The organism is Plantibacter sp. VKM Ac-2885, from assembly GCF_015351205.1.
In the GTDB taxonomy this organism is placed as follows: domain Bacteria; phylum Actinomycetota; class Actinomycetes; order Actinomycetales; family Microbacteriaceae; genus Plantibacter; species Plantibacter auratus.
The window spans coordinates 281201-396543 of the sequence record NZ_JADKSK010000001.1 but is presented as its reverse complement, the minus strand read 5'-3'; the positions used below and the strand labels follow the sequence as shown (position 1 = coordinate 396543).

At 70.3% G+C, this 115343-nt stretch carries 98 protein-coding genes (2 of these 98 running past the window's edge); 57 read left to right on the top strand and 41 right to left on the bottom strand.

Going from position 1 to position 115343, the window contains the following annotated elements:
• The 4 genes from ITJ66_RS01860 to ITJ66_RS01845 all read left to right on the top strand — a co-directional run.
• A protein-coding gene (locus ITJ66_RS01860; RefSeq protein ID WP_194643089.1) for a family 78 glycoside hydrolase catalytic domain crosses the window boundary here: on the top strand, positions 1-2155 show its 3' portion. Its footprint begins 674 nt before the window's first position; only the last 2155 of its 2829 coding nucleotides appear in the window; its start codon lies beyond the left edge, outside the window; its stop codon occupies positions 2153-2155.
• An 89-nt stretch (positions 2156-2244) separates the two neighbouring features.
• Positions 2245-3987 (top strand): DUF5605 domain-containing protein, encoded by a 1743-nt coding sequence (locus tag ITJ66_RS01855; protein ID WP_194643087.1) that lies wholly within the window; start codon positions 2245-2247, stop codon positions 3985-3987.
• Between the two features lie 411 nt (positions 3988-4398).
• The gene (locus ITJ66_RS01850) at positions 4399-4749 is read left to right on the top strand and encodes a hypothetical protein (protein WP_194643085.1); all 351 of its coding nucleotides are present in this window, start codon (positions 4399-4401) and stop codon (positions 4747-4749) included.
• Positions 4750-4864: 115 nt separating this feature from the next.
• Complete coding sequence (locus tag ITJ66_RS01845; protein ID WP_194643083.1) at positions 4865-6496, top strand: beta-N-acetylhexosaminidase; 1632 nt, start codon at positions 4865-4867, stop codon at positions 6494-6496.
• A gap of 539 nt (positions 6497-7035) precedes the next feature.
• Here the strand turns inward: ITJ66_RS01845 and ITJ66_RS01840 are convergent.
• The 5 genes from ITJ66_RS01840 to ITJ66_RS01820 all read right to left on the bottom strand — a co-directional run bounded on the left by ITJ66_RS01840 (position 7036) and on the right by ITJ66_RS01820 (position 16150).
• The gene (locus tag ITJ66_RS01840) at positions 7036-7536 is read right to left on the bottom strand and encodes a DUF2087 domain-containing protein (protein WP_194643081.1); all 501 of its coding nucleotides are present in this window, start codon (positions 7534-7536) and stop codon (positions 7036-7038) included.
• A gap of 64 nt (positions 7537-7600) precedes the next feature.
• Complete coding sequence (locus tag ITJ66_RS01835; protein WP_194643079.1) at positions 7601-8275, bottom strand: 4'-phosphopantetheinyl transferase superfamily protein; 675 nt, start codon at positions 8273-8275, stop codon at positions 7601-7603.
• The gene (locus ITJ66_RS01830; RefSeq protein ID WP_191940048.1) at positions 8268-9293 is read right to left on the bottom strand and encodes a hypothetical protein; all 1026 of its coding nucleotides are present in this window, start codon (positions 9291-9293) and stop codon (positions 8268-8270) included. The genes ITJ66_RS01835 and ITJ66_RS01830 overlap by 8 nt, the downstream gene beginning before the upstream one ends.
• Entirely contained in the window at positions 9294-11411 is a 2118-nt protein-coding gene (locus ITJ66_RS01825; RefSeq protein ID WP_194643077.1) for an MMPL family transporter, read from the bottom strand.
• 35 nt (positions 11412-11446) lie between these two features.
• On the bottom strand, positions 11447-16150 hold the full coding sequence (locus ITJ66_RS01820) for a type I polyketide synthase (protein ID WP_194643075.1): 4704 nt from the start codon (positions 16148-16150) through the stop codon (positions 11447-11449).
• 251 nt (positions 16151-16401) lie between these two features.
• Between ITJ66_RS01820 and ITJ66_RS01815 the strand changes: the two genes are divergently transcribed.
• Positions 16402-17145 (top strand): dienelactone hydrolase family protein, encoded by a 744-nt coding sequence (locus tag ITJ66_RS01815; RefSeq protein WP_085511333.1) that lies wholly within the window; start codon positions 16402-16404, stop codon positions 17143-17145.
• A gap of 96 nt (positions 17146-17241) precedes the next feature.
• Here ITJ66_RS01815 and ITJ66_RS01810 read toward each other — a convergent pair whose 3' ends face one another.
• The gene (locus ITJ66_RS01810; RefSeq protein ID WP_137242790.1) at positions 17242-18633 is read right to left on the bottom strand and encodes a glycine--tRNA ligase; all 1392 of its coding nucleotides are present in this window, start codon (positions 18631-18633) and stop codon (positions 17242-17244) included.
• Between the two features lie 184 nt (positions 18634-18817).
• On the opposite strand from ITJ66_RS01810, the gene ITJ66_RS01805 reads away from it, so the two are divergent.
• Positions 18818-20122: an esterase family protein gene (locus ITJ66_RS01805; protein WP_194643073.1), complete on the top strand. Its 1305-nt coding sequence runs from the start codon at positions 18818-18820 to the stop codon at positions 20120-20122.
• 104 nt (positions 20123-20226) lie between these two features.
• A complete protein-coding gene (locus tag ITJ66_RS01800) occupies positions 20227-20661 on the top strand; it encodes a hypothetical protein (RefSeq protein ID WP_137242792.1) in 435 nt (144 codons plus the stop codon).
• 36 nt (positions 20662-20697) lie between these two features.
• On the opposite strand, the gene ITJ66_RS01795 is transcribed toward ITJ66_RS01800, so the two are convergent.
• Positions 20698-21711, bottom strand: coding sequence for a LacI family DNA-binding transcriptional regulator (locus tag ITJ66_RS01795; protein WP_228501431.1), 1014 nt, complete (start codon positions 21709-21711; stop codon positions 20698-20700).
• A 183-nt stretch (positions 21712-21894) separates the two neighbouring features.
• Between ITJ66_RS01795 and ITJ66_RS01790 the strand changes: the two genes are divergently transcribed.
• The 6 genes from ITJ66_RS01790 to ITJ66_RS01765 all read left to right on the top strand — a co-directional run bounded on the left by ITJ66_RS01790 (position 21895) and on the right by ITJ66_RS01765 (position 28329).
• A complete protein-coding gene (locus tag ITJ66_RS01790; protein WP_194643071.1) occupies positions 21895-23124 on the top strand; it encodes a Gfo/Idh/MocA family protein in 1230 nt (409 codons plus the stop codon).
• A gap of 70 nt (positions 23125-23194) precedes the next feature.
• Positions 23195-24454, top strand: a complete 1260-nt coding sequence (locus ITJ66_RS01785; protein WP_082916064.1) for an ABC transporter substrate-binding protein — start codon at positions 23195-23197, stop codon at positions 24452-24454.
• 5 nt (positions 24455-24459) lie between these two features.
• Positions 24460-25458 carry a carbohydrate ABC transporter permease gene (locus ITJ66_RS01780; protein ID WP_194643069.1) on the top strand — a complete coding sequence of 333 codons (999 nt, stop codon included), beginning with the start codon at positions 24460-24462 and terminating at the stop codon, positions 25456-25458.
• Between the two features lie 14 nt (positions 25459-25472).
• Positions 25473-26354 carry a carbohydrate ABC transporter permease gene (locus ITJ66_RS01775; protein WP_137242794.1) on the top strand — a complete coding sequence of 294 codons (882 nt, stop codon included), beginning with the start codon at positions 25473-25475 and terminating at the stop codon, positions 26352-26354.
• A 59-nt stretch (positions 26355-26413) separates the two neighbouring features.
• Positions 26414-27193, top strand: a complete 780-nt coding sequence (locus ITJ66_RS01770; RefSeq protein ID WP_194643067.1) for a ThuA domain-containing protein — start codon at positions 26414-26416, stop codon at positions 27191-27193.
• Positions 27190-28329: a Gfo/Idh/MocA family protein gene (locus ITJ66_RS01765; RefSeq protein WP_194643065.1), complete on the top strand. Its 1140-nt coding sequence runs from the start codon at positions 27190-27192 to the stop codon at positions 28327-28329. The genes ITJ66_RS01770 and ITJ66_RS01765 overlap by 4 nt, the downstream gene beginning before the upstream one ends.
• Before the next feature lie 79 nt (positions 28330-28408).
• On the opposite strand, the gene ITJ66_RS01760 is transcribed toward ITJ66_RS01765, so the two are convergent.
• From ITJ66_RS01760 to ITJ66_RS01750, 3 genes are read right to left on the bottom strand one after another with little or no spacing between them, the layout of a single operon-like run.
• Entirely contained in the window at positions 28409-29182 is a 774-nt protein-coding gene (locus tag ITJ66_RS01760; RefSeq protein WP_194643063.1) for a nucleotidyl transferase AbiEii/AbiGii toxin family protein, read from the bottom strand.
• Entirely contained in the window at positions 29172-29933 is a 762-nt protein-coding gene (locus tag ITJ66_RS01755; protein ID WP_194643061.1) for a hypothetical protein, read from the bottom strand. The genes ITJ66_RS01760 and ITJ66_RS01755 overlap by 11 nt, the downstream gene beginning before the upstream one ends.
• 15 nt (positions 29934-29948) lie before the next feature.
• Positions 29949-30725, bottom strand: coding sequence for a hypothetical protein (locus ITJ66_RS01750; RefSeq protein WP_194643058.1), 777 nt, complete (start codon positions 30723-30725; stop codon positions 29949-29951).
• Between the two features lie 87 nt (positions 30726-30812).
• On the opposite strand from ITJ66_RS01750, the gene ITJ66_RS01745 reads away from it, so the two are divergent.
• Both ITJ66_RS01745 and ITJ66_RS01740 read left to right on the top strand, forming a co-directional pair.
• Entirely contained in the window at positions 30813-32357 is a 1545-nt protein-coding gene (locus ITJ66_RS01745; protein ID WP_194643056.1) for a leucyl aminopeptidase, read from the top strand.
• A gap of 250 nt (positions 32358-32607) precedes the next feature.
• A complete protein-coding gene (locus ITJ66_RS01740) occupies positions 32608-33252 on the top strand; it encodes a cyclopropane-fatty-acyl-phospholipid synthase family protein (RefSeq protein WP_194643054.1) in 645 nt (214 codons plus the stop codon).
• A 494-nt stretch (positions 33253-33746) separates the two neighbouring features.
• On the opposite strand, the gene argG is transcribed toward ITJ66_RS01740, so the two are convergent.
• Together argG and ITJ66_RS01730 are read right to left on the bottom strand one after the other, a co-directional pair.
• Positions 33747-35186, bottom strand: a complete 1440-nt coding sequence (argG, locus tag ITJ66_RS01735; protein ID WP_079704472.1) for an argininosuccinate synthase — start codon at positions 35184-35186, stop codon at positions 33747-33749.
• Between the two features lie 445 nt (positions 35187-35631).
• On the bottom strand, positions 35632-37611 hold the full coding sequence (locus ITJ66_RS01730) for a M13 family metallopeptidase (protein WP_191940035.1): 1980 nt from the start codon (positions 37609-37611) through the stop codon (positions 35632-35634).
• A 150-nt stretch (positions 37612-37761) separates the two neighbouring features.
• Here ITJ66_RS01730 and ITJ66_RS01725 point away from each other — a divergent pair, with 150 nt between their 5' ends.
• The 7 genes from ITJ66_RS01725 (at position 37762) to ITJ66_RS01695 (ending at position 46714) form a co-directional block, all read left to right on the top strand.
• Positions 37762-40662 (top strand): rhomboid family intramembrane serine protease, encoded by a 2901-nt coding sequence (locus ITJ66_RS01725; protein WP_194643052.1) that lies wholly within the window; start codon positions 37762-37764, stop codon positions 40660-40662.
• Between the two features lie 65 nt (positions 40663-40727).
• Positions 40728-42068 (top strand): MATE family efflux transporter, encoded by a 1341-nt coding sequence (locus ITJ66_RS01720; RefSeq protein WP_370582538.1) that lies wholly within the window; start codon positions 40728-40730, stop codon positions 42066-42068.
• Between the two features lie 98 nt (positions 42069-42166).
• Positions 42167-42742, top strand: coding sequence for a hypothetical protein (locus ITJ66_RS01715; protein ID WP_137242804.1), 576 nt, complete (start codon positions 42167-42169; stop codon positions 42740-42742).
• A 183-nt stretch (positions 42743-42925) separates the two neighbouring features.
• The gene (locus tag ITJ66_RS01710) at positions 42926-43849 is read left to right on the top strand and encodes an ABC transporter ATP-binding protein (RefSeq protein ID WP_194643050.1); all 924 of its coding nucleotides are present in this window, start codon (positions 42926-42928) and stop codon (positions 43847-43849) included.
• Positions 43846-44706 carry an ABC transporter permease gene (locus ITJ66_RS01705; RefSeq protein ID WP_194643048.1) on the top strand — a complete coding sequence of 287 codons (861 nt, stop codon included), beginning with the start codon at positions 43846-43848 and terminating at the stop codon, positions 44704-44706. The genes ITJ66_RS01710 and ITJ66_RS01705 overlap by 4 nt, the downstream gene beginning before the upstream one ends.
• Before the next feature lie 86 nt (positions 44707-44792).
• On the top strand, positions 44793-46088 hold the full coding sequence (locus ITJ66_RS01700) for a sensor histidine kinase (protein ID WP_194643046.1): 1296 nt from the start codon (positions 44793-44795) through the stop codon (positions 46086-46088).
• Entirely contained in the window at positions 46085-46714 is a 630-nt protein-coding gene (locus ITJ66_RS01695) for a response regulator transcription factor (RefSeq protein ID WP_192018948.1), read from the top strand. The genes ITJ66_RS01700 and ITJ66_RS01695 overlap by 4 nt, the downstream gene beginning before the upstream one ends.
• A 26-nt stretch (positions 46715-46740) precedes the next feature.
• Here the strand turns inward: ITJ66_RS01695 and ITJ66_RS01690 are convergent, their stop codons facing one another.
• The 7 genes from ITJ66_RS01690 to ITJ66_RS01660 all read right to left on the bottom strand — a co-directional run bounded on the left by ITJ66_RS01690 (position 46741) and on the right by ITJ66_RS01660 (position 54570).
• Positions 46741-48045 carry a glycoside hydrolase family 125 protein gene (locus tag ITJ66_RS01690; RefSeq protein WP_370582537.1) on the bottom strand — a complete coding sequence of 435 codons (1305 nt, stop codon included), beginning with the start codon at positions 48043-48045 and terminating at the stop codon, positions 46741-46743.
• Between the two features lie 102 nt (positions 48046-48147).
• Positions 48148-48549 carry a YbjQ family protein gene (locus ITJ66_RS01685; protein WP_124767949.1) on the bottom strand — a complete coding sequence of 134 codons (402 nt, stop codon included), beginning with the start codon at positions 48547-48549 and terminating at the stop codon, positions 48148-48150.
• The gene (locus ITJ66_RS01680; RefSeq protein WP_194643044.1) at positions 48546-49832 is read right to left on the bottom strand and encodes an amidohydrolase; all 1287 of its coding nucleotides are present in this window, start codon (positions 49830-49832) and stop codon (positions 48546-48548) included. Before ITJ66_RS01680 ends, ITJ66_RS01685 begins: the two co-directional genes overlap by 4 nt.
• A gap of 75 nt (positions 49833-49907) precedes the next feature.
• Positions 49908-50237, bottom strand: coding sequence for a hypothetical protein (locus ITJ66_RS01675; protein ID WP_192018947.1), 330 nt, complete (start codon positions 50235-50237; stop codon positions 49908-49910).
• On the bottom strand, positions 50234-50773 hold the full coding sequence (locus ITJ66_RS01670) for a hypothetical protein (RefSeq protein WP_192018946.1): 540 nt from the start codon (positions 50771-50773) through the stop codon (positions 50234-50236). Before ITJ66_RS01670 ends, ITJ66_RS01675 begins: the two co-directional genes overlap by 4 nt.
• A 198-nt stretch (positions 50774-50971) precedes the next feature.
• Positions 50972-53506, bottom strand: coding sequence for an AAA family ATPase (locus ITJ66_RS01665; RefSeq protein ID WP_194643042.1), 2535 nt, complete (start codon positions 53504-53506; stop codon positions 50972-50974).
• Entirely contained in the window at positions 53506-54570 is a 1065-nt protein-coding gene (locus tag ITJ66_RS01660) for a LacI family DNA-binding transcriptional regulator (RefSeq protein WP_240043988.1), read from the bottom strand. Before ITJ66_RS01660 ends, ITJ66_RS01665 begins: the two co-directional genes overlap by 1 nt.
• A 125-nt stretch (positions 54571-54695) precedes the next feature.
• On the opposite strand from ITJ66_RS01660, the gene ITJ66_RS01655 reads away from it, so the two are divergent.
• Complete coding sequence (locus ITJ66_RS01655; RefSeq protein ID WP_370582536.1) at positions 54696-55940, top strand: MFS transporter; 1245 nt, start codon at positions 54696-54698, stop codon at positions 55938-55940.
• 95 nt (positions 55941-56035) lie between these two features.
• Complete coding sequence (nucS, locus tag ITJ66_RS01650) at positions 56036-56731, top strand: endonuclease NucS (protein WP_064294112.1); 696 nt, start codon at positions 56036-56038, stop codon at positions 56729-56731.
• A 199-nt stretch (positions 56732-56930) separates the two neighbouring features.
• Here the strand turns inward: nucS and ITJ66_RS01645 are convergent, their stop codons facing one another.
• From ITJ66_RS01645 to ITJ66_RS01630, 4 genes are read right to left on the bottom strand one after another with little or no spacing between them, the layout of a single operon-like run.
• Positions 56931-58403 carry a GntP family permease gene (locus ITJ66_RS01645; RefSeq protein ID WP_194643040.1) on the bottom strand — a complete coding sequence of 491 codons (1473 nt, stop codon included), beginning with the start codon at positions 58401-58403 and terminating at the stop codon, positions 56931-56933.
• A gap of 52 nt (positions 58404-58455) precedes the next feature.
• The gene (locus tag ITJ66_RS01640; protein ID WP_370582535.1) at positions 58456-60096 is read right to left on the bottom strand and encodes an amidohydrolase family protein; all 1641 of its coding nucleotides are present in this window, start codon (positions 60094-60096) and stop codon (positions 58456-58458) included.
• The gene (locus tag ITJ66_RS01635) at positions 60093-60752 is read right to left on the bottom strand and encodes a bifunctional 4-hydroxy-2-oxoglutarate aldolase/2-dehydro-3-deoxy-phosphogluconate aldolase (protein WP_194643038.1); all 660 of its coding nucleotides are present in this window, start codon (positions 60750-60752) and stop codon (positions 60093-60095) included. Before ITJ66_RS01635 ends, ITJ66_RS01640 begins: the two co-directional genes overlap by 4 nt.
• 23 nt (positions 60753-60775) lie before the next feature.
• Positions 60776-62080, bottom strand: coding sequence for an amino acid deaminase (locus ITJ66_RS01630; RefSeq protein ID WP_194643036.1), 1305 nt, complete (start codon positions 62078-62080; stop codon positions 60776-60778).
• A gap of 158 nt (positions 62081-62238) precedes the next feature.
• Here ITJ66_RS01630 and ITJ66_RS01625 point away from each other — a divergent pair, with 158 nt between their 5' ends.
• The 4 genes from ITJ66_RS01625 (at position 62239) to ITJ66_RS01610 (ending at position 65759) form a co-directional block, all read left to right on the top strand.
• Positions 62239-63288: a sugar kinase gene (locus ITJ66_RS01625; RefSeq protein WP_194643034.1), complete on the top strand. Its 1050-nt coding sequence runs from the start codon at positions 62239-62241 to the stop codon at positions 63286-63288.
• Entirely contained in the window at positions 63285-64058 is a 774-nt protein-coding gene (locus tag ITJ66_RS01620; protein WP_194643032.1) for an IclR family transcriptional regulator, read from the top strand. Before ITJ66_RS01625 ends, ITJ66_RS01620 begins: the two co-directional genes overlap by 4 nt.
• Before the next feature lie 166 nt (positions 64059-64224).
• Complete coding sequence (locus ITJ66_RS01615; protein ID WP_064293914.1) at positions 64225-64629, top strand: RidA family protein; 405 nt, start codon at positions 64225-64227, stop codon at positions 64627-64629.
• Positions 64630-64868: 239 nt separating this feature from the next.
• Complete coding sequence (locus ITJ66_RS01610) at positions 64869-65759, top strand: EamA family transporter (RefSeq protein ID WP_191940021.1); 891 nt, start codon at positions 64869-64871, stop codon at positions 65757-65759.
• Positions 65760-65804: 45 nt separating this feature from the next.
• On the opposite strand, the gene ITJ66_RS01605 is transcribed toward ITJ66_RS01610, so the two are convergent.
• The 4 genes from ITJ66_RS01605 to uxaC all read right to left on the bottom strand — a co-directional run bounded on the left by ITJ66_RS01605 (position 65805) and on the right by uxaC (position 71942).
• Positions 65805-67553 carry a NosD domain-containing protein gene (locus tag ITJ66_RS01605; protein ID WP_194643030.1) on the bottom strand — a complete coding sequence of 583 codons (1749 nt, stop codon included), beginning with the start codon at positions 67551-67553 and terminating at the stop codon, positions 65805-65807.
• A gap of 191 nt (positions 67554-67744) precedes the next feature.
• On the bottom strand, positions 67745-68983 hold the full coding sequence (gene manD / locus ITJ66_RS01600) for a D-mannonate dehydratase ManD (RefSeq protein WP_137242821.1): 1239 nt from the start codon (positions 68981-68983) through the stop codon (positions 67745-67747).
• Positions 68984-69063: 80 nt separating this feature from the next.
• Entirely contained in the window at positions 69064-70533 is a 1470-nt protein-coding gene (locus ITJ66_RS01595; protein ID WP_240043989.1) for a mannitol dehydrogenase family protein, read from the bottom strand.
• Positions 70530-71942, bottom strand: coding sequence for a glucuronate isomerase (gene uxaC, locus ITJ66_RS01590; RefSeq protein WP_192018938.1), 1413 nt, complete (start codon positions 71940-71942; stop codon positions 70530-70532). The genes ITJ66_RS01595 and uxaC overlap by 4 nt, the downstream gene beginning before the upstream one ends.
• 190 nt (positions 71943-72132) lie before the next feature.
• Between uxaC and ITJ66_RS01585 the strand changes: the two genes are divergently transcribed.
• The 8 genes from ITJ66_RS01585 to ITJ66_RS01550 all read left to right on the top strand — a co-directional run bounded on the left by ITJ66_RS01585 (position 72133) and on the right by ITJ66_RS01550 (position 79940).
• Positions 72133-73395, top strand: coding sequence for an ABC transporter substrate-binding protein (locus ITJ66_RS01585; RefSeq protein ID WP_165766964.1), 1263 nt, complete (start codon positions 72133-72135; stop codon positions 73393-73395).
• Entirely contained in the window at positions 73395-74369 is a 975-nt protein-coding gene (locus ITJ66_RS01580; protein WP_194643028.1) for a carbohydrate ABC transporter permease, read from the top strand. The genes ITJ66_RS01585 and ITJ66_RS01580 overlap by 1 nt, the downstream gene beginning before the upstream one ends.
• A complete protein-coding gene (locus ITJ66_RS01575; protein ID WP_194643026.1) occupies positions 74366-75310 on the top strand; it encodes a carbohydrate ABC transporter permease in 945 nt (314 codons plus the stop codon). Before ITJ66_RS01580 ends, ITJ66_RS01575 begins: the two co-directional genes overlap by 4 nt.
• 2 nt (positions 75311-75312) lie before the next feature.
• The gene (locus ITJ66_RS01570; protein WP_194643024.1) at positions 75313-76146 is read left to right on the top strand and encodes a sugar phosphate isomerase/epimerase; all 834 of its coding nucleotides are present in this window, start codon (positions 75313-75315) and stop codon (positions 76144-76146) included.
• 52 nt (positions 76147-76198) lie between these two features.
• Entirely contained in the window at positions 76199-77296 is a 1098-nt protein-coding gene (locus ITJ66_RS01565) for a Gfo/Idh/MocA family protein (RefSeq protein WP_194643022.1), read from the top strand.
• On the top strand, positions 77293-78177 hold the full coding sequence (locus ITJ66_RS01560; protein WP_137242828.1) for a sugar phosphate isomerase/epimerase: 885 nt from the start codon (positions 77293-77295) through the stop codon (positions 78175-78177). The genes ITJ66_RS01565 and ITJ66_RS01560 overlap by 4 nt, the downstream gene beginning before the upstream one ends.
• Before the next feature lie 86 nt (positions 78178-78263).
• Positions 78264-79331: a LacI family DNA-binding transcriptional regulator gene (locus ITJ66_RS01555; RefSeq protein ID WP_228501425.1), complete on the top strand. Its 1068-nt coding sequence runs from the start codon at positions 78264-78266 to the stop codon at positions 79329-79331.
• 84 nt (positions 79332-79415) lie between these two features.
• Positions 79416-79940: a GrpB family protein gene (locus ITJ66_RS01550; protein ID WP_194643020.1), complete on the top strand. Its 525-nt coding sequence runs from the start codon at positions 79416-79418 to the stop codon at positions 79938-79940.
• A 19-nt stretch (positions 79941-79959) separates the two neighbouring features.
• Here the strand turns inward: ITJ66_RS01550 and ITJ66_RS01545 are convergent, their stop codons facing one another.
• The 3 genes from ITJ66_RS01545 to ITJ66_RS01535 form a co-directional block, all read right to left on the bottom strand.
• Positions 79960-80337, bottom strand: a complete 378-nt coding sequence (locus tag ITJ66_RS01545) for a RidA family protein (RefSeq protein ID WP_191940016.1) — start codon at positions 80335-80337, stop codon at positions 79960-79962.
• A 4-nt stretch (positions 80338-80341) separates the two neighbouring features.
• Positions 80342-81328 carry a helix-turn-helix transcriptional regulator gene (locus tag ITJ66_RS01540; RefSeq protein WP_194643018.1) on the bottom strand — a complete coding sequence of 329 codons (987 nt, stop codon included), beginning with the start codon at positions 81326-81328 and terminating at the stop codon, positions 80342-80344.
• A 95-nt stretch (positions 81329-81423) separates the two neighbouring features.
• Entirely contained in the window at positions 81424-82923 is a 1500-nt protein-coding gene (locus ITJ66_RS01535; RefSeq protein WP_194643015.1) for a glycoside hydrolase family 36 protein, read from the bottom strand.
• A gap of 142 nt (positions 82924-83065) precedes the next feature.
• Between ITJ66_RS01535 and ITJ66_RS01530 the strand changes: the two genes are divergently transcribed.
• On the top strand, positions 83066-84280 hold the full coding sequence (locus tag ITJ66_RS01530; RefSeq protein ID WP_228501424.1) for an ROK family transcriptional regulator: 1215 nt from the start codon (positions 83066-83068) through the stop codon (positions 84278-84280).
• Between the two features lie 28 nt (positions 84281-84308).
• Here ITJ66_RS01530 and ITJ66_RS01525 read toward each other — a convergent pair whose 3' ends face one another.
• Together ITJ66_RS01525 and ITJ66_RS01520 are read right to left on the bottom strand one after the other, a co-directional pair.
• A complete protein-coding gene (locus ITJ66_RS01525; protein ID WP_194643013.1) occupies positions 84309-85361 on the bottom strand; it encodes a Gfo/Idh/MocA family protein in 1053 nt (350 codons plus the stop codon).
• Positions 85358-86239, bottom strand: a complete 882-nt coding sequence (locus tag ITJ66_RS01520) for a sugar phosphate isomerase/epimerase (protein WP_194643012.1) — start codon at positions 86237-86239, stop codon at positions 85358-85360. Before ITJ66_RS01520 ends, ITJ66_RS01525 begins: the two co-directional genes overlap by 4 nt.
• Before the next feature lie 100 nt (positions 86240-86339).
• Here ITJ66_RS01520 and ITJ66_RS01515 point away from each other — a divergent pair, with 100 nt between their 5' ends.
• The 7 genes from ITJ66_RS01515 to ITJ66_RS01485 all read left to right on the top strand — a co-directional run bounded on the left by ITJ66_RS01515 (position 86340) and on the right by ITJ66_RS01485 (position 90670).
• On the top strand, positions 86340-87035 hold the full coding sequence (locus ITJ66_RS01515) for an HAD hydrolase-like protein (protein ID WP_194599907.1): 696 nt from the start codon (positions 86340-86342) through the stop codon (positions 87033-87035).
• Between the two features lie 89 nt (positions 87036-87124).
• Positions 87125-87718, top strand: a complete 594-nt coding sequence (locus tag ITJ66_RS01510; protein ID WP_086472594.1) for a sulfite oxidase-like oxidoreductase — start codon at positions 87125-87127, stop codon at positions 87716-87718.
• Complete coding sequence (locus ITJ66_RS01505) at positions 87715-88443, top strand: ferredoxin reductase (RefSeq protein WP_370581820.1); 729 nt, start codon at positions 87715-87717, stop codon at positions 88441-88443. The genes ITJ66_RS01510 and ITJ66_RS01505 overlap by 4 nt, the downstream gene beginning before the upstream one ends.
• Positions 88443-88700 (top strand): DUF6510 family protein, encoded by a 258-nt coding sequence (locus ITJ66_RS01500; protein WP_194643010.1) that lies wholly within the window; start codon positions 88443-88445, stop codon positions 88698-88700. Before ITJ66_RS01505 ends, ITJ66_RS01500 begins: the two co-directional genes overlap by 1 nt.
• 127 nt (positions 88701-88827) lie before the next feature.
• A complete protein-coding gene (locus ITJ66_RS01495; RefSeq protein WP_194643008.1) occupies positions 88828-89664 on the top strand; it encodes an alpha/beta fold hydrolase in 837 nt (278 codons plus the stop codon).
• 22 nt (positions 89665-89686) lie between these two features.
• Positions 89687-90241: a TetR/AcrR family transcriptional regulator gene (locus ITJ66_RS20075; protein WP_370582533.1), complete on the top strand. Its 555-nt coding sequence runs from the start codon at positions 89687-89689 to the stop codon at positions 90239-90241.
• A 51-nt stretch (positions 90242-90292) separates the two neighbouring features.
• A complete protein-coding gene (locus tag ITJ66_RS01485) occupies positions 90293-90670 on the top strand; it encodes a VOC family protein (protein WP_071261898.1) in 378 nt (125 codons plus the stop codon).
• Positions 90671-90676: 6 nt separating this feature from the next.
• Here ITJ66_RS01485 and ITJ66_RS01480 read toward each other — a convergent pair whose 3' ends face one another.
• The gene (locus ITJ66_RS01480) at positions 90677-91090 is read right to left on the bottom strand and encodes an ASCH domain-containing protein (protein WP_194643004.1); all 414 of its coding nucleotides are present in this window, start codon (positions 91088-91090) and stop codon (positions 90677-90679) included.
• A 143-nt stretch (positions 91091-91233) separates the two neighbouring features.
• On the opposite strand from ITJ66_RS01480, the gene ITJ66_RS01475 reads away from it, so the two are divergent.
• The 5 genes from ITJ66_RS01475 to ITJ66_RS01455 are packed head-to-tail and all read left to right on the top strand — an operon-like array spanning position 91234 to position 95655.
• Complete coding sequence (locus ITJ66_RS01475) at positions 91234-92373, top strand: ThiF family adenylyltransferase (RefSeq protein WP_194643003.1); 1140 nt, start codon at positions 91234-91236, stop codon at positions 92371-92373.
• A 58-nt stretch (positions 92374-92431) separates the two neighbouring features.
• On the top strand, positions 92432-93667 hold the full coding sequence (glp, locus tag ITJ66_RS01470) for a gephyrin-like molybdotransferase Glp (RefSeq protein WP_194643002.1): 1236 nt from the start codon (positions 92432-92434) through the stop codon (positions 93665-93667).
• Complete coding sequence (gene moaCB / locus ITJ66_RS01465; RefSeq protein ID WP_194643001.1) at positions 93664-94647, top strand: bifunctional molybdenum cofactor biosynthesis protein MoaC/MoaB; 984 nt, start codon at positions 93664-93666, stop codon at positions 94645-94647. The genes glp and moaCB overlap by 4 nt, the downstream gene beginning before the upstream one ends.
• On the top strand, positions 94640-95068 hold the full coding sequence (locus ITJ66_RS01460; protein WP_191940004.1) for a molybdenum cofactor biosynthesis protein MoaE: 429 nt from the start codon (positions 94640-94642) through the stop codon (positions 95066-95068). Before moaCB ends, ITJ66_RS01460 begins: the two co-directional genes overlap by 8 nt.
• Positions 95065-95655 (top strand): hypothetical protein, encoded by a 591-nt coding sequence (locus tag ITJ66_RS01455; protein WP_194643000.1) that lies wholly within the window; start codon positions 95065-95067, stop codon positions 95653-95655. Before ITJ66_RS01460 ends, ITJ66_RS01455 begins: the two co-directional genes overlap by 4 nt.
• 52 nt (positions 95656-95707) lie before the next feature.
• Here the strand turns inward: ITJ66_RS01455 and ITJ66_RS01450 are convergent, their stop codons facing one another.
• Positions 95708-96280, bottom strand: a complete 573-nt coding sequence (locus ITJ66_RS01450; protein ID WP_194642999.1) for a dihydrofolate reductase family protein — start codon at positions 96278-96280, stop codon at positions 95708-95710.
• A 59-nt stretch (positions 96281-96339) separates the two neighbouring features.
• Positions 96340-96804: a hypothetical protein gene (locus ITJ66_RS01445; protein ID WP_194642998.1), complete on the bottom strand. Its 465-nt coding sequence runs from the start codon at positions 96802-96804 to the stop codon at positions 96340-96342.
• Positions 96805-96947: 143 nt separating this feature from the next.
• Between ITJ66_RS01445 and ITJ66_RS01440 the strand changes: the two genes are divergently transcribed.
• The 3 genes from ITJ66_RS01440 to ITJ66_RS01430 are packed head-to-tail and all read left to right on the top strand — an operon-like array spanning position 96948 to position 100640.
• Complete coding sequence (locus ITJ66_RS01440; RefSeq protein ID WP_194642997.1) at positions 96948-99557, top strand: excinuclease ABC subunit UvrA; 2610 nt, start codon at positions 96948-96950, stop codon at positions 99555-99557.
• Between the two features lie 35 nt (positions 99558-99592).
• On the top strand, positions 99593-100135 hold the full coding sequence (locus ITJ66_RS01435) for a hypothetical protein (protein WP_191940001.1): 543 nt from the start codon (positions 99593-99595) through the stop codon (positions 100133-100135).
• Between the two features lie 37 nt (positions 100136-100172).
• On the top strand, positions 100173-100640 hold the full coding sequence (locus ITJ66_RS01430; RefSeq protein ID WP_194642995.1) for a BLUF domain-containing protein: 468 nt from the start codon (positions 100173-100175) through the stop codon (positions 100638-100640).
• On the opposite strand, the gene ITJ66_RS01425 is transcribed toward ITJ66_RS01430, so the two are convergent.
• Positions 100637-100894 carry a MoaD/ThiS family protein gene (locus ITJ66_RS01425; RefSeq protein WP_064293945.1) on the bottom strand — a complete coding sequence of 86 codons (258 nt, stop codon included), beginning with the start codon at positions 100892-100894 and terminating at the stop codon, positions 100637-100639. The genes ITJ66_RS01430 and ITJ66_RS01425 overlap by 4 nt on opposite strands.
• The gene (gene moaA / locus ITJ66_RS01420; protein ID WP_064293946.1) at positions 100887-101954 is read right to left on the bottom strand and encodes a GTP 3',8-cyclase MoaA; all 1068 of its coding nucleotides are present in this window, start codon (positions 101952-101954) and stop codon (positions 100887-100889) included. Before moaA ends, ITJ66_RS01425 begins: the two co-directional genes overlap by 8 nt.
• Before the next feature lie 90 nt (positions 101955-102044).
• Here moaA and ITJ66_RS01415 point away from each other — a divergent pair, with 90 nt between their 5' ends.
• From ITJ66_RS01415 to ITJ66_RS01405, 3 genes are all read left to right on the top strand, one after another.
• A complete protein-coding gene (locus ITJ66_RS01415) occupies positions 102045-103610 on the top strand; it encodes a molybdopterin-dependent oxidoreductase (protein WP_194642993.1) in 1566 nt (521 codons plus the stop codon).
• Between the two features lie 194 nt (positions 103611-103804).
• A complete protein-coding gene (locus ITJ66_RS01410; protein ID WP_194642991.1) occupies positions 103805-105541 on the top strand; it encodes an ABC transporter ATP-binding protein in 1737 nt (578 codons plus the stop codon).
• A gap of 2 nt (positions 105542-105543) precedes the next feature.
• A complete protein-coding gene (locus ITJ66_RS01405; RefSeq protein WP_370582530.1) occupies positions 105544-107628 on the top strand; it encodes an ABC transporter ATP-binding protein in 2085 nt (694 codons plus the stop codon).
• A gap of 57 nt (positions 107629-107685) precedes the next feature.
• Here the strand turns inward: ITJ66_RS01405 and ITJ66_RS20070 are convergent, their stop codons facing one another.
• On the bottom strand, positions 107686-109449 hold the full coding sequence (locus ITJ66_RS20070; RefSeq protein WP_161578581.1) for a right-handed parallel beta-helix repeat-containing protein: 1764 nt from the start codon (positions 109447-109449) through the stop codon (positions 107686-107688).
• A gap of 89 nt (positions 109450-109538) precedes the next feature.
• On the opposite strand from ITJ66_RS20070, the gene ITJ66_RS01395 reads away from it, so the two are divergent.
• Positions 109539-110687, top strand: a complete 1149-nt coding sequence (locus ITJ66_RS01395; RefSeq protein ID WP_194642989.1) for an acyltransferase — start codon at positions 109539-109541, stop codon at positions 110685-110687.
• On the opposite strand, the gene ITJ66_RS01390 is transcribed toward ITJ66_RS01395, so the two are convergent.
• On the bottom strand, positions 110684-111784 hold the full coding sequence (locus ITJ66_RS01390) for a hypothetical protein (protein WP_194642987.1): 1101 nt from the start codon (positions 111782-111784) through the stop codon (positions 110684-110686). The genes ITJ66_RS01395 and ITJ66_RS01390 overlap by 4 nt on opposite strands.
• 10 nt (positions 111785-111794) lie before the next feature.
• On the bottom strand, positions 111795-112262 hold the full coding sequence (locus ITJ66_RS01385) for an NUDIX domain-containing protein (RefSeq protein ID WP_370582529.1): 468 nt from the start codon (positions 112260-112262) through the stop codon (positions 111795-111797).
• A gap of 97 nt (positions 112263-112359) precedes the next feature.
• On the opposite strand from ITJ66_RS01385, the gene ITJ66_RS01380 reads away from it, so the two are divergent.
• A complete protein-coding gene (locus tag ITJ66_RS01380) occupies positions 112360-113364 on the top strand; it encodes an aldo/keto reductase (RefSeq protein ID WP_194644736.1) in 1005 nt (334 codons plus the stop codon).
• Between the two features lie 194 nt (positions 113365-113558).
• Here ITJ66_RS01380 and ITJ66_RS01375 read toward each other — a convergent pair whose 3' ends face one another.
• On the bottom strand, positions 113559-115343 hold the 3' portion of the coding sequence (locus ITJ66_RS01375) for a bifunctional proline dehydrogenase/L-glutamate gamma-semialdehyde dehydrogenase (protein ID WP_194642985.1). Its footprint extends 1689 nt past the window's final position; 1785 of the gene's 3474 nt are visible here — the last part of the coding sequence; the start codon falls outside the window, past its right edge; the stop codon is at positions 113559-113561.

Here is a 115343-nt window from a genome sequence, read left to right as displayed (position 1 = left end):
CGCCCAGCTGCAGCTCGACTACCTCGACGGGACGACGGAGACGCTCGTCACCGATGCGAGCTGGTCGGCGGCCGACGGTGCCGAGCTCGTCGACAGCGGCATCTACGCCGGCGAGGCGATCGACACCACCCTGGCCGAACCCGGCTGGTCGACGACGGCGTTCGACGCGTCCACCTGGGCCCCGGCCCTCGTCGACGACGCTGCGCACCCGGTGCCGGAGGCCCGCATCGCCGCGCCCGTCCGTCGCATCGAGGAGCGCGCGGTGGCGGACGTGCTCACCTCGCCGTCCGGCGCGACCATCCTCGACTTCGGCCAGAACCTCGTCGGCCGCCTCCGGCTCACCGTCGCCGGCCCGCGGGGCACGACGCTCACGCTCCGGCACGCCGAGGTCCTCGACGAGGGCGAACTCGCCCTGCGTCCCCTCCGCAACGCCGCGGCCACCGACCACGTCACGCTCTCGGGAGACGGCGAGCAGACGATCGAGCCCCGCTTCACCTTCCACGGCTTCCGCTACGCGCAGATCGACGGCTGGCCGGGCGCGTTCGACCCGGCGTCGGTCACCGCCGTCGTCCTCCACAGCGACCTCACGCGCACGGGTTGGTTCTCCTCCTCGCACGAGCTGCTCGACCGCCTCCACGAGAACGTCGTCTGGGGCATGCGCGGCAACTTCCTGAGCATCCCGACCGACTGCCCGCAGCGCGACGAACGGCTCGGCTGGACGGGTGACCTGCAGGTCTTCGCCCCGACCGCGAGCTTCCTCTACGACAGCTCCGCCTTCCTCGACTCCTGGCTGCGCGACCTCGCGCTCGAGCAGGGACACCAGGACGGTGTCGTCCCCATGGTGGTCCCGGCCGCGTTGTCCGGATTCGCCGGCGGCGGGCCGACCGCGGCCTGGGGCGACGCCGCGACCGTCGTGCCGTGGGTGCTCCACGAGCGCTACGGCGACCTCGGGATCCTGCGCGAGCAGTACCCGTCGATGCGTTCCTGGGTGGAGGCCGTCCTCCGGGTGAGCACCGACGGTCTCTGGTCGAACACCTTCCAGCTCGGCGACTGGCTCGACCCGAGCGCGCCGCCGGACCAGCCGGCGAAGGCCAGGGTCGACTCGGACATCGTCGCGAGCGCCTATCACGCGCGATCCCTCCGGATCCTCGCCGACACCGCCGAGCTCCTCGGGGAGACGGCGGACGCCGAGCGGTACGGCGACTTGGCCGAGCGGAGTCGGGCGGCCTTCACCGCCGAGTACGTGACGCCCGCCGGCCGGATGATGTCCGACGCGCCGACCGCCTACGCCCTCGCCCTGCGGTTCGACCTCGTCGACGACCCCGCCCTGCGGCAACGCCTCGCGGACCGCCTCGCCGACCTCGTGCGCGCCGACGGCTACCGCATCGGCACCGGTTTCGTGGGGACGCCGCTCATCACCGACGCACTCGCCGACGGCGGACACCTCCGCGCGGCCGGCCGCCTCATGCTCCAGACCGAGAACCCGTCCTGGCTCTCGCCCGTCACCAAGGGCGCGACCACGATCTGGGAGCGTTGGGACAGCCTGCTCGAGGACGGCTCGGTCAACCCGGGCGAGATGACCTCGTTCAACCACTACGCGCTCGGCGCCGTCGCCGACTGGCTGCACCGCACCGTGGCCGGACTCGCCCCCGCGGCTCCCGGCTACCGCGAACTCCGGATCGCACCGCGGCCGATCGACGGACTCGACCACGCCGAGGCCCGACATGTCACGCCCTACGGCGAGGCATCGGTGGCGTGGCGGCGCGACGGGTCGTCCCTCCGGGTGTCGGCGGTCGTGCCGCCGAACACGACGGCGACGGTCGCACTGCCGGGTGCCGCGGAGAAGACGGTCGGGTCCGGTCGCCACGACTGGACGATCGAGGCCACGGACGCCGGCTCGAGTGCCGATGACGACATCACGCTCGGCCTCGACTCGCCGCTCTCCGAGATCATCGACCGACCTGCCGCGTACGACGCCCTCCTCAGCTCGGTGGGTGCCCACGATCAGGCCAAGGCCGACGACATCCGCCGCGGCACCCAGTGGAGTCGGGGTCGGACCGTCCGTCAGCTCCTCATGTTCACGCCGCCGTCGATGCTCGACGAGGTGGACGCGGCGCTGTCCGCAGCCACTCCGGCACCAGGAGTTGCGCGATAACCCCCACTCGACTGTTCCACGTGCAACACTCGCACCGCCCGCACCAGTAGCACCCGCCGCCGACCCGCTCGGCTGATCACAGGAGATCCATGTTCGACCGCAGTTCCGCCTTCGGAGACGTCATCGAGAGCCCCGCGGGTCGCACCGTCCTCGAGCAGTTCCTGCCCGGCATCGCCGCGTCGCCGATGGCCAAACAGTTCCGCAGCATCCGGCTCGGGCAGCTGTCGGCGATCGTGCCGGAGCTGCAGGACGACGCGGCGAAGGATCGTCTCTGGGCGGCGCTCGCACAGGTCGACGACGGTCCCGACGCCCGCGCCCCCTACGGCGCCGCGATCGAGCCCGCTCCCGACTACGAGGGCCAGGACGTCCCGCGCGGCTCGGCGACCCTGACGGTCCCCGGCGACGTCCCGCAGTACGGCGTCGTGGAGATCCGGCTGGACGGGCCGTCGCACGGCAACCCGTTCGTCGACGTGGAACTCGGCGCGACGTTCACGAACGGCGCACGCGAGCTCACCGTCGGCGGGTTCTACGACGGCGACGGTCGGTACCTGGTGCGCCTCCTCGCCGAGGAGCAGGGCGAGTGGTCGTTCACCACGACCTCGACCGCACGATCGCTCGACGGCGTCTCGGGTACGTTCACCGTGTCGTCCGCGGCGACGGGCAGCCACGGCCCGGTGCGCGTCGACGGCTTCCACTTCGCCCACGCCGACGGCACCCGCCATCGCCCGCTCGGCACGACCGCCTACGCCTGGACGCACCAGCCCGAGGAGCTGCAAGAAGAGACCCTCCGCGCCCTCGAAGCCTCGCCGTTCACGAAGATCCGCATGTGCGTGTTCCCGAAGTCGTACCTCTACAACGCGAACGAGCCGGAGACGTTCCCCTTCGTCGGCTCGCTCGCCGACGGGTTCGACCACGAGCGCTTCGACCCGGCCTACTGGGCGAACCTCGAGCGGCGCATCACCCAGCTCGGCGCGCTCGGCATCGAAGCGGACCTCATCCTCTTCCACGCCTACGACCGCTGGGGCTTCGCGGACCTCGGTCCGGCCGTCGACGAACGGTACCTCCGCTACGCCGTCCGCCGGCTCGCCGCGTTCGCGAACGTGTGGTGGTCGATGGCGAACGAGTACGACCTGCTCTGGGCGAAGACGAACGACGACTGGGAGCGTCTCGCGGCGGTCGTCGGCGCGGAGGACCCGCACGGCCACCTCAACTCCATCCACAACTGCCAGGGGTTCTACGACTACACGAAGCCCTGGATCACGCACTGCAGCGTGCAGCGCGTCGACGTCTACCGGACCGCGGAGAACACCGACGCCTGGCGCGAGCAGTGGGGCAAGCCGATCGTCATCGACGAGTGCGCCTACGAGGGCGACATCGACCAGGGCTGGGGCAACATCACCGGCGAGGAGATGGTGCGACGGTTCTGGGAGGGTGCGATCCGCGGCGGCTACGTCGGCCACGGCGAGACCTACCTCAACGACCGGGAGGAGCTGTTCTGGTCGAAGGGCGGGCCGCTCATCGGTTCGAGTCCCGACCGCATCGCGTTCCTGGAGCGCATCTCGGCGGAGTCCCCGACGGGTGTCCTCGACCCGCTGCCCGGCGACTGGGACGTGCCGTGGGGCGGAGTCTCCGGCCGCTACGTCATCGGCTACTTCGGCTTCAACCGGCCGCGGTTCCGCAACGTCTTCCTCCCCGAGGGCGAGTTCCACGTCGACGTGCTCGACACCTGGAACATGACGGTCGAGACCCTCCCCGGCACGTACACCGGTACGGTCCGGGTCGACCTGCCCGGTCGCCAGTTCATGGCGGTCCGCCTCCGCCTCGTGGAGTAGCCGCCCCCGGCCGCCGGGCCCGGCTTGTCCGGTCACCGGGCCCACCCTTCCCGGGCACTGAGCCTGTCGAAGTGCCGAGCAACCTTCCCCGCTCGCTGGCCCACCGGCCACCGGTCACTGGGCCCACCCTCCCCCGGTCACTGAGCCTGTCGAAGCGCCGAGCAACCCTCCCCGCTGACTGGGCCCATCCGCCACCGGTCACTGGGCCCACCGCCACCGGTCACTGGGCCACCCTCCCCGGTCACTGAGCCACCATCCCCGGTCACTGAGCCTGTCGAAGTGCCGAGCAACCCTCTCCGCGACCCCGCCCCCACACCGTTGACACGTTTGTTCGGACCCTTTACAGTTGTCGGGCATTGACGCAACCCCCGTTGCAACATGCGCAATCGCCCGATGACTGGAGAGCGGCCCATGGATCACGGCACCGGCACCATCCTCCCGGGCGGCGTCCTCCGCGGCACCGCCCTCACCGCCCTGCTGCCCACCTGGGTGACCGGCGGTGGCGGTGACGCCGTGATCGACCGCCTCCGTGACGACGCCGTCGTCGATGAACTCGAACGGGCCTTCGCCGAGCCGCCGTTCGACGAGCGCGTCGACTGGTCCGCTGTGCGCATCGCACAGGTATCGCACCCCGACCTCCGCGAGCTCGTCGGCCGCAGCATCGCCGAGCTCGCCGCCGAGGCCGGACAGTCGCCGCTCACCGTCGTCTCGGATACGCTGATCGCCGACCGGCTCACCACCCTCGTCGACCACCCGTCCTGACCTCCACCATCCGGGACCTTTCTCAGGAGTCCTCCGGCGTGTCACCGGGTTCCCGGCCAGCCGCGCCGCAGATGTCCTGAGAACGGCCCATCAGCACTCGAGGAGAGAACCACCGATGCTTCCACTGCCCGTGTCCATCCAGCAGCACGACGGCGCCTTCACGCTGAGCGAGACGACCGGGCTCGGCGGTGACCGCCGCTTCACGGCCGCGACCCGCTGGTTGCGCGGGGCGCTGCAGACGTCGACCGGGTTCGACCTCGACGCACGGATCGACCTGCGGACCGACAGCATCGCGTTCATCCACGACGACACCGTCGCGGCCGGCGGCTACCGGCTCGTGGTGGACGCGGACGGTGTGCGCATCGTCGCCGCCGACGCCTCCGGCGCGTTCTCCGGTGCGGTGACCCTGACCCAGCTCCTCCCCCCGGCGGTCAACCGCCGTGCGCTCGTCCCCGGCGTCGACTGGACCGTCCCGGCGACGACCATCGACGACGCGCCGCGCTTCGGGTGGCGCGGCGTCATGCTCGACGTGGCACGCCACTTCCTCCCCACGTCCGACGTGCTGCGGTTCATCGACCTCGCCGCGCGCCACAAGCTCAACGTCCTCCACTTCCACCTCACCGACGACCAGGGCTGGCGCATCCAGATCGACGCGTTCCCGAAGCTGACCGAGGTCGGCGGGTGGCGGACCGAGAGCCAGCACGGCGCAGCGCGGCACGCTCCCGGCGACGGCCGCCCGCACGGCGGCTTCTACACGAAGGACGACCTACGCGAGATCGTCGCCTACGCCGCTGAGCGGTCCATCACGGTCGTCCCCGAGATCGACCTGCCCGGCCATGCCCGAGCGATCATCGCCGCGTACCCCGAGCTGGGTGTGCCGGACGTGGCGCAGGACGCGGACGAGCCGTCGGTGTGGACACGGTGGGGCATCAACGAGGCGATCCTCGACATGGGCGAGGAGACGGTCGCGTTCTTCCGCACCGTGTTCGACGAGGTCATGGAGCTCTTCCCGTCGACCTTCATCGGCGTCGGTGGCGACGAGGCGAAGAAGACCCGCTGGGCGGCGAGCGCTCGAACGCAAGCCCTCATGGCCGAGCGCGGGCTCGACTCCGTCGAAGCGCTGCAGGCGTGGTTCATCCGCCAGCTCGAGGCGCACCTGTCCGCCGCTGGCCGACGCCTGTACGGCTGGGACGAGATCCTCGAGGGCGGCGGATTGCCGAAGGACGCGACCGTCGCCTCATGGCGCGGCGAGTTCGGTGCGGTCGCCGCCGCACGCCAGGGCTACGACGTCATCGCCTGCCCGGACGACCGCGTCTACCTCGACTACCGCGAGTCGGAGCTGCCGGGTGAGCCGATCCCGGTCGGCCCGCCGCTGACGGTCGCGGAGGTGTACACCTTCGAGCCGGTGCCGGCGGAGTTGACCGAGGCGCAGGCCGAGCACATCATCGGGGTGCAGGCGAACATCTGGACCGAGCACATGGACTCCGCCCGCGTCATCGACTACCAGGCGTACCCGCGGCTGTGCGCCCTCGCCGAGGTCGCCTGGGTCGGCCGCGAGCGTGACCTCGCGGGCTTCGAGGCACGGCTGCAGCAGCACCTCGCCCGCCTCGACGCCTTCGGGGTCGAGTACCGCCGCGCCACGGGACCGTTCCCGTGGCAGGAGCGTCCCGACGCCGAAGGTCGGCCGTCCACCCGCGAGCAGCGGGCCGCCCTCGTCGCCGAACTCACGAAGGACATCCGCGCCTGACGCCGGCCGCGGGCCTGCCGCCCGGTCTCTAAGCCTCCCGTCGGTCCCTAAGCCTCCCGCCTGGTCCGTAAGCCTCCCGCCCGGTCTCTAAGCCTCCCGTCGGTCCCTAAGCCTCCCGCCAAGTCCCCGAGCCCCCAACCCGGTCCCTGAGCCTGTCGAAGGGCCCCGCAAGCCCCTCGTGCGCACTTCGACAGGCTCAGTGACCGGAGGAGGTCCACCGTCGTGCGCTTCGGCCCCTGAGCCTGTCGAAGGGCGGCCCCACAAGACCCCGTGCGCACTTCGACAAGCTCAGTGACCGGAAGAGGTCCACCGTCGCGCGCTTCGGCCCCTGAGCCTGTCGAAGGGCAGCCCCGCAAGATCCTCGTGGGCACTTCGACAAGCTCAGTGACCGGAGGAGGTCCGGCCTCGCGCGCACCGGTCCCTGAGCCTGTCGAAGGGCAGCCCCGCAAGATCCTCGTGGGCACTTCGACAAGCTCAGTGACCGGAGGAGGTCCAACCTCGCGCATAGCGCTCCCTGAGCCTGTCGAAGGGCGGCCGCCTCAGGTGACGAGCGCGTACTCGGTCCCCGAGCGCGTGCGCTCCACGAGCTGCGCATCGACGAGGTACCGTCGAAGCACAGCCACGTCGTCGTGGAAGGCAGTCAGTCGCTCGTTGATCTCGGTTTCGTCGACGACCTCACCCGGCTGGAGCGCTGATGCCGCGACGCGCTGCAACAGCGCCTGCCGCTCGTCCGGATTCGACGGGTACTGCACGATCCGACCGTCGACCAGGAAGCGGTCGATTCCTTCGCGCTTCGGCGGTGCGGCGGCCGCGAGGAGGTCCCGGAACACCCCGCCCGAGACGCGCCCGCCGTCGTCCAGCAGGCCCGCCCGAGACAACGTCTGGACGCTCTGCTCGGCCCGCCGCACAGCACGCTGTGTGGCGCCGAGGTCGGGCTCCTGCCCGAGGACGAGTTGCGCGTACACCGTCCGGGCGTCGTCGTTCGCGAGGGCGGCGGCCAGTGCACGCCAGTCCGTCGTCGTCCGTTCCTCGTCCGGCATGGCCCCTCCTCCTGCAGTCTTCGACATCGTCCTCAACGGTACCCGCGTCGGCCGGATCAACCGATCACCCGTCCTGTCGCCGCGAGGCCGGGACGATGACGACGCTGCAGAGGTGGGTGCCCACCACCGACCATCGTCCGGCGAAGGTGCGCGGCGCTGTCGGGCAGGCCGGCGCGACGACCCGCGCATCGAACGAGCCCCGATCCGGGTGGATCACCACCTCACACGCCGTGTAGTCGACCCATCGGCCGGTGAGCGGGTACCACGCCTTGAAGACGCTCTCCTTGACGCTCCACAACACTGCGCTCCACGCGACGGTCGGATGGCTCGAGGCGAGCCGTGTGAGCATGGACGCCTCATTCCCGCAGACGATCGTCGCCGCGACGGCTGGACGGATGGGCCGGTGCACCTCGACGTCGATTCCGATGGCGCTCACGACACCGACGTGACCGACGGCTGCGACCGTGAAACCCGGGCAGTGCGAGAGACTCCCGACGAAGCCGGTCGGCCAGACCGGTTGCCCGCCCTCCCCCGTGGGGATGTCCGTGGAGCGCTGGCCGAGCATTGCGAGTGCCGCCCCGGCGCAGTCGCGCGCCGAGCGGGATTCGGCGCTGCGACCAGCCGAGGTCGGACGGGCCCGGAACGGCCCGGGTGCGGTGCCGACGGACGCCGAGACGACGACCCCCGGCGGAACCTGCATCCGGAGCGCATCGACCACAGCGGCTGCGGATTCAGCCACCCGACCGACGCGGGGACGCCACGCGCGCCGCGGGGTCGGAGGCGGGGATGCCGACCCGGAACCAGGCGACGAGCTGCTCGTCCGGAGCGACCTGCCAGCGTTCGTCGAGCATGGCCCGGGTCTCCGGACAGTCGAGCGGCGCGCTCTGGGGATGCACGTACAGGCCGTGACGTTGAAAGCCGAGCCAGAGCCGGGTGAGCAGTCGCCCAGCGGCGAGTTCCTGCCGGGCCCCGGTGGGTCCGACGACACCGAGGACAGTGCCGGAGCCCTGGGTCGCGGAGGCCGACATCCTCGCCAACAACCCGGGCAGCCCGACGCCGCGAAGCGCGCGGAACACCCGCGGGCTGATCAGCGTCCGCAGGCCGGCTCGTTCGACCTTCGACAGCACGAGCATCGCGTCGTTGAGGCCGTCCTCGTCGTACCGCGGATGTCTTGGTGAAAGCCTGGTCCACTGATCGAGCTCGGCGACGATCGCCTGCTCGCCGAAGAACCACCGGTTGGCTCGCACGAGGATCGGGCGCGCGGCCCGTGTCGGCATGGAGACGAGCCGGAAGCCCATGCGCTCCGTCTCCACCGCGGCTTCCTGGAGGAGGTCGGGTCCGGGAGCGCCGTCCCGCCATCGCCCTCGCCAGACACGTCGCCCACGGACGTCCGCCGAGGAGAACCGCGTCTGGTAGCCCTCCGGGTGGCGCGAGAACCGGCCGACCTCCTCGGTCTCCGCGTCAGCGCCGGTCGAGGCCTCGAAGCCCAGTCCGACACCGGCCGACGCCGCGCAGATGAGGAGCGACTCGACGAACGCCCCGAACGACAGCATCGTGTCGCGTCCTCGCGGATCGCTCGCGCCGAGGGTGCGAGTGCGATCCCGGCGGAGGACGAGTTCGTCGCCCTGACGGTCCACGCCCCACGGCTGCGTGTTGTGGGCGTTCGCCGCGCGAGCCGCCTCGGACACGAGCGCCGAGAGGTCGTGATCGGCCGAGAGGTCGTGATCGGCCGACAGGCCGCTGAACCGCGCGTCCATTCAGCCCTCCGTGATCCCGATGCGGCGGTGGATCGCCGCGAGCCACCGCGGCGCCCACCAGTTGTATCGTCCGGCGACGCGCATGAAGACCGGGACGAGCACGCCGCGGATCAGGATGGCGTCGATGAGGATCGCGATACCGGTACCGATGCCGAGCATCTTGATGATCGACACCCCGGAGGTCGCCATGGCGAAGAACGACACCGCGAGGATCGCCGCAGCGGCCGTGATGATCGGGCCGCTCGCACCGAGCCCGCTCCGCACCGCCTCCGCGAGATCGCCCGTGGCACGGAACCGTTCCTGGATCCGCGCGAGGAGGAACACCTCGTAGTCCATCGAGAGCCCGAAGGCGATGCAGAACAGCAGGATCGGGATCGAGATGGCGATGGGCGACGGGGTGAAGCCGAGCACGTCCGACAGATTGCCGTCCTGGAAGAGGAACACGATGACGCCCAGGATGCCGACCAGACCGACCACGTTCAGCACCAGCGCCTTGATCGGGAGCAGCACGCTCCCCGTGAACAGGAAGAGGATGATCAGGGTCATGAGCGCGATGGCCGCGGCGGCGAACGGCAGACGCGCCGAGATGGAGTCACCGATGTCGATCATCTGCGCCGCGAGGCCACCGACCAGGACGGTCGAGCCGGCTCCAGGGTTCACCGCACGGACGTCGCGGACGAGCTCCGAGCCCTCGGGCGAGTACGGGACGACGTCGGTCGCGACCTGGAGCCAGAGCGCCGAACCGTCGCGGAAGTGCTGCTCCGTCCGCGCGTCGGCCGGGACGACGAGGCGTCCGTCGACGAAGCTGCCGAGGGACGTCGTGACGGCCTCGACGCCCGTGATCGAGGAGAGTTCGGCGGCGTACTCGTCCAGCTCGCGGTCCGTCCCCGCCCAGTCCTCGGTGACGACGGAGACGGCGTCCGCCTCGGCGACGTCGAAGTCGGACCGCATGATGTCCGCCACGACACGACTCTCGGCGTCGGCGGGGAGTACTCGTTCGTCGGGTACCCCGAACTCCGCGTGCGCGAACGGCGCGGCCATGGCGATGAGCAGCGCGATCACGGGCACCGCCAACCACGGACGGCGATACGCGTGGTCGCCCACCCGATACCAGAACCGGCCCTCGGCCCCGGCCGGACGGCGCGAGTGGAGTCGGCCCCAGTCGATCCGGCGACCCAGGAGGGTGAGGGCGGCGGGCAGCAGGACGACCGCGCCCACCACGGAGCAGGCCACGATGACGAGTCCCGCGATGGCGAACGAGCGCAGGAAGTACTGGTCGAACAGCATCAGCGTGGCGAGCGCCGCGGCGACGACGACGCCGCTGAACACGATGGTCCGGCCGGTCGTCCGCCGAGCGATCCGCAACGCCTCCTCGTCGGTGGCTCCGCCCGAGCGTTCGTCCCGATAGCGGGTGAGGAACAGCAGGCAGTAGTCGATGGCGAGTCCGAGGCCCAACGCGGTGACGAGGTTGACTGCGAACAGGGAGACCGAGGTGAGCTGCGCGACCACGTTCAGCAGGCCGAGGGAACCGAGGATCGTGACGCCCGCGACGCCGACGGGCAGCAGCGCGGCCACCACACCGCGGAACGCGAAGAACAGCAGCACGAGGGTGATCGGGATGGCGATCGTCTCTGCGACGATGATGTCCGTCTTGACCTGCGCGTTCAGGTCGTCGTTGATCCCCGCGATGCCGCCGAACCGGACCGTGGCCGACGTCACCTCCTCGGTGATCGTCCCGCGGAGCGCGGTGGTCGCGCGTTGCACGGTGTCCTCGTCTCCGGCGAGCGCCACGAGCACGACGCCGCGGTCGGTGTCGCTCCGCAGCTGCTCCGATTCGGCGTAGGAGCCGGTGACGCTGGCGCCGTCCACATCGTCAACAGCGCCGACGATGTCGTCGAGCGCCTCCCTGCCGGCGGCGCTGTCGAGTCCGTCGGAGACGTCCACGACGAGGACGAGTTTCGGGTCGCTGCCGGGGAACCGGTCGGCGAGCACGTCCGCTGCAGCCACGGAGTCGGACTGCGGGTCGTCGAACCCGCCCGTCTTGAGGTTGTCGAGGACGTCGGCCCCCGCGATGCCCGCCACGATCGCGAACACCAGGCCGATCAGGAGCGTGATCACCGCCCGTCGTCTGGGAGTCGTTCTGGAGTGGTTCGTCATGCTGATACCTCGATGTCGTGGGTGATGCGGTTGAGTTCGGATGCCGTGATGTCCACGACCCGCTGGATCTGCTCGGCGGTGTGCTCCGCGGTGATGAAGAATCGGAGCCGCGCCTGGTCGTCCGGCACGGCCGGGTACAGGATCGGGTTGACGCTGAAGCCGTGGTCGAAGAGCGCCGTCGCCAGGGCGAGTGCCCGTTCCGAGCTGCCGACGATGCACGGCACGACGGGCGAGTCGGCACTGTCGCCGATGTCGATGCCGGCGGCCCGGGCCGTCTCGCGGAAGCGGTCGGCGTTCTGCCGCAGGCGGCTGAGGCGCTCGGGCTCGTCGCGCATGAGCCGGAGGGCGGCGAGCGACGCGGCCGCGTTCGCCGGGGTGATGCCGACGCTGTACACGAACCCGGGCACGGAGTACTTGAGGTAGTCGATCGCGGCGGCGGTGCCACCGACGTAGCCGCCGCATCCGGCGAGCGACTTCGACATCGTGCCGCACCAGAGGTCGATGTCCGAGCGGTCGACGCCGAAGTGTTCGCCGACCCCGCCGCCGTTGGCGCCGACCGTTCCGATGCTGTGCGCTTCGTCGACGAGCACCAGTGCGCCGTGCCGCCGCTTCAGCTCGATGAGCTGCGGAAGCGGTACGAGGTCGCCGTCCATGCTGTAGACGCCCTCCACGACGATGAGGACTCGGCGGAACCCGCTGCGGATCGCGCCGAGGAGGTCGTCGAGCGCGTTCAGGTCGTTGTGGGGGAAGGACCGCCGGGTGGCTCCGGAGAGCTTCGCCCCCTGGATGATGCTGTCGTGCGCGAGGCTGTCGTGGACGATGAGGTCCCCCGGTTCCACCAGGTGCCCGATGACGCTCACGTTCGTCGCGTGGCCGCTCACCAGGGTGAGCGCCGACTCCACCTGGAGGAGGTCGGCGAGCTGCTGCTCGAGCTCGGCATGGATCGGGCGCTCACCGGACAGGAACCGGCTGGCGGACACCGAGCTGCCGTATCGGGCCACGGCGTCGGCGATCGTCTCGGCGACCACGGGGTGGCCGGTGACACCGAGGTAGTTGTAGCTCGAGAAGCTCACGAGCTGGGCATCGCCGATCGTCGTCGTCGCGTCGATGATCCCCTCATGGAGCAGGAAGTAGGGGTTGCGGTCCGTCTGCTGCCGGCGTTCCCGCATGGCGACCGCCTCCGGGAAGCACTCGATGCGGGCGTCGGCCTCGGTCCATCGGGTCGGGCGGTCGACCGGCGCAGGGCACGCGGCTGCCACTGGTTTCGTCTCGACCCGCGGGAGCCGGTGCTGCGGCTCCTCGGCGAACGGGTGCAGCAAGGAGCCGACACCGTCCAGCACCTGCTCCACCGTGGGCCGCCCGGCGAAGCGCTCGCCGAGCTGGGCGGGGGTCGGCAGCGATGGCCACTCCGTGTGCAGCTGGGTGATCAGCTCACGCATCATCAGCGAATCGAATCCGAGCTGCTCGACGAGGTGCATGTCCGGCCGGATCAGGTCCAGCGGGAACCCGCTGATGCGCGACACCATGCCGAGGATGACCGCGTCGGACTCCGCACGATGCGACCGGGAGGCTGCGAGGCCCAACCGTGCGACCACCTCCGCCTGCGGCGAGCCGGGTTCCGTTGACCAACGGAACGGATCCGTCGACGCGGGCGCATGTCCGGCCCGCCCGGAACCCTCGATGAGGCTCAGCTGGCGGTTCATGAGGGCGAGCAGTCCGGGCAGGTGGTCGGCCTGGGCGTCGGCGGCTCGCGGCTGGATCGGCGGTCCTGCCGACGGTCGTCCGGCGATGGGGGAGGACGGCAGGTCGTGAGGGTTGTGGTGCATGGAGTGGGGATCCTGTTCGAGGGGGGAGGGTGGTCGGTGCGGCTCGGATGTGGGTTCTCGGGGTGTGGTCGTCGGGGCGGTAGCGTCCGGTCGGACGACCCAGTACGGCTCGGTCGGCAGCGGTGCGATCGGCAGCGCCACACCCGCGGTGTCTGGTGGGACGAGCGATGCCAGGTCGAGGTCGGCGCCCAGCACCGTCAGCCGACCGATGAGTCGGAGGAAGGTCGCCGCGTCGTCCGGCGACGACGCGCTGCTCGGGATGACATGCACGTCCGGCGCATCACCCAGGGAGCGTCGGATGGACCCGAGCAGCGCCGACCCCCCACCGATCTGGACGTAGACGCCGATCTCGGATGCGGACGCCGACTCGATCGCCTCGCGGAACCGCACCGTGGAGAAGACGTTCTCCTCGAGCTGACGGCCCAGCTCCTCGCCCGTCTCCACCGTGCGGCCCGTCACGGTGGAGACGAGCTGGACCTGCGGCGCGCGAGGTCGGAATCGCGACAGGTCCGCCACGAGGGCCGGCCGGATCGGCTCGAGCAGGGGCGAGTGGAACCCGGTGGCGACGCGCAGCGATTGGGTCGACACCCCGTGCTCGACGCACCGTTCCGCGACGGCGCGCAGGGCCTCGCCGGTTCCACTCACCACCGTCTGCCGGGGGTCGTTGGCGGCTGCGATCCACGCGTCGTCGATACCACTGAGGAGCGCTGCGGCCCGCTCGGCGTCGCAGCCGAGGGCCGTCATGCCGTCGCCGGGTCGCGTCGCAGCCGACCGCATGTGGTGTCCGCGGACCGCGGCGAGCCGTACGGCGTCGGGCGCATCGAGCGCGCCCGCCGTCGCCATGGCGGGCAGCTCGCCGACACTGTGCCCGATGACGAGGTCGGGCTCCACGCCGATCTCGCGCAACAGCGCCACGGTGGCGATCGCCGTCACCGCGAGCGCGGGTTGGCAGACCTCGGTGGACGTGAGACGGTCGATTCCGGAGGGGGTGTCGGCATCGGCCGCGACGAGCGCCGCGAGCACATCGACCCCGGTCTCGTCGAGCACCTGCTCGTTCAAGGTCTCGGCCGCTGTGCGGAAGGCGGGGAACTGATCGAGGAGGTCCGACTGCATCCGCGGTGTCTGGCTGCCCTGCCCGGGGAAGACGAAGGCGATCCGCCGGGCGGCCTCGTCGACACGGACCCCGGTGCAGACGTCCGCGGAGATCGCCCCGGTGGCTCCGCTAGCGAGCTGCTCCACGGCGGCCGACAGCCCGGAGATCAGCTCGGCGGCGGTGCGGCACACCACCGCCAGACGGGTGCTCGCGAGCGACCGGGAGCTCAGGGTCCGTGCGAGGCCGGCGATGGACGGTGCGTCGGCGGCCTCGAGGACGGCGAGGACCGCACGGAGGTGCTCGCCGAGCAGCGTGGGGTCGGCGGCCGAGAACACGAGCAGGTGCGGGAGCGTTTCGTCGGCCGGTCCCCCGGCGGCACGCCGACGGACTCGACCTGCTCGCGCCGGCGGTGATTCGAGCACGACGTGAGCGTTGGTGCCGCCGAACCCGAACGAGCTGACGCCGATCAGGCCCAGAGCGTCGTCGCCCGGATCGATGGTGCGGGAGGCGAGCGCCAGGCGGCCGTCTCGGAGGGCCTCGGTGTGCGCCTCCGAACGCAGGCGGGGCTGCCCGGGGACGACCCGATGCCTCGCCATGAGTGCCGCTTTGACGATGCTGGCGATCCCGGCCGCCGCCATCGTGTGCCCCACGAGCGCCTTCACCGCCGTGACCGTGGCGGTCCGGCGCGGCGATGCCCCGAGACGACGCAGCGCCGCCAGCGATTCCAGCTCGGTGCGGTCACCCACCGGGGTGGCCGTGCCGTGCGCCTCGACGACGCCCAGGTCGGCGGGGTCGGCAGCGGCGTCCTCGTAGGCCCGGCGGAGTGCTGCCAGCTGTCCGTCCGTCGTCGGCGTCATCGGTCCTTCGGCCCGGCCGTCGTTGGACACCCCGGAGCCGCGGATGACCGCGTAGACGTCGTCGTGGTCGTCGATGGCGGCCTCAAGCGGTTTGATGACGATCATGCCGACACCCTCGCCCAGGAGGAATCCATCGGCATCGCCGTCGAACGGCCGGCACACCCCGCTCCGTGACAGCGCGCCGATCCGCGAGAAGGCGACCATCGCGTCCGGGACGAGGCTGAGGTTGACACCGCCGACGAGCGCCGCCGAGCACTGCCCGGACCGGATGGCGGCGATCGCCTGGTGGAGCGCGACGAGGCTGCTGGAGCACGCGGCGTCGACCGCGAAGCTCGGGCCGCCGAGGTCGAGCGTGCTGCTCACCAGCGCCGGCCCCATGTTGGGCAGGCATCCCGGCATCGAGAACGCGTGGAACGGGCGCACACCGGCGACGCGCGCGCCCATCGCCGCCGTGAGGTCGGGGCCGGCGCGTTCCGCGTGGACCGAGTCGTCGCCGAGGAGCTGCGTCCGGATGCGGAGCGAGGAGAGTTCGCGGTAGTCGTTCGCCGCCATCCCGACGAAGACGCCGATGGACGACCGGTCGATGCGACGACGTTCGAACCCGGCGTCGATCCAGGCGGCTCGCGCTGCCTCGAGGAGCAGGCGATGTTGCGGGTCCATCGCGTGCGCGCGACTGGGTGGGATGCGGAAGTGCCTTCCCGCGAACTGCTCGACGTCGTCGATGAAGGACCCCTGGTCGGAGTAGGCGTGATGCACCGCTCGGGGGTCGTGCGGCGCGAAGAAGGAGGCGTGATCCCATCTCGAGCGGGGGACGGCGGAGCCGCTGCGCCGGGCTGTCAGGATGTTGCGCCAGTACTGGTGAGCGTCTGCCGCGCCACCGAAGCGGGCGGACAGGCCGACGATGGCGAGTGGTCGAACGGGCACGACGAGAGAACCTCCGAGGGTGTTGATCGCGGATGGAACGAGGGGGCAGGTCGGCATGTCGACGACTCCGAGCGGAGTGGGTCGAGGTCCAGGGGCCGCCTCGCCGTGAGGAGAGCCGGCCCGTGGGCACGCCACAGCTCGACTGTAGTCATCTGAAACATCAGTTCGGATGCTCGTTCGGAATCTGTGGATAACTCGCGAGGCAGCGCAACCCCCAGCCGGTGCGGAGGGTCGGCTGGAACACTGGCGATATGACGACCATCACGCTGACCAAGGGCCTCACCGCCTACCGCGCCGACCCGCCGAAGGGCGTCGAGCTCCGCGGCGGGCTCGTGCTCATCCACGAGATCTGGGGCCTCGTCCCACACATCACCGACGTCGCCGACCGGTTCGCCGCGGAGGGGTACCTCGTCATCGCGCCCGACATCCTGAGTGGCGCCGGCGTCACGCCCGAGATCGGTGCGGAGCTGGAGAGCCTCGTCTTCAACAGCGACGAGGCGACGAGGACCGCGGCACAGCCGAAGCTGCGGGAGAAGCTCTCGGCCTCGAAGTCGCCCGAGTACGCCGAGGAGGCGCTCGGGTACCTGGGGAAGGCCGTCGACGCCCTGTTCGACGAGGAGGGGATCGACGGCCGCGTCGCCGTCGTCGGCTTCTGCTTCGGTGGTGGCTACAGCTTCGCGCTCGCCGCGGCCGACCGCCGCATCCGCGCCGCTGTCCCGTTCTACGGCTACCCGCCGGAGCCCGAGGCCGTGACGAGCATCGCCTGCCCCGTCCTCGCGTTCTACGGCGACCAGGACGAGGGCCTCATGCAGAGCCTGCCCGAGCTGACCACGACGATGGAGGACGCACGGGTCGAGTTCACCGCGACCGTCTACCCCGACGCCGGTCACGCCTTCTTCAACGACACCAACACGATCACCTACCGTGAGGACGCTGCCGCCGACGCCTGGGTGAAGACGCTCGCCTTCCTCGACACCTCACTCGGCAACGCCTAGCCCGAGCGATCCGCATCCGCTCGCCCATTCTTGGGCGAAGAAACGCCCGCTCGCCCAAACATGGGCGAGCGGGCGTTCGTGTGAAACGGCGGAGGCCTACGCGCCCTTGAGGCGGGTGGCGAGGTAGGCGTACAGCTCGTCGATGGCGACACGCTCCTGCTGCATGCTGTCGCGGTCGCGGACCGTCACGGCGTTGTCCTCGAGCGAGTCGAAGTCGACGGTCACGCAGTACGGGGTGCCGATCTCGTCCTGACGACGGTAGCGGCGGCCGATCGCACCCGAGTCGTCGAAGTCGATGTTCCACGAGCCGCGCAGCTCGTCGCCGATCTGGCGGGCGAGCGGCGACAGCGCCTCGTTGCGGGACAGCGGCAGCACGGCGACCTTGACGGGCGCGAGACGCGGGTCGAGGTGCAGCACGGTGCGCTTCTCGATCTTGCCCTTGGCGTTCGGCGGCAGCTCCTGCTCCTCGTACGCGTCGACGAGGAAGGCCATGAGCGCACGGGTCAGACCGAACGACGGCTCGATGACGTACGGCATGTACCGCTCGTTCTTGGCCTGATCGAAGTAGCTGAGGTCCTTGCCGGACTGCTCGGCGTGCACCTTGAGGTCGTAGTCGGTGCGGTTCGCGACGCCCATGAGCTCGCCCCACTCGCTGCCGGCGAAGCCGAACTTGTACTCGATGTCGACGGTGCGCTTCGAGTAGTGCGCCAGCTTCTCCTGCGGGTGCTCGAACCAACGGATGTTGTCGGGCGTCATGCCGAGGTCGATGAACCAGGCCCAGCAGAGGTCCATCCAGGTCTGCTGCCACTCGTCGTCCGTGCCGGGCTCGACGAAGAACTCGATCTCCATCTGCTCGAACTCGCGGGTGCGGAAGATGAAGTTACCGGGCGTGATCTCGTTGCGGAACGCCTTGCCGATCTGGCCGATGCCGAACGGCGGCTTCTTGCGGGCCGTCTGCAGCACGTTCGCGAAGTTCGTGAAGATGCCCTGCGCGGTCTCGGGACGCAGGTAGTGGAGACCAGACTCGTCGTCGACGACGCCGAGGAAGGTCTTCAGGAGGCCGGACATCTGGCGGATCTCGGTCCACTGGCCGATCTTCGAGGGGTGCTCGGGGTCGGGGATGTCGGCGAGGCCGTTCTCCGGCGGGTGGCCGTGCTCGGCCTCGTACGCCTCGAACAGGTGGTCGGCACGGTACCGCTTGTGGGTGATGAGCGATTCGGTGAGCGGGTCGCTGAAGACCTTGACGTGACCGGACGCCTCCCAGACCGGGGTGGGCAGGATGACGGCGGAGTCGAGACCGACCATGTCGCCGCGGCCACGGACGAATGCGTTCCACCACTGGCGCTTGATGTTCTCCTTGAGCTCGACACCCAGGGGCCCGTAATCCCACGCAGACCGCGTACCGCCGTAGATGTCTCCCGACGGGAAGACGAAGCCGCGGTGCTGGGCCAGGGTGATGACGGACTCGAGATGGGACTGCTCTGCCATGGGTGTGGATCCTCCGTGCCGCTTGCCACGCGGCGGTACCTTCCGGTGCTGACGCCTGGCTGGCGCCCGCTCCCGGAACCCCTCAATCCTATGGGCGAGCCCGTGAGGACGCCCAACGGCCCTTGTCCCGCTCAGGGCGGCCGCTTAGCCTGACAACCATCGCGGTACGCAGGATGGAGCATCGATGGACTGGCTGTGGAACCTCGACGTCATCGACGGTCCACTCGTCTGGGTGCTCGACGGGCTCAGCATCGCCGGCCTGCTGTACCTCGTCATCCGTCGGTCCGGGTTGCTGTGGTACCTGAGCGCCGCCATCGCCCTCCTGGCCGGCGCGCTCCTCGCCCTGGGGACGGTGTGGCTGGTCTTCGACGTGCTCAACCTCTTCGGCGGGCCGTTGATCCGCTCCGCGGAGCCCTGGTTGATCGGCGTCTTCGCCGGCATCGCGCTCGCCGTCCTCACGATCTGCTGGCGCGTCTCGTGGCAGCGGCGCGTCATCGCCGTCGCGTGCATCCTCGTCTTCGGCGCGACCGCGGCGCTGGGCGTCAACGGCGCGTACGGCGTCCAGACCACCCTCGGGTCGATGTTCCACGTCCAGAACCGCAAGCCGATCACCCTCGTGACGCCGACGAGCACGCCCACCGGCGATCCGGCCCGTCCGCTGTACGAGACGTGGAAGCCGCCGGCCGATCTGCCGAAGACAGGCAGGTTCGGCCCGCTTCCCACGGGCGACCGGATCCCGAACACGAACTCCGGGTTCAACGCCCGCCCGGCGCAGGTCTACTACCCACCCGCCGCGCTCGTGAAGGATCCCCCGGCGCTCCCGTTCGTCCTCATGATGATGGGACAACCGGGTGACCCCGACGCGAAGTGGATCGGCGAGGCGCTCGACGCGATCGCCGCCGACCACCAGGGGCTCGCCCCCATCGCGCTCGTCGTGGACCAGCTCGGCGACCCTTCCGTGGATCCGCTGTGCATCGACGGGCGGTACGGGAAGGTGGAGACGTACGTCACGCAGGACGTCCTCCCCTGGGCGAAGGCGAACCTGCACATCCTTCAGTCGCCGAAGGATTGGACGGTGGCCGGGTACTCGGCCGGCGGCAGCTGTGCGATCTACTACGGAGCCAAGTACCCGCAGACCTTCGGCAACGTCGTCAGTGTCTCGGGTGAGGAGTATCCCGGAGCCGGCCTCCCGGCGGACAACCTGCGCGTGATGTTCAACGGCGACCAGAACGCGTACGACGCGATCAAACCGGCGACCATCATGGCGAAGACGACGTACGCCGACACGGAGGCGTTCTTCTCCGCGGGGACGGCGGACGCGGTCTACACCGACATGATGCGGCGCGCCGCAGCCACCGCGACGGCCGCCGGCTGGAAGGTCCAGACCTTCGCGATACCGGGCGGCGACCACGGCGCCAGCTCGCTCACGGGCGGGCTGAACCAGACGCTCCGCGCGCTCTACCCGCGGATCGGCCTCCAACGACCGTGACGGGGACTGGGACGGGGACTGGGACGGGGACCCGGCTTCCACTCCATCGTGGGCTGTGGAGAACTTCGGCGGCGATCTGAACCGATTGGTTATGGTCGATGCCCATGACCACCCAGCTCCCGCCGATGCCACAGCCCCTCCTCGTCCAGATCGGCAACATCAGGGTCACTGAGGACGTGATCATGACCCCCGCCGGCACGTGGCCACTCGCGGACGTCAACGTGACGTCGAGCGATCAGACCTCGACGACCACCCACACCCCGGCGTGGGCCATCGTGCTGGTCATCGTGTTGATCTGGTTCTTCTTCCTCAGCCTGCTGTTCCTGTTCGCGAAGGAGAGGCGCGTCTCGGGGTTCGTCTCCGTGAACGTCCAGGCCGGCCCGTACACCTACACCGAGCAGGTCCCGATCTCGACCGACTTCGCCCGGCACGACACCATGAACCGCGTCGCTTACACCCAATCGCTGATCGGGCAGGCCCGGCACCGGGCGATCGCGAACCGAGCGGCGGAGTCCTCCCGGCGCCCTGAGGTGCGGTGACCGGTCGCTCGAGGGCCGCTCACGCGACGAGATGACTCAATCGGGCGGCGGCGCGAGGGACGCGCCCTCGAGGAAGGCGCCCATGACGAGTTCGTGACGCAGTTCACCGAGGGTGCCGTCGAGACGGCCGATGAGGGTCTCGACGCCCATCCTGCCGAGTTGGGCGGCGGGCAGCAACGTGACAGCGAGTGCCGGGTCGGCCGCTTCCGACACCTCTCGTGTGGAGGCGACGAGGACGACGGACAGGTCGTCGGGGACCGAGACGCCGCGCCTGCCGAGCTCGCTCACGAAACCGAGGGCCGCCCGATCGTTGAGCACGAGGACGGCGGTGACCTCGGGCGCCTCCTCCTGGAGGGCCGCCGCGATCTCGCGACCACCGGCCGGATCGGGAGTGCACTGGAGCGTCCGAGCGCGGAGTCCACGGGCCGCGCACACGGCGTGGAAGGTCTCCTGCACGCGGACCACCGGGCCGTAACCGTCGAGATCGGCCCGCTCGACCTCCTCGAGCAGGGCGAACTCCCGATGACCGAGGGCCTGCAACCGGTCGATGGACAACTCGACCATCCCCTCGAAGTCGACGTCGACGTAGTCGAGACCGGAGGGGTCGCGCGTCCGACCGATGAGCGTCAGTGGCGTCCCGGCCGCGAGCAGACGGTCGACCCGATGGTCGTCGAGCCGCACCTCCATGAGGATGACGCCGTCGATGAGGCCATCGGAGGTGAACTCGCGAAGCGCCTCGGGGTCGCTCGGCTCCGGCCAGAGGACGACGGTGTACCCGAGCTCGGCCGCAGCCTCCGCAGCACCGGTGAAGAAGCGGGCCGCGTTGTCGGACAGTCGATGCTGGAGCACCGGGAACAGCAGTGCGATGATCCGGGTCCGACGGCTCGCGAGCGCGCGGGCGACCGCGTTCCGGCGGAAGTCCAGTTCGACCATCGCCGACTCCACCCGCAGTCGGGTGGCCGGGGACACCGGCTTCGAATCGTTGACGACGAACGACACCGTGGCGACCGAGACCCCTGCGAGTCGCGCGACGTCACGCATCGTTGCCATGGATCCCCGTTCAGGTGCGGTGCTGTCCGGTCAGTCTCTCACGGATCACGATTCGGTAAACCGGTTAAATTGCTTCTTGACGACTCCGGCGACGCGGTGCATGCTGGTTCCCGAAGCGCGCAGTAAACCGGTTAACTTTGCGGCCTGCGCGATCCGACCTCGACCGGCGAAGGAGCCGTGCTGATGCCTGTACCGACCACGGACGACAACCGGTCCGAGCAGCCACTGCGCGTCGCGATCGTCGGGTACAGCTTCATGGGCACCATCCACGCGCAGGCCTGGACCACCGCTCCCCGCTTCTTCGACCTCGGCCGCCGGGTCGACCTCGTCGCAGTCAGCGGTCGCGATGCCGACGCCGCCCGCGCGTTCGCCGACCGGTTCGGGATCGCCGACGTCGAGACCGACTGGCGAGCGCTCCTCACCCGTGGCGACATCGACGTGATCGACATCTGCACCCCGGGCCACCTCCACGCCGAGATCGCGATCGCCGCGCTCGACGCCGGTATCCACGTCCTGTGCGAGAAGCCGCTCGCGAACACGCTCGAGGAGGCCGAGCGGATGAACGCCGCGGCCGAGCGGGCGGCGGCGCGCGGCGTGCACGCGATGGTCGGCTTCAGCTACCGACGCACCCCCGCGCTCGCCTATGCACGACGGCTCGTCACCGACGGCCGCCTCGGGACGATCCGACACATCCGGGCCCAGTACCTGCAGGACTGGATCGCGGATCCCACCTTCCCGCTCGTCTGGCGACTCGACGCCGACCAGGCCGGCTCCGGTGCGCTCGGCGACCTCGGCGCCCACATCATCGATCTCGCACGGTTCGTCACCGGGCAGGAGCTGACGGGCGTGAGTGCCCTGACCTCGACCTTCGTCACCGAGCGGCCGCTCCCCACCTCGTCGAGCGGCCTCAGTGCCACCGCGGGCGACGATCCTGAGGATGGCGACGCGGCGGAATCCCTCACCGGCCGGGTGACCGTCGACGACGCGGTCGTGTTCATCGCCCGCACCGACGGCGGCGCCCTGGCGACCTTCGAGGCCACCCGCTTCGCCACCGGCCGCAAGAACGCGATGCGGCTCGAGGTCGACGGATCCGACGGATCGCTGGTCTTCGACTTCGAGCGCATGAACGAGCTGCAGTTCCACGACCACACGCTCCCGGCCGAGGAGGCGGGCTTCCGGCGCATCCTCGTCACCGAACCCGGTCACCCGTACGCGGACGCCTGGTGGCCGGCCGGGCACGGCCTCGGCTACGAGCACACCTTCGTCCACGAGGTCGCCGACCTCGCCCGTGACCTCGCCGCCGGCCGGGCGCCCGAACCGGGCTTCGCCGACGGCCTGATGGTGCAGCGCGTGCTCACCGCGGTCTCGGCGAGCGCCGACGCAGGCGCCGCTTGGATCCCACTCGACCACTGACCGAACCACCCACCGCACCACGATCACCACCGCATCACGAACACCACTCACCAGGCAAAGGAGCCATGACATGAGATCCACGACCACCCGCGACACCCGGCCTCGCATCATCCGTCGGCCGCACGTGCTCGGATCGCTCGCGATCCTCGCGATCACCCCGTTCGCCCTCACCGCGTGCAGCGGTGGCGGTGGCGCGGCGGCCGGAGGCGACGCCGGCACCCTCACGATCCTCGACTACTACAACAACGAACCCGACAAGACCCTCGTGGGCGACGCCCTCGACCGGTGCGCGGACGACGTCGGCGTGAAGATCAAGCGCGAGACCGTCCCCGGCAAGGACCTCATCCAGAAGGTGCTCCAGCAGTCGTCGTCCAAGACGCTGCCCGACGTCCTCATGCTCGACAACCCGGACGTCCAGGAGATCGCCGCGACCGGCGGACTCTCGCCACTCAGCGACTACGGCGTCGACACCTCGGGCTTCGCGAAGGGCATCCTCGACGCGGCGAGCTACGAGGGCGAGGTCTACGGCCTGGCGCCGACGGTCAACACCCTCGGCCTCTTCTACAACGAGGATCTCCTCGCCGCGAAGGGCATCACCCCGCCGACCACGTGGGACGAACTCAAGACGGCCGCCGCTGCACTGACCGAGGGCGACACCTACGGGCTGGCCTTCAGCTCCATCGCCACCTACGAGGGCAGCTGGCAGTTCCTGCCGTTCATGTGGACCAACGGCGGCGACGAGGCCGACCTCACGACGCCCGCCGTCGCCGAGGCGCTCCAGCTGCAGGTCGACCTCGTGAACTCGGGGTCGGCGTCGAAGAGCGTCATCAATTGGTCGCAGGCCGACGTGAACGACCAGTTCATGGCCGGCAAGGCCGCGATGATGATCAACGGCCCGTGGCAGATCCCGGCCCTCAGCGCCGACACGAACCTCAAGTACGGCAGCGTCCAGGTTCCGGTCAACAAGGCCGGCCAGACGCCCGTCGCCCCGCTCGGCGGCGAGGTCTGGACCGTCCCCGTGACCGGCGACAAGGACAAGCAGGCGAAGGCGGCGAAGTTCGTCGAGTGCATCTCGAGCGACGAGAACCAGCTCGCCCTCGCCGAGGCCCGCTTCACCGTCCCGACGAAGACGGCCCTGGCCGAGCAGTACGTCGCGAAGGTCCCCGAGATGGCCGCGTTCACGGAGCAGGTCGCCAACGCCCGCTCGCGCACCGGCGAGCTCGGCGAGGAGTGGCCCGAGGCCGCGACCGAGATCTACACCGCCATCCAGCTCGCCCTGACCGGGCAGGCGACGCCTGAAGAGGCGTTCAAGCAGGCGGCCGCGGGCTGATCCCGATGAGCAGCGGCATCGCCGGAGCATCGCTCCAGGACCGGAAGACCGACCAGCGGTCCAGCGGCACCGGCGGGGGCGCGCCGACCAAGCGCACCCCCGCCGGGGCCGGCCGCCGGTCCCGACGCTTCCGCCGGGAAGACCTGATCAAGCTCGGCTTCGTCCTCCCCGCAGCGCTCTACATCGTCCTCTTCTTCGGCTACCCGGTCGTCAAGAACGTCACGATGAGCTTCCAGGAGTACACGACGAAGACGTTCTTCACGGGCGAGGCTCCGTGGGTCGGGTTCGCGAACTACGTGACCGTGTTCAGTTCCCAGCTGTTCACGCCGGCACTGCTCAACACGGCGCTGTTCACGGTGGGGTCGATCGCCGGGCAGTTCGTGATCGGGCTCGCGCTCGCCGTCTTCTTCAAGCGACGCTTCCCCCTGAGCTCGTTCCTCCGCGCGATGCTGCTGCTCCCCTGGCTCCTCCCCCTGATCGTGTCGAGCGCCACCTGGCGGTCGATCCTCGACCAGGACAGCGGCGTCCTGAACGCCGCCCTCGGATCCATCGGCCTGTCGGGCGTCCCCTGGCTGACGAGCCCGTCGGTGGCCCTGTTCGCGGTCGTCCTCGTCAACATCTGGATCGGCATCCCGTTCAACGTCACGATCCTCTATGGCGGCCTCCAGGACATCCCCGACGAGCTCTACGAGGCGGGAGCGCTCGACGGCGCGACCGGCTGGAAGGCGTTCCGCCACATCACCTGGCCGAACCTCAGGCCCGTGGTCAGCGTCGTGCTCGTGCTCGGCGTCGTCTACACGATCAAGGTGCTCGACATCATCCTCGGCCTCACGAACGGCGGGCCGGCGAACGCCACCCAGACCCTCGCGGTGCGGTCGTATCAGGAGTCGTTCGTGGGCTTCGAGTTCGGTGTCGGTGCGGCCTTCAGCAACATCCTCATCGTCATCTCGCTCCTCTTCGCCATCGTCTACCTGCGCGTGAACCGACGCGCGGTCGACGAGTAAGGACACGGACCCTCATGACCACGACCAGCATCGTGACCGGCGGCCGGCAGACGCGCCGCTTCGCACCGGTCGGCCCGCGTCGACACCGCGGCGACCGACGCCACCTCGGCTCCACCGTCCTCGGCATCCTCATCCTCGCGATCATGCTCTTCCCCGTCTACTGGATGGTGAACGCGTCCCTGCAACCCTCCGGAAACACGCTCACGGGGGACTTCTTCCCGGTGAACCCGAGCTTCGCCGGGTACGAGAAGGCGATCGCCGACCAGGGCGGGCACCTCGTCACGAGCCTCGTCATCTCGCTCGGCACCGTCGTCCTGACCCTCGCGATCGCGGCCCCAGCGGCCTACGCCCTCGCGCAGTTCAGGTTCCGGTGGATCAGCATCGCCCTCCTCGTGATCCTGATCGCCCAGATGATCCCGGGCATCGTGATCGCGAACGCCCTCTATTCGGCCTACAACGACCTCGGCCTGCTCAACTCGATCCCCGGGCTGATCCTCGCCGACGCCTCGCACGCCATCCCGTTCGCGATCCTCATCCTGCGGGCGTCGATGCAGACCATCCCGCCGTCGATCGTGGAGGCGGCACGGGTCGACGGCGCGGGGCACGTGCGGGCCTTCGTCTCGATCGTCCTCCCGGTGAGCCGCAACGTGCTCATCACCGCCGGCCTGTTCGCCTTCCTCTTCTCCTGGAGCGACTTCCTGTTCGCCCTGACGCTGACGACGACGGAGGACGTCCGGCCAGTGACGCTCGGCATCTACCAGTACCTCGGCTCGCAGGTCTCGAACTGGAGCGCGGTGATGGCGACCGCCGTCCTCTCGTCCCTGCCCGCGATCCTGCTGCTCGTCATCGCCCAGCGGTTCATCGCCGCGGGCGCGACAGGCGGCGCCGTGAAGTGACCGACGACCTCTCCGACACCCTCTCCGACCACGCAACGCATCCTCGAAGGAGCACCACCATGTCCGACAGCAGCACCCCCATCCGCGTCCTCGTCTGGGGCGAGAACCGCCACGAGCAGATCGAGGAGAAGGTCCGCGCCATCTACCCGGATGGCATGCACACGACCATCAAGGAGGGCATCGAGGAGCACCTCGGCGCCGACGCCGTGGTCACCACGACCACGCTCGACGAACCGGAGCACGGGCTCACCGAGGAGGTGCTCGCCGCGACCGACGTGCTCGTCTGGTGGGGCCACGCGGCTCACGGCGAGGTCGCCGACGAGGTCGTCGAGCGCGTGCACCAGCACGTGCTCGCCGGTATGGGCCTGCTCGTGCTGCACTCCGGCCACTGGTCGAAGATCTTCGGCAAGCTCATGGGCACCTCGTGCACGCTCCGGTGGCGGTCGGAGGAGGACCGCGAGATCGTCTGGACCGTCGACCCCACCCACCCGATCGCCCAGGGGGTCCCGCACCCGTTCATCATCCCGGCGCAGGAGATGTACGGCGAGTTCTTCGACGTCCCCGCGCCCGACGAGCTCGTCTTCCTGTCGACCTTCACCGGTGGCGAGGTCTTCCGTTCCGGCATGACCTACAAGCGCGGCTTCGGCAAGATCTTCTTCTTCTCCCCCGGCGACCAGGACTACCCGGTCTACCACCACGAGCACGTCCGTCGCGTCCTCGCGAACGGCGTCCGGTGGGCGCAGACGCTGCGTCCGGAACGCGCGGTGCCGGTCCTGCTGCGGTACGAGACCGAGGACTTCTACAACGGCCGCGGGTACGAAGGGGCGCTCGCGCGATGAGTGCTCCTGTCGACGGTGGCTTCGCGACGCTCGCGCACGCCACCAGGCCGGTCCGGCTCGTGCTCGTCGGTGCGGGTGGGATGGGACGGGCGTGGTTGCGGACGATCCTCGCGAACCCGGACACGGAACTCGTCGGCGTCGTCGACCTCGACACGGCCCTCGCCGAGTCGGCGGTGACCGACGCCGAGCTCCGGGTGGGCCCCGAGGGTGTCGTCGTCGGCACCAGCGTGTCGGTCGTCTCCGAGGCGACGGCGGCGGACGCGGTCGTCAACGTCACCGTGCCCGCCGCGCACCACCCGGTCAACACCGAGGCGCTCTTCGCCGGGTTGCCGGTGCTTTGCGAGAAGCCGATCGCGCCGACCGTGGCGCAGGCGCTCTCATTGGCGGCGACGGCCGAGGCCAGCGGGCAACTGCTCATGACGAGCCAGTCGCGTCGCTACTACGCGTCGATCGCCGCCTTCCGGGAGCAGGTCGCGTCACTCGGTCGGCTCGGGTCCGCGACCACGGAGTTCTTCAAGGCGCCGCACTTCGGCGGCTTCCGCGAGGAGATGCCGCACGTGCTGCTCGTCGACATGGCGATCCATGCCTTCGACGCCGCCCGCTACGTCCTCGGCAGCGACCCGATCGCCGTGTACTGCGAGGAGTACAACCCCGGGTGGAGCTGGTTCTCCGCCGACGCCGCCGCGACCGCGATCTTCGAGTTCGCCGGAGGAGTCCGCTACACCTACAGCGGCAGCTGGTGTGCGGACGGCGTGGAGACCTCGTGGAACGGCAGCTGGCGGGTGAACGGCGAGCGCGGCACGGCCGTCTGGGACGGCGACTCCGCTCCGCAGCGGCAGCTCGCGCCGCAGGGCGGATCACCGTCGGCGGTCGAGACCGCCGAGCTCGAGCCGGACGTGCCGGAGGAGATCGCCGGGTCGCTCGTCGAGTTCGTGGATGCCCTGCGCACGGGGCGTGTCCCGTCGGGCGAGGTGCACGCCAACGTGCTGAGCCTCGCGATGGTGGAGGCCGCCGTGCGGTCCGCCGAGTCCGGCGAGCGCGTGGTCATCGCGGACGTACTCGCCCAGGCGCACACGCAGGCGATCGGGGCCGAGCCGCGCGACGACGTCCGGGCTGCACTCGTCGCCTCCCGCTGAGGTGAGGCGGATCGTCGCCCGCGCATCCCGCGAGCGACGATCCGCCTCACCTCACATGCCGGTCGAGGCTGCCGTACGGTCAGCTCAGACGCGACCAAGCGTCTCGGACGGTCGTGAGCGCAGTTTCCGGGTCCACGTCGATACGGCCCTGGTGAGCCAGCGCGCGCTGCCACTCGACGCCGTCCGGTGCCGTGTCAAAGGTCCATGCGTTGGGTCGCCCACCCGGCCCGATGGTTGCGAACAGGCGTGCCGCCTCGACGTCGAACGCGCCGTGCGCTTGGAGCGCCCACAGGTCGTACAGATCACGCGGCGCCCTGCGATCGGCCCAGGCGGAGACCTTCGCCGCCACGAACGCCGAACGGGTCGGCACCGTGAGCCACGCGGGCGGCGCGTCACTGTACCGCTGCACCAGTTCGAGGCGTTCCGTCGGCCACTTCGGGTAGCCGACCTGGTCGAGGAGCTGCACCTGGATGCTGCTGGCATCGACGCTGAGGACGACCGGTTCGGAACCGCGAGTCGCGTCGAATCCTGGAAGGAACTGCACCTCACCGAAGGTCCGCTGCAGTGAGCCTCGGACCGCTTGTTCGATTCGGCGGCCGACCTGCGCCCGCGACCCGACGGCGATGAGGTCGATGTCTTCACTCAGCCGGAGGAACGGGAGATGGGTCCGCGCGAGAGCCGTGCCCCCGAAGAAGATCACTTCGTCGGCGACGGTCTCCGAAAGCGCTGCCAGCACATGGGAGATCAGATGGTCTCGGACCACCTGCGCGGTCTCGACGCCGAACTGGTCCTCGATTCGCCTGCGCTCGGCTGCACTGAGGACGCCGGGGGTCGGAGTCCGTTCAGCTGCCATCCTCGGCCTCCTCCCGCCTCGAGATGAGCGCTCGCACGGCATCGTTCATCCGCCCGTGGCGTGAGGCGATCCGTTGGAGTTCACCCGCATCGACTCGAGGGGCGAGGTTGGTCACCGCCTCTGCAGCTCCTGCGGACATGCCTCCAAGCCCAGGCCGCATGAGGAGGTCGAACGCGGTCTGCTCCACCGTCGTGACGAGCCCGCTCCCGAGATCCAACCGTTCGAGGCGGGCCTCCAATCGGTCCACGTCACGCGCGACGAACACGACCTCGCCACCAGCGGACAACCGGATGGAATTCCGCTTCGACGGCACCGCGATCGTGGTCACCGCGACCGCACGAGGGATGGCTCGATGAAAGCGAGCAGCGCCGAGGCCCATGAGGACCGGCACCCGATCGCCCTGCATGGCCGTGGCGATCGCCAGACCGGCACTCTCGAGCGTGGGCCTCCAGTCCGTGCCGATGCGGTCATCGGGCACCGCGATGTAGAACCCATACGCAAGCCGAACCACCTTGCCGGACTGCTCGAGCCGCGACAGCTCCTTCGAGGGATTGCGATAGACGTCAGCGAGATCCGCCGGACGCGCCACCCTCAGAGGACGTCGCGCGAGAGCTGCTGCGCCAGCCACTTCATCTCGATGCGTCTTCACTGCACTGAGTATACCCAAAATGGGTATAGATGGTGCACCGAAAGGAATCGTCGCGCATGGCACAAACGGTGTGCTTCCCACACACGCGGTGGCGAGGTGCACGCGATCCGCCTCACCTCACCAGGTGCCGTCGAGGAGGTCGCGGGTCACGACCAGGTTGAGCACCCGCCAGAGGCCGGAGTGGCCCGGGGTCTGGCCCGGCCTGTTCGGCCAACCCTCGAGGCGTGCGACACGGACGAAGCCGACCTCGTGCCACACCGGGTCCGTCTTGCGGAAGCGGTGCGGCTGCCAGACGACCGGGCGCTCCGGCAGGTTGCCCGAGGCCGGCTCGCGCTTCGCTCGCAGTGTCGCCAGGATCTCCGGCCCGGGGATCTGCTCGCCCACCCAGTCGAGCACGTCGAGCTCGGGCGAGTCGCCGTATCGGGACCGATGGATGCCGGCGACCCGGAACAGGGCGGTCAGTCCGTTGGGAGCCGTGAACGCGAGGACGTCGCCCGGCGACAGGTCGTCCTCCACGTGGCGCCACGATCGACGGAGGCTCTTCGGTGCAGGCTGCGGGCCGAGGAGCTTCTCGCGGAGACGGTCGAGGGCCGCGGTCCGCCTGGCGACCTCCCCCGGGCCTGCTTCGGCCCACAGCTCGAGGTCGGCACCGCGATCGATCGCCGCGAGCGCCCGCGTCCGCACGTCGGGATCGAGTCGGCCGACCTCGCTCTGCGCGGCCGCGAGCGGGATCCACAGCTCGCCGTCCTCGCGCTCCACCAGGTGGGCGAAGGACGCGATGGTCCGTCGCGTCGCCTCGTCGTCCGGCACCCGGTCCTGCACGTACTCGCGGTACTCGGTGCAGATGTCCGACGCCGTGTCGTTCGAGAAGATCGCCGTTCCCCATGCACCCATCCCGGCATCCTGCCAGACCCCTCGCGTCAGCGGCCAGGTGAGGCCCATACGATGGATCCAGCCCGACTCCGAGACGAAGGACGCTGCATGCCATCCCGCCCCACCAAGCTGATCCCGCCGACCTTCTCCCGCACCCCCTCACTCGACGCCGAGGCGGTCGAGCTGAGCATCGCGATCGAACTCCCCGAGGGCGTCGAAGCGATCGGCCTGGCCGTCGCCCCCGCAGCCGACGGCGCCGCCGACGACATCCCCGCCGCGCTCGGACTCGACCGCGCGGCACTGACCCGCGCCGGCTTCACCGGCGAGATCGGCCAGACGCTCATCATCCCCAGCCAGGACGCCCCGACGTACATCGCGGTCGGCGTCGGTGCGCCTGAGAAGCGCACCCCGGCAGCCTTCCGCGACATCGCTGCGGCCTTCGCCCGGGCGGCATCCTCCTTCGCGAGCATCGGCCTCGACGTGGCGCGATCGTTCGACCTCGACCCGGCCTCGGCCGGCCAGCTCGTCGTCGAGGGCGCGCTCCTCGCCCGGTACCGCTACACCGAGTTGAAGCGGGAGACGAAGCGCACCCCGCTCGTCGCGCTCCACCTCGTCGCCGGTGCCGAAGACCTCCCGGAGACCGCGACCGGCGCACACCGTGGCGAGGTCCTCGCCCGTTCGGCGAACCTCGCGCGCGACCTCGCGAACACACCTCCCGGACACCTCACGGCGACCGACCTCGCCGAGGTGGCCGAGACGCTCGGTGCCGCCAACGGGCTCGACGTCGAGGTCTTCGACAAGGACGCGCTCATCGAGCTCGGTCTCGGCGGCCTGCTCGGGGTCAACGCCGGCAGCGTCGAGGCACCGCGCATGATCAAGCTCCGGTACACGCCGAAGGACGACGACGGCTCGCCGATCGAGGCCGCAGGACACCTCGCGCTCGTCGGCAAGGGAATCATGTACGACTCGGGCGGCATCTCGCTCAAGCCGTCCGACCCGTCCCACGCGGCGATGAAGATGGACATGGCGGGCGCCGGAGCGATCCTGTCCGCCATGACAGCGCTGGAGGAGTTGCACTGCACGAGCAGCGTCACGGCGTTCCTCATGTGCACGGACAACATGCCCTCGGGCTCGGCCACGATGCTCGGCGACGTGCTGACGTTCCGCAACGGCACCACCGTGGAGATCAAGAACACCGACGCCGAGGGTCGCCTCGTCCTCGCCGACGGCCTGAGCCTCGCCGTCGAGGAGGAGCCCGACGCGATCGTCGACATCGCGACCCTGACCGGTGCCGCGATCATGGCGCTCGGTACGAAGACGGCGGCGGTGCACGGGACCGACCAGGGCATCGTCGACCAGACGCTCGCGTCGTCGAAGGCCACCGACGAGCAGCTGTGGCAGTTGCCGCTCGAACGCAGCTACCGCAAGCAGCTCGACTCGGACGTCGCGGACCTCGCCAACATCGGCGGGCGGTTCGCCGGTTCGACGCTCGCCGCCCTGTTCCTCGCGGAGTTCGTCGGCGATATCCCGTGGGCGCACCTCGACATCGCGGGCACCATGCTCGTGGAGTCGGACGAGTCGTGGCGGTCGAAGGGTGCGACCGGGTACGGCACGCGCCTCCTCATCGACCTGGCGCTCAACTTCCGCGCCTGACCTGCGGTCGGCCGGCCCCTGAGCCTGTCGAAGGGTGAGGACCGAACCACCGGACCCGCCAGCACTTCGACAGGCTCAGTGACCGAATCTCCCCACCCGTAACCCCGCCCCGGGCTTGTGGCAGGCGCCGGGCCCTGAGCCTGTCGAAGGGCGGTCCGTGAGCGTATCGACGGCCGCGCGGTGACGGGCTCCCGTTGCCGTTTCGGCAAGAACCGTCCGCTCGTCGTCGAGATCGCGGCAGGCTGATGCCATGACCTCCGAGCACGAGCCCGCCATCACCGATCCCGCCGCCTTCTGGGAGCACCGCTACAGCAGCCGCGGCCAGGTGTGGAGCGGCAATCCGAACGCCGCCCTCGAGCGTGAGGTGCGCGGGTTGCCACCGGGCACCGCGCTCGAGCTCGGCAGCGGGGAGGGCGCCGACGCCGTGTGGCTCGCCCGGCAGGGCTGGTCCGTGACCGCCGTCGACATCTCCCCGAGCGCACTCGCCCTCGGAGCCTCCACAGCGAGCGAGGCAGGGGTCGCCGATCGCATCACCTGGGTGCAGGCCGACCTCGTCGAGTGGGAGCCGTCGGCGTCGTTCGATCTCGTGACCGCGACCTTCCTGCACTCCCCCGTCGAGTTCCCGCGCGAGGCGGTGCTGCGCCGTGCCGCATCGGCCGTCGCTCCCGGCGGCACGCTCCTCATCGTCGGCCACGCAGGCCCGCCACCCTGGGCGACCGAGCACATCGCGCACGCACACTTCCCGACGCCCGACGAGGTCCACGCCTCGCTGGAGCTGGAGGAGACCGAGTGGGAGGTCGTCACCGCAGGCCTCGTCGCGCGCGCCGCGATCGGGCCCGACGGCGAGCCCGCCGAGCTCGACGACAGCGTCCTCGTCCTCCGTCGCCGTCCCTAACTCAGGAGCGTCTCAGCGTGTCGCGCCGCCCGGCCGGCGTGTCACACCCGACACGCCGCAGCAGTCCTGAGTGAGGGACAACGCAACACCCGGGCGGTACGCGGAGTCACCCGTCCCCGCGTAGGCCCGGCCGGTTCACAACTCAGGACGGCCCGGCGGGTCACATCGGCCGCCCGGCGTGTCCGGCGGGACGCGCCGCACCGGTCCTGAGTTGCGAACCCCTGCCGTCCCCAACTCAGGAGTCGTCCGGTGTGTCGCAAGCACTCCAGCCCGACGCACCGCAGGACTCCTGAGAACGGTCAGGACACACCGCGGTTGTCCTGCGCTGTGGACACCGCACCGCCTTCCTGCCCGAACTCAGGAGTCGTCCGGTGTGTCGCAAGCACTCCAGCCCGGCGCACCGCAGGACTCCTGAGAACGGAACGGGAGGGACCACGACAGAACGCCCGCCGCACTCCTGGAGTGCGGCGGGCGTTCGGCGTTACGTGGTGCGACTAGTCGGTGCCGGAGTCGAACGCGGCGCCCTCGGAAGCGAGGTCGGTCGCGCGCTCGAGGGCGTCGGCGGTCGGGTCGAGGAGTTCGCCACCGAGGATCTCCTGCGCCTCACCCTGCTCGAGCTTGCCGACGAGGTCGGCGGTCGCGCCGCCGACGATGCCGGCCGCTGCGTACTGCTCGAGCCGCGAGCGCGAGTCCGCGATGTCGAGGTTGCGCATGGTGAGCTGGCCGATGCGGTCGTCGGGACCGAACGCTGCGTCACCGACGCGCTCCATCGAGAGCTTGTCGGGGTGGTAGCTGAGGCCCGGGCCCGAGGTGTCGAGGATCGTGTAGTCGTCGCCGCGGCGCAGACGGATGGAGACCTCGCCGGAGACGGCGGAGCCGACCCAGCGCTGGATGGACTCGCGCAGCATGAGCGACTGCGGGTCGAGCCAGCGGCCCTCGTACATGAGGCGGCCGAGTCGGCGACCCTCGTTGTGGTAGTTGGCGACCGTGTCCTCGTTGTGGATCGCGTTGAGCAGACGCTCGTACGCGATGTGGAGGAGCGCCATGCCGGGGGCCTCGTAGATGCCGCGGCTCTTCGCCTCGATGATGCGGTTCTCGATCTGGTCGCTCATGCCGAGACCGTGACGACCGCCGATGGCGTTGGCCTCGAGGACCAGCGCGACCGCGTCGGCGTACTCGACGCCGTTGAGCGCGACCGGGCGACCGGCCTCGAAGGTGACGGTGACGACCTCGGAGGCGATCGCGACGTCTTCACGCCAGAACGGCACGCCCATGATCGGCTCGACGAGTTCCATGCCGGAGCTGAGCTCCTCGAGGCGCTTGGCCTCGTGGGTGGCGCCCCAGATGTTGGCGTCGGTGCTGTACGCCTTCTCGGTGGAGTCGCGGTACGGGAAGTCGCGGGCGACGAGCCACTCGCTCATCTCCTTACGGCCACCGAGCTCGTTGACGAAGTCGACGTCGAGCCACGGCTTGTAGATGCGCAGGCGCGGGTTGGCGAGCAGACCGTAGCGGTAGAACCGCTCGATGTCGTTGCCCTTGTAGGTGGAACCGTCGCCCCAGATGTCGACGCCGTCCTCCTTCATCGCGCGGACGAGCATTGTGCCCGTCACGGCGCGGCCGAGCGGCGTCGTGTTGAAGTAGGTCTTACCGGCGTTGCGGATGTGGAACGCACCGCACTGGAGGGCGACGAGGCCCTCCTCGACGAGCGCCGACTTCGCGTCGACGAGGCGCGCGATCTCGGCGCCGTACTCCTTGGCGCGGTCGGGGACGGCGCCGATGTTCGGTTCGTCTGCCTGGCCGATGTCGGCGGTGTAGGTGCACGGGATGGCACCCTTCTCGCGCATCCAGGCGACGGCGACGGAGGTGTCGAGACCTCCGGAGAAGGCGATGCCGACGCGCTCGCCGACGGGGAGGCTGCTCAAGACTTTAGACACGCCTGCGATTCTACGGGTTCGCGCGCCACGGTGTTCATTCGCCCATTCTTGGGCGACGGAAGGCCCATTCGCCCAAGAATGGGCGAATGAACCGGAGCGGAGCACGTCGCCGCCGGTACCGCCTCGCCCGGGCCGGGGGACGGCGGGGCTGTGGCGATATCGACGGCGACGCTGCTGTGAACCGGACGGATCGGACCAGGTCCACTCAGGCGCTGTTCGGGTCTCGCGCCATGAGCTTCTCGAGTGCATCGGGATGACGATTCGTCGACTCCAGAGTGATTCTCGCAGCGTCCACCGACCTTCCGCATGTCCCACTACTGGGGTCATCGGCAGGGGGCGACAGGCGGAGCCGACCCTTCGACAAGCGGTTCCTGCCCTTCGACAAGCCCTGCCCTTCGACAAGCTCAGGGACCGGGTGGTGAGGGGACAGGGACCGGCAGGTCGGCTACCAGATGGTGACGCGCTCCTCGGGGGCGAGCCATGCTGCGTCGGACTCGGTGACGCCGAACGCCTCGTAGAAGGCGTCGATGTTCCGGACGATCTGGTTGCATCGGAACTCGTTCGGCGAGTGCGGGTCGATCGACAGCAGACGGATGACCTCCGCGTCGCGTCCCTTCTGCTGCCAGGCCTGCGCCCAGGAGAGGAAGAACCGCTCCGCACCGGTGAGGCCGTCGATGACCGGCGGCTCCGCGCCCTCGAGCGACAGCAGGTACGCCTTCCAGGCGATGCCGAGCCCGCCGAGGTCGCCGATGTTCTCGCCGATCGTCAGGGCGCCGTTCACGTGGTGGTCGGGCACCTGGGCGGGAGCCAGCGCGTTGTACTGCTCGATGAGCGACGCGGTGCGCTCCTCGAACGCCGCGCGGTCGGCCTCGGTCCACCAGTCGGTGAGTCGGCCGTCGCCGTCGAACTTCGATCCCTGGTCGTCGAAGCCGTGCCCGATCTCGTGACCGATGACCGCGCCGATCGCCCCGTAGTTCGCGGCGGCGTCGCGACCGGCGTCGAAGAACGGGTACTGGAGGATGGCGGCGGGGAACACGATCTCGTTGAAGCCGGGGTTGTAGTAGGCGTTGATCGTCTGCGGCGTCATGAACCACTCGTCGCGATCGAGCGGCTTGCCGATCTTGCCCAGTTCTCGGTCCATCTCGAACCGGCTGGCACGACGGACGTTGCCGAGCAGGTCGTCGGCCTCGAGCTCCAGCGCCGAGTAGTCGCGCCACTTCACGGGGAAACCGATCTTCGGCGTGAACTTGTCGAGCTTCTCCAGCGCGCGCGTGCGGGTCTCGGGGCTCATCCACTCGAGGTTCTCGATGCTGTCGCGGTACGCCTCGACGAGGAAGCCGACGAGGACGTCCATCTCGTCCTTCGACGTGGCGCCGAAGTGCCGGTCGACGTAGATGCGGCCGACGGCCTCGCCGAGCATGCCCTCGACGAGCGAGACGCCGCGCTTCCAGCGCTCGCGCTGCTGCGGCGTGCCGGTGAGGGTCTTGCCGTAGAAGTCGAAGTTGGCGCGACCGAACTCCTCGGAGAGGTACGGAGCGGCACCGTGGACGACTTTCCAGGCCAGCCAGTCCTTCCAGGACTCGAGCTGCTCGGCGACGAGGAGCTCACCGAGGCCCTCGAGGAAGCTCGGCTCGCGGACGACGATCTCGGCGAACACGTCGTCGGCGGCGCCGATCGCGTCGCGCCAGACGGCGAGGTTCGGGCCGTCGAGGTCGGCGCCTGCGGCGAGCGCCGCCGCTTCGTCCCACGAGTACAGGTTGTACGTCTTCTCGCTGTCGCGGGTGGCGACGTTGTCCCAGTGCTTGGACGCGATCGCCGTCTCGAGGGCGAATACGCGGTCGGCGCGTGCGGCAGCGTCGTCGATGCCGGCGAGCTCGAACATCGTCTGGAGGTGTGCGCGGTAGGCGTCGCGGATCTCGGCGAAGGTGTCTTCACGGAAGTAGGACTCGTCGGGCAGCGTGATACCGCCCTGTTCGGCGAAGACGAGGTAGCGCTCGGGGTTGCCCGGGTCGTTGTCGACGAAGAGCTGCAGGAAGCCGCCGACCCCCTCGGCCTCGAACTCGCCGGACAGGCGGAGGAAGGACTCGATGGAGTCGACCGCTGCGACGCGGGCGAGCTGGTCGGCGAGCGGGGTCGCTCCGAGGGCGTTGGCCCGGTCGACGTCCATGAAGCTGGCGTACAGGGCGCCGATCTTCACGCCCTCCTCGCCGTCGGGGTTCGTCTGCGACTCCTCGATGATGTCGCGGACGGCGTTCTCGGCGTCTTCCGCCAGCTGGTGGAACGATCCCCAGCGGGCCTTGTCGTCGGGGATCTCGGTGCGGTCCATCCACTTGCCGTTCACGTGGCGGAAGAGGTCGTCCTGCGGCCGCACGGCCGGGTCGAGTTCGGAGCGGTCGATGCCGGAGGCGAGCTGCGCGTCAGTCATGCGGATCAGCCTAGCGACGGCACCTGACCACGGCTCGGGTGTTCTCTCAGAGCGGGCGTGCCGCTCTGGACCGAGTCCTGTGGAGGAGCGTCGCGAGCGCTTCGGGGAACGAGGGACTACCGTTGACCCACCCGGCCGGAAGGAGCCCGCGTGGACTGGTTGGCCGACTTCCCGCCCGGCGTCCTGCTCCTCGTCGTCTTCCTGGTCGTCGCGGTCGAAAGCCTCGGCGTGCCGTTGCCGGGAGAGACCGTGCTCATCGGGGCGACCCTCCTCGCCGCGTCGAGCGGCCTGAGCCCGGTGTTCGTCGCCGCCGCGGCCGCCGGTGGTGCGATCCTCGGCGACTCGATCGGGTACTGGATCGGCAAGCGATACGGCCGGCGGCTCCTGTCGGTGCTGAACCGCAGGTTCCCGAAGCACGTGGGGCCGAAGCGGCTGGGCGCCGCGGTGCACCTCATGCGGCGGTGGGGGCCGTGGGCGGTGTTCGTCGGACGGTTCATCGCCGTCCTCCGCATCTTCTCCGGACCGCTCGCGGGCATGTTCCGCATGACGTACCCGCACTTCCTCGTCGCCAACGCGGCGGGTGGCATCGCCTGGGCCTCGCTCGTGGTGACGGTCGTCACCGTGCTGGGGAGTGCCGCGACGGAGTTCCTGCACCGCTTCTCCTGGGCGGCGCTCGCGTTGGCCGGTGCCGCGGCCGTCGTGATCGCGGTGGTCGTCGTGTTCCGGATCCGTCGTCGGGCTGCCCAGCCGGCCGCTGACCGCGCGCCGGTGTCGATGACCGAGGCTGAGCTCGACGAACTGTTGTCGCCATCCGGGTCGGTCCCGGCCACGACCGACGCCGACGCCCGAATGGACACGCCGACCACCCGGACCGCCAGCTCGGCCCCCGTCCGCACCGATCTGCGCGCCGCGATCTCCGTCGTCCTGACGCCGCTGCGCTGGGCCCTGCGGACGACCCCCGCGACCACCGCCTTGGTCACCGTCTTCGTCGCACTCGGCGTCGTGACCGGCGGCCTGTGGCGCCCGATCGACCAGGCCGCCTGGTACCCGGCGTTCGCCTACGGGGTGCCGAGCCTCGAAGCCGGGCGCTGGTGGACGGTCCTGACGGGCATGTTCATCACCGCCGACCCGCTCGCCTACCTCGTCGCGATCGTCGGCGCGGCCGTGTTCGGCGGGTGGGTCGAGGTCCGATTCGGCACGCTGCGGGCGTCGGCGATCTTCGTGACCGGCCATCTCGTCGGTATCCTCGGGGCCCTCGGTGCGGCCTTGGCGCTGGCTCGGCTCGACTGGCCGTGGGCGCAGTCCCTCGTGACGACGCTCGCCGTCGGTCCGAGCTGCGGCATCCTCGCCTGCGTCGCGACCGCGACCGCGTTCATGCGTTCCCCCTACCGGCTGCGCTGGCGGCTGCTGCTCCTGTCGTGGGTGTCGATCGCGCTCCTCTACGTCGGGAAGATCGACGACCTCGAGCACTTCATCACGACCGTCGTCTTCGTGATCGCGGCCCGCATCCTCCTCGGCGAGCACCGGTCGACCCCACGACCGACCATGCGCGACTGGCGACTCTTCGCCGTTTCCGGGCTGCTCGTGATCGGTGCGGTGCAGCTGCTCGTCACCCTCGTGCCGCTCGACGGGCCGCTCGGTTCGACCACTCTGACGCAGGGCTCCATCCTGGATGTCGGGGTCGACACCGTCGCGATCCTGGTGATCGCGAACTGGCTCCGTCGTGGTCATCGCTGGGCCTGGTGGGCGGCGATGGTGCTCACCGTCGGCAACCTGCTGGTCACGCTCGCCCTGATCGCCCTCGCCTGGCTGGCCCAGGTGCCGCTCGTGGCGTCGACCATCTGGATCTCCGCGAGCGTCCTGTGGGTGGGACAGGCGGTGGTCCTCGTACTGTCGCGCCACGCGTTCCGGGTCGCGGCGAACCAGACCAGGCGACGCCTGCCCGGGGCGATCGGTCCCGGTGCGCGGCGAGCACGCGCCAGGGCGGCGCAGCTGCTGCGCGAACACGGCGGCGGACCGCTGGCGGCCTCGGCGCTCCGCCCCGAAAACCGGGTGTTCGTCACGGCCGACGGTGGACACGCGGTCGCCTACCAGCAACATGCCGGCGTCGCACTGGCCCTCGGCGAGCCGATCGGCGACCCCGGCGGTGCAGTCGCCGCGGTGTCGGCGTTCGCGACGGCGGCCGAGCAGGAGGGGCTCACACCGGCGGTCTTCGCCACCCGCGACGCGCGCATCATGCCCGAGGGGTGGCGGGTGTCGCCGCTCGGTCGAGACCTCGTGCTCGACCTCAGCGAGGCGGATGTGTCAGAACCCGCTGGTCCCGAGGGTGCAGCGGGAGCCGCCGGCGCGGATCCGACGACCTCGATCCTGCTGCCCGCTCACGACCTGCCGTGGGAGCTCCGCAGCCAGATCCGCGCGCTGTCGTCGGTGTGGGTGTCCGACCGGCACGTGCCCGAGCTCGGTCTCACGGTGGGTTCGAGCATCGACGCCCCCGATGGCGACGACCGGGAGCCGACCGCCGCGGTCCGGGTCTCCGTCGTGACCGACGCCGCAGGCGCCGTGCTCGCGGCGGTCTCCTGGTTGCCGATCCCCGGGGCCGGCGGCATCGTGCACGGGTGGGCGCTCGACGCAGTCCGGCGCGCGCTGTCGAAGGACGACGCCGGAACGACGGCGGGTGCGGGTACAGCGTCGGGGGAACAGACCAGCCGAGCCGTCGAGCTGGCCCTGACCGACGCCTGCCGACGATTCTCGTCCGAAGGTGCGTCCTTGGTCTCGTTCGCTGCTTCCGGGCTGGCACAGGACGGCACCGAGCCCGACGGCGTCGCCGTGCGCACGATGGCCGGCATCGCCCACCGGGTCGACCCGCTCATCGGCTTCGCGGAGATCGCCGACGTCGCCGAGCGCCTGGGCGCCACCGCCGTGCCGCTGTTCCTCGCCTGCCGCGAGGACGCCGACCAACCACGGGTCGCCTACGCCGCCGCGGCCGGCTTCCTCACGGGCATCCGTCTCCGCGACCTCCCCGGCTTGAGCGGGTCGCTGCTCGCGCGGTAGGCCGTCGACTCGTCCCGTCTCGGACGGCGACGCGGCGTGTCACCACCCGCGGCTAGGCTCGGCGGGTGACCACGGGACAGGACAGGCGACGGCTGCGGCCTGTCGACCGCGACATCCTCCGGCTCGCGGTCCCGGCGCTCGGGGCGCTGATGGCGGAGCCGCTGTTCCTGCTCGCCGACTCCGCGATGATCGGCCACCTCGGCGTCGTGCCGCTCGCCGGCCTCGGGGTCGCGAGCGCGGTCCTGCAGACGGTCATCGGTCTCATGGTGTTCCTCGCCTACGCGACGACGCCCGCGGTCGCCCGGCGCCTCGGACACGGCGACGAACGCGGCGCGGTGTCGCTCGGGGTGGACGGGCTCTGGTTGTCGCTCGGGCTCGGTGTCGTGATCGGTGCGGCCGGATGGTTCCTCTCCCCCACGCTCGTCGGGCTGTTCGGCGCGACGGACGCCGTCGCCCAGCAGGCCGACACCTACCTCGGCATCTCGATGCTCGGCATCCCCGCCATGCTGCTCGTCTTCGGTGCGACCGGGCTCCTCCGCGGCCTGCAGGACACCACCACGCCCCTCGTGGTCGCCGGCGCCGGGTTCGCCGCGAACATCGGCCTCAACTTCCTCTTCATCTACGGCCTCGGACTCGGCATCGCGGGATCCGCCATCGGCACCGTCATCGCGCAGTGGGGCATGGTCGTCGCCTATCTCGTCGTCGTCCTGCGCCACGTGCGTCGGACGGGAGCGAGTCTCCGCCCGCACCGCGCCGGCCTCGGTGGCGCGGCCCGTTCCGGCGGATGGTTGTTCCTCCGCACCGTCAGCCTCCGCGCCGCGATGCTCATCGCCGTGTTCGTCGCGACCGACCTCGGCACCGACGAACTCGCCGGGTTCCAGCTCGTCATGACCCTCTTCGCCACCCTCGCCTTCGCGCTCGACGCCCTCGCGATCGCCGCGCAGGCGCTCGTCGGCAAGGGGCTCGGGGCCGGCGACGTCGCAGGGGTGCGTGCCGTCCTCGTCCGCTGCCTCCAGTGGGGCGTCGGCTCGGGGATCGTGCTCGGCCTGGTCATCGCCCTCGCGAGCCCGGTCATCGGCCTGCTCTTCACGAGCGACCCCGACCTCGCGGCGCTCATCGTGCCCGCGATCATCGTGCTCGCCGTCACCACCCCGCTCGGCGGTGTCGTCTTCGTCCTCGACGGCGTCCTCATCGGCGCCGGCGACGCGAAGTACCTCGCGATCACCGGGCTGCTCAACACGCTCGTCTTCCTGCCGTTCGCGCTCGCGGTCCTCGCCTGGGCATCCGGCGGGCAGACCGGGCTCACCTGGTTGGCGCTCACCTTCTTCGTCGGCTACCTCGGTGCGCGCGCGACCACCCTCGGGCTCCGCGCCCGCACGACGACGTGGATGCGCACCGGGGCCTGACCGACAACTGGGGAGTTGTCCCCATTGAGGCTGCCGCCTCGGTCCACCATCCTGGACCTGAGCATCCGTCAACGCTCACGATTCCAGGGGGAACCACCATGTCACTTCGCTCCGCTCACCACCGTCTCCGCGTTTCCGCGGTGACCGCCGTCGCCGTCATCGGGCTCTTCGGGCTCGCCGCCTGCAGTAGCGGCGACGCACCGGCCGACTCCGAACCCTCGACGAGCGCCACGACCGCGCCCGAGGCCACGGAGGACGCTGCCCAGGAAGAGCCGGCATCGGGCGCGACGAAGTGCACCGAAGAGCAGGTCAACACGCTCAGCGCAGCCAGCGGCGTCGCGGTCCCGGCAGCCGCTGTCGCCGCGGCGAAGGCCACCTTCGCTCCGGCCGCGGTCCTCGGCGACCTGCCGACGGTGTGCATCCTCAGCTACGAAGCGGGTGCCGCCTCGGGCAGCTACGCCGTCCTCTCCGGCGGCGCTGCCTCCCTCACCGCAGCGGCCGCGAACGCGACGGCCGGTGGCGCGAGCGTGACCGAAGCCGCCGGTACGTTCACCGGATCGCTCGACGGGCTGACGATCATCGGCATCCCGTTCACCCAGCTCACCCAGGAGACCGCCGGGTTCGAGAACGTCGAGGACCTCGTCGTCGTCGTCTCCACCGCGGCACTCGGCTAGGCCGCCGCAGCGTCACGCCAGCGCCCATCCGCCCTCGTCGGGCGGGTGGGCGTTCGTGCGCGTCGACCGACCGAGCAGACGCGCCCGTGCGCCAGGCGGCTCGCGCATCAACCGATCGGTGGATACGAGGATCAGCCCCTCCACCGCTACCGGTGCGCGCCGCAGCGGACGAGCATGGACACCATGAGCACACGACCGATCATCGAGGTCCGCGAGCTGCGCAAGAAGTACGGCGATTTCACCGCCGTCGACGGGGTCTCCTTCGACATCCACCCGGGTGAGACCTTCGCCCTGCTCGGCCCGAACGGTGCCGGGAAGAGCACCACGATCGAGATCCTTGAGGGCTACCGGTACCGGACGGGCGGCGAGGCGAGCGTCCTCGGTGTCGACCCGGCGAAGGGCGGTCTCGACTGGAAGGCCCGCCTCGGCATCGTCCTCCAGTCGAGTGCCGAGGCCGCCAACGTCACGGTCCGGGAGCAGCTCACACAGTTCGCCCGGTACTACGCGGACCCGCGGGATGTGGACGAGGTCATCGAGGCGGTCGGGCTCACGAGCAAGGCGGGCACGCGCATCGGCAAGCTCTCGGGCGGCCAGCGTCGTCGGGTGGACGTCGCGCTCGGGGTGGTCGGCCGCCCGGCCCTCCTCTTCCTCGACGAGCCGACGACCGGGTTCGACCCTGAGGCACGTCGGCAGTTCTGGGAGCTCATCCGCTCGCTGAAACGCGACGGCACGACCATCCTCCTCACCACCCACTACCTCGACGAAGCCGCCCAGCTCGCCGACCGCGTCGCCGTCATCGCGGCGGGTCGACTCGTGGAGATCGGCGCGGTCGACGAGATCGGCGGCGCCGAGGCCCGGATCCCCGTGGTGCGCTGGCGCGACGAGCACGGCCTCCACGAGGAACGGACCGAGGCGCCGGCCGCACGGGTCGCCGATCTCACGGCGACACTGGGCGGAGAGCCGCGCGACCTGGAGATCATCCGTCCGAGCCTCGAGGACATCTACCTCGGGCTGGTCCACGCGGCCGACGGCGCTGCGTCGTCAACCACCCCATCAGTAGCACCGTCACCGGCCACGCAGGTCACCACGACAGGAGTCGGCGCATGACCACCATCGACCGCACCACCAACACGCTCGTCCCGGCACTCCCCCGCGGACGCACCCTCCGACTCGGAGCGAGCCGGATCGGCTACGAGACCCGCATCTACTTCCGCTCCGGCGACCAGGTGTTCTTCACCTTCCTCTTCCCCGTCGTGATGCTCGCGATCTTCTCGACCGCGTTCAGCGCGATGGGGAACGTGGGCGAGGCACCCGACGGCACCGGCGGGGTCAGCCAGGCCGCCTTCTACCTCCCCGGCATGATCGCCGCGGGCATCCTCCTCTCGGGCGTCCAGAACCTCGCGACCGACATCGCGACGGAGAAGAGCGACGGCACGCTCAAGCGCCTCGGCGGCAGCCCGCTCCCGGTGATCTCCTACTTCTTCGGGAAGATGGGGCAGGTCCTCGTCACCTCGGTGCTCCAGATCGCACTGCTGCTCCTCGTCGCGCGGTTCCTGTTCGACGTCACCCTGCCGACCGAGCCCGAGCGGTGGCTCACCTTCGCCTGGATCTACCTGCTCGGCATCGCCACGTCGGCGGTGCTCGGCATCGCCCTGTCGGCGCTCCCCCGCACGGGCAAGAGCGCGACGGCCGTCATCATCCCGATCGTGCTCGTGCTGCAGTTCATCTCCGGCGTCTACCTCTCGTTCACGATGCTCCCCGAATGGCTGCAGAGCGTCGCGAGCGTCTTCCCGCTCAAGTGGATCGCGCAGGGCATGCGTTCCGTCTTCCTGCCGGAGGGGTTCGCCTCGCAGGAGCCGTCCGGGGGCTGGGACCTCCCGATGGTCGCGCTCGTCCTCGTCGTCTGGGCGGTCGTCGGCCTCGTCCTCACCCGCCTCACCTTCCGCTGGGTCCGCCGCTCCTAGCCCGCGAACTGTCAGTTCCGGTGGGTGTACGCCGCCGGAACTGGCAGGAAGTGACAGTTCGCGGGCAGGGATGGGAGGGTTGGGACATGGACGGACGACGGTGGTGGGATGTCGCGTTCGGCGCGGGGTGCGTGATCGTGGGCGCGCTCGTGAGCGTCAGCGCGGCCGGGGCACCGGAGCGGGTCGTCGGCGTCTGGATCGTGCTGGCGGCGCTCTGCCTCGTCTACTACACGGCCGGGCGACGCACGCTCGAGCGTCCGCAGGGCGGCCTCTGGTTCGCGATCACCCTCATCGCACTCACCGCCGTGGGTACCGCGTTCTCACCGAACGTCCTGACCCTCCAGTGCCTCGTGTTCCCGCTGCTGTGGGTGTTGACGCCGAAGACGCGGAACGCGATCGTCCTCAACATCGCGAGCGCCGCGACCCTCGCCGTCGGCTTCATCGTCGGACAAGGCGCCACCCCCGACGTGATCCTGCAGGGGCTCGCGATCCAGAGCGTCTCGCTCGTCTTCGCGCTGTCCCTCGGTCTCTGGATCACCCGGATCGCCGAGCTCGGCGACGAGAAGGCACGACTCCTCGTGAGTCTGCAGACCGCTCAGGCCGAATCGGAGCGGGCGAGCCGGGAGGCCGGGGCTGCCGCCGAACGCGAACGCATGGCGCGAGACATCCACGACACCATCGCGCAGAGCCTCACGAGTGTGGTGCTGCTCGCGCAACGCGCCCGTTCCGAGGTCGGCGAGACCGTCGCGGGCACGCCGGACGCCTCCCCGCTGGACGGTCGACCGATCGCCGCCCTCGACAGCATCGACCTCATCGAGAGCACGGCACGCGACGCCCTCCGCGAGGCGAGATCCCTTGTGGCCACGACGGCGGCGATGCCGGCCGCCGACACGACGCTCGGTGACAGCCTCCGCCGCTTGGGCGAGCGGTTCGCCCGCGAGACAGGTGTGGCCGTCGACATCGACGCTCCGTCCGAACGGTTCCAACGGGCGCCCGAGGTCGTGCTGCTCCGGAGTGCGCAGGAGGGTCTCGCGAACATCCGGAAACACGCCGCCGCCGACCGCGTCGAGCTGGCGCTCACCGTCGACGACGGCTGGGCCGAACTGCGGATCTCCGACGACGGGGTCGGGATCGCGGACCCGGACGGCGCACTGCTCGGGACCAGTCCGGGCGCAGGCTTCGGGCTGCACGGCATGCACGACCGGGTGACGCTGCTCGGTGGGACGGTGGAACTCGCGAGTGCCGCCGGAGCGGGGACGACCGTGCGGGTGCGAGTGCCGGTGACGATCGAGGCGGGCCCTTCGACAGGCTCAGGGAGCGCGGACGGTGTCTCGGCCGGCGGCCCTTCGACAAGCTCCGGGACCACGGAGGAGGGACGATGACACGGATCAGGATCGTCGTCGCGGACGACCACCCCATCGTGCGATCGGGCATCGTCGCGCTGCTCGGGCGCGCGGACGACCTCGAGGTCGTCGCCGAGGTGGCGGATGGTGCTGCGGCGGTCGCGGCTGCCGAGGAGCACCGGCCGGACCTCGTGCTCATGGACCTGCGCATGCCGGTCCTCGGCGGTGCGGAGGCGACGGCGCGCATCGTGCAGCGCGTGCCAGGCGTCCGGGTGCTCGTGCTCACGACCTACGAGACCGACGACGACATCCTCGGCGCGATCGAGGCCGGAGCCGGCGGCTACCTGTTGAAGGCGGCGCCCGAGCAGGAGATCCTGGCCGGCATCCGTTCGGTGGTCGCCGGTCAGACGGTGCTCGCGCCGACGATCGCGGCGACACTCGTGGGCCGCATGCAGGGCGGGACACCAACCCGCCCCCAGCTCAGCGCTCGCGAGCTCGAGGTCCTCGCGCTCGTCGCCGCCGGCAACAGCAACCGGGCGATCGCGGCGGCACTCTTCATCTCGGAGTCGACGGTGAAGACGCACCTGCTGCACGTGTTCGAGAAGCTCGAGGTGGCCGACCGGACCCGGGCCGTCACCCGTGCACAGGAGCTGCGGCTGCTCTGAGCCGGCGCACGAGGCGGCGGGTCCGTTCAGTCCCCTCGGGGCACGGGACGCCGCACGTGCGTGCGCAGACCCACCACGTCGAGGACGAACTCGCAGAACATCGCGTTCGCCCAGGAGAACCAGGGGCGGGTGAAGGTGTCGGGGTCGTCCTTGTGGAACGACTCGTGCATGACCCCGGTGCCGGCGTCGGTCCGCAGCAGCGTGTCGAGCAGACGGGCGCGGTCCTGCTCGTCCTGCGAGGTGAGGCCCTCGATGGACAGGGCGATCGGCCAGATGTGGTCGTGGGGTGTGTGCGGGCTCCCGATCCCACGAGCGGCGGACCCGACGAAGTAGCTCGGGTCGTCCTCGCTGAGCAGGAACCGTCTGGTGGCGAGGTACCGGGCGTCGTCGGGCGCGCACCAGCCGAGGAACGGCAGCGAGAGCAGGCTCGGCACGTTGGCGTCGTCCATCAGGAGCGCGTTGCCGAACCCGTCGACCTCGTAGGCGTAGACGTCGCCGTACTGGTCGGTCGTCACGACACCGTGGGCGTCGATCGCGGTCTCGAGCTCGATTCGAAGCGTCCGCGCCTCCGCTGCGAGTACCTCGTCGTCGAGCACCTCGCGAGCGATCGATTCGACCCCGGCGAGCGTCACCGCGGCGAAGAGGTTGCCGGGAACGTTGTAGCCGTACCGCCCTGCGTCGTCGCTCGGCCGGAACCCCGACCATGAGAGCCCGGTCCACGCCGTCTCCGGCCCGAGTCCGTCGCGGACGAGGGTGTCGGAGAGCGGGGCATCGAACCGCTGGAACCGGTACGGCGAGTGCTCCTCGTGGTGCTGCTCGACCCGCCAGACCTCCATCGCCGCGACGACGGCGGAGCGGTACCGCGCATCCAGGTGGTCGCGGCGCCCCGTCGCCAGCCAGATGTCGTGTGCGAGCTGGAGTGGGTAGCAGAGCGAGTCGATCTCGTACTTGCGCTCCCACACCCAGGGCGATGCATCGGTGCGGTCGTCGTGGTGCCCGTGGCCGTTCGGCTCGGCATTGAACGCGTTCGCATAGGGGTCGAGTGCGATCGCGTCCAGCTGCCGACGGTTGACGGCGACGAGCAGCTCGGCCAGCTCGGGGTGGTCGGTCGCGAAATGGAGATAGGGCGCGAGCTGGGCGCTCGAGTCGCGCAACCACATCGCGGGGATGTCGCCGGTGAGCATGAACACGGTGCCGTCCGGCATGGGCGTCATCGTGCTGTGCAGGGTGTCGGCGAAGCAGCGCTCGAACATCTCGGCCACCCGTTCGTCACTGCGCTCCCGCACAGCCGTGGTCACCTCGGTGATGAGTTCGTCGATCCAAGCGGTCACGGGTCTCCTCCGTCTGCGTCGGCGCGGTGATCGGGCGGGTCAGGTCGAGTCAGGTCTGCGCAGGTCGGAACGAGGAGGCGCGCCCCGTGTTCCGCCCCACCGTCAGACGTCGCCGCGTGGTTTCGGAGCGTCCGGCTGTTTCGCCGCGTAGGCGGACTGGCCGGTCGCTCCGGGCTCGCCTGCGGGGATCGGGACGAGGTACGCCGCGGTGCCGTAGGCGGTCAGCTGCGTCCACGCACCGCCGATGTCGGTGGTCTCGAGACGCATCGCGAGGACCGCGTTCGCGCCGCGCTGTTCCGCGTCGGCCACCAGTCGTCGCATGACCTCCTGGCGGGACTCGAACAGCAGCTGGGTCATCCCCGGGACCTCGCCGCCGCCGAGCGCCGAGAAGCCGATCGACATCGAGGAGCCCCAGTCGCGAGCTCGCACGGTGAGCCCGACGACCTCGCCGAGGACGGCGTCGATGCGGTGTCCGGCGACGGTGTCCGTCGTCACGACGATCATGCGGTGGCCGCCGTTGCGGCCAGACGCGACAGCGCGGCGAGCGACAGCGCGGCGATGCCGGTGTCGAGGGTGGGGTGGATGAGCGGCGCGAACTTCGAGGAGTGGTTGCCGGGGAGGTCCTGCTCCATGCGCCCCGAGGCGTAGGCCGCGGCGAAGGCCTGTGGGTCGGCACCCCCGAGGATCCAGTAGACGATGGGAGCGTCGGCGGCCGTCGCAAGCATGCCGACGTCTTCACTCCCCGTGACGAGACCGGGGTCGACGACCCGGTTGGCACCGAAGGCGTCGGCGAACACCGAGGTCACGTCGGCGGTCGCCGCAGGATCGTTCACGAGGACCGGGAAGGCCTCGGTGTGTTCGATCACCGGTTCCCGCTCGGCGCCCGACGCTGCGGCCTCGGCCCGGATGATGCGCTCCATGGAGCCGACGACGCGGTCGCGCACGTGCGGTTCGTAGCTGCGGATGTTGACGCCGATCTGCGCGGTGTCGGGGATGATGTTGTTCTTGGTGCCGGCGTGCATCGTGCCGACGGTGAGCACCGCGGTGTCGGTTCCGGCGACCTCGCGGGACACGATGCTCTGGAGGCGGACGACCGCCGACGCCGCCATCACGATCGGGTCGATCGTCGACTGCGGGCGGGAGCCGTGCCCGCCGCGGCCGTGGAAGGTGACTCGGTAGGCGTCGGTCGCGGCGAAGGACGGACCGGCGTGCGTGCCGACGACACCGGCCGGCAGCGGACCGACGTGCTGGCCGAACACGATGTCGGGCTTCGGGACACGTGCGTAGAGGTCGTCGTCGACCATCGCCTGCGCACCGCCGCCGGCCTCCTCGGCCGGCTGGAACAGGACGACGAGCGTCCCGGACCAGGTGTCGCGCCGTGCAGCGAGCAGTTCGGCGGCACCCAGCAGACAGGTGACGTGGACGTCGTGGCCGCAGGCGTGCATGACCGGGACGTCGTTGCCCTCCGGGTCGACCCCGCGCGCGACGCTCGCGTAGTCGAGGCCCGTCTCCTCCAGGACGGGCAGGCCGTCCATATCGGCCCGCAGCAGGACCGTCGGTCCCTCACCGTTCTCCAGGACACCGACGACACCGGTGCCGCCGATCCCCGTCGCGACCCCGTACCCGAGGCCGGTGATGCGATCCGCGACCAGGGCGGCCGTCCGGTGCTCCGCGAAGGAGAGCTCCGGATTGGCGTGCAGATCCTGGTACACCGGTGCGAGCGACACGGCGAGCGCGGCCGCCTCCTGCTGGACGAGTGCTGCGGTGGCGATGGGCTGGTCGGTCATGGGTCTCCTTCGAGCGTCTCCTCCACCCTACGACCTGGGGCTCGCGATGCACCGGGAGCGCGTCGAACCGGCCGCTCAGCTCCGTTCGCCGGCGCGACGCTTCCGGAGGCCGACCACGACGAACACGACCGCGACCGCCAGGGCGATCGCCGCGACACCGAACGGTCCGATCGCCGCGAGCAGCGCACCGAACCCGGCGCGGCGTCCGGTGCTCCGCCCGGCGACCTCGTCCCAGATCGGGGTGAAGCACAGGATCGCAGCGAGGAGACCGATCCCCGCGCCGACGAACCAGCCGAACGGTGAACTCCCCCACTCCTCCACGGACCACTGGGATGGCGTCTCCTCCTGGCCGGATCGATCCGGTTCGCGCACAGGTTCCCGCCCGGGCTCGTGCACGCCGGTCATCGCTTCCACACCGTCCCGCCCGAGCCACCGTCGGAGGTGCCGACGTAGACGCCGGTCACCTCCAGACCGTCGGTCGACGACAGTGGCACGCAGACGGTGACCGTCTCACCGGCGACCAGGTCGTCGGCGGCGGCGACCGGATCCTCCGGTGTGCCGCTGCACTCGGTGAGCCCGATGAACGAGGCCTCGAGGAGGCTCCCGTCCGACAGCCGTGCGAAGACGTTGTTCCACGGCACGGCGAGCACCTCGGCGGCAGCATCGCCCGTGTAGGCGAACTCGATGGACGCGAAGTAGACGTCGTCGTCACCCTCGATCTGATCGGCCACCTCGGCCGGAGCCTCGTCGACCGAGGCGACCGTGACGGCGAAGTCCTGATCACCGTTCCCCGCGGTCTTCGCCGGCAGGGTGACCGTCGCCGTGTCTCCGACCGAGACGTCACCTCCGGAGCACCCTGCGAGGGTGGCGGCGAGCACGAACAGCCCGCCTCCAGCGGCAAGTCGTCTGAGCCGGTTCGTCGATGGTCGGTGTCGCGTCATGGGGTGTTCGTCCTTCTGCTGGCATGGGCCGACGAGCTGCGTCGTCCGGCCGGATGTCGGTCTGTCTCGGGCTCGCCGCACGGCTCGCTCCGGCATGATCGTGGCGGATCGAGGCGACCGCGGACCAGTCACCCGAACGAGCCCGAACGTCCGGGCGCCGAGGACCGCCGATTGCCGCGTGTCCACTGGTTTCCGCCGTCAGGGTCGGAGGGAAGCCGCGCGCATCGTCTGGACGGCCGTGGCTCGCCAGTGGCCGACCGCGCTGAGGAGGTCGGCTGCGGCGGTGGACGCGGCGTCGGCCGCCGCCCGGTCGCCGCGGATCGCCGCCGCCCTCCCGATCGTCTCGAACGCCCGCGCCTGCTCGACCCGGTCACCGAGCAGTTCGGCGAGCTCGAGCGAGCATCGCGCCCAGCGCTCGGCGGTCCCGGCGTCGTCGGCATCGGCGGCGATCTCGCCGAGGGTGCTGCAAGCGTCGGAGCGGAGGAGTGGGTAGCCGACACGCTCGGCCGAGGCCAGGGCGGTGTCCGCCAGACGCGCGGCCTCGACGAGGTCTCCGCGTCGACGAGCGACCTGGGCGAGCTGGATGGCGATCTCGGCGTCCTCGTCGAACGTCGTCGGACCGCCGTCGTCCGCCCCTGCCGCGAGCAGGGCCGCCTCCGCCTCGGCCACACGGTCGAGGTCCAGCAGGATCATGGCGCGCTGGGTGAGGAGGTATCCGCGGTTGACGCCGGCACCGCCGTGCTCGAGCAGGGTCGCGCAGCGCCGGAGCGCCTCGTCGAACCTGCCCTGCGCCTGGAGCAGGAGCACACGGTTCGACTCGACGATCGTCCGATTGACGTCGTCCCCGGCTCGAGTGCTCACCGCCTCGGCCAGATCGAACAACCGCTCCGACCGGCGATACCGGCTCGTGATGCGCGCCAGATTGCCGAGATTGCCGAGCGCGCGCCCTCGCGTGATCGGATTGCCGGCCGCGGCCGCGATCCGAGCGGCGCGGAGATACGACTGCTCGGCTTCCGCCATCCGTCCCAGTTGGCGTTCCACATTGGCGATCACGTTCATCGTGCGACCCGGCTGCTCCTCGGTGAGGAGACGACTCGCCCGATGCAGGTGGTCGAGGGCGTCGTCGTACCGACCGAGCTTCTCGAAGGCGCGGGCGAGGAGCTCCGCGGTCGTGCCTCGTCGGTCCCGCGGCACGAACGGCGCGGCGAGCTGGAGGAGTTCGGCCGCATGGCTCCAGTAGCCGGCATCACCCACCGGCTCCACCACGTCGAAGACGAGCGCGGCGAGTGCGTCGCCCGCCCGCTGGTCGACCGCGAGCGCTGCGGCGGCCACCAGCCCGTCGGCGAGGGACGCGTCGACGCGGACGGAGCCGACCAACTCGCGGAACCGGTCCAACACACGCTCGGCCAGCACCACGAGGACCGACGGGCGCTCCTGCTCGACCGCGAGCCGGTGGGCCGCGGTGTGGACGAGCGGGTGCAGTTCGACGGTCCGCTCCGAGACGGTGGCCAGGTGCATGTCCGCCAGGCGACGGAGCAGGCTCACCGAGGTCGGCGCATCCGCGCCGGCGTCGTCCAGCAGTGTCCCGACGACGTCCAGCCGTACTGGGCCGCGGAGCAGGCCGAGCCGCCGGAACAGGGCTGCGGCGGCCGGTCCGACGGCGGCGACCGAGGGTTCCAGGAGCGGCACCGCGTGGTCGCGCCGCGGGCGGTCGCCGAAGCGCTCGGCCACATCGGCGAGCGACCAGTCCGGGTGGTCTTCGATGAAGCGCAGCACGAGGTCGAGGTCGAGGCGGATCCCGCTGATCGCCTTCGCGAGCCGGCGGACCGCCGCGTCGTCGGCCGAGGAGGACGTCGGACGCCGCGAGGCGGTCGCGGCCGAGAGCCGCCGGACCGTCTCCTCGGTCTCGAGCGGCAGGACGGTCCGACGGTCCACCGCGAGTCCCTCCGCAGCCGCCAGTGCCTCGAGGCCGTCGAGCCGGGCTCGCGAGGTCACGATCAGCTGGAGACCGCACCCGGCGGGACCCCGGGCGTGGTCGGCGATCAGGAGTGGAGCGAGCTGCGCTGCGGAGAACGCGTCCTCGAGCAGGACGACGATCCGGCGGTCGCGCGCCGCCGTTCGGAGGGTCTCGCGCAGCGCTGCGGTGTCGAGGCGACGATCGGACCGACCTCCGACGGCGCGCACCAGTTCACGCAGCACCTCGTCCGCTTCCGCCGGACGCTGCCCGTCTTCGAATCCGTGCAACCGGACGAGGAGCACCACCGCACCGGGGGTACGGCGGCGTTCGACCTCGGCGAGCCGCCTCGCGACCTCGGCCTTGCCGACCCCGGGGAGCCCGGTGAGGACGACGACGGGTGCGGCAGCGGGCTCCACACCGGTGGACGTCGATCCCTCGGCTGCCGGCAGGACGGAGGCGGACACCGGGCCCCCGAGCGTCGCACCGTTCAGGCGCGCAGCAGTGGTGCGCCACTCGGCGGCCGCTGACGCTGAGACTCCGAGGGCGAGGACGAGGTCGTGGATGAGCTCGGCGTCGACCCGATGCCGGTCGGTGCGGAAGCAGTCGTAGACCGTCACCTTGCCGGGGGCGTCGCGGGAACCTCGTCTGAGCCGGAGGGCACCGACCCGCCGGGCCAGCTCGGCGAACGACGGCGCACCGGCCGCCGCGCGCAACCCCGTGAGCGCCTCGGCCAGCTCCCCCAGGTCGGCGATGGACGAGAGGGTGGTCGGTCGCATCACCGGGCCCGGCGCGCCGGTGCCGTGGTCGCGCCAGGGTGGAACCGGACCGCGAACTGCTCGCACTCCGGATCGCGGCCGTCGAGCATGGCGACGATCGCCCGGCCGGCGGCCGACCCCTTCTCCCGGGAGGGCTGCCAGACCGTCGTGAGGTCGTAGTCGAGCCCTTCGACGCGGATGCCGTCGAACCCGACGACGCTGAGCTCCGCGGGAACGGAGATGCCGAGCTCCTCGGCTGCGCGGATGACGCCGGCGGCCAGGAGGTCGCTCTGTGCGGCGATCGCCGTCGGGCGCTCATCCGCCGGAACGTCGAGGATGGCGTGTCCGGCGACCCGCCCCTCCTCGAGCGATGACCCCGTGGTGACGAACCCCTGCGCGTCGGGGAAGACGTCGCGGAGGCCCTGCAAGCGTTCGATCGCCGGGACCGTCGTGGCGGATCGCTCCCACTCGGGCGTGAGCGGGCCGCGGCGTTCGGTCGAGTCGAGGTTGAGGGTGACGACGGCGACCCGCTCGTGGCCGCGGTCGGCGAGGTGTCGCGCCTCCTCACGCACGCCACCGCGGTTGTCGACGGCGATGTCGGGGACGCCGAGGGCTGCGAGTCCTTCGATCGACACGATCGGCATCCCCCGTCGGCTGAGGATCGCGACCGAGCTGTCGAGGTTCGGGCTGCAGCCGATGAGGACGACGCCGTCCATCGGTGCGTTGCTCAACTGCAGCGTGCCCTCCTGCGCATCGTTCAGGAGCAGCAGTCCCGCGCCGACCGCGCCGAGTTCGTCGGCGAGTCCGTCGAGGGTCTGGACCATCACCGGGTCGCGGAAGGAGTGCCCTATGCGGCCGGCGACGACGGCTCCGACGATGCCGCTGCGTCCCTGGCGGAGGGAGCGGGCCCGCGGGTCGGGGCCGGCGTAGTCGAGGTCGGCCGCAGCCTGCAGCACCCGCTGCTTGGTCGCTTCGGACACGGGTCCGGCGCCGCTGAACGCCAGCGAGGCGGTCGACGGCGACACACCCGCACGCTCGGCGACATCGGCGAGCGTCGGTCGCGAGGGGCGTGATTCCTGGTCCACGATCTGCTAGCTTAGTCGACGGAATCGAATCGATTCGATTTCCGCCAGATCCACCGAGACGCATGGGCCTCAGCACCCCGCTTCACCGAGCGTCCAGGCGCACCAGCACCGATCCCGAGGACCCTGTGTCAGAGCCGACCAACCCGCAGACCGCACCCGTCGCACTACGCCCACGCCGCGAACTCCTCGCCTGGCGCAACGCGATCTTCGTGATCTTCGCCCTGAGCGGCCTCAGCATCGCGACGTGGGTGGCGCGCATCCCCGCCATCCGCGACAACCTCGAGCTGACCACCGGCGCCGTCGGGCTGCTCATCCTCGGCATGTCGATCGGATCGATCCTCGGCCTCGTCGCCTCCCAGCACCTCCTCGCGCGTCTCGGCCCGCGACACGGCATGCAGCTCACGCTCGGGCTCGTCGCGACCGGCTTGCTCCTCATCGGGGTCGGCGCGAGCCTCGTGCCACTCGAGGGCATCGTCCTCGTCGGGCTCATCATCTTCGGCTTCGGGAACGGAGCGCTCGACGTCATGATGAACGTCGAGGGCGCCGCGGCCGAGCAGGAGCTCGGCAAGACGGTGATGCCGCTGATGCACGCGTGCTTCAGCTTCGGCACGGTCGCCGGAGCAGGGCTCGGCGCACTCGCGTCCGCAGCCGGCCTCGAGGTCTTCTGGCACGCGCTCGTCATGGCGGTCGTCATCGCGATCGTCGCCGTCGTCGCCGTGCGCTTCGTCCCCGCCGAGCAGGTCGTCGCCGACGAACTCGACGACGCACCGAAGGCGCCGTGGCAGGACCGTCTCCGCGAGAGCCTCTCGGTCTGGGCGGACGGCCGCCTCATCCTCATCGGCGTCATCATGCTCGGCATGGCGTTCGCCGAGGGCAGCGCCAACGACTGGCTCGCACTCGCCGTGGTCGACGGCCATGAGCAGAGCAACACGACCGGCGCGCTCGTCTACGGCGTGTTCGTCACCGCGATGACCGTCGGTCGCATCGTCGGCGGGCCGCTCATCGACCGCTTCGGCCGGGTGCCGGTGCTGCAGGTGTCGGCCGCCGCGGCGATCGCCGGACTCGTCCTGTTCATCCTCACGCCGGTCACCGGCCTCATGGTCATCGGAACCGTGCTGTGGGGACTCGGCGCCTCGCTCGGGTTCCCGGTGGGCATGTCCGCCGCGGCCGACGACTCCAAGCGCGCTGCGGCACGGGTGAGCGCCGTCGCGATGATCGGCTACTGCGCGTTCCTCGTCGGTCCGCCGCTCATCGGCATCCTCGGCGACGCCATCGGCCTGCTGAACGCCCTGTTCGTCGTGCTCGTACTCATCGTGTTCGCCGGCCTCGCGTCGCCGGCCGCCCGCGAGAGCAGCCGCCGCAAGCGCTGAGCCCTTTTCGTCCGCCCATGTTCGGGCGATTCACGGTTCCGTCGCCCGAACATGGGCGAATGGACGCGCTGCGGTGTCGCGGTAGGCTCGTCGTCGTGCGTTTGGTGATTGCGGAGTGCTCGGTCGACTATGCCGGACGGTTGTCGGCTCACTTGCCGCTCGCCAAGCGGCTGCTCATGGTGAAGAACGACGGCAGCCTGCTCGTCCACTCCGACGGCGGCTCCTACAAGCCGCTCAACTGGATGAGCCCGCCCTGCGTGCTCACGACGGTCGAGCCCGACGAGACGCAGGCCGCGGCCGGGATCACCGAGCTGTGGAAGGTCACGCACAAGAAGACCGGCGACGCCCTCATCGTGTCGATCCACGAGGTCCACCACGACAGCGCGCACGAACTCGGCGTCGACCCGGGCCTCCAGAAGGACGGCGTCGAGGCGCACCTGCAGAAGCTCCTCGCCGAGCAGATCGAACTCCTCGGCGACGGCTACCGACTCATCCGCCGCGAGTACATGACCGCGATCGGCCCGGTCGACATCCTCGCCACCGACGCCACCGGGGCGTCCGTGGCGGTCGAGCTGAAGCGCCGCGGCGACATCGACGGCGTCGAGCAGCTCACCCGCTACCTCGAGCTGATGAACCGCGACCCGCTCCTCGCCCCCGTGCAGGGCGTGTTCGCCGCTCAGGAGATCAAGCCGCAGGCGCGCACCCTCGCCCAGGACCGCGGGATCCGCTGCGTCGTCCTCGACTACGACGCGATGCGCGGCCTCGACGACAGCGACTCCCGCCTCTTCTGACGTCGACCGAGTCCCTTTCTCAGGAGTCCTCCGGCGCGCCGACTTCACCCGGCACCGACACGCCCGGACACTCCTGAGAAAGGCGCCACCTACCGCTCAGTGACCTTTCTCAGGAGCCCTTCGGCGCGTCGGCTTCGCCAGGCACCGACACGCCCGGAAACTCCTGAGAAAGGCACTGGTCCGACGGTCATGACTCGGGCTAGACGAACAGCCAGATGAGGGCGACCATCCCGAAGCCGACGACCGAGAGGATCGTCTCGAGCACGGTCCAGGTCGCGAGCGTCTGCTTCACCGACATGTTGAAGTACTTCGCGATGATCCAGAACCCACCGTCGTTGACGTGCGAGAGCGTGATCGAACCCGCCGCGATCGCGATGCCGATGAGCGCCAGCTGCGGCTGCGAGTAGTCGCCCGCGAGCACGACCGGCTGCAGGATCCCGGCCGTGATGACGATGGCCGCTGTCGCCGAGCCCTGCGCGATGCGGAGGCCGGAGCTGATGAGGTACGCGGACACGATGATCGGCAGGCCGAGCGAACCGAGCACCTCGGCCAGTGCCGCGCCAACACCCGTCGCTGAGATGACCGCGCCGAAGAACGCACCCGCACCGACGACGAGCAGGATCATGCCGATCGGCCGGAGCGACTGACCGGAGAGCTCGCCCAGCTCGGCGAGCGTCATGCCGCGCCGCACCCCCAGCACGTAGTACGCGAGGCAGACGGCGATCGTGAGCGCGACCGCCGGGTTGCCGATGAGTGTCAACGCTTCGAGGACCGGGCCGTTCGGCAGGGCGAGGGCCCCGAAGGTGGCGGCGAGGATGAGCAGGATCGGCGTGATGATGATGAGACCGACGCTCCAGAGCGAGACGTCCTTGCGCTCGGGGGCGTCGTCCTCGGGCTCCAGCACGTACTCCTCGGGAACCGAGACCATGACACGCTTCCCGATCCAGAGCGGCCAGGCGATGCCCGACGCGATGAAGGCGGGGATACCGCAGAGGAAGCCCATGAGGATGAGCCAGCCGAGCCCGACCTCGAACGTGCCGGCGAGCGCCGTCGGTCCCGGGTGCGGCGGCAGGAACGCGTGCGTCATCGAGAGGCCGGCGAGCATCGGGAGCGCGTAGAGCACGAGCGACTTCCCGCCGCGACGCGCGGTGATGTAGACGAGGGGCGCGAGGACGAAGATGCCGACGTCGAAGAACACGGGGATACCGAAGATGAGACCGGTGAGCCCCATCGCGATCGGAGCGCCGCGTTCCCCGAAGCGACCGAGCAGCTTCCGGATGAGGACGTCAGCACCGCCGGAGCGCTCGAGGATCGCGCCGAGCACGGTGCCGAGACCGATGATGATCGTGATGTGCCCGAGGATGCCACCGAAGCCGGTCTCGAGGAGCGACGCCCCCGGCTTGATCTGCTCGTCGTCGAAGGGGTCCGGCACGGCCACGCCGACGATCTGGTAGATGCTCGTCCCGGTCGCGAGGGCCAGACCGATGCCGACGATGAAGAGCGAGATGAACGGTTCGAGCTTCACCCGGATGATGAGGAACAGCAGCACCGCGATGGCGACCGCACACAGGATGAGCAGTCCGGGGGTGGTCTGCTGCAGCCATCCGATGGGATCGCTCGGAGCTGGTGCGGCGGCGGCTAGGACGCTGCGCGCGAGGGCGGTGATGGGCATGGGAGGACCTTCTGTGTCTGTGGGCGCGGGGCGGGGAGGAACGAGGGAGCGGTCAGGCCGGGCTTCGGCGGATCGAGCGGCCGGGGACGGCGTCGGTGCGTCGACCGTCGGCGATGACGGCGGCACCGTTCACGAACACCCACGGGATGCCGGCGGCCTGTTGCCGGGGCTCGGCGAACGTCGCGCGGTCGGCGATGGTCGCGGGGTCGAAGAGCACGAGGTCGGCCACGGCTCCGACGCGGAGCACGCCGCGGTCGCTGAGGCCGAGTCGCGCGGCCGGTCGCGAGGTGAGGTGGGCGACGGCGTCTTCCAGCCCGAGCACCCCCTCTTCGCGGACGTAGTGGCCGAGGTAGCGCGGGAAGGTGCCCCAGGCGCGCGGGTGGGGTTTCGCGCCGATGAGGATCCCGTCGCTCCCGCCCGTGTGGGCCGGGTGCACCATCATCGTGCGCACGTTGGCCTCGTCGCCGACGTGCTGGAGGATGCCGGTCGCGAGCCGGTCGGCTTCGAGCAGCGCGAAGAACAGGGCCGACGGGTCGCCCGACCATGCGTGTCCCGCGTCCTCGGCGGCGATGTCGGCGACGGTCCGTCCGACGAAGCCGGCGAGCTCGGGGTTCGCGACGCCGGAGATCTCGATCGTGGCCCAGTCGGTGACGACACCGTGACAACCGTCCGTGCCGAGCACCTCGAGCTCGTATCGGATCCGCGCCCGGACGTCGTCGTCGCCCAGACGCTCGATCGTCGCGTCCGGCCCGCCGACCGCCGCCCAGCTCGGCAGCAACGCCGACAGGGTCGTCGAACCCGGCAGGTAGGGATAGGTGTCGAGCGTGATGTCGACGCCGTTCGCGATGGCGGCGTCGATGAGGGCCACGAGTTCGGCGGCCCGGCCGGCGTTGACGCCGAAGTTCATCGTCGCGTGCGTGAGGTGCAGCGCGCACCCGGAACGACGACTGATGTCGATCATCTCCGCGTACGCATCGAGTGCGCCCTTGCCGTACGAGCGCTGGTGCGGTGCGTAGAAGCCGCTGTGCTCCGCGACGGTGCGGCACAGCGCGACGAGCTCCTCGGTGTCGGCGAACATGCCGGGCACGTAGGTGAGCCCGGAGGACATGCCGACGGCACCCTCGCGCAGACCCGCCGCGACGAGCTCCTGCATGCGAGCGATCTCGTCAGCGGTCGCAGCCCGGTTCTCGGTGCCGACCACGAGCATCCGGACGGAGCCCTGCGGCACCAGGTAGGCGACGTTCAGCGCGGCCCCGCGGTCGACCCGGTCGAGGTACTCGCCGACGGTCCGCCACGCGAAGTCGACGTCGTCGGGTTGCCCGTTCCAGCCGGCGATCTGCTGCCGGACGATCGCCATGGTGCGGTCGTCCGTCGGAGCGTAGGAGAGCCCGTCCTGTCCGAGGACCTCCGTGGTGACGCCCTGCGAGACCTTGGCGAGGTGCTCGTGGTCGCGGAGGACGGCGAGGTCGGAGTGGGCGTGCATGTCGATGAAGCCGGGCGACGCGACCAGACCGTCGGCGTCGATGATCAGGGCGTCGGCGGGCGCGTCGGCCTCGGCGGACGCCCCGATCGCGATGATGTGGCCCCGGTCGATGAGCAGCGACCCGTGCACGCTCGGTCCGCCGGTGCCGTCGACGATGCGAGCGCCGCGGATGACCACCGCGCGCGCATCGTCCGTCGGTCGCGACGTCACGGCAGGAGGGCCGCCGTGGTGAAGGCGGTCGCACGCTCGGTGACCCCGGCCCAATCGGCCGCGGCGACGTCGGCCGCACCGACCACGCTCGACCCCGCGGTCACGGCAGCCGCGCCGGCCTGGATGTACTCCCGTGCGTTGCCGGCGTGCAGTCCGCCCGACGGCACGAGCCTGAGACCCGGGAACGGACCCTTGAGGTCCTTGAGGAAGCCGGACCCCATGGCGGCGGCGGGGAAGATCTTCACCGCATGGGAACCGAGCGACGCGGCGCGCATGACCTCGCTCGGCGTCATCGCACCGAGCAGGAACGGGATGCCGGCGGCGGTGGCGACCTCGGCCACCTCTTCGCTCAGACCGGGCGTGACCAGGAACTGCGCACCGCTGTCGACGGCGCGCTGCGCGGTGTCGCGGTCCACGACCGTCCCCGCGCCGATCACGGCCCCGTGGTCGCCGATCGCATCGGCCGCAGCGCGGATCAGGGCTTCGACGCCCGGCGTGGTGAAGGTGAACTCGACACTTCGGATCCCGCCCGCGGCGAGCGCCCGGCAGAGTTCGACCGGGTCGGGGATGACGGGTACGCGGACGACGGCGATGGCGCGGTCGGCGTACAGGGCGTCGAGGGCGTGCGGTGTGGAGGGAGGGGTCTCGAGCGTCATGCGGGGCTCCTGTTCGGTTCGGCTCAGCCGAAGGTGGTGGTGACGGCGTCGACGGCGCTCGGTTCGGCGAGACGGACGTCGTCGATGACCACGAGGGCACGCCACTTGTCGAAGGTGGTGCACGGGTGGGAGAGGCCCAGGCGGATGACATCGCCGACCTCGACGTCGCTGCCGGGCGGCAGGGAGACGAAGGTGTGCTGGTCGTTCATAGCCGTGGTCGTCGCGCCCGGGAGCGGTTCGACGGTGGTGGACCCGGCGCGGCGGACGCCCTGCACCTCGGGAAGCCCCTCGTCGAACGGGAAGTCGCGCTTCCCGCCGTCGACGAGCGCGAGGCCGGGCTCGGGGCGGGAGACGATCGTCGCCCAGCCGTGGATCGCGGAGCGGAAGTCGCCGGTGCCCTCGTGGCGGCCGAGCGGCGTGATCCCGCGGTAGAAGCCGTCGTCGTGGGTGACGTACGCGCCGGAGCGCAGCAGCACGTCGACGGCGCGTCCGTGAGCACCGTCGAGGTCGCGCAGTCCGGCGAGGACCTCGGCGACCACGTCGAAGTAGGCGCTGCCCCCGGCGGTCACGATGAGCGTCCGGACACGTTCGTCGTACCGGCCGCCTGCGAGGAGCGCGTCGTGGAGCGCGGCGAGCGACTCCAGGTAGTCGCGGACGATCTGCAGCGAGCCGTCATCGCCGTGGTGTGCGAGGGCCCCCTCGTAGCCGCTGACGCCGGCGAGCGCGAGCTCGGGAGAGGCGACGACGGCCTCGGCGATCTCGAGCGCGGTGGCCTGATCCCGGGCTCCGGTGCGGCCGCCCGGCGCACCGAGTTCCACGAGCACGTGGAGGGGGCGACGGGGTGGCTGCTCGGCGAGCACGCGCGACATGATCTGCACGGCTCGGACGGAATCGGCCCAAACGACGATCTCGGCGTCGCCGCTGTCGAGGGCCCGCCCGACGGCGCGCAGGTGTTCGGGCTGCACGAGGGCGTTGGCGAGCATCACGCGGGGGATCGACCAGTTCAGCGCGATGGAGAGCTGCCACGGGGTCGCGACGGTGATGCCCCAGGCACCCGCGTCGAGCTGACGCTGCCACAGGGCTCGGTTCATCGTCGTCTTGCCGTGCGGCGCGAGGCCCACCCCTGCGCGGTCGCACCACTGCCGCATGGTCTCGACGTTGTCGGTGACCGCCGAGCGGTCGAGCGTCACGAGCGGCGTCGTGAAGTCGGCGAGCGCCGGTCGACCGGCGAGGAACGCGGCGGCGTCGGTCCCGACGGACGCCGGCGGGAAGCCCTTGAGGCTGCCGTCGAGCACGCCCAGCGCGCCGGCATCGAACTCGTCCGTCATCGTCTCCTCGTTTCGCGATCGAGCGCTGCACCCGCCGACCTCGTGAGCATCAGGCGTTGCGCATCTTGCAACGTACATTGCATCCGGCGCTACGTCTGTTCTAGCATTGCGTCCACAGGCCGTCAACCGGACCCGGCCGAGACGCGAGGGGAACCGTGATGACGACGTCACCGTCCACCGTGAGCACGATCGGCGAAGCGATGGTCGTCCTCCTGCCCGAGAACCAGCTCCCGGTCGCCGAGGCCCGCGAATACCGGACGGGCGTCGGCGGTGCCGAGTTCAACGTCGCCTCCAGCCTCGCGCGCATGGGCGTCCCCACCCACTGGATCTCGCGCCTCGGCGACGACGGGTTCGGCGACTACATCCTCGAGACGGCCCGGCACGACGGCGTCCTCACCGACGCCGTCGAACGCGACGACCACCGGCCCACCGGCCTCTACGTCAAGGAGACGGTCGTGAGCGCCGACGGCGACCGTCGGCCGCGGATGCACTACTACCGCAGCGAGTCCGCCGCATCGCAGCTCGGCGCCGACACCCTGCGACACGAAGCGACCCGGGCGGCCATCACCGCCTCGGCCATCGTGCACACCTCCGGCATCACCCCGGCCCTCTCCGACTCGACCGCGCTGCTCGTGGGCGAGCTGGGCGACGCACTCCCCCGAGACACCGTCCTGAGCGTCGACCTCAACTTCCGCCCGCGACTCTGGGAGCGTCGCTCGACCGCCCCGCTGCACCGCCTCCTCGACCAGGCGTCCGTCCTGTTCCTGGGCGTCGACGAAGCGGAGTTGTTCTTCGGCCACACGGACGCCGCCCGCCTCTTCGCCGAGCTGCCGACCCTGCAGCGCATCGTGCTCAAGGACGAGGAGAACGCCGCGACCACCCTCCACCGCGGCTCCGAGGCGGGCATCGAAGTGCGGTCGTTGTCGGTCGACGTCGTCGAGACGGTCGGCGCCGGAGACGCGTTCGCCGCCGGCTACCTCGCCGGGCTGGCCTCGGGTCGCTCCGACACCGCCTGCACGCGGCTCGGCCACGCGGTCGCGGCGTCGACGCTCATCTGCCACGGCGACCGCCCCGAGCTCGTGCCCGACGCGCAGTGCGTCAGCATCATCGTCGAGGCGACCGATGAGGAGTGGGCGTCGTGGCGCATCACCGCGGACCACCCGCTGCCGTGGACGACCGTCGGAGCGCACGGGATGATCGACGCATGAGTCAATCGCTGTCCCGCGCGCTCGACCTCCTCCGCGAGATCGTCTCGGGCACCAACTCCCTCGACGCGCTCGCGGCGACGGCCGGCGTGCACAAGACCACGGTGCTGCGCCTGCTCAACACGCTCGAGGAGCACGGCTTCGTCACGCGCGACGCGTCGTTCCGGTACCACCTCGGGCGGGCGATGTTCGAGCTGACCCAGACCGCGCTCGACGAGCAGGACGTCCGCGGCGTCGCCGCGCCGCACATCCGGGCGCTCGGGGCGGCCACGGGCCAGACGGTGCACCTCGCCGCCTACGAGGGCGGCTCCGTCTTCTACATCGACAAGGTCGAGTCCCGTCAGCCCCTCCGCATGTACTCGCGTGTCGGCCTGCCCGCCTCCCTGTACGCGACCGGCGTCGCGAAGGTCCTCCTCGGCGGACTCGACGAGGCGGAGCGTCGACGCGTCGTCACGGGCATCGTGTTCGAGCGGTACACCGACAAGACCATCACCGACGCCGACGCCCTGCTCGCCGAGATCGAGCGTTCGACCGAACGCGGATGGGCCGAGGACCACGAGGAGCACGAGAGCTTCATGAACTGCGTGTCCGCACCGGTCTTCGGGCCCGACGGCCGGGTCACCGCGGCGGTGTCGATCTCGGTCCCGACGATGGTCCTCCCACACAGCGGCGTCCGCGCCCTCCTGCCGCAGCTCCTCGCCACCACGTCCGCGATCTCCACAGAACTCGGCTACGCACCGCCGGCGCCCACTGCGGCCCCCGCCACCGCCTGACCTCCCGCCCGTCCCGTCCCTGAGCCCCCACCAACCCCGGTCCCTGACCACCCATCCGGCCCCTGAGCCCCACCATCCGGTCCCTGAGCCCCACCATCCGGTCCCTGAGCCCCACCATCCGGTCCCTGAGCTTGTCGAAGGGCCACCAACCGAAGGACACACCCCCATGACCGAACGCACCGCCATCTCCACCACCGACGCCCCGGCTCCCGCGCACACCTTCTCCCAGGGCGTCCGCAAGGGCAACTTCGTCCAGGTCTCCGGCCAGGGCCCCGTCGACCCCGCGACGAACGAGTACCTGTTCCCGGGCGACGTCGCCGCGCAGACCACCCGCACGCTCCAGAACGTCGAGGCGATCCTCGCGGCCGGCGGCGCGACCTTCGATGACGTCATGATGCTGCGCGTCTACCTCACCAAGCGCGAGGACTTCGCGATCATGAACGACGCCTACGGCGAGTTCGTCGGCTCGCGCGTCAAGGGTGGCGTCCTGCCCTCGCGCACCACGGTCTTCACGGGCCTCCCCCGCGAGGAGATGCTCGTCGAGATCGACGCCATCGCCATCGTCGACTGACGCACGTCCATTCGCCCAAGTTCGGGCGACCGAGCGTTCGTTCGCCCAGAACTGGGCGAACGAACACGCCTCGCCGGAGGCTGGTAGCGTGGTGCGCGATAGCGCCTAGGGTTCCGGAGCGACAGCTCGACTGGTCCGAGCGGCGCCACGGTCGGCGGCCAGCCGACGACCGTCATCTGACAGGACAAAAGCCCGGAGGACCCTGATCGTCGCGCCCGCGAGGATCGGAAGGGTCTCACGTGTCTCTGCTCGCCGTCACCATCGTCCTCGCCGCCGCAGTCTGCCATGCGGCGTGGAACATCATCGCCCACGGCGTCAGCCGGATCGGCATGCCCTTCCTCTGGTGGGGCGCCGTGGCGAGCACCGTCCTGTGGGCGATCGTCGTCCCCTTCACCGGCGGTCTCGGTACGGACGACCTCGCCGGCTTCGCCATCGGCGTCGTCGTCTCCGCCGTGCTGCACTACGTCTACATGCTCGTGCTGCAACGCGGCTACGCCAGCGGACGCCTCTCCACCGTCTACGCCACGGCGCGCGGCACCGGCCCGACGATCAGCGTGATCATCGCGGTCCTCGTCCTCGGCGAGCGCCCGTCGCTGCTCGCGCTCCTCGGCGTCGCGGCGATCGTCGTCGGCGTCGTCGCGATCGGGTTCGTCGATCGCGGCAGCGACCCGTCACCGGTCGCCGTCGAGGTGCGTGCAACGCGACGACGCCTCGACCCTGCAGTCGCCTTCGGGCTCCTCACCGGGGTCGCGATCGCGGCCTACACGATCTGGGACGCGCACGCCGTCCGCACGTGGGGCGCCTCGCCCGTCGCGTACATGGTCGGCTGCACCGCGGTCGAGGTCGTCCTGTTCTCCGGATCGCTCGGGCGCCGGGCACGCGAACTGCCGGCGGTCCTGCGCGCCCACTGGCCGCGCATCCTCGCCTTCGGAGTGCTCTCGCCGATGTCGTACATCCTCGTGCTCGTCGCCATCACCATGGCGCCGGTCGCGCTCGTCGCACCGATGCGCGAGGTGAGCGTCATCCTCGTCAGCCTGTTCGGCGCACTCGTGCTCCGCGAGGGCCGACCCGTACGCCGGATCGCCGCGGCGACCGTCGTCGTGATCGGCGTCGCCCTCCTCGCGGGCTGACCAGCGGACACCCGGACGCCGGCACGGACCACCGCGACGACCGCCTCAGGTGACCTTCACCGAGCGCCACGTGCCCTGGTCGTTCACCCAGAGCAGCCCGTTGCCGACGAGCAGGTCACCCGACCCGCCACCGGCCGGGCGCGCCGTACCCATGTGCCTGGTCGTGACGTAGCTCGTCGCCGGCTGCGCATTGATGTGGGCGCTGCCGGAGACCGAGAGCCGGTTGGCCGCGACCATGGAGCGGCCGGTGGAGCCGTACGTGTCGATCCCGGTCGCGCACGTCAGAACCGTGTTGCCGACGATGGTCACCCCGCCCGTCGAATTGGTGACGGCGAGCCCGATCCGGAACCCCTCCACCCGGTTGCCGGTGACCTGCACGGCTCCGGCACCCTGATGCTGCACGCCGTACCCGCTGGCCTCACCTGCACCGAGGAGCGAGTTGTCGGCGACGACGATGTCGCTGCTGAGATACGAGACGACGCCTCCCGTGGTCCCGCTCGGCGTGGTCACGCTGAGCCGGTTGCCGACGACGAGCGGCCGGATCGCGCGTTGCAGCACCACGCCACTCGGACACGTGCCGCCGGCGAGCCGGATGACATTGTCGGTGATCACCGTGTCGGTCGAACCGACGGGCGTCTTGGTGTCGCCCGAGGGCATGGTCGCGTCCTGCAGGCGGATGGCAGCGGAGGCGACGCCGCGGATCTCCAGCACGTTGGCGTCCACCACCGTGGCCTCCGCGCTGCGGTAGACCATGATCGGCCCGCGCGACGGACCCCAGACCGACCCCTGGTCGTCCTCGGCCGCCCGCGTCCAGCGCACCGTGTTGTTGGAGATCCCGGTCGAGCGCGTGTCGATCGCGGCGATGCCCCACCAGGTGCTCCCGGTGACGGTGTTCCCCGACACGGTGGCGTGCGACACCGCCTCCAACGCGATGCCGCGGCGGAACGGACCGCTGACGACGTTGTCGTTGATCGAGAACATCGCGTCGGGGTAGAGCCCCGGATCGACCTCGTAGTCCGACAGGCCTTCCGCGTGGATGCCGATCCGCGCATCCGTGCCGGCGAGCGCGTTCACGACGTTGCCGGAGACGAGCGCCCGCGCACCCCAGATGGTGATGCCGTCGCCGCGATCCTCGCCGGCCCTCGAGGTCGAACCGCGGCCACCGCCCACGCCGACGATGTCGACGATGTGGCAGTTCGTGACGATGACGCCCTCGAACTCGCCGGTGGGCTCGTTCACCACGCCGTTCTGGAAGCCGACGATCCGCACCCCGTCGACGATGACGTCGCTCGTCCGGATGTCGATGCCGATGTTGCGCGCACCCGTGGCGGAACCGAGGTGGTTCGGGTTCGTGAGGCGCACCTCTCGTACGGTCGACCCCGGAGCGGTGATGCGGACAGCCGGCGCGTTCGTGATGCCGGCCGTCCACCGCAGCTCGCCGCTCCCCCGCAGTGCCAGCCGACGGTCGAGCAGGAGGGTCGCGTCGAGCGTGATGACGGCGCCGCCCGGCACGATGATCGTGCTGCCGTCCGGCGCCGCCGACAACAGCGCCTGGACCGCGGTCGTCGAGACGGTCGCGCCGGTCGGATCGATGCCGTCACCGGCCAGGACGATCGTGCCGTCGTCCGTTGCCTGCGTCGAGGGGGCTGGCGGATCGGCCTCGGTGGGCGTCTCGGGGGCGTCGGGTGCCGGGCCGGGTGGGGTCGGGGCGGGAGGCTCGGGTGACGGGTCTGGTGTCGGCGATGGGGCAGGGTCGGGCTGGACGTCCGGTGGCTGGGTGTCGTCGCTCGTCATCTGTTCCCCCGAACCGTCCTGTGCGTCCTCGTACCGCACCACGGTAACCCGCTGGAACCTGAAATACCAGAGGCGCTTGTGCCGAGGGCGTGACGTGAGCGCGCCCCTGTGACGTGAGCGCGGGCCTCCGGAGGGGCGCACTCACGCCACAGGGGCGCGGTCGGGTCAGCGCACCGCGCTGGCCGCAGGGATCACCAGTCGTGGACGGTGCCGTCGGCGAGGCGGTTGTAGGGCAGGTAGGCGCGCTGGTACGGGTACTTCCCCGCCTCGTCGACATTCAGCTCGACACCGAGACCCGGTGCTTCTCCCGGGTGCAGCATGCCGTTCTCCCAGGTGTACGACTGCTGGAACACGGCGTCCGTCTTCTCGCCGTGCTTCATGTACTCCTGGATGCCGAAGTTGTGGATCGACAAGCCCAGGTGCATCGCGGCCGCCATCCCGACCGGGGAGATGTCCGTCGGGCCGTGCATGCCCGACTTGATCTGGTACTGCGCCGCGTAGTCCAACGTCTTCTTCAGATGCGAGATCCCACCCATGTGCGTGACCGCACCACGCACGTAGTCGATGAGCTGCTCGCGGATGATCTGCTGGTAGTCCCACACCGTGTTGAATATCTCCCCGATCGCGAGCGGCGTCGTGGTGTGCTGCCGCACGAGGCGCAACGCCTCCGGGTTCTCCGCCGGCGTACAGTCCTCGAGCCAGAACAGGTCGTAGGGTTCGAGGCTCTTGCCGAGCTTCGCGGCCTGGATCGGCGTCATCCGGTGGTGCCCGTCGTGCAGCAACGGCAGCTCCGGACCGAACTCGTTCCGGACCGCCTCGAACACCGTCGGCAGGTGACGCAGGTACGACCGGGTGTCCCAGTCCTCCTCGTTCGGGAGCCCACCGCGCTGCGCCGGCTCGTGGTCGTAGCGGACACCGGTGTTGCCCTCGAACGTCGCGTTCGACGCGATCCCGTAGATCGACTTCAGACCCGGCACCGCCGTCTGGATGCGGATGGCCTTGTAGCCCTGCGCCTGGTGCTCGCGCACGCTGTCGAACAGCTCGTCGTTCGTCTTCCCCGACGCGTGCCCGTAGGCGAGCAGCCCCGTCCGGGACGCCCCGCCCAGCAGCTGGTACACGGGCATGCCCGCGGCCTTGCCCTTGATGTCCCACAGCGCCATGTCGACCGCCGCGATCGCGGCCATCGTCACGGGACCCCGCCGCCAGTACGCCGAGCGGTACAGGAACTGCCACGTGTCCTCGATCCGCGACGCATCACGGCCCAGCAACAACGGCACCACATGCTCGGACAGATACGCCACCACCGCGAGCTCACGCCCGTTCAACGTCGCGTCGCCCAGGCCCGTGAGGCCGTCGTCGGTCGTGAGCTTCAACGTCACGAAGTTCCGGTCGGGACTCGTGACGATGACCTCGGCCTTGTCGATGTTCATGGGTACTACTCCTTCGTGCGTTGCGGCCGATGTGGCCGGGGTGGTTCCGACGAACTGCGGGTCGGCTGCAGTGGCGGGTGTCAGGGGTTCCGTGGGCGTCCGGTCAGCTCGTCGACCAGGTGCTCCAGCTCGGTGACGAGCGTGGATCCGTCATCCGGCTCCGAGTCGAGGAGGCGGGGATCGATCAGGCGTACGAGCGCCGCGGTCCGCTCCCGACCCTGGAACCGGAGCGCCTCGGCGACGGCGGCACCGCTCGCGTCACCCGGCCGGTCGTCGCCCTGGACGGCCGCCACCCACGCGGCGATCACGCGCAGGGACCCGGTTCCCGGCCGACCGGCGGCCCGTTCCGCCAGGAGGGTCGACACGATCCGCACCCGCAGCTTGGTGACGCCCTCAAGGGCGATCTGCTGCAGTCGATGTTCGATGCGCGCGTTGTCGAAGCGCCCCAGGAGTGCGGTGCGATACGCCGTCAGCCCGAGGTCGTCAGGCAGGTGGCGCTCCGTCTCGTCCCAGTACTCCTCGACCCAGGCCCGGCACTGCTCGTCGCCGACCGCCTCGGCGACCGTCGCATGACCGCGCAGCGGGCCCGCGTAGGCGAGGAGGCTGTGGGCGCCGTTCAGCAGCCGCAGTTTGCGTTGCTCGTAGGGCTCGAGGTCGTCGACGAACCGGGCACCCGCGGACTCCCACGCCGGCCGCCCGGCAGGGAAGTCGCCACTGAGCACCCAGTCGGTGAAGGGCTCGGTGACGACGGGAGCGGCATCGGTGAATCCGGTGAGTTCCGCGGCCGTCGCCTCGTCGGCAGGCGTGGGACGCGGCGTGATGCGGTCGACCGAGGACGAGACGAACGAGACTTCGTCGGCGATCCACCGAGCGGTCTCCGGGCGGACCCGGTCGGCGAGGGCGAGCATCGCGCGACGGACGAGCGCACCGCCGTCGGCGATGTTGTCGCACGGCACGATCGCGATCGAACCGGCCCCGGCACGACGACGGGCTTCGAGGCCGAGGAGCAGCCGACCGAGCGTCGTGGTCGGTCGGGCGTCCCGGAGGTCCGCCCCGCCGTCCAAGGCGTCCGACAGCAGGGCGACGTCATGCTCGACCGCCGGATCCGACGCGTCCGGCTTGCCCTCGGCATCGAGCCGGTACCCGGACTCGGTGATGGTGAGGGTGACGATGGCGGTGGTCTCAGCGGCGAGGAGGTCATGGAGCCGTGCGACGTCGGCACCGTCCCGTGCCTCGACGATCGAACCGACGATCGTGGCCGAGTCGCCGTCCGCCGAGCGCTCGACGACCGTGTAGAGGCAGTCCTGAGCGTCCAGGTCGACTGCGGCCTGCGGACTCCGGCCGGTGAAGGCGGCGATGCCCCACTCGTGATCGGGGTCGGCGAGCTGGGTGTACCAGGCCTGATGGGCGCGGTGGAAGGCGCCGAGTCCGAGGTGGACGATCCGGACCGGCGCCGATGGGAACTCGGGCAGCCGCGCTCGGGACAGACGCGGGACCGCCTCCTCCCCCGGCCCTGCGGCGACACCGGCCACGTCCGTCACGGTGCTCACAGCTTGAACACCCGTCGCGGCTGGTCGACGACGAGGTCGAGGATGATGCGTTCGGCCGTCGCCTCGTCGATGCGCCCCTCCCGCACGAGTCGCGCGAGGAAGGACGCGTCGAGGCGCCGGGACATGTCGTGTCGGGCGGGGATCGAGAGGAACGCCCGCGTGTCGTCGATGAAGCCCGATCCGCGTGAGAACCCGGCCGTCTCCGTCACGGCGGACCGGAAGCGCAGGACGGCGTCGGGCGCGTCGAGGAACCACCACGGTGCGCCGACGAAGACACTCGGGTAGAACCCGGCGAGCGGTGCGATCTCCCGCGAGTAGCTCGTCTCGTCGACACTGAACAGGACGAGGTGGAACCCCGGAGCCGTGCCGAACCGCTCCAGCAGCGGACGCAGGGGGCGGACGTAGTCGGTGCGGACCGGGAGGTCATGCCCGGTGTCCGGTCCGAAGCGGGCGAGCGTCGGCGCGTGGTGGTTGCGGTGGACGCCGGGGTGCACCGTCATGACGAGGCCGTCCTCGACGCTCATCCGCGCGCTCTCGAACAGCATGTGCGCGGCGAACCGCTCGAGGTCGGCGGTGTCGGCGGTGCCCGACAGTGCCCGGTCGAACAGTGCTGCGGCATCCGCTTCCTCGAGTTCGAGCGTGAGGGGCTGCGGGACACCGTGGTCGGCCGACACCGCCCCGTGTTCGATGAAGTGGCGACGGCGCCCGGCGAGCGCTTCGAGGTAGCCACGGTAGCTGCCCTCCGGCGTCCCGTTCCAGGCGGCGAGCGAGGCGACCCGCTCCGCCCACCCGGCCTTGGCCGGGTCGAGGTACGCGTCGGGCCGGAAGGTCGGCAGGACGCGCCCACTGAAGGTGGGGTCCGCCGCGAGGGCGGCATGCGCGGCGAGGTCGTCCATCGGGTCGTCGGTGGTCGCGAGCACCTCGATGCGGAAGCGGTCGAACAGCGCACGCGGACGGAACGCCGGCGCTTGGAGCGCCTCGTGGACCGTGTCGAAGAGCCGGTCGGCGTTCGCTCCGTCCGGCTGCTCCGTGACACCGAACTGCTCACCGAGGATCGAGCTCAGCCAGTACCCGGAGGCGGTGCCGGCGTACAGGTGCCAGTGTTCGCAGAACCGTCGCCAGGCGTCCCGCGGCGCGGCGACGGCACCACCCTCCGCGAGGTCGGGCACGCCGACGTCCGCGAGAGAGAACCCGGCGGCGTGCAGCAGGCGGGTGACGTAGTGGTCGTGCCGGAGGAACAGCTCGGTGGCGTTCGCGAACGGGGTGTCCTCGACGAGGATCGCCGGATCCACGTGCCCGTGCGGCGAGATGATCGGCAGGGCCTCGACCGAGCGGTAGAGCGCCCTGGCGACGTCGCGCGTCCCCGGGTCGGCGGGGAGGAGGCGGTCTGGATCGTTCTGCAGCGTCATTGGCACGCCTCCATTGAAACCGGGGGACCGCGGTCTGTCAACCGATTGCCACACCCTTCTGGCAATCGCTTGCCAGATCGATGACCGTCTGCGAGACTGATCCCGCTTCCGCCCGGAACCGTCGTGGTCCAACACCACTGAAACGCTTCAGCGACGCGAGGAGCAGACCCCGCTATCAAAGGAGATTGCAGTGGCAAACAGCGTTCGTATCGGAATCGCGACCGCGGGAATCCTCGCCCTCGCACTGACCGCGTGCTCGGGACCGGGTGGCGACGACTCGGCCGACGGCCCGGTGACGCTCGAGTTCTGGGCCTGGGGCTCGAACATCGACAAGCGCGTCGAGGTGTGGAACGAGGCCAACCCCGACATCCAGGTCAACATCTCGCAACCCGCGAGCGGAGCGGACATGCCCGTCCGCGTCCTGAGCGCCGTGCGTGCCGGTGACGGCCCCGACATCGCGCAGGCCGAGTACACGCAGTTGCCGACCTACGTGTCGGCCGGCGTCCTCGCCCCACTCGACAGCGCGAAGCAGGACCTCGAGGAGGCCTACTCCCCCACGGTGCTCGAGAGCGTGTCCTTCGACGACACCGTCTACGGCGTCCCGCAGGACCTCGGACCGGCGCTCTTCGTCTACCGGAACGACCTCTTCGCGCAGTACGGTCTCACCCCGGCCGCGAGCTGGGACGACTTCCGAGCCCTCGCGGAGCAGGTCCGCACCCTCGACGGTGACCGCTACCTCTTCAATTTCAGCTCGATCGACGCCGACCAGTTCATGGGACTCGCCCTGCAGAACGGCGCCCAGTGGTGGGACTACTCCGACGAGCAATGGGGTGTCGACATCGACAGCGCCGAGACGCAGGAGGTCCTGGACTTCTGGCAGGGCATGGTCGAGGACGATCTCGTGAGCACCTACCAGACCGGCAGCCCCGAGCAGATCGAGGCGACCGCGAGTGGCCGGGTGCTCGGCACGATCGCCGGCGCCTGGGCTCCCGGTCCGCTGCTCAACCAGTACCCCGACACGGTCGGGCTCTGGTCGGCCGCGCAGATCCCGCAGTGGGACGCCGCCGATCCGCGGGTCTTCGCCCGCGGCGGCTCGGCCAACGTCATCCTCAAGGAGAGCCCGCACTACGATCAGGCGCTCGAGTTCATCACCTGGCTGAACGCGTCCGATGAGGGCGCCGAGGGGCTCGTCGAGGTCAACAAGTTCACCGGTGCCCTGCACGGCCAGGAGATCGACCGCACGCCGCCGGAGCTCATGCCCGAGGACACCACCTACTGGCCGAGCGCCACGGAAGCGGCGTCGAAGCTCGTCACCGTGCAGTGGGGCCCGAACACGCAGGTGGCCTTCACCGCCATCACCGACGAGCTCGGCAACGCCATCGAGGGGACGAGCCCGTGGGCGGACGTGCTCCCGAAGGTGCAGGACATCGTCGAGAAGGATCTGGCCGGCTGATGACCGCGCCGACCATCGAGCGGGGCCGCGGTCGGACGGAGGACGATCCGACCGCGGTCCCCACCAGACGGCGCGTCTCGCTGACCCGCCCGCACCACCTGTTCGCCTGGGTGCTCATCGCTCCCGCTGTGGTCCTGTTCGTCTTCGTGTTCGTCATCCCGATCGTGTACTCCGGCGGGCTCAGCCTCATGGGCACCGCGGCCGGCGCGAGCGCGTACGGCGTGCGCGAAGAGGTGTTCGTCGGCCTCGGCAACTACACCAAGGTGCTCCAGGACCCGACGTTCTGGATGAGCCTCGGCAACCTCGCCGTGTACGCACTCTTCCTCGTGCCGATCATGATGCTCACGGCGATGCTGTTCGCGCTGCTGCTCGACCTCCCGAGAGCCCACCTCCGCGCCTTCAGCCGGATGGCGATCTTCCTGCCGTACGGCGTGCCGAGCGTCATCGCGGCGCTCATGTGGGGGTTCCTGTACGTGCCCGAGATCAGCCCGATCTACCAGCTCGCCGAGACCTTCGGCCTGGAGTTCCCGACATTGCTGCGCGGCGACCTCGTCATGACGGCGATCATCAACGTCGTGCTGTGGGGCGGGATCGGCTTCAACACGATCATCCTCTACACCTCGCTGCAGTCGTTGCCGAAGGAACAGATCGACGCCGCCAGGATCGACGGCTGCAACGAACCGCGCATCGCCTGGTACATCAAGCTGCCCCACATCGTGCCTGCCACGATCCTCACCGGACTCTTCTCGATCATCGGCGCCCTCCAGGTGTACAGCGAGCCACAGATGCTCTCGAGCCTCACCCCGGCCATCAGCTCGACCTACTTCCCGTTGATGCGGGTGTACCGGGACGCCTTCGCCCACGACGACCTCAACTCGGCGTCGGCGGCATCCATCATCCTCGCCCTCGCCACGGTACTGCTGTCGCTTTTGGTGCTCGGCGGGCAACGCCTCGCAGCTCGGAGGAACGCATGACCACCACCGCACGCACCGCGGAACGCGCAGAGGAGGACCGTCGCGCTCGCGAGATCGTCGTCCGCGCCGATCGCGGCCGCATCCGCAAGCCGAAGGAATCCGTCAGCCTCGTCCACAAGCTCGGCGGGATCCTCCCGACGATCGTCCTCCTGATCGCCGTCCTCTACTTCCTGCTCCCGATGGTGTGGGTCGTGTTCGCCGCCACCAAGAGCACCGGCGAGCTGTTCTCCACGAGCGCGTTCACCTTCGGGTCGAGCCTCGTCGACAACATGACCGACCTGTTCGCCTACGAGAACGGCTCCTTCGCGCGCTGGTTGGGCAACAGCTTCATCTACTCGATCGGCGGCGCTCTCCTGTCGACCGCCGTCTCGGCCGCCGCCGGCTACGCGCTCGCGCTCTACCGGTTCCCGGGCAAGAAGGCCGTCATGGTCGGACTGCTCGCGGGCGTCCTGCTCCCGACGATCACGCTCGCGATCCCGCAGTACATGCTCTTCGCGCAGCTGAACCTCACGAACACCTACTGGGCGGTGCTCATCCCGATCTCGATCACCCCGTTCGGGATCTACCTCTCCTACGTGTTCGCGCGGGGCTCGGTGCCGCAGGAGCTCCTCGAGGCGGCCCGGGTGGACGGGTCGAACGAGGGGCGCACCTTCGTCTCGATCGGCCTGCCGCTGTTGTTCCCCGGTCTCGTGACCGCGTTCCTGTTGCAGTTCATCGGCGCCTGGAACAACTTCCTGCTGCCGTACATCATGCAGTCGAAGTCGGAGCTGTCGCCCATCACGGTCGCCATGTTCCTCATGCTCAACCGTGGCGGTAGCGAACCGGTGCTCTACTCGGTCGCCATCGCCGGGGCGCTCGTCGCCGTCATCCCCGTGGTGATCTTCGTGCTCGTCCTCCAGCGGTTCTGGCGCCTCGACCTCATCTCGGGGAGTCTGAAGTAGCGATGACCATCCCACCGACGACGGAACGGAACCACATGTCCGACACGAACCCGACCGCCCAGCGGCGCCCGCTCACCGGGTACGGCGTGATCGTCCCCTCCGAACGCATCCCCGGTGCGTTCGCGTCCGGAGCCGACTACGCCGAACCGACCATCGTCGGCAACCTCGTCGTCGCCGACGGAGCCGGGTGGACGCGCCATCCCGACTACGACACGAGCGTCCGACGCGGGTCGTTCGCCATCCTGTTCCCCGGCGACCTGTCGCTCGCCGACCCCGGCTTCCCGGCGGAACGCGTCACGGCGTACCTCGACGCCGTCATGCCGATCATCGGTTCGGTCTCGGAGCCCGGCGCGAAGATCGTGTTCGGGAGCGGGACGGCGCGCACCATCCCCGCCGGGGTGGACGTCACGGCCGCCCGCGCGCGGTTCGCCCAGGTCGTCGTCGAGACGCGCGACGCGGCGGAGCGGAACGGAATGCAGATCGTCCTCGAGCCATTGAACCGGGACGAGACGAACCTGCTCAACTCGCTCGAGGAGACGGTCGCCTTCCTCGACGAGTTCGGGATCGACCGCGTGCCCGTCGTCGCCGACCTCTTCCACATCATGCTGGAGGAGGAGCCACTCGCCGTCGTCCAGGCCCTGGGCGACCGCATCGGACACGCCCACATCGCCGACGCCGGACGACGGCCGCCCGGCCAGGGCGACTGGCCGCTCACCGAGTTCATCACGGCCCTGCGTGACGGCGGCTACGACGGCCCCATCACCGTCGAGTGCCTCTTCGAGGACTTCGAACCGGAGCTCGAGGCAGCCCTCGCACACCTCCGCCAGCTCGCCTGAGCCGGTACGGACACCGACCCACCCCACGCACAGAACTGGAGCGAACCCCCGCATGTCCCGACCGCACCGCATCGCCATCGCCGGCGCCGGCATCATCTCGAAGCAGCACGGCATCGTCATCGACCAGCTGCGCGACGAGTTGGAACTCGTCGCCGTCGCCGACCCGGAGCTCGCGAAGGCGGAGGCCCTCGTCGCCGAGCGCGGCGGACGGGCGTTCACGACCCTCGCGGAGGCGCTGGCGCAGACCGACCCCGACATCGTCGTCGTCTGCACCCCCACCGGTCTGCACGCCGACCTCGCCATCGAAGCACTGGAAGCCGGCAAGCACGTCATCATCGAGAAGCCGGCCGACGTCACCGTCTCGCGGACGGACGACATCATCGCCGCCCAGGAGCGCGCCGGCACCGTCGTGACCGTCATCTCCCAGCACCGCTTCGACCCCTCGACGGAGATCGTCCTCGCCGCAGCCGAGCGCGGAGACCTCGGGCGCATCACCTCGGGCATCGCCTCGGTCGACTGGTGGCGCGGGCAGAGCTACTACGACTCCGGCGACTGGCGCGGCACCTGGGCGCTCGACGGCGGCGGCGCGCTCATGAACCAGGGCGTGCACACGGTCGACCTGCTGGTCGCGCTCCTCGGAGGCCCCGTCGAGGTCTTCGGCTACACCGCGCTCCTCGCCCACGAGCGCATCGAAACCGAGGACGTCGCGGTCGGTGTCGTCCGCTTCGCATCCGGTGCGCTCGGCGTCATCCACGGCTCGACGGCCGTCTACCCGGGCCTCGTCGCGCGGCTGCAGGTCCACGGTGACCGCGGCTCCGCGGTCATCGAGAACGACCAGCTGACGTACTTCCACTCCACCCCCGCGGGGATGGAGCGCGCAGAGGCCTTCTTCGGCTCGCAGGGCAAGGACACGAACCAGGCGGCGCAGTTCGCCGACGAGACGCAGGCGGGCTCGAGCGTCGCCGGACAGATGTCGGACGCGCACCTGCACCAGTACCGGAACGTGCTCGCCGCGATCCGCGGGGAGGAGCCGCTCCGCGTGACGCTGGCCGAGAACCGCCAGGCGATCTCGATCATCACCGGTCTCTACGAGTCCGCACGCACGGGCCAGCCGGTCCGCCTCGACGCCGTTGCGGCGGTGGCCCGATGAGCGCGCAGCGGACGAACCGGGTGGCGGCGAACCCCATCCCGTACTGGAGTGCGCGAGGCAAGACCCGCGAGGTGTTCGAGGAGGCCTTCGCCGACTTCCAGCGCATCGGGTTCACCGCGGTGAAGGCCGACATCCCCGAGGGCATGACCGCGGACGAGTACCGCACGTGGATCGGCGGCTACGGCCTCGCACCATCGCTCAGCCTGTTCAGCAGCGCGTTCGACGAGACGGTCGTCCTTGCCGAGGTCCTCGAGGCGGCGAAGACGTTCGGGGCGGCGCAGGCCTCCCTCGGACTCGACCGGACGATGATCTCCTCGATGGCGATCCCGGCGCGCATGGCGGCGCCGGCGATCGGCGCCGACTTCTCCCAGGAGCGTCTCGACCTGGCCATCGAGAACGCCGGCCGGACCTGCGAGGTCCTGCTCGCCGAGGGGATCCGCCCCCTGCACCATTCGCACGTCGGTGGTGTCTTCGAGACCGAGCACGAGATCCGCAGTCTGCTCGACACACTCGGACCGGACCTCATCGGGTTCGGGCCCGACACCGGACACCTCCGCTGGGCGGGAGCTGACCCGGTCGCCATGATCACCGACTACCGCGACCGCGTCGGCGGCATCCACATCAAGGACGTCTACGCCGATCACCTCGACGGCGCGGCGGACGGCGCGCTGAGCTACCACGAGACGTCGCAGACGAAGCGGCTGTGGGCGGAACCCGGGCTCGGCGTGCTCGACTTCGACGCGATCGTCGCGGCGATGCCCGCGGACTACGACGGCGACTACATGATCGAGGTCGACTTCCCGAGCGTCGAGAGCGTCTACGAGTCGCACCGCCTGTCGTACGAGTGGGCCAACCACGCGCTCGATGTCGCGACCCGCTGACCCGGCCGGCCTGAGCCCTCCCGCGGAGGCCGCGGCAGTACGATGGCTCAGGTCGCCGAGGGCGGCGATCGAGAGGAGCGAGCCCCATGAGCACCTCTGACGCATCCGCCGAGATGGTCGCTCCCGAGCCCGGGACGCCCGAACCCACGGCCGGGGTCGTGAAGACGAAACGCGCCGCGACGATCTACGACATCGCGCAGCTCGCCGGCGTCAACCCGTCGACCGTGTCGCGGGCGCTGAGCCGCCCCGGCCGCATCAACGAGAAGACGGCGCAGAAGATCCACGACGCCGCCAAGCAGCTCAACTACGTGGCGAACCCCGCCGCCCGCGCGCTCCCCACCGGGCGCACCGGCACGCTCGGCCTCATCGTCGCCGACATCACGAACCCGATGTTCTTCGATGTCGTCCGCGGTGCGGAGCGCGAGGCCGCCGAGCGCAACTACACGCTCGTGCTCGCGGAGTTCAAGGAGTCGGCGGAGATGGAGCTGCTGACCGCCAGGCGGCTCATGCCGTCGGTCGACGGTCTCATCCTCGCGACCTCGAGGCTCCTGCCCGACGACGTGCGCGCGCTGGGCCAGGAGAAGCCCGTCGTCGTGATCAACCGTCAGGTCGACGACGTCGACAGCATCGTCGCCGACGTCGACCCGGGCCTCACCGAGGCGATCGACCACCTCGCGGAGCTCGGTCACCGGAGGCTCGCGTTCGTCTCCGGGCCGTCGCGCTCGTGGATGTCGCGTCATCGCTGGGACCGCACGCGCGCGTTGTGCGCGGAACGCGGCATCGAGACGGTGCGGGTGCCGTCGACGCAGCCCGACATGGCCGCGGGCAGGGCGGCGGCCACGGCCGTGCTCGATACGGGTGCCACCGCGGTCCTCGCGTACAACGACCTCCTGGCCATCGGCATCATGCTGGAGCTGCGCTCACGTGGTGTCGAGATGCCCACCCGGCTGAGCCTCATCGGCTTCGACGACATCTTCGGTTCGGACTTCACGACACCGGCACTCACGTCGATCCGCAGCCCGCACATCGCCTCCGGCTCCTACGCCGTGCAGACCCTCTTCGCGCACCTCGGGGGCACCGACGTCCCGACCATCACCGACCTCGCGACCACGCTCATCATGCGCGAGTCGACCGCCCCACCGCCCACGGACTGATCCCCCCGTCACCCAGCCCTTCGACAGGCTCAGGGACCGGGTGGCCCCTCGCCCGGGAACGGACCGCGGGGTACGCTCGATCCGATGATCGAGCTGAGCCCGCACCGGACGGAGTGGGCGACGGCGTTCCGACACGAGGCGGCGCGGCTCTCGGACGTCCTCCACGAACGCGTCGACGCGATCGAGCACATCGGGAGCACCGCCGTCCCCGGTCTCGTCGCCAAGCCGATCATCGACCTCGCCGCGAGAGCGACGGCAACCGTCGACCCGTTCGCCCTCGGACCACTCCTGGCCGGGCTCGGGTACGAGCCGAACGCCGCCGGACCGAAGACGCATGCCGTGTACGTCCGCTCGGACGGAGTCCGTCGCACGCACATCCTCCACGTGTTCGGCTCAGACGTGTGGGAGCACTGCAACCAGCGGCTGTTCCGGGACAAGCTGCTGCACGACGCATCCGCTCGGCGCCGCTACCAGGAGCTCAAGCTGGAGCTCGCCAGGACCGACGACGGCCGCGCCTACACGGCGGCGAAGTCCCCGCTCATCGAGGAGCTGCTGAACGAGGAGCGCACAGCGCGCTGCCTGCCGCCGACCGAGGCCTGGGACAAGTAGGGCCGCCCCTCGCGTGGTCTCAGGCGACCAGTTCGATCTCGACGCGCGCGCCGAGCGGCAGCCCGACGACCGCGACCGTGGTGCGCGCAGGGTAGGGCGCCGAGAAGACCGTCTCGTAGACGCTGTTCATCGACGCGAAGTCGGCCATGTCGACGAGGTAGACGTTCACCTTGACCACGTCGGCGAACCCACGACCGGCCGCCGTCAGCACCGACTCGAGGTTGGCGAACACCCGGCGGGTCTGCTCAGCGACATCACCGTTGACGAGGGCTCCGGTCACCGGATCGATGGGCGTCTGCCCGGACAGGTACAGCGCTCCGGTCGGGGCGACCGCGGCATGCGAATACGGCCCGACGGGCTTCGGAGCGTGCGGGTCGTTCACCGTGGATCGCGTCATGGCCTCAGCCTAGGGAACGCGGGTGGGTTGCGCCGCGGCTCGACGCGAGGGTCACACTCGGATACTCGCCGAAGCGGGTCGTGTACGACGCGGCGAACCGCCCGAGGTGGGTGAACCCCCACCGCCTGGCGACCTCGGCGACCGTCGCGAGGCCCGGTTCCGCATCCCGCAACTCCTGTCGGACACGATCGAGGCGGATCGACCGCAGGTAGTCGGTGGCGGTGACCTCGTACTCGCGGCGGAACGCCGCCTGCAGACTGCGCAGGCTGATCCCCGCGGCAGCGGCGACCTCGTCGGTACCCAAAGGTCGGTGGGCGTTCGCGACCATGAACTCGACGGCGGCGCGGGCCTTGCTGCTCGGAGGAACCGCCAGATCGGTCCGTGGCTGCAGAGCGAGATGCGGGAAGACCTCGAGCAACGTGACGGCGGCCGCTCGGTTCGCCTCGGCGCGCAGCACCGCGGAACTCCCGTCGTCGTAGATCACGCGCGCGACGGTCGCCACCGTCTCGGTCCAACGCCGCAGGGCGTCGCCCGACGGGCGGAACGTCGTGTCGAACCGGATCGGACCCACCGACCCCTCGGTGTCCGCCGCGACGCCTTCCAAGTACGCACCGCCGAAGTGCATCATGTTGAGCCGATAGTCGATGAGATCGAACTGCGCGGGCCGGTCATTCGCGAACATCGAGGGCACGCCAGGGTGGAACTTCATCGGCGAGCCGAGCAGGTCCATCACGCCCTCGCCACGCGTGAGCCAGGTCACCACGTACTCGTCCTGGGTGAAGGAAGCGCCCGTGATCCGGCCCTCGACCTGCGATGCGCGCAGCGCGAGGTCGGCGTCGCCGATGGACGTGAAGCGGTATCCGAAGTCGGTGGCCGTCGGCTCGACGGTGATCCCGCCGATCTGGTACGCCTCGCGGTAGAGCTCGCGCGCGTCGTCGACGTCGCCCCCCGCGGCCTCGAACCGCTCCGCGGGCCCAGCATTCACGCTCATCCTGCTCAGAATCCCACGACTGTGCCAAAGCTCCACTTCCGGGCGGTCGGCGTTCGTTTATCGGATAACGCCGGTTCGCCGCCGAGCGCCAGGCGTCACCCGATGTACGAGGTGTCGGAGCGGGCCTCTCCCGCCACGACGGCCGTCAGGTCGACCTCCCGGCCGTCGAGCCGGAAGGTGAACCGCCCCGTCTGCTCGACCGTCGGCGTCTCCGTGAGGTACTGGCGGAGTTCGGCGCGTTCGCTCTCGTGCAGCCAGACCACCGGGTCGGAGGTCGACTTGAACTCGAGGATGGCGGCGACGTCCTGGAGCATGCGACGTTCGACGGGGTCGAGGAGGTTCCGGGCGCTGCGGAAGTAGACGGCGTCGGGGTCGACCTCGTAGACGTCCTTGAGCCAGACGCGGTTGACGGAGTCGACGATGGAGTTCCACGCCCCGACGCCCGACGGGTCGCCGACCCGTTCGGCGTTGTCCCAGAACGGACCGACATCCGGCCCCACGCGCGCGCCGTCGAACACCCCGATGGACGGGATCATTGGGACGCCGCAGCCGAGCAGGTACACGTCGTCGCCGACCGTCTCCCTGATGAACGAGATCGCATCCCGGTAGGCGGTCTCGCGGTGGACGTCCTGGTGCCGCCGACCGGTGACGGCCCCCGCGTACATGAAGTCGAGCTTGAGGTAGCTGAAGCCCCACCCGGTGACGCGCTCGAAGACCTCGCGGAGGTGGTCCTGCACCTCCCGCTGCGTGGTGTCGAGCGAGTAGTAGTGGGAGTTCCAGTTGTAGCCGGTCGCCAGCGGGCGCCCGGCGTCATCCTGCACGAGGAGGTCGGGGCGCTCCCGCGCGATCGTGGACTCGGGAAGCGCGATCATGGGGGCGAGCCAGAGCCCCGGGCGGAACCCGGCTTCGGCGATGCGACCGGCGGTCGCCTGCATGCCGGACGGGAAGTCCGGACCGGCCGTCCAGTCGCCCACGATCGGCTCCCAGCCGTCGTCGAGCTGGAACACGTCGAAGGGGTACCCGGTGAGGTCGGCGACGGTGCGGGTGACCAGCTCCTCGTCGATGCCCTCGTAGTAGGAGTACCAACTGCTCCAGACGCGACCGGCGCGCTGTGAGCGCCGCCCGAGCCGTTCGGACAGGATGGCAGCGTAATCGGCGAAAGCCTGCTGCTCCGGTCCGAACGTGACGAACCACTCGGCTTCGTCGGTCTCGCTCCGCGCCCACATCGTGTTGCGGTCGGCACCGACCCGGGGGTTGCCGAGCCCGAGGGTCCCGATGAGCAGCACGGTGCCGTCCTGTCCCGTGATGGCACCGACACCACTGCCGGAGTGGAGGTGCGGGGTCTCGTTGACCGCGTCGTCGGCGGTGAGCAGCCGGTCGGGGTTGTCCTTGATGCCGATGGTCTCGCCGTCGGTGGTGGTCCACCCGCTCGGGCTCCACGAGTTCCAGCCGTGCCGGTAGAAGCCGGTGTCGCCGAAGGGGTGGAGGAGCGCGACCGGACCGGCGGGCACGACGAACCCCGTGCTCGTGGCCGTCGGTTCGCCGGCGAGGTTCGCGGGGATGCGGAGGTCACCGAAGGTGAAGGTGTGCAGCATGGCCGGCTTTCTCTCTGGGTGGGTGCGCGCTCGGAATCGACGCGGGTTTCCCGACTGCCACCACGGGGCTGCCGCGGGTAGAGTCGAGGAGGCGGAGTTAATACTGCAACGTGCCGTGAAAAGTCGCAAGAGGGGAATGGGAATGCCTCGAGAGGCGATGGTGGAGCCGTCCGGCGGATCGATGGGCAGTCGTTCGTTGCTCCGGAGGATGAACTCGCTCGGTGTGCTGCGCGCCCTGCTCCCGCAGCCGCTCACCCTGCGGGAGCTGGCGAACGCGTCCGGGCTGTCTCGGACGGCCATCGACGCGATCGTCACGGACCTCGTCGCGATGGGCTGGCTCGAATCCGCCGAACGCGCCTCGGCGTCCCGGATCGGCAGACCCGCCACCGCCTTCAGCGTGCGGGCCGGACTCGGCCATCTCCTGTCGCTCGACATCGGCGCGAACCACATCCACGCCGTCGTGACCGACCTCGCCGGTGACGTCCTGGGCCAGCGCACGGCTCGCCTCCCAGAGGACACCGGCGCGACCGAGCGCATCACCCTGGCGCTGGCGACCGGCGATGCGGTGCTCAGCACCCTCGACCTCACCCGCGGGTCGGTGTGGATCGTCGCCGTGGGATCCCCGGGCGCGATCGGCCGGGACGGCGAGGTGCTGCACTTCGGCGGGACGGGGCTGCCGGACTGGGTCGGGCTGAACCTGCGCGAGCGGTTCGAGCGGGAGTTCGACGGAGCCGTCCTGGTGGAGGGCGACGTCGCGCTCGGCGCCCGCGCGGAACTGACCGTCGGCGCGGCACAGGGCCACCGCGACGTCGTCTACCTCCTCTGCGGCGTGCGCACCAGCGCGGCCTCCATCGTCGACGGGAAGGTGCATCGCGGCGTACACGGTGCGGCAGGGATCGTCGGCGAGATGCCCGAACTCCGGTGGTCACGTCTGAACGAGCGGTACGGCGAGTCGGTCCTCGGCTCACCACGGCCGTCCCGCGAGGAGATCTTCGATGCGGCTCGCGCCGGTGATCGGATCGCCCTGGCGGTGATGGACGAGTTCGCGGACGACCTGGCCACCGGCGCGGCGGCCATGGTCCTCGCACTCGATCCGGAACTCCTCGTGGTCGGCGGCGGAAGCGCTCCGGGCGCGGACGTCTTCCTACCGCGGTTCATCAGCACCCTCGGCGAGATCTGCCCGCTGCCACCGGACGTGGTCGTCTCCTCGCTCGGTTCCGAGGCGGTGGCGATGGGTGGCGTCAGCCTCGCGTCCCAGCACCTCGACACCGTCCTGGAGGCGGCGGTCCGCGACCTGGAGCGGTTCCCCGACCCGGACGGAGCGCTGCGGCTCGTCAAGCGGGACGCAGCATCCTGAGCCGTCGCCTCCCGCGACCGGTCGTGGCTCAGCGACCGCCGAGCTGCGTTGCGAGGACCGATGACCGTCGCTCAGGGATCGCCGCGCCGTAGACGTCCTGGATCACGTCGAACGCCTTCCGCGCTTCTGCGGGGTGGAGCCAGAAGGCGCCCGGCTCGTCGAGGCCCGCGTAGAAGTCCTGGATCAGCCGCTCGTGGGACACGCCCCAGTAGGCACGCGCTCCGCTGGCCGTCGCGCGCTCGACGGTGGTCTCGACGCGCCCATCGGCGAAGCGAGCGGTGAGTTCGGCCCCCAAGCTCAGCGTGCCCAGCTCGCAGACGACGTCGATCGTCACGGGCAGGTTCGCTACCCCGGCGACCGTCGCGTAGACCGTGCTCGTCGCGCCACCCGCGTGCACGATACGCAGCTCGGCCGTGTCCTCGACCTCGATCACCTCGGCGAGCGCGCGGGTGGCGATCGACCCCGTCGCCTCGAGCGGGTCGCCGACCAACCACTGGACGAGGTCGATCGTGTGGATCGCCTGGTTCATGAGGAGTCCGCCGCCGCCGGTGTCCCAGCGACCACGCCACGGGCGATCCTCGTAGTAGGCCGCCGTCCGATGCCACGGCACGACCGCCGAGGCGCCGAGCACGGCGCCGAGCTCACCCGAGTCGAGGAGTTCCTTCGCGCGCTCCGCGGGCTGGTTGTAGCGGTTCTGGAAGCACACCGCGATCTTCGCGCGGCTGTGCTCCGCCGCGGCCAGGAGCCGTTCGGCCTCCTCGCGCGTGTGGGCGAGGGGCTTCTCGAGGATGACGTCGATCCCGCGCTCGAGCGCCCGGATCGCCTGGTCGGCGTGCAGATGGTGCGGGGTGCAGATGTGGACGACGTCGGGTCGTGCCTCGTCGAACAGTCGATCGAGGTCGGTGAAGCCCGGGGCACCCGTCGCAGCCATCGCCGCATCGAGCCGGCCGGCGTCGACGTCGCACACCGCCACGAGCTGCGCACCGGGGACCGTCCCGATCGCGGCGAGATGGAGTGCGGAGATGTCGCCGCACCCGATCACGGCAACGCGGCGGAGGACGGGTGCGGGCACGCGGCTCATCGCAGCTCGATCCCCAGCTCGTCGGTGAGCCTCCGGAAGGCCCGGGCGGCCACGCCGAACGAGGCGGGACCCGAGAAGCCGCCGAGCGCGTGGGTGTCGGCGAGGTGCGGCTCGAGCGAGGCGAACCCGGCGTAGCCGTCGTCGCGCAACGCCGTGAGCGTTTCACGCAGTTGCCCGTCGCCCTCGCCGGACGGCACGACCTGGCCGCTCGCGGCGACCGCGTCCTTGACCTGCAGGTAGTCGAGGTACGGACGCAGCATCGCGTAGCCGTCGTCGAACGGCGCGACGCCCACCTGGACGAAGTTCGCGTTGTCCCAGGCGAGCCGCAGCGCGGGTGATCCGACGGACTCGACGAGGTCGAGGATGCGCTCCGGGACGTCGCCGTAGATGTCCTTCTCGTTCTCGTGCAGGAGCACGACCCCCTCACGCTCGGCCAGATCGGCGAGCAGGCGCATGCGGACCAGGACGTCGTCGCGGGTGGCCTCCACCGGCACGCCCGCGCCCCGGAAGAAGGAGAAGATGCGGATGTTCGGGGTCCCGAGGGCGTGTGCAGCGGCGATCGCGCGCGCGAGTCGGGCGACCTCCAGCTCGGCGTCGAGGGCCACGTCGACCTTGCCGATCGGCGATCCGATGGCGGACACACCCATGCCCGACCGCTGCAGCTGCGCACCGAGTCGGGCGAGCTGGTCGGCGTCGAGGTCGATGATGTTGACGCCCCACGCGCTCCGGACCTCGATATGGGATGCACCGAGCGCCCCCAGCACGGCGATCTGCGTCGTCGGGTCGGCGTCGATCTCGTCACCGAAGCCCGACAGGGTCCAGCTCACCGGGTGTTGTGCATTCACGTGCGCTTCCGCCTTCGCGTTCGTTCTCGTCATCGGGAACCAGACAGTCGGGCTGCCGGCCCTGTCAGCCTACGGCTCTGGCAACCGGTTGACAACCCTTCCCGACCGGAGGGGTCGCCCTAGGATGGAGCGTGTGACCGATCTCTACCTCGCGAGTACGACCGTGTCCTTCCACCGCAGCTGGTCCTGCGTGTTGTTCGACCTCGACGGCACGATCGTGGACTCGGCTCCCGGCATCATCTCCCGTATGAAGACGACCCTGGCGAACGTCGGTGCCGTCGTCCCGTCCGACGAGTCCCTGCTGCGTTGGGTCGGACCGCCGCTGCTCGACTCCTTCCGCGACTTCGCGGACATGGACCCGCTGCAGTCGCAGCTCGCCCTCACCGAGTACCGCCGCCAGGTCGCCATCGAGGGCGCCGAGGTCGGCACCGCGGTGTTCCCAGGCGTCGCCGGGCTGCTCGCGCGCATATCCGAGGCCGGGATCCCGATCGGGCTCGCGACCTCGAAGCCCGAGTCGCAGGCGAACACGATCCTCGACCACTTCGGCCTGAGCCAGTACTTCACCGTCGTCACGGGCGCCTCCGAGGACGAGGTCCGCAGCAGCAAGGCCGACGTCGTCGGCGAGGCCCTCCGGCGCCTCACGGCCGCCGGCGTCGACACGTCCCGCACCGTACTGGTCGGCGACCGCCTCCACGATATCGAGGGCGCGGCTGCGCACGGGATCCCGACGATCCTCGTCGAGTGGGGCTACGGCTCGCCGGCTGAGGCCACCGGGGCGCTCGCCGTCGTCCACTCGATCGACGCGCTGTCGAACCTCATCACCGGCTGAGCGAGGCCGGAACCACTTGGTGACCCCAGGAGGGCCTGGCTTCACCGACACCTGCTCACTAGGGTGATGACCATCCTGAGGAGGTCGACATGGCGGTGTTCACACGCGGTTTCGGAGGACGGGCACGGGAGCAGGACGACCGACTCCCGCCCGGCCAGTTCCTCACCGAAGACTTCCCCGTCCTGTCCGCCGGACCCACGCCGCGGATCGACACCGATGAGTGGGAGTTCCAGATCCGCACGGAGACCGGCGAGACCCACCGCTGGGACTGGGCGGCCATGCAGGCCCTCCAGCAGGACGACATCACCCGCGACATCCACTGCGTGACCCGCTGGACGAAGCTCGGCACGAGCTGGCAGGGCGTCTCCCTCGACACGCTCTTCGCCGAGGTCGAGAGCGGCTACGACTTCGTGATGGCCCACTCCTACGGCGGTTACACGACCAACGTCCCACTCGACGACCTCCTGGACGGCAAGGCCTGGATCGCCACCGGCTTCGACGGCGAGCCGCTCGCCGCGGAGCACGGCGGCCCGGCACGACTCCTCATCCCGCACCTCTACTTCTGGAAGAGCGCGAAGTGGATCCGCGGCCTCGTCATGCAGCAGGACGACGAACCGGGGTTCTGGGAGCAGAACGGCTATCACGCCTACGGTGACCCCTGGCTCGAACAGCGGTACTCGTGAGGCGCACGGGCCATGTCGACGTCTGGAAGGCGGCCACCGTGGTCACGGCGACGCAGCTGACCCCATCGGGGCGGAGCCTCATCCTGGACGCCCCCGGCTGGGGCGGGAACCTGGCCGGGCAGCACGCCGACGTCCGCCTCACGGCGCCCGACGGCTACCAGGCGGTCCGCTCCTACTCGATCGCCTCGGCGGACGCCGGTGACCGCATCGAGATCGCCGTCGACCGGGTCCCCGACGGCGAGGTCTCCCCGTTCCTCGTCGACGCGATCGAGGTCGGCGACCAGGTCGAGGTGCGTGGCCCACTGGGCGGCTGGTTCGTCTGGCGCCCCGAGGACACGGAGCCGGTCCTCCTGATCGGCGGAGGTTCGGGCATCGTGCCGCTCATGGCGATGGTGCGAGCGCACGAGGCGGCCGGGAGCACGACGCCGTTCCGACTCGTGTACTCGGTCCGCTCACCGCAGGACGCCTTCTTCGCCGACGAGCTCGCTGCGGCGACCGGGGTCGAGGTCACCTGGATCTACACCCGGCGAGCGCCCGACGGCTGGCCTCGTCCCGCCGGCCGCCTGGTGGCGGCCGACCTGCAGGCGCTCGAGGTCACCGGCGGCGAGGCCCCGTCGGTGTTCGTCTGCGGACCGACCGGCTTCGTCGAGGCGGTCGCCGACACCCTGGTCGCAATCGGCCATGATCCCGCCCGCATCAAGACCGAGCGGTTCGGAGGCGCGTGATGACCTCGCATCTGGACGGGAACGTCCTCGCCGGAACCCTGTCGGAACTGACCGGCACCGACCCGAGCGGGACGATGTCGCAGTGCCTCGGGTGCCACGACGTCTCGCCCCTCGCCGCGGAGCTGGTGTTCGGCACCCCGGACGCATGGGTGGTGCGCTGTCGGCACTGCGACGACGTCCTGCTCGTCGTCCTCCATCACGAGGAGACCACGCGCGTCACCCTCGACGGCGTGCGCTGGTGGACGGACCTCGGCTGACCACCCCTCCCCCGCACTCGTTCGCCCATTCTCGGGCGAACGGAGCTTCTGTCGCCCAAAGATGGGCGAATGAACCTCGTCCATAAAAGCTATTGACATTAGCCAAACGGCGATGCAGACTAGCTTCATGAACACGAACCCGGCATCGACAGGGCCTGCCACCCGCTACCTCGACCGTCCCGAGGGCAAGATCGCCTACGAGATCCAGGGCGACGGCCCGCTCGTCGTCCTCGTCCCGGGAATGGGCGAGCTCCGCTCCTCCTACCGCTTCCTCGCTCCCGCGCTCGTCCAGGCCGGGTACCGCGTCGCCTCCACCGACCTCCGTGGTCACGGCGACAGCGACACGACGTTCTCCTCGTACGGCGACGTCGCGACCGCCTCGGACGTCCACGCCCTCATCCGCGACCTCGGCGGCCCGGCCGTCATCATCGGGAACTCCCTCGCTGCCGGCGCGGGCGTGATCGTCGCCGCCGAGCACCCGGAGGACGTGTCCGGTCTCGTCCTCGTCGGGCCCTTCGTCCGCAACCCGAAGGCGGGCGCCGTCATGCAGGCGGTCTTCCGCGCCATGATGGCTCCGCTGTGGATCGCACGGGTCTGGAAGGCCTACCTCCCCACGCTGAACGCGGGCCGGAAGCCGGTCGACTTCGACGACTACCTCGCCGACGTCTTCGCGAGCCTGCGTCGCCCCGCCTACGGCAAGGCCTTCTCGCAGACGACGAGACAGACCGACCACGCCCCGGCCGAGGCTGCGCTCCCCGGCGTGAGCGCTCCGACGCTCGTGATCATGGGCACCAAGGACCCCGACTTCCCGGACCCCGCGGCAGAGGCCCACTGGATCGGCGACACCCTGCACGCGGAGGTCGTCCTCGTCGAGGACGCCGGCCACTACCCGCAGGCCCAGCAGCCCGAGGTCACCTCGCAGGCCGTCCTCGGCTTCCTCCAGTCGGCGCTGCACCGTGCCTAGGGCGGGACTCAGCCGCGCGCGCGTGGTGGACGAAGCGGCTGAACTCGCCGACGAGGTCGGGCTCGAGGGGCTGACCCTCGCCGCCCTCGCCGAACGGCTCGGCGTCCGGCAGCCCTCGCTCTACAAGCACCTCGACTCACTCGCCGGACTCCGCCGGAGCATCTCCCTCCAGGCCAAGGGCGAGCTCGGCGACGTCCTGCTGCGCGCGGCCGTCGGCCGTTCGGGCGCGGACGCGATCACGGTGATGGCCGGGGCCTACCGGGAGTGGGCCCTGAAGCACCCGGCACGCTATACGGCCGCACAGTGGATCGCCGGGCCGGAGGACGTGGAGGACACGGCGGCATCGCTCGGTGCCATCCAGGTCATCACCGACGTCCTCACGGCCTACGAGCTCCGCGGCGACGACGCCATCGACGCGATCCGCGCGTTCCGGTCCACCCTGCACGGCTTCGTCTCGCTCGAGGCGGCAGGCTCCTTCGGCCTCGAGCGAGATCTCGACCGCAGCTTCGACCGCCTCGTCCGTGGGTTCGTGATCACGCTGACCCGTTGGGCCGAGACCGCTGGGGACGAGTCCTAGCCGATCCGCAACGGGTTCCGCTGCACGACGCGTGCGGGGTAGCGTGCCGTCATGTCATGCCGCATCAGTGAACTCGTCCTGGACTGCCGCGATCCGGAAGCGCTCGCCCGCTTCTGGTGCGAGGTCCTCGACTTCGTCGTGCTCGACCGAGACGAGGACGGGGTGGAGATCGGAGCGCGGGACGGCTTCGGTGGATCGCAGCCGACCATCATCCTCAGCCGCAGCGACGACCCGCCGCAGCCGAAGTCGAAGCTCCATATCGACGTCAGCCCGACCGACGGCGACCAAGACGCCGAGCTCGAGCGCCTGTTGGCCCTCGGAGCGCGCCCGACGGACATCGGGCAGACGGGCGACGAGTCGTGGCACGTCCTCGCCGATCCCGAGGGCAACGCCTTCTGCCTCCTGCGCACGCCCGTCAAGCCGGTCTGATCGGCCTCAGTCCCGGGCGATGAGGGCGAACCGTTCGAGGACGACGAGCGTCGTGTCGTCGAGGTGGAAGTCGGCGCCGAGTTCGGCCTGCATCTCCGGTGAGGTCCAGAACCGCTCGTGACCGGCACGCCAGTCGGCGACCGACGCGTAGCCTTCGCCCTCCGCCAGAGCGTGAGCCAGTGGTACCTCGTCCAGCGGTACCACCTCGACACCCGCCGTCTCGATGACGAAGCGGTGAGCGCCATCGGAATCGACGACGATTCCGCGCTGCCCGACCGCCGGCAACTCCTCGCCTGCCACCTCGTACTCGTGCGCCAGGGAACTCGTCGCGACCTTCTCGCCGGACTCGATCGCCGCCACCAGCCTGTCCCGCAGCGGGCCGGGGAACGCGAACTCGACGATGGGGAGGTGGTCATCCATGCGTCCATCCCAGCATCGATCGACGCGTCGTGCCACTTCACCACTCCTGTCGGTTTCCCGTGGCGGCGCCTGCTGCCTCCTGCGGACGCGAGCGGATGCGGTCTGAGGGCCGGCGGGCACGGTGCCGGTGGGATAATCGGCGCATGTCCTCGACCGCGCGGTACGCCAGGCAGCTCGCCCTCCCCGGGTTCGGACCAGCGGCGCAACAGCGTCTCGCCGATGCGCGGGTGCTGATCGTCGGCGCCGGCGGCCTCGGCAGCATCGTCATCCCGGCGCTTGCCGCTGCCGGTGTCGGTTCCGGTGACGGCGCGATCCACCTGGTGGACGACGACACGGTCGAGCTCAGCAACCTGCATCGGCAGACCGTCCACAGCACCGCGGACGTCGGCCGTCCGAAGGTCGACTCCGCAGCGGACCGCGCCCTCGCCGTCAACACCGATGCGACGATCCTCAGGCACCGCCTCCGCCTCGGACCCGGCGAGATCATGGGCCTCCTGGCCGACGCGGAGATCGACCTCGTCATCGACGGCAGCGACAACTTCGAGACCCGTTACCTGGTCGACGACGCCGCGACGCTCGCCGACGTCCCACTCGTCTGGGGTGCCGTCTCGCAGTACGGCGGGCAGGCCGGGCTCAGCTGGTCGTCTCGCGGCCCGCGCTACCGCGACCTCTTCCCCCACCCGCCGACGGACGGTTCGGTGCTCTCGTGCGAGGCCGGCGGGGTCCTGCCCACCACGGTCGGGGTCATCGGGTCCATCATGGCGACCGAGGCGATCAAGGTGCTCACCGGGGTCGGGACCCTCTCGCTCGGGCGGGTGACGATGTTCGACGGGCTGAGCGGCGGGTTCCGCGAACTCCGGTACGAGCGCGACCCCGCGGGTGCCCGGCAGGTGTCGCTGGACGAGCACTTGCACCGGACACCGGGAGGGGACGCGGCGAGCGCCGCAGCGGCAGCACCCCACGAGCCGCGACACGGCGGACGCACGATCACCGCACCGCAGCTCGCGGCGAGCGACGATGAGGCCGTCCTGCTCGACGTCCGGGAGCCATGGGAGGCGGAGATCGCCCGGTTGCCCGGTTCGACGCTGATGCCGCTCGGCTCGCTCCCCGAGACGCTCCACGGGCTCGACCCCGAGACGCCCGTGGTCGTCTACTGTCACCACGGCATCCGGTCCGAGTCAGCGCTCCGCCTGCTCCTCGAGCGCGGCTACTCGGCCGTCCATCTCGAGGGCGGCATCGACGCGTGGTCGCGCCTCGTGGACCCGTCCGTCCCCCGCTACTGACCGCGGCTCCGAACACCCCGTGCAGCCCCACCGACCGACCTCGACGACGGGAACCACCATGACGACGCCAGCGCCCACGAGTCGGAAGACCGTCGAGCAGCACGCCTCCGACATCGCCACCCTCCTCGACGACGTGACCGACACCGGCGCCGAGCACGTACCGATCGACGAGGCCGCAGCTCGGGTGACAGCCGTGGCGGTGCCGTCACCGGTCGACCTGCCGCTGTTCCGCAACTCGCAGATGGACGGCTTCGCGGTTCGGGCAACAGACCTCACGGGCGATGAGACGCGACTGCGGGTGGTGGGCGAGATCGCCGCGCGCCCGATCGACCCCGCGCCGCTCGAGCCGGGGACCTCGGTACGCATCATGACCGGCGCGGTCGTGCCGCCGGGAGCGGACGTCGTCGTGCCCGTCGAGGAGAGCGAGGTCGAGACGGATCCGGACGGAGTCGAGACCGTCGTCCTCGGTCGTCCGCGCAACGGCGGCGAGCGCCCGGTGGGACTGTTCGTCCGGGAGCGCGGGAGCGACGTCCGCGCCGGTCAGGAGCTGCTGCCGGCCGGCGTACGCCTCGCTTCACGACACCTCGCCGTGTTGGCGGCGGCCGGGATCACGACCGTCGAGGTGCGTCGGCGGGTGCGGGTCGCGATCGTCACGACCGGCGCCGAACTCGTCGAACCCGGCGAGACGCCGACGCTCGGCCAGACCTTCGACTCCAACGGGACCGCGCTGGCGGCCGCCGTCGTCGCGGCCGGGGCCGAGGTCGCCGCCCGTGCGCGCGTCGTCGACGATGCCGACGTCCTGCTCGCCCTGCTCGACGACCTCCACGGCGATGTCGATCTCATCCTCACCTCCGGCGGGATCTCCATGGGCGAGCACGAGGTCGTCCGTGACGTCCTCGGGCCATTGGGCGGCTGGATCGGCTCGGTCGCGATGCAGCCCGGCGGACCACAGGCGCTCGGGGCCTACCGGGGCGTCCCGATCATCGCGTTCCCCGGCAACCCGGTGAGCACCCAGCTCTCGTTCGAGGTCTTCGTCGCTCCGGTCCTCCGCCGGGTCGCAGGGCTGCCGCAGGCGACACGCGCACCGGCCGAACTCGCGGTCGCCGTGCGTTCGGTGCCCGGCAAGCGCCAGTTCCTCCGCGGACGCCGACGAGACGACGGCCGGGTCGAACCGGTTGCAGGCCCCGGCTCGCACCTCGTCGCCGGGCTCGCGGCCTCCGACGTGCTGATCGTGATCCCGGAGGACACACTCGAGCTCGACGCCGGTGACGCTGTGGAAGCATGGGCACTATGACCGGGCTCACACACCTCGACGACGACGGCCGCGCACGCATGGTCGATGTCGGCGACAAGGCCACGACGAAGCGGGTCGCGACGGCGACGGCGACCTTCACCACCCGACCAGACGTGATCGCGCTCGTTCAAGCGGACGGCCTGCCGAAGGCGGACGTCATCGCTACCGCTCGCATCGCGGGGATCGCGGGGGCCAAGCGGACGAGCGAGCTCATCCCGCTGTGTCACCAGCTCGCGCTGTCGTCCGTGAGCCTCGACTTCGCGTTCACCGAGGACTCCATCGTCATCACCGCGACGGCGAAGACCACCGGCCAGACGGGCGTCGAGATGGAGGCCCTGACGGCCGCGTCGATCGCCGGCCTTACCCTGCACGACATGGTCAAGGCCGTCGACCCGGCCTCGGTCCTCGGCGACATCCGGCTGCTGGAGAAGTCCGGCGGCAAGCGCGGGAACTGGACGCCGGAAGCGTCGGAGCCGATCGAAGCACCTGTGGCGCGGACGGTCCGTCCGCGAACCGCGGCCGTCATCGTCGCGTCGACCGCCGGTGCGGCGGGCACGCGCGAAGACCTCACGGGGCCGCGCATCTCCACCTGGTTGTCCGAGCACGACTACGCGGTGGATGCGGTGACGGTCGTGTCCGACGCGGACGTGCACCTCGCGATCACGGCAGCCTTGGACGCCACGCCCGCGGTGCTCATCACGACGGGCGGCACCGGCCTCTCGCCGAGCGACCGCACCCCGGAGGCGACGCAGCCCCACCTCGACCGCGAACTGCCCGGCATAGCAGAGGCGATCCGCACCCTCGGGTCGACCAAGACCCCGACCGCGGCGCTCAGTCGCGGGCTCGCAGGGGTCTCCGGCGGCACCGTCGTGGTGAACCTGCCCGGGTCGACCGGCGGCGTGAAGGACGGACTCGCGGTCCTCGACGGCCTGCTCGACCACCTCGTCGCCCAGATCGCCGGAGGTGGCGCGCATGAGTGAGTCGACGGTTCCCGAGGTCCTCGCCCTCATCTCGGAGTCGCCCCTCGACGCGCACGCGATCGAGGACTTCGTCGCGGCACCCGCCAACGGCGCACTCGTCGCCTTCCGGGGGATCGTGCGCGACCATGACCACGGCGAGGCGGTCGACGCCCTCGACTACCGGGCCCATCCCGATGCCCAGCGGTTCCTGGAGGACTGCTGCCGGACGGTCGCCTCGGAGACCGGTCTTCGAGTGGCAGCAGCGCACCGCGTCGGGTCGCTCGTCGTCGGCGACCTCGCGCTCGTCGCCGCCGTCGCCGCTGCGCACCGGGCCGAGGCGTTCGCCGCGTGCGAGCGGCTGGTCGAGGAGATCAAGCGCACCGTCCCCATCTGGAAGCGCCAGCACCTGGCCGACGGCGATACGGAGTGGGTCGGTCTGTGACCGATCGGCTCGATGAGGGCCAGGCGCAGCCTCCGATCCGCGGGCTCTCGACACTGGGCTGGGCGTGGACGAGCTACGAACAGACGGACACCGTCATGCGACTGTTCCGAAAGGACCTCAGCACGACGCGACAGGTAGCCGTCGTCGAATGGCTGATCGACGGTGAGCCGTTCACCGAGCGCATGCGATTCCCGAACGGCACCCCGTGCAACGACATGACGCTCATGCATGATGCGCCACACTTCCCTCCGGCAGCGGTCGCGAGCCTTCGCGCGCTGCTCTCGATGGCAGGCCCGGAGCAGGAGCCCGTCGACTTCTCCGACGGCCGGGTCGGCCTCCTGTTCTGCCACCAGTGCGGCGACCTCTATTGCGGCGCGGTTTCGGCAAGCGTCGTGGTCTCTGACAGCACCGTGGAGTGGCGGGACATCGCCTACCAGGACGGCAACACCGAAGAGATCGGCGATGCAGAGGTCGCAGCGTTCACCCTGACGTTCGAGCGAGCACCCTACGAGTCGACGATCACCGCACTCCTCGAGGACTGGACGGCCCGAGCGGAGGATCAGCGCGCCAGCACGTCCACCCCGTAGGAATCGCGTTGTATTGGGCTGTATTGCGAAAACGCAATAATTGCGACGGCGCCTAAGCGTCCTTCGCCAGCACGTCGTAGGTGATGCGCACAAGGCCGTCCTCGGGCGTCGCGTGGGTGCCTCGGAGCCGCAGGAGGACGTCGGCGTCGAGGTCGCCGAAGAGGCGTGCGCCGGAACCGATGAGGACCGGGGCGACCGACACCGTCAGCTCGTCGACGAGGCCGGCGCCCAGGAACGCCTGGATCGTCCTACCTCCGTCGATGTAGACGCGGCCGGCCCCGGCCTCGTCGAGCAGGGCGGCCGCCTCGTCGACCGACCCGGCGACCGTGATGCGGTCGTCCCCGGCCTCGAGCGTGGTGCTCAGCACGACGACCCGCTTGCCTTCGAACGGCCACTCACCGAAGCCGAGGACGGTGTCGTAGGTGGTGCGTCCCATCACGAGGGTGTCGATCGTCGGGAAGAACGAGTCCCAGTCGAGCGCCGGGTGCTGCCCTGGCGCATCCGCGGCATGCTCCCGCGGCTCGAGCTCCGTGAGCCAGCCGAGGTCGCCGTCGGGCTTGGCGATGTAACCGTCGAGGCTCACGCCGATGAAGACACAGCCGTGCCAGGAACGTTCACGAGTCATGAGGACGATCCTGCCGTCCACCCCCGACATCGTTCACGACCGGTTCTCGCCAGACATCCTCACTCCACGTCGTACGGCTTGAAGCGCGTCCAAGGCTCGCGGCGCATCCAGCGCCGTGTCGGGGCCAGGAAGCCGTCGAGTCGGACGTTCTCCTCGACGGTGCCGTCCCGGAAGGTGACCCGCACGGCGAACCGGATCGTTCCGACGAGCTCCTCTGCGCGTCCGGCGATCGCGGCGTCGATCACCCGTTCGGCGAACGCGGTGTCGAGCGCTCCGTCGTCGAGTTCCCACCGGCAACCGTGTCGGCCGAGGTGCAGGATCATCTCGTGCGGGGTCAGGAGCAGGTCGATCGAGGCCGCTCTCGGGTTCACGGGCTCGACGCTCAGGTTGGTCCACGGCAAAGCCGTGTCGACCTCCTCGACCGAAGTGACGGCCGATGCACCTGCCAGGCGCTGCACGAGCGAACGCCAGTACTCGACGCTCGCCGCCACGATGGTTCGCGGGTCATCGGCTTCATGAGACACGGTGGACTCCAACTCTGCGCCCGCTTCGGGCAACCGACGATCGTCTCAGCTCGGCGATCCTCCTGGCAAGAGCCTCGCCCGCACACCTGCAGGGGCGCGTCAACCACTCCGCATCGCGGTAGCGAGCGACGTAGGGTGATCTGATGCCCGAACACGCCCCCGAAGCATCCGACCCGTTCGTCCGCGTCCGGGGAGCCAACGAGAACAACCTCCGCAACGTGGACGTCGACGTGCCGCGCGATGCGATCGTCGCCTTCACGGGCGTCTCCGGTTCCGGAAAGTCGTCGCTCGCGTTCGGCACCATCTTCACCGAGGCGCAACGGCGCTACCTGGAGTCCGTCGCCCCGTACGCCCGGCGACTCATCCAGCAGGGTCACGACCCGCACGTCGACTCGATCTCCGGCCTGCCACCGGCGGTCGCCCTGCAGCAGCGACGCGGCGCTCCCAGCTCGCGCTCCAGCGTCGGCACGGTGACGACCCTCTCGAACTCGCTCCGCATGCTGTTCTCGCGCGCCGGCACCTTCCCCGAGGGATTCACGACCCGACTCGACTCGGACGCCTTCTCGCCCAACACCGCCGTCGGCGCCTGCCCGGAGTGCCATGGCATCGGCGTCGCACACACGGTCACCGAGGACTCCCTCGTGCCCGACCCCTCGCTGAGCATCCGCGAGGGCGCGATCGCCGCGTGGCCGGGCGCCTGGCAGGCGAAGAATCTCCGCGACATCACCATCGCCCTCGGATACGACGTCGACCGCCCCTGGCGGGAACTCGACCAGGAGGACCGCGACTGGATCCTCTTCACCGAGGAGCAACCGGTCGTGCAGATCACGCCGCAACGAGACCGCGTCGCGAAGCCGTACAACGGGATGTTCTGGAGCGCCAAGCAGTACGTCTTCCACACCCTCTCCGACTCCAAGAGCCAGATGATGCGGAACAAGGTGCTGCAGTTCGTGCGCTCGGGTCCGTGCCCGCTCTGCCACGGCACGGGACTCCGCCGCGAGGCGCTCGCGGTCACCTTCGCCGGCCGCACGATCGCCGAACTCAACGCCCTGCCGATGACGGAGCTCGCCGAGGTCATCCGGCCCACCACGGAGCTGACCGACGCGGCGCCCGCGCTCCCGACCACGCTCTCCGGCGAGCGCACCGACGTCGCCGTCGCCATCACGACCGACCTCCTCGCGCGTATCCGCGTGCTCACCGATCTCGGACTCGGCTACCTCGGGCTCGGGCGCGTGACGACGACGCTCTCCCCCGGCGAGATGCAACGGCTCCGGCTCGCGACCCAGCTGCGCTCCGGGCTCTTCGGCGTGGTCTATGTCCTCGACGAACCGTCAGCGGGTCTGCACCCGGCCGATGCGGAGCCCCTCCTCGAGGTGCTGGAGCAGCTGAAGCGCTCGGGCAACTCGGTCTACGTCGTCGAGCACAACATGGACGTCGTCCGGAACGCGGACTGGATCGTCGACGTCGGCCCCGGTGCAGGCGAGGGTGGCGGCGACGTGCTCTACAGCGGGGCCGTCGAGGGTCTCGCCGAGGTCGAGGCCTCGGCGACCCGCCCGTTCCTCTTCCCCGAACAGCACGGTCCGGCTCCCGAGCGACGAGCACTCCGTGAGGCGCGCGACTGGCTCGAGGTGGAGGGCATCACGCTCCACAACCTCGCCGGCGTCGACGCCTCGATCCCCCTCGGGACCTTCGTCGCCGTCACCGGTGTCTCCGGTTCCGGCAAATCGACCCTCGTGAGCCGGGTCCTCCGCGACGTCGTGCGCGACCACCTGCGGGCAGCCGGCCGGACGACGGACGACGTCGCAGACGATGACGACGAGGTGCCCGCCGATCCGGATGCGGCCGAGGGTTCCGGCCTGGCGGAGGCGACGGTGCCGGACGGACACGCCGACACGCTCACCGTCCGTCGGGTGCGAGGGCTCGAGCACGTCGACCGCATGGTCCGGGTCGACCAGAAGCCCATCGGTCGAACGCCGCGGTCGAACCTCGCGACCTACACCGGACTGTTCGACGCCGTCCGCGCGGCCTTCGCCGCCACGGACCTCGCCCGCGAACGCGGCTACACGGCCGGCCGGTTCTCGTTCAACGTCGCGGGAGGTCGCTGCGAGACCTGCCTCGGTGAGGGCTTCGTGTCGGTCGAACTACTGTTCCTCCCCGGCAGCTACGGGAAGTGCCCGACCTGTAACGGCGCTCGGTACAACGCCGAGACCCTCGAGGTCACCTACGACGGGAAGTCGATCGCAGACGTCCTCGCACTCACCGTCGAGCAGGCGGCCGAGTTCCTCGCGGCCGTCCCGGCGGCGGCGCGCAGCCTCCGCACCCTGCTCGAGGTCGGCCTGGGGTACCTGCGGCTCGGACAGCCGGCCACGGAGCTGTCGGGCGGAGAGGCGCAGCGCATCAAACTCGCGACGGAACTCCAGCGGGTGCGACGCGGTCACACCCTCTACCTCCTCGACGAGCCGACGACCGGCCTCCACCCGGCCGACGTCCGTCGTCTGCTGGCGCAGCTGAACGCACTCGTCGACTCCGGCGACACCGTCGTCGTGGTCGAGCACGAGATGGACGTCGTCGCGGCGGCCGACTGGGTGATCGACCTCGGACCGTCCGGCGGCGACGCGGGTGGGCGCATCGTGGCCGCAGGCACCCCGGACGCCGTCGCCGCAGACCCCGACAGCCGCACCGCGCCCTACCTGGCGAAGCGACTGGCGTTGCTCGGTGCTGCACCGTCACCGGAGGACGCGTCGGCGGGATGACGTCCCACCGACCCCGAGCGCTTAGCGTGGAGTCCATGCAGACGACCGATGCACACCGTGACCTCCGCGCCCAGCGCATCGCCGTCGTCGTCTGGGCGATCGCCGCGACGGTGATGCTGGTGCTCGCTCCCATCGAGGAACTCATCTGGGCGCCGCTCGCGATGACGGACGACTCCTACGGCATCGAGGCGATCTACGGGGTGTTCACGTCCACCACCCTGGCCGTCGGCCTCGTCGGAGTCGCGATTGCGTTCCTGCTCGGTCTCACGGCGATCCTGGTGTTCACCTCCTTCGGATGGCGCGGGCGGCTCGGCACGCACTGGGTCCACGTCGCGACCCTCGGATCCATGCTCGTCTGGCTCGGTCTCCTCGCCATGTTCATCGCCGGTTTCGGCGTCGGGAACACCGTGTCCGACGAGATCCCGCCGTACGTCGGCCGGTCGTCGCCGGTCGGCGAACTGCTCCAGATGCTCGCACTCGTGGCGTTCCTGGCGACCGTCGTCGGTGCGATCTCCTCGCTGATGCTGATGTTCCGGTCGGCCGGGGTGGCCCGTCGCGCTTGGCAGGCCTCGCGATGAGCACCTATCCGACACCTGACGTGTAAGGTCACGGAGTATGACGCAGCCCGAATCCGCGTTCCTCTCCGTGACCTACGTGAGCACGTCCGCTGCACCGCTGACCCAGACCGCACTCGAAGCGATCCTCCGGCAGTCCCGCGACAACAACGGACGCTCGGGCCTCACCGGCATGCTCGCCGTGCGAGGCGACGACTTCTTCCAGGTGATCGAAGGGCCCCCTGCGGTCGTCCGCCATGTGCTGCAGCGGTTGCACGAGGACACCCGACACAGCGAGCTACGGGTCCTGGTCGAGGAGGAGATCGAGTACCGGCGGTTCCCCGACTGGACCATGCGCTGCGAGAACCTCGACGACTACCCGGTCGATTCGATCCCCGGCTACAGGGCGTCGCACGAGGACGAATCGGACGCACGGCGCCATCGCATCCTGGACCTCGTGCGATGGTTCCAACACCGCGCCACCCGCGCCCTGGCCGAGCGCGGTCGCTCGGCGACGTCGGCGTCCTAGCCGCCGGCGAAGGGCGGGAGGACGTCGACCCGGGCGCCGAGCGGACGGGCGTCGTCGCGACTGACGACGCCGTCGACGAGGAACGAGCCTGAAGCGAGCACCTTGGCCATCGCGTCGCCGTACCGTTCGAGCAGCACGGACTTCAGCTCGCCGACCGTCGCGACCGCCGGCAAGGACTCCTCGGGCACGCCGGCGGCCTCCTCGGCAGCGGCGAAGTAGCGCACGAGCACCTGCAGGGTCGTCGTCTCAGCCACCGATCGCTCCCATGCTCCGCTCGGGACGGACGAAGTCGGGCGACGCGATACGGTGCCCGGCCTGCTTGTGCCACATCGCCGCCCGCCAGCGGTCCGCGATCTCGACGTCCTCGACGCCCGAACGCAACATGCCCCGGAGGTCGGTCTCGTCGTCGCCGAAGAGGCAGGAGCGGATCGTCCCCTCGGCCGTGAGCCGGGTTCGGTCGCAGTCGTCGCAGAACGAGCGCGTGACCGAGGCGATGATGCCGACCGTCGCCGGGCCGCCGTCGACGAGCCACTCCTCGGCGGGAGCGGACGGATCTTCGCGATGTGGGGCAGTGAGCGTGAAACGGGAGCCGAGGACGTCGAGCAATTCGGCCGCGTCGACCATGTTCTCGCGCACCCACGCCTCGTCGGCGTCGAGCGGCATCTGCTCGATGAACCGGAGGCGGCAACCGTTCTCGATCGCCCAGGAGAGCAGGGCGACCGCGCCGTCGAGCGTGTCGCGCATGAGGACGGCGTTGATCTTGAGCGGCGTCAGCCCGGCGCGCTTGGCGGCCTCGATGCCGGCCAGGACGGCGGGGAGGCGGTCGCGACGCGTGAGCCGCGCGAAGTGGTCGCGGTCGACGGTGTCGAGGGAGATGTTGACGCGGGTGAGCCCGGCGGCCACGAGCTCGTCGACGCGCTTGTCGAGTCCGATGCCGTTCGTCGTCATGGAGATCGAGGCGTCCCCGGCGACAGCCGAGCTGCGGGCGATGATCTCCGCGAGGTCGGGGCGCATGAGCGGCTCTCCGCCCGTGAAGCGGATGTCGTGCACGCCGAGGTCGCGGACGGCGATCTCGACGAGGCGACCGATCTCGGTGGGCGTCAGCAGGTCGTCGCGGGCGATCGCGGGGAGACCCTGCTCGGGCATGCAGTACGTGCAGCGCAGCGAGCACTTCTCCGTGATCGACACCCGGAGGTCGCGGGCGACCCTGCCGAAGCGGTCGATGAGGCCGTCGACGTCGGGGCGCCCGGCAGCGTCCGGGATGTGCCTGAGCGGCGACCCGATGCGTGGGATTCCTAGCCCGACTGTGGTCATCCCCCCAGGGTACGGGGATGGACGGCCGACTTGCCCCTCTAGAGCCGCTTCGGGGAGGAACGCCCAGCGGGCGCGCGTAGCATGACGGACATGGAGCCCCGCCGCCGCACCCTGCTCGCCGGCGCGTCCGGCGTCGTCGCAGCCGTCGCCACCCTCGGGTCGGCCGAGGCCGTCGCAGCCTTCGTCGCCCCCGCGAGCTCGCCGCTGCTCGCCGTGGGTTCCCTCGTGATCGACCTCGTGCCCGGTTGGGTGAAGGACCTCGTCATCGCCCTGTTCGGCACCAACGACAAGCTCGTGCTGCTCATCGTGCTCGGCGTCCTGGTCGCGGCCCTCGCCGTCGGGATCGGGATCCTCGAGGAGCGTCGACCGGTGGTCGGCAGCATCGCGCTCGCGCTCGTCGGTGTCGTCGCGGTCGTCGCAGCGATCACCCGCGCGGACGCGGGCCTCGACTGGGCGTTCCCGAGCGTCGTCGGTACCGCGGTCGGCATCCTCGTCCTGCGACTGCTCGTGACCCGGCTCCGCACCTGGGACGACGCGACGGTCGCGGATGAAGCCCGGCCGGTCGTCGGCGCCTCGCGGGCCGAACTCCCCCGGCGCTCCTTCCTCGTCCTGCTCGGCGGCACCGCGGTCGGCGCACTCGTCGTCGGCGTCGGCGCGCGCGTCGCCTCGGCCGGAGCGGTCGCCGTGGAGACCATCCGGAAGGCGCTCAAGCTCCCGACGGCCGCCGTCGCCGCACCGCCGGTCCCCGCCGGAGCCGAACTCGGTATCGACGGACTCACCCCGGTCGTGTCGGCGAACGACTCCTTCTACCGGATCGACACCGCCCTCCAGGTGCCGAACATCGACCCCTCGACCTGGAGCCTCAAGATCACCGGCATGGTCGAGCAGGAGGTCGAGATCGGGTTCGAGGAACTCCTCGCCCTCCCGCTCCAGGAGTCGATCATCACGCTGACCTGCGTATCGAACCCCGTCGGCGGCGACCTCATCGGCAACGCGCTCTGGCTCGGGTACCCGATCCGCGAGTTGCTCGCCCGCGCAAAGCCCAAGGCCGGAGCCGACATGGTCCTGTCGCGGAGCATCGACGGGTTCACCGCCGGCACTCCGCTCGAGGTCCTGCAGGACGAGGACCGCGACAGCCTCCTCGCCGTCGGGATGAACGGGCAGCCGCTCCCGCTGCAGCACGGCTTCCCGGTGCGCATGGTCGTGCCGGGGCTCTACGGCTACGTCTCCGCCACGAAGTGGGTCGTCGAGCTGGAAGTGACCCGTTATGCGGACGCCCGGGCGTATTGGACCGATCGCGGCTGGTCGGAGCGCGGGCCCATCAAGACGGAGTCGCGCATCGACGTACCGCGCAACGGTGGACGTGTCGCTGCGGGGAACGTCGCGATCGCCGGCGTCGCCTGGGCGCAGCACACGGGCGTCAACCGGGTCCAGGTCCGGATCGACGACGGCGACTGGCTCGACACGACCCTCGCGACCGCGATCTCCGACGACACCTGGGTGCAGTGGGTCCTCCAGTGGGACGCCCCGGCCGGTGACCACACCATCGCCGTCCGTGCGACCGATGCCGCCGGGAAGACGCAGAGCGAGACCCCCGTCGACGTCGTCCCCGACGGCGCGGAGGGCTGGCACACCATCTCCGTCGGCGTCGACTGACCCGAGATCATCACGATTCCGAACCGGGACACCACCGTGTCACCGGCGCGGAGTATCGTCACTCGGGCACGCCCCTCACGCTCCCGTCCGGCTGCGCCGCCGACCGGAGCACTGGTCTCGCGCCAGGCCCGCTCCACCTCGTCACCCGTCCGCGCGATGCCCCGCGCCGGACACGAACCGTCTAAGGACCTCACGTGGCCCTCCTCGCCCTCGCCCTCCGACACGCCAAGCCGTACGCGGCCTGGGTCGTCGCGGTGTTCGTGCTGCAGCTCGTCTCGACGATCGCGGCCCTCTACCTCCCCAGCCTGAACGCCCAGATCATCGACCAGGGCGTCTCCCGGGGCGACACGGACTTCATCTGGTCCACCGGCATGACCATGCTGCTCGTCTGCCTCGTCCAGGTGGCCGCAGCCATCGGCGGGGTCTACTTCGGCGCCCGCACCGCCATGGCCATCGGCCGCGACCTGCGCCGGGAGTTCTACCGGAAGGTCGACTCGCTCGGCGCACTCGAGATCGGCGGCTTCGGCAGCGCGACGCTCATCACGCGCGGCACGAACGACGTCCAGCAGGTCCAGATGCTCGTCCTCATGACCCTCAACTTCATGGTGTCCGCGCCCATCATGTGTGTCGGCGGCATCATCATGGCGCTTCGCGAGGACGCGGGGCTGTCGTGGCTCGTGTGGGTCTCCGTGCCGGTGCTGTTCATCATCGTCGGGTTCCTGGTCTACCTCCTCATGCCGCTGTTCCGCCAGATGCAGGACCGCATCGACGGCATCAACAGCGTGCTGCGCGAGCAGATCATCGGCATCCGCGTCGTCCGGGCGTTCGTCCGCGAGCCGTTCGAGTCGGAGCGGTACGACCGCGCGAACGAGGCGCTCACCCGGGTGTCGATCAAGGTCGGCAACATCTTCGTCCTCATGTTCCCGGTCATCATGATGGTCCTGCACCTGGCGACGGCTGCCGTGCTCTGGTTCGGGGGCCAGCGGGTGGACGCCGGACAGATGCAGATCGGTTCACTCACCGCGTTCCTCCAGTACCTGCTCCAGATCCTCACCTCGGTGATGATGGGCGTCTTCATGGTCATGATGATCCCTCGCGCGGTCGTGTGCGCCGAGCGCATCCAGAGCGTCCTCGACACCGAGCCGAGCCTCACCGTGCCGACGAGCACCGACATCCGCGTGCCGTCGGTCGGACGGGTCGAGTTCACCGGCGTCACCTTCGGCTACCCCGGCGCGGAGCGGCCGGTCCTGTCGGACGTCACGTTCTCGGCGGAGCCCGGCAAGACCACCGCGATCGTCGGCTCGACCGGCTCCGGCAAGACGACGCTGCTCTCGCTCATCCCGCGCCTCTACGACCCGCAGCAGGGCCACGTCACCATCGACGGCGTCCCCGTCTCGCAGCTCACCCGGCAGCAGATCGCCGGGGTCGTCGGGATCGTGCCGCAGAAGCCGTACCTGTTCTCGGGCACGATCGCCTCGAACCTCCGGTTCGGACGTCCCGACGCCACCGACGACGAGCTGTGGGGCGCCCTCGACGTCGCGCAGGCTGAGGACTTCGTCCGCGCGAAGCCGAAGATGCTGAACGACGGCGTCGCCCAGGGTGGCACGAACGTGTCCGGCGGCCAGCGTCAGCGCCTGTGCATCGCCAGGGCCCTCGTCGCGAAGCCCCGGGTCTACCTCTTCGACGACTCGTTCTCGGCCCTCGACGTCGCCACCGACGCCCGACTCCGGGCAGCCCTCGGCGACAGCACCGCCGACGCGACCGTCATCATCGTCGCGCAGCGCATCGCGACGATCCGCGAGGCCGACCACATCATCGTCATGAACGACGGCGGCATCGTCGGCCGCGGGACCCACGACGAACTCCTCGAATCCAACGAGACGTATCGCGAGATCGTCCAATCGCAGCTCGCTGTGGAAGGGGTGGCGTGATCATGGCCCGTTCACCACGTGACAAGCGCTCCTCCGGCGCCTCGAAGGACACCACCCAGGCTCCCGAGTTGAACGCGGTCGAGGAGGAGGCGCTCGCACCGGAGTTCACCCCGGGTGAGTCCGACGGCGACATGTTCGGCGGCACCCCGTCGAAGAAGGCCGAGCAGTTCTGGCCGTCCGCGAAGCGACTCGTCGGTCTCCTCGCCCCCGAGAAGGTCAAGATGAGCATCGTCGTCGGGCTCGTCGTGCTCTCGGTCGTGCTCACGGTCATCGCCCCGAAGATCCTCGGTCTCGCGATGGACGCGATCTTCAACGGCGTGATGGGCTCACAGCTGCCGGCTGGCGCGACGCTCGACCAGGTCGTCGACCAGGCACGCGCATCCGGCAACGACCAGTACGCCGACATGCTCGAGAAGTCGGACATCACCCCGGGTCAGGGCATCGACTTCACCCTGCTGGGCCGCCTGATCATCATCGTGCTCGGCATGTACATCGTCGCGTCGATCCTCAACTGGGCGCAGGGGTACATCCTCAACGGGCTCGTCATGCGCGTGGTCTACACGCTCCGCCGCGACATCGAGCGCAAGCTCAACCGCCTTCCGCTGAGCTACTTCGACACCCGTCAGCGCGGCGACCTCATGTCGCGCGTCACGAACGACGTCGACAACATCCAGACCGCCCTGCAACAGGCGTTCTCGCAACTCGTGCAGTCTGCGCTCACGGTGCTCGGCATCACGGCGATGATGTTCATCGTGTCGTGGCAGCTCGCACTCATCGCGCTGATCGCGTTGCCATTGTCCGCACTGATCGCCGGGGTCATCGGCTCACGGTCGCAGAAACTCTTCACCGCGCAGTGGAAGAACACCGGCTCGCTCAACGGGCACATCGAGGAGTCGTTCTCGGGCCTCGAGCTCGTGCGGGTCTTCGGTCGCGACAAGGAGATGCTCGCCGAATTCGACGAGCGCAACGAGAAGCTCTACACGGCGGCGTTCGGCGCGCAGTTCGTGTCCGGCATGATCATGCCGGCGATGACCTTCGTCTCCTATCTGTCCTACGTGCTCATCGCCGTCGTGGGCGGCCTCCGGGTCGCCTCCGGCCAGATGACCCTCGGCGACGCGACCGCGTTCATCCAGTACTCGCGTGAGTTCTCGCAGCCGCTCAGCCAGATCGCCGGCATGGCGAACCAGCTGCAGTCGGGCGTCGCGTCCGCCGAGCGCACCTTCGAGCTGCTCGACGCCGAGGAACAGGACGCGGAGACCGCGGACGCACACTTGCCCGAGCACACCGACGGCCACGTCGAGTTCGACGGCGTCTCCTTCAGCTACGACCCCGAGAAGCCGCTCATCGAGGACCTCTCCTTCTCCGCGCAGCCGGGTCAGACCGTCGCGATCGTCGGCCCGACCGGGGCCGGGAAGACGACCCTCGTGAACCTCGTCATGCGGTTCTACGAGCTCACCGGAGGTCGCATCCTGCTCGACGGCGTCGACATCACCGCCCTGACCCGCGCCGAGCTGCGGTCGCAGGTCGGGATGGTGCTGCAGGACGCCTGGCTGTTCGAGGGGACGATCCGCGAGAACATCCGGTACGGCCGACTCGGCGCGAGCGACGCGGAGGTCGTCGAGGCCGCCGAGGCGACGATGGTCGACCGCTTCGTGCGGCAGCTGCCCGACGGGTACGACACCGTCCTCGACGCGGACGGCGGCAGTGTCTCGGCCGGCGAACGCCAGCTCATCACGATCGCCCGTGCGTTCATCGCGAAGCCGAAGCTGCTCATCCTCGACGAGGCGACGTCCTCCGTCGACACGCGGACCGAGCTGCTGGTGCAGCACGCGATGGCGGCGCTGCGGTCCGACCGCACCTCGTTCGTCATCGCCCACCGCTTGTCGACCATCCGCGATGCGGACACGATCCTCGTGATGGAGAACGGACGGATCGTCGAACAGGGCTCGCACGCGCAGCTCCTCGAGGTCGACGGCGCGTACGCCGAGCTCTACCGCACGCAGTTCCGCGGTGGCGAGGAGCAGTCGGCGATCGACGAGGCAGCCGTCGCCAGCGGGTCCGACACGGCGCACGCACCACGCAGCTGATCCGACACCGACGCCACGACGGGCGGGCACTCGATTCCCGAGCGCCCGCCCGTCGGTTCAACTGAGAGTGGTCGACCGCCAGGTGCCCTGATCGTTCACCCACAGTCGCCCGTTCCCCACGAGGATGTCGCCGGAGCGACCGCCGTACGGCCGCGCGAGCCCCATGTGGCGCGTGGAGAGGTAGCTCGTGTTCGGCTGCGCGTTCGCGTGCGCCGTGTTGCTCGTCTCCCAACGGTTGCCCTGCACCACCGAATGCCCGGTCGTGCCGAAGGTGTCGAGGCCGTACTCGCATTCGCGTCCCGTGTTGCCGATGATCGTCGCGCCACCGGTGCAGTTGCTCACGGCGACCGCCACCCGGATGCGGTCGATGCGGTTCCCCATGACCACGATCGAACCGGCACCCTGATGGAGCACCCCGAACCCGTTGGAGGTCGCGGCCCCGGTGATGGAGTTGTCGGAGACCACCGCATCCTCGGCGAGGTACGACACGACACCGCCCACCGAGCCCGATGCGAGCGTGACGGCGACGCGGTTGCCTGAGACGACGGGTTGTCTCGTCCGATCGAGCGCGATCCCGATCGGGCAGGTGCCGCCGGCGATGCGGACCACGTTGTCGGTGATGAGCGCGTCGACGGCACCGATGACGGTGGTCGAACCGCGGGGCGGTGTCGCCGCCTGGGCCATGATGCCCGCTGCCGCGACGCCGCGGATCTCGATGACGTTCCCGGAGACCACGGTTCCCTGCGCGTCGCGGTAGATCATCACCGGGCAGCGCTTCGGCCCCCAGGCGGACCCCTGGTCGTCGTCGGTCGTGCGTGTCCAGCGCACCGTGTTCGCGACCAGGGCGACGGATCGGGTGTCGATGACGGCGAGTCCCCACCAGGTCGCGTCGGACACGGTGTTGCCGGTCACGACGGTGTGGGCCATGCCCTCGACGGCGATGGACCGGCGGAACGGCCCGGTGACGACATTGCCCTCGATCGTGACCATCGAGTCGGCCCAGGACCCGGGGTCGACCGCGTAGTCGGGCAGGTTCTCGGCATGGATGCCGACCCGTGCGTCGGTGCCGGGGGCGGCCGAGACGATGTTGCCCACGATCGCCGATCGCGCACCCCAGACGGTGATGCCGTCGCCGCGATCCTCGCCCGCAGACGAGGCGGATCCCCGCCCTCCGCCCGAGCCGACGATGTTCAGGACATGGCACGCGGAGATGACGACGCCCTCGAACTCGCCCGCCGGTTGCACGGCGATGCCGTTCTGGAACCCGTCGACGGTGACGCCGTCGATCAGGACGTCGCTCGCCCAGATGCTGATCCCGGTGTTGCGCTCACCCGTGCTCGACGCCGGCGGGCCCGCGTAGCTGACCCGGACACCGGTCACCGAGCTGCCCGACACGATGAGCTTCAGCGCCGGGGCCGCCTCGACACCTCCGACGAACCGCAGCTCGCCGCGCCCGCGGAGATGGACGCGACGGTCGATCCGGATCGTCGCGTCCACGGCGATGACGTCGCCGCCGCGGACGATCACGGTGCTGCCGGCCGGGACAGCCGCGAACCAGGCGAGGACCGCGGTGGTGCTGACGGAGGCGCCGGTCGGGTCGATCCCGGGACCTTCGAGCACGAGTTCGACGGGCGGGGCGGCCTGGGCGTCCGCACTCCCGGTCGGCGCCGACGGCGCGGGGTCGGGGTCGGGTGGTGACGACGGGACTTCGGGGTCGGGATCGGGCTCGACGGCCGTCGGTTCGGGATCCGGGGTGGGGTCGGCTCCCGCTCCGGTCCTCCGCCACCGAGCCGTTCCGTCGCGTCGTGATGTCTTGTCCACAATCCATACAGTACAGAAGCATGAGGTACAAAAGCATCTTAGGATGAGAGTCCGGGGCGTTCACCGCCGCCCGACCACTCAGGAGCACCATGCCGTCACCCGCGAAACGCGCGACCGGACCGGGCCGCCGACCGGCACCTCGCGTCGACCACACCGCCTTCGCCGGTGCCCGCGCCATCGCCGCCTGGTGGGTGGTGTGCTCGCACTCCGCGGACTGGCTGTTCTCCGTGCTGCCCGAGCTCTCGTGGCTCGCGCCGATGGCCCACACCGGACTCGCCGTGGACGTCTTCTTCGTCCTGAGCGGGTACACGATCGCCCGGGCCTACCTGGATCGACGCTGGACCTGGCCCGCCTACGGTCGCTTCCTCCGGAACCGCGTGGCGCGCCTCTACCCGGCACACGTGGCCGTGCTCCTCGCCTTCGCACTGCTCTGCGTCGGCGGGGCGATGGTCGGTGTCCCAACGGACGACGGGGCGTTCCCGCCCATCGGCCTCCTCGCCGAACTCACGCTCACCCGCGCGTGGTTCGGCGACGCACTGTGGTGGAACCCACCCGCCTGGTCGCTGTCGGCCCAGTTCCTCGCGTTCATCCTGTTCCCGGCGATCGCCCTCGCCTTCCGCGGCCGGATGCGCGGCCCGGCCCCGGTGGCCGCCCTCGCGGTCGGTCTCGTCTGCGCGACGACGATCGCCGCCGCTGTCGCCCCGTCGGCCATGAACGGCATGGCGCCCCCGGCGCTCCGGGTGCTGTGCTGTTTCGCGCTCGGCATCTGTGTGGCGGAGTGGACGGCGGCCCTCCCGGCCACCCGACGAGCGGCGTGGGTCGCTGCGGGAGGCGCCGCCGGCCTGGTGGTCGCGGCGATCGCACTCGAACCCGGAGCACCACGAGCCTGGGCCGCGATCACCTTCGCGGCGATCATCGTCGGAGGCCTGGCGGTCGCGAGCCCACGCTCCACCGCGGGGCTGCGCAGCCGCCCCGCGCGCTTCCTGGGGCAGCTCTCGTTCTCCACGTACCTCGTGCACGTCTTCGTGCTCATCCTGCTGGCGAAGGCGATCACGCCGAGCGCCGTCGACGGCATGCCGCTCCTCCTCCGTGCTCCGATCATCCTGGCCTGGTTCGGCTCGATCCTCGCCGCGTCGTGGCTGCTCCACACGCTCGTGGAGGTGCCGTGGCATCGGAGACTCGCAGCACCGCGCACCAGCCGGGCCGTCCCTGCCGACGGATCGGCCACCGGCGCTTAGGCGTTCGTGCCCGACAGCGGACCCCGCGCCGACCGAACGCCCTGCGCGATGCGCTCGGGGAGCCGCAACGCGGCGCTGACGAAGGCGAGTACGGCCACGGCGAGCGACACCCAGAGCACGGACCAGGCTGCATCGGTCGGCGGGCCCAGCAGCAGCGACGCCGCCGCGTCCCCGACGCCGCCGGGGATCGCGACCGACACCGCGAGCACGAGGGCGAGCCGAGCCGCTCCGAGCAGGATGAGTGTCAGGCCCGCCGCGAGCAGGACGCCGATCGCGGCTCCGGCGACGGTCCGGCTCGGGTTGCGGCGCCCCAGCCAGAGCAGGATCACCCCGAGTGCGAGGAGCCCGATCGCGAGCCAGGGCGACCAACCCGCCGCCGTCTCGATCACCTGGATTCCACTGAGTACCGGCGCGACCTGCGCCGCCGGGACGACGTCGACCACGCGGTCGACGTCCGGGATGGCGGCCGCGAAGCCGAACCCCGCGTCGACCAGCCACGTGCGGGTCGCGGAGACGATCGGACCCAACTGCACGCCCAGGCCCTGCTCGGCCGAGACGTCGATGACCGCTCCCTGGGAACCGGAGACGCCCGCGACGAGCTGCTCATGCGTGACGCGGAGGGCTTCGGCCCAGGCGGTGGCGAACGCGGGCGAGGCCGCGAACTCGGCGACGTTCCGACGCAGGACCTCTCGCAGCGCATCCGCGGTGTCGCCACCGATCGCGCCGAGCACCTCCGAGATCGCCGGCGGGAGCGAGAGGGTCGCCGCGAGGTCGGCCGGTACTGCAGCCGCCGCATCGAGGTCGACCTGACTCTCCAGCGCGGCGAGCGCCTGGTCCCCCACGAAGGCCTGGACGGCGGGGTCCGTGGCCAGCGGGGCGAGGGTGTCGACGAACGCGTCGGTGTCGCGGAGCATCGTGTCCGCCCAGGTGCTGACGAGCGCGACCGGGATCAACAGGGCGCCGATCACGATCGCGACCGTGCCGAAGAAGCCCCATGCGCCCGCTCCACGTCGGACCGGCTGCTCGACGGCCTCCGCCCGGAGCGCGTCGAAGGTGACGAAGTCGTTGCGGGCGTCGGACGACGGGTGATCGGTCACGCGCCCGAGTCTACGAGTCGGCGCCGTCCGGGCGTCTGGATCCGCGAGACCGCGCGATCGCCTCGACCGCCGCCGCCGTGGACACGGTCACCCGTTCCGGCAGCGCGTCGAGCGGGAACCACCGGAGACCGCCGTGCTTCTCCGGCTCTCGGAGTTCAGGCTCGCCGACGGTGTCCTCCGCGAGGTACACCGGCGAGATCCAGTGCTGGTGCAGCGCCTGCTCGAAATGGTCGACGACGCACAACAGCTCGATCGATCCGAGCTCGAGCCCGGTCTCCTCCAGTGCCTCGCGACGGACGGCTTCCTCGAGGCGTTCCATCCAGTCGACCTTCCCGCCGGGGATGCCCCAGGATCCGGCCTCGGGCTCGCGGAGGCGCTCGAGTAGGAGGATCCGACCCTCGCGGACGATCGCGACGCCGCACCCGGACCGCGGGTGGGACACAGGCTCTTCAGCGGGTGGAAGCGTGGTGGACGACACGTGCTCACGCTACTCGACGCCGCATCGGCTCGGCCGTGAACGATCACGGTACGCTTGCCTCCGGCACCACGACGATTCGATGATGAAAGCGCAGACCATGCCCTACGAAGCAGCCGAAACCCGTTACGACGACATGACCTACCGCCGCGTCGGCCGCAGCGGACTGCGCCTCCCCGCGCTGTCCCTCGGTCTCTGGCACAACTTCGGCGAAGGCCGCAGCATCGAGGTCCAGCGGGCCATCGTGCGCCGCGCCTTCGATCTCGGGATCACCCACTTCGACCTCGCCAACAACTACGGCCCGCCCGCGGGTTCCGCCGAGACCGCCTTCGGCCGCATCTTCGCCGAGGACCTCGCCGCCCACCGTGACGAGATCATCATCACCTCGAAGGCCGGCTATTACATGTGGCAGGGGCCCTACGGCGAGTGGGGCTCACGCAAGACCATGCTGTCCTCGCTCGACCAGAGCCTCGCGCGCATCGGCGTCGAGTACGTCGACGTCTTCTACTCGCACCGCCCCGACCCGGAGACCCCGATCGAGGAGACGATGGGTGCGCTCGCGACGGCGGTCAAGCAGGGCAAGGCGCTGTACGCGGGCATCTCGAACTACTCCCCAGAGCAGACCATCGCCGCGGCGGCCGCGCTTCGTGAGCACGGCGTCCCGCTGCTCGTCCACCAGCCGCGCTACTCGATGTTCTCCCGCGAGGTCGAGGACGGCCTGCTCGACACCCTCGACGACCTCGGTCTCGGTGCCGTCGTGTTCAGCCCCCTCGCGCAGGGAATGCTGACCGACCGCTACCTCGGCGGAACGGTCCCGTCGGACTCGCGTGCGGCGACGAGCCACTTCCTCAACGAGGACTCGATCACGGGCACCTACCTCGAGCGAGCCCGCGGCCTCCAGTCCATTGCGGAGGAACGCGGCCAGACACTCGCGCAGCTGGCGCTCTCGTGGGTGCTGCGTCGCGACACGGTCACGTCGGCGATCATCGGTGCCAGCTCGGTCGAGCAGCTCGAGGGCAACTACGCAGCGATCCACCGCCTGGACTTCGACGACGCCGAACTCGCGCGCATCGACGAATTCGCCGTCCACGGCACCCTCCGCTAGCCCACCCTCGTCTCCGCACGCATACCTAACTCAGGACAGCTCGGGCGCGTCGCCCCCGCACCCACCCGACCCGCCGGAGTTCTCCTGAGACAGGTTCACAACTCAGGAGGATGTCGGCGCGGCATGCAGAACGCCCCGGCGTGTCGGGATGACATGCCGGGGCGTTCCTGCGTTGCGAACCGAGCGGGGTCGGGTCAGATGAGGTCGTCCGAGAGGTGGTTCGGCGTGCCGAAGCGGTGCGCCGTGATCGAGACCGCCTGCTCCTGGAGGAACGGCAGCAGCTCGATGCGGCCGGCCTCGGTGACGTCGCCCGCGTAGATCGCGACGTCGGGGCTGCCGGAGGTCGCGTGGGCGACACCCTCGGTCGTCCCACCGATGATCCGGACGCGCGCGCCGGCCTTCGTCCCGACGAGTGAGGCGGCGGTCACGTACCAGCGGTCCTCGCTCTCGACGGTGATCCCACCGGCGATGGCCTCGACGGCCGGGACGAGCTTCGGCGGCAACGCGACGGCGGACGACACGTGCACGGTCGCGCCTGCGGTCGCACCGGCGGCGACGACACGGAGGAGTTCAGCGACCGAACCGCCGTCCACGAGACGCACGTGGACCTCACGCGGCACGTACCGGAACACGTTGCGCTCGGCGGTCAGCTTCGAGACGTCCTTCGCGACCCCGAACTCGTCCGCCCACACAGCTGCGTCGCTCGCGACCGACCGGCGCAGGAACGCGAACTCGTCGGCGGTGAGCACCGCGTCAGCGGCACGCAGCAACGAGGCGACAGCGGGCTTCGGGCCACGGCGCTCCGCCGACCGGCCGACGGTGCGCTCAGCCGTACTCTCGGCGCTCGACCACGAGCCGAGGCCGATGAGGTAGTTCGGGCCACCGGCCTTCGTGCCCGCGCCGACGGCGGACTTCTTCCAACCGCCGAACGGCTGACGCTGCACGATCGCGCCGGTGATGCCGCGGTTCACGTACAGGTTGCCGGCCTGGATGCCGTCGAGCCAGAGACGCAGCTCGGCCGGGTTCAGGGAGTGCAACCCGGCGGTGAGTCCGTAGTCGATCTCGTTCTGGATGGCGATGGCCTCCTCCAGGGTCTCGGCCGTCATGATCCCGAGGATGGGACCGAAGTACTCGGTGAGGTGGTACTCGGAGCCGCGGGCGACGCCGGCACGCACGCCGGGGCTCCACAGCTTGCCGCTGTCGTCGAGCTGCTTCGGCTCGACCAGCCACGACTCACCGGAGCCGAGCGTCGTCAGGCCGCCGAGCAGCTTGCCCTTCGCCGGTTCGATGATCGGACCCATCTGCGTGGTCGGGTCGACCGGGTAGCCGACCTTGAGCGACGTGACGGCGTCGACGAGCTGGTGACGGAAGCGGCGCGAGGAGGCGACCGACCCGACGAGGATCACGAGCGACGCGGCCGAGCACTTCTGGCCGGCGTGACCGAAGGCCGACGCGACGACGTCCTTCACCGCGAGGTCGAGGTCGGCGCTCGGGGTGACGATGATCGCGTTCTTGCCGGACGTCTCGGCGAGGAGCGGCAGCTCGGGACGGAAGGAGCGGAACAGCTCCGCCGTCTCGTAGCCACCGGTGAGGATGACGCGCTCCACCGCCGGGTGGGCGATCAGGCGCTCTCCGAGCGAGTTGTCGGCCAGCTGCGCGAAGCGGAGCACCTCGCGCGGCACACCGGCCTCCCACAGCGCCTCGATCATGACCGCGCCGCTGCGGCGAGCCTGACGGGCGGGCTTAATGATGACGGGCGACCCGGCGGCGAGCGCCGCGAGGGTCGAGCCGGCGGGGATGGCGACGGGGAAGTTCCACGGCGGGGTGACGACGGTGAGCTTCGCGGGGGTGAACGTCGCGCCGTCCACGTGGTCGAGCTCGCGGGCGCGCTCGGCGTAGTAGTGGGCGAAGTCGATCGCCTCGGACACCTCGGGGTCGGACTGGTCGAGGGTCTTCCCGGTCTCTGACGCCATGACCTC

What these genes read in the sequence shown, in the direction of transcription:
- ITJ66_RS01855 (WP_194643087.1), top strand. Translation starts at nt 2,245, where the DNA reads ATGTTCGACCGCAGTTCCGCCTTCGGAGACGTCATCGAGAGCCCCGCG.
- ITJ66_RS01850 (WP_194643085.1), top strand. Translation starts at nt 4,399, where the DNA reads ATGGATCACGGCACCGGCACCATCCTCCCGGGCGGCGTCCTCCGCGGC.
- ITJ66_RS01845 (WP_194643083.1), top strand. Translation starts at nt 4,865, where the DNA reads ATGCTTCCACTGCCCGTGTCCATCCAGCAGCACGACGGCGCCTTCACG.
- ITJ66_RS01840 (WP_194643081.1), bottom strand. Translation starts at nt 7,536, where the DNA reads ATGCCGGACGAGGAACGGACGACGACGGACTGGCGTGCACTGGCCGCC.
- ITJ66_RS01830 (WP_191940048.1), bottom strand. Translation starts at nt 9,293, where the DNA reads ATGGACGCGCGGTTCAGCGGCCTGTCGGCCGATCACGACCTCTCGGCC.
- ITJ66_RS01815 (WP_085511333.1), top strand. Translation starts at nt 16,402, where the DNA reads ATGACGACCATCACGCTGACCAAGGGCCTCACCGCCTACCGCGCCGAC.
- ITJ66_RS01810 (WP_137242790.1), bottom strand. Translation starts at nt 18,633, where the DNA reads ATGGCAGAGCAGTCCCATCTCGAGTCCGTCATCACCCTGGCCCAGCAC.
- ITJ66_RS01805 (WP_194643073.1), top strand. Translation starts at nt 18,818, where the DNA reads ATGGACTGGCTGTGGAACCTCGACGTCATCGACGGTCCACTCGTCTGG.
- ITJ66_RS01800 (WP_137242792.1), top strand. Translation starts at nt 20,227, where the DNA reads ATGACCACCCAGCTCCCGCCGATGCCACAGCCCCTCCTCGTCCAGATC.
- ITJ66_RS01795 (WP_228501431.1), bottom strand. Translation starts at nt 21,711, where the DNA reads ATGGCAACGATGCGTGACGTCGCGCGACTCGCAGGGGTCTCGGTCGCC.
- ITJ66_RS01790 (WP_194643071.1), top strand. Translation starts at nt 21,895, where the DNA reads ATGCCTGTACCGACCACGGACGACAACCGGTCCGAGCAGCCACTGCGC.
- ITJ66_RS01785 (WP_082916064.1), top strand. Translation starts at nt 23,195, where the DNA reads ATGAGATCCACGACCACCCGCGACACCCGGCCTCGCATCATCCGTCGG.
- ITJ66_RS01780 (WP_194643069.1), top strand. Translation starts at nt 24,460, where the DNA reads ATGAGCAGCGGCATCGCCGGAGCATCGCTCCAGGACCGGAAGACCGAC.
- ITJ66_RS01775 (WP_137242794.1), top strand. Translation starts at nt 25,473, where the DNA reads ATGACCACGACCAGCATCGTGACCGGCGGCCGGCAGACGCGCCGCTTC.
- ITJ66_RS01770 (WP_194643067.1), top strand. Translation starts at nt 26,414, where the DNA reads ATGTCCGACAGCAGCACCCCCATCCGCGTCCTCGTCTGGGGCGAGAAC.
- ITJ66_RS01765 (WP_194643065.1), top strand. Translation starts at nt 27,190, where the DNA reads ATGAGTGCTCCTGTCGACGGTGGCTTCGCGACGCTCGCGCACGCCACC.
- ITJ66_RS01760 (WP_194643063.1), bottom strand. Translation starts at nt 29,182, where the DNA reads ATGGCAGCTGAACGGACTCCGACCCCCGGCGTCCTCAGTGCAGCCGAG.
- ITJ66_RS01750 (WP_194643058.1), bottom strand. Translation starts at nt 30,725, where the DNA reads ATGGGTGCATGGGGAACGGCGATCTTCTCGAACGACACGGCGTCGGAC.
- ITJ66_RS01745 (WP_194643056.1), top strand. Translation starts at nt 30,813, where the DNA reads ATGCCATCCCGCCCCACCAAGCTGATCCCGCCGACCTTCTCCCGCACC.
- ITJ66_RS01740 (WP_194643054.1), top strand. Translation starts at nt 32,608, where the DNA reads ATGACCTCCGAGCACGAGCCCGCCATCACCGATCCCGCCGCCTTCTGG.
- ITJ66_RS01730 (WP_191940035.1), bottom strand. Translation starts at nt 37,611, where the DNA reads ATGACTGACGCGCAGCTCGCCTCCGGCATCGACCGCTCCGAACTCGAC.
- ITJ66_RS01715 (WP_137242804.1), top strand. Translation starts at nt 42,167, where the DNA reads ATGTCACTTCGCTCCGCTCACCACCGTCTCCGCGTTTCCGCGGTGACC.
- ITJ66_RS01710 (WP_194643050.1), top strand. Translation starts at nt 42,926, where the DNA reads ATGAGCACACGACCGATCATCGAGGTCCGCGAGCTGCGCAAGAAGTAC.
- ITJ66_RS01705 (WP_194643048.1), top strand. Translation starts at nt 43,846, where the DNA reads ATGACCACCATCGACCGCACCACCAACACGCTCGTCCCGGCACTCCCC.
- ITJ66_RS01700 (WP_194643046.1), top strand. Translation starts at nt 44,793, where the DNA reads ATGGACGGACGACGGTGGTGGGATGTCGCGTTCGGCGCGGGGTGCGTG.
- ITJ66_RS01695 (WP_192018948.1), top strand. Translation starts at nt 46,085, where the DNA reads ATGACACGGATCAGGATCGTCGTCGCGGACGACCACCCCATCGTGCGA.
- ITJ66_RS01685 (WP_124767949.1), bottom strand. Translation starts at nt 48,549, where the DNA reads ATGATCGTCGTGACGACGGACACCGTCGCCGGACACCGCATCGACGCC.
- ITJ66_RS01680 (WP_194643044.1), bottom strand. Translation starts at nt 49,832, where the DNA reads ATGACCGACCAGCCCATCGCCACCGCAGCACTCGTCCAGCAGGAGGCG.
- ITJ66_RS01675 (WP_192018947.1), bottom strand. Translation starts at nt 50,237, where the DNA reads ATGACCGGCGTGCACGAGCCCGGGCGGGAACCTGTGCGCGAACCGGAT.
- ITJ66_RS01670 (WP_192018946.1), bottom strand. Translation starts at nt 50,773, where the DNA reads ATGACGCGACACCGACCATCGACGAACCGGCTCAGACGACTTGCCGCT.
- ITJ66_RS01665 (WP_194643042.1), bottom strand. Translation starts at nt 53,506, where the DNA reads ATGCGACCGACCACCCTCTCGTCCATCGCCGACCTGGGGGAGCTGGCC.
- ITJ66_RS01645 (WP_194643040.1), bottom strand. Translation starts at nt 58,403, where the DNA reads ATGCCCATCACCGCCCTCGCGCGCAGCGTCCTAGCCGCCGCCGCACCA.
- ITJ66_RS01635 (WP_194643038.1), bottom strand. Translation starts at nt 60,752, where the DNA reads ATGACGCTCGAGACCCCTCCCTCCACACCGCACGCCCTCGACGCCCTG.
- ITJ66_RS01630 (WP_194643036.1), bottom strand. Translation starts at nt 62,080, where the DNA reads ATGACGGACGAGTTCGATGCCGGCGCGCTGGGCGTGCTCGACGGCAGC.
- ITJ66_RS01625 (WP_194643034.1), top strand. Translation starts at nt 62,239, where the DNA reads ATGACGACGTCACCGTCCACCGTGAGCACGATCGGCGAAGCGATGGTC.
- ITJ66_RS01620 (WP_194643032.1), top strand. Translation starts at nt 63,285, where the DNA reads ATGAGTCAATCGCTGTCCCGCGCGCTCGACCTCCTCCGCGAGATCGTC.
- ITJ66_RS01615 (WP_064293914.1), top strand. Translation starts at nt 64,225, where the DNA reads ATGACCGAACGCACCGCCATCTCCACCACCGACGCCCCGGCTCCCGCG.
- ITJ66_RS01605 (WP_194643030.1), bottom strand. Translation starts at nt 67,553, where the DNA reads ATGACGAGCGACGACACCCAGCCACCGGACGTCCAGCCCGACCCTGCC.
- manD (WP_137242821.1), bottom strand. Translation starts at nt 68,983, where the DNA reads ATGAACATCGACAAGGCCGAGGTCATCGTCACGAGTCCCGACCGGAAC.
- uxaC (WP_192018938.1), bottom strand. Translation starts at nt 71,942, where the DNA reads ATGACGCTGCAGAACGATCCAGACCGCCTCCTCCCCGCCGACCCGGGG.
- ITJ66_RS01580 (WP_194643028.1), top strand. Translation starts at nt 73,395, where the DNA reads ATGACCGCGCCGACCATCGAGCGGGGCCGCGGTCGGACGGAGGACGAT.
- ITJ66_RS01575 (WP_194643026.1), top strand. Translation starts at nt 74,366, where the DNA reads ATGACCACCACCGCACGCACCGCGGAACGCGCAGAGGAGGACCGTCGC.
- ITJ66_RS01570 (WP_194643024.1), top strand. Translation starts at nt 75,313, where the DNA reads ATGACCATCCCACCGACGACGGAACGGAACCACATGTCCGACACGAAC.
- ITJ66_RS01565 (WP_194643022.1), top strand. Translation starts at nt 76,199, where the DNA reads ATGTCCCGACCGCACCGCATCGCCATCGCCGGCGCCGGCATCATCTCG.
- ITJ66_RS01560 (WP_137242828.1), top strand. Translation starts at nt 77,293, where the DNA reads ATGAGCGCGCAGCGGACGAACCGGGTGGCGGCGAACCCCATCCCGTAC.
- ITJ66_RS01555 (WP_228501425.1), top strand. Translation starts at nt 78,264, where the DNA reads ATGAGCACCTCTGACGCATCCGCCGAGATGGTCGCTCCCGAGCCCGGG.
- ITJ66_RS01550 (WP_194643020.1), top strand. Translation starts at nt 79,416, where the DNA reads ATGATCGAGCTGAGCCCGCACCGGACGGAGTGGGCGACGGCGTTCCGA.
- ITJ66_RS01545 (WP_191940016.1), bottom strand. Translation starts at nt 80,337, where the DNA reads ATGACGCGATCCACGGTGAACGACCCGCACGCTCCGAAGCCCGTCGGG.
- ITJ66_RS01540 (WP_194643018.1), bottom strand. Translation starts at nt 81,328, where the DNA reads ATGAGCGTGAATGCTGGGCCCGCGGAGCGGTTCGAGGCCGCGGGGGGC.
- ITJ66_RS01535 (WP_194643015.1), bottom strand. Translation starts at nt 82,923, where the DNA reads ATGCTGCACACCTTCACCTTCGGTGACCTCCGCATCCCCGCGAACCTC.
- ITJ66_RS01530 (WP_228501424.1), top strand. Translation starts at nt 83,066, where the DNA reads ATGCCTCGAGAGGCGATGGTGGAGCCGTCCGGCGGATCGATGGGCAGT.
- ITJ66_RS01525 (WP_194643013.1), bottom strand. Translation starts at nt 85,361, where the DNA reads ATGAGCCGCGTGCCCGCACCCGTCCTCCGCCGCGTTGCCGTGATCGGG.
- ITJ66_RS01520 (WP_194643012.1), bottom strand. Translation starts at nt 86,239, where the DNA reads ATGACGAGAACGAACGCGAAGGCGGAAGCGCACGTGAATGCACAACAC.
- ITJ66_RS01510 (WP_086472594.1), top strand. Translation starts at nt 87,125, where the DNA reads ATGGCGGTGTTCACACGCGGTTTCGGAGGACGGGCACGGGAGCAGGAC.
- ITJ66_RS01500 (WP_194643010.1), top strand. Translation starts at nt 88,443, where the DNA reads ATGACCTCGCATCTGGACGGGAACGTCCTCGCCGGAACCCTGTCGGAA.
- ITJ66_RS01495 (WP_194643008.1), top strand. Translation starts at nt 88,828, where the DNA reads ATGAACACGAACCCGGCATCGACAGGGCCTGCCACCCGCTACCTCGAC.
- ITJ66_RS01485 (WP_071261898.1), top strand. Translation starts at nt 90,293, where the DNA reads ATGTCATGCCGCATCAGTGAACTCGTCCTGGACTGCCGCGATCCGGAA.
- ITJ66_RS01480 (WP_194643004.1), bottom strand. Translation starts at nt 91,090, where the DNA reads ATGGATGACCACCTCCCCATCGTCGAGTTCGCGTTCCCCGGCCCGCTG.
- ITJ66_RS01475 (WP_194643003.1), top strand. Translation starts at nt 91,234, where the DNA reads ATGTCCTCGACCGCGCGGTACGCCAGGCAGCTCGCCCTCCCCGGGTTC.
- glp (WP_194643002.1), top strand. Translation starts at nt 92,432, where the DNA reads ATGACGACGCCAGCGCCCACGAGTCGGAAGACCGTCGAGCAGCACGCC.
- moaCB (WP_194643001.1), top strand. Translation starts at nt 93,664, where the DNA reads ATGACCGGGCTCACACACCTCGACGACGACGGCCGCGCACGCATGGTC.
- ITJ66_RS01460 (WP_191940004.1), top strand. Translation starts at nt 94,640, where the DNA reads ATGAGTGAGTCGACGGTTCCCGAGGTCCTCGCCCTCATCTCGGAGTCG.
- ITJ66_RS01450 (WP_194642999.1), bottom strand. Translation starts at nt 96,280, where the DNA reads ATGACTCGTGAACGTTCCTGGCACGGCTGTGTCTTCATCGGCGTGAGC.
- ITJ66_RS01440 (WP_194642997.1), top strand. Translation starts at nt 96,948, where the DNA reads ATGCCCGAACACGCCCCCGAAGCATCCGACCCGTTCGTCCGCGTCCGG.
- ITJ66_RS01435 (WP_191940001.1), top strand. Translation starts at nt 99,593, where the DNA reads ATGCAGACGACCGATGCACACCGTGACCTCCGCGCCCAGCGCATCGCC.
- ITJ66_RS01430 (WP_194642995.1), top strand. Translation starts at nt 100,173, where the DNA reads ATGACGCAGCCCGAATCCGCGTTCCTCTCCGTGACCTACGTGAGCACG.
- moaA (WP_064293946.1), bottom strand. Translation starts at nt 101,954, where the DNA reads ATGACCACAGTCGGGCTAGGAATCCCACGCATCGGGTCGCCGCTCAGG.
- ITJ66_RS01415 (WP_194642993.1), top strand. Translation starts at nt 102,045, where the DNA reads ATGGAGCCCCGCCGCCGCACCCTGCTCGCCGGCGCGTCCGGCGTCGTC.
- ITJ66_RS01405 (WP_370582530.1), top strand. Translation starts at nt 105,544, where the DNA reads ATGGCCCGTTCACCACGTGACAAGCGCTCCTCCGGCGCCTCGAAGGAC.
- ITJ66_RS01395 (WP_194642989.1), top strand. Translation starts at nt 109,539, where the DNA reads ATGCCGTCACCCGCGAAACGCGCGACCGGACCGGGCCGCCGACCGGCA.
- ITJ66_RS01380 (WP_194644736.1), top strand. Translation starts at nt 112,360, where the DNA reads ATGCCCTACGAAGCAGCCGAAACCCGTTACGACGACATGACCTACCGC.